108 protein-coding genes (2 of these 108 cut by a window edge) are annotated in these 115,343 nt (G+C 62.7%); 32 read left to right on the top strand and 76 right to left on the bottom strand.

The window, feature by feature from the left end; all coding sequences use genetic code 11:
• Nucleotides 1-447, top strand: partial view of an aminopeptidase gene (locus AOBCEHNH_RS01945; protein ID WP_152062932.1) — the 3' portion only. The gene continues 945 nt to the left of window position 1, outside the view; 447 of the gene's 1,392 nt are visible here — the last part of the coding sequence; its start codon lies beyond the left edge, outside the window; it ends in the stop codon at nt 445-447.
• 173 nt (nt 448-620) lie between these two features.
• Here AOBCEHNH_RS01945 and AOBCEHNH_RS01940 read toward each other — a convergent pair whose 3' ends face one another.
• Nucleotides 621-1,571, bottom strand: coding sequence for a PfkB family carbohydrate kinase (locus AOBCEHNH_RS01940; RefSeq protein WP_152062931.1), 951 nt, complete (start codon nt 1,569-1,571; stop codon nt 621-623).
• A 103-nt stretch (nt 1,572-1,674) separates the two neighbouring features.
• On the opposite strand from AOBCEHNH_RS01940, the gene AOBCEHNH_RS01935 reads away from it, so the two are divergent.
• From AOBCEHNH_RS01935 to AOBCEHNH_RS01925, 3 genes are all read left to right on the top strand, one after another.
• A complete protein-coding gene (locus tag AOBCEHNH_RS01935) occupies nt 1,675-2,724 on the top strand; it encodes a glycosyltransferase (RefSeq protein ID WP_226803191.1) in 1,050 nt (349 codons plus the stop codon).
• 198 nt (nt 2,725-2,922) lie between these two features.
• Nucleotides 2,923-3,924, top strand: coding sequence for a hypothetical protein (locus tag AOBCEHNH_RS01930; protein WP_152062929.1), 1,002 nt, complete (start codon nt 2,923-2,925; stop codon nt 3,922-3,924).
• A 77-nt stretch (nt 3,925-4,001) separates the two neighbouring features.
• Nucleotides 4,002-5,132, top strand: a complete 1,131-nt coding sequence (locus tag AOBCEHNH_RS01925; RefSeq protein ID WP_152062928.1) for a hypothetical protein — start codon at nt 4,002-4,004, stop codon at nt 5,130-5,132.
• 125 nt (nt 5,133-5,257) lie between these two features.
• Here the strand turns inward: AOBCEHNH_RS01925 and ettA are convergent, their stop codons facing one another.
• Nucleotides 5,258-6,937, bottom strand: coding sequence for an energy-dependent translational throttle protein EttA (gene ettA, locus AOBCEHNH_RS01920; RefSeq protein WP_152062927.1), 1,680 nt, complete (start codon nt 6,935-6,937; stop codon nt 5,258-5,260).
• A gap of 307 nt (nt 6,938-7,244) precedes the next feature.
• Between ettA and AOBCEHNH_RS01915 the strand changes: the two genes are divergently transcribed.
• Entirely contained in the window at nt 7,245-8,063 is an 819-nt protein-coding gene (locus AOBCEHNH_RS01915; protein ID WP_152062926.1) for a tRNA threonylcarbamoyladenosine dehydratase, read from the top strand.
• A gap of 32 nt (nt 8,064-8,095) precedes the next feature.
• Entirely contained in the window at nt 8,096-8,842 is a 747-nt protein-coding gene (locus AOBCEHNH_RS01910) for a TatD family hydrolase (protein ID WP_152063409.1), read from the top strand.
• 12 nt (nt 8,843-8,854) lie between these two features.
• Here the strand turns inward: AOBCEHNH_RS01910 and AOBCEHNH_RS01905 are convergent, their stop codons facing one another.
• The 24 genes from AOBCEHNH_RS01905 to AOBCEHNH_RS01790 all read right to left on the bottom strand — a co-directional run bounded on the left by AOBCEHNH_RS01905 (nt 8,855) and on the right by AOBCEHNH_RS01790 (nt 32,863).
• Complete coding sequence (locus tag AOBCEHNH_RS01905; protein ID WP_226803190.1) at nt 8,855-9,730, bottom strand: SIS domain-containing protein; 876 nt, start codon at nt 9,728-9,730, stop codon at nt 8,855-8,857.
• 333 nt (nt 9,731-10,063) lie between these two features.
• Nucleotides 10,064-11,125, bottom strand: coding sequence for an SIS domain-containing protein (locus AOBCEHNH_RS01900; protein WP_152062925.1), 1,062 nt, complete (start codon nt 11,123-11,125; stop codon nt 10,064-10,066).
• 303 nt (nt 11,126-11,428) lie between these two features.
• Entirely contained in the window at nt 11,429-12,217 is a 789-nt protein-coding gene (locus AOBCEHNH_RS01895) for a GntR family transcriptional regulator (RefSeq protein WP_226803189.1), read from the bottom strand.
• A complete protein-coding gene (locus tag AOBCEHNH_RS01890) occupies nt 12,202-12,972 on the bottom strand; it encodes a GntR family transcriptional regulator (RefSeq protein WP_152062924.1) in 771 nt (256 codons plus the stop codon). The genes AOBCEHNH_RS01895 and AOBCEHNH_RS01890 overlap by 16 nt, the downstream gene beginning before the upstream one ends.
• Before the next feature lie 57 nt (nt 12,973-13,029).
• The gene (locus AOBCEHNH_RS01885; RefSeq protein WP_152062923.1) at nt 13,030-13,701 is read right to left on the bottom strand and encodes an HAD family hydrolase; all 672 of its coding nucleotides are present in this window, start codon (nt 13,699-13,701) and stop codon (nt 13,030-13,032) included.
• 118 nt (nt 13,702-13,819) lie between these two features.
• Entirely contained in the window at nt 13,820-14,938 is a 1,119-nt protein-coding gene (locus AOBCEHNH_RS01880; RefSeq protein WP_152062922.1) for an SIS domain-containing protein, read from the bottom strand.
• Nucleotides 14,939-15,096: 158 nt separating this feature from the next.
• Nucleotides 15,097-15,948 (bottom strand): PTS system mannose/fructose/sorbose family transporter subunit IID, encoded by an 852-nt coding sequence (locus tag AOBCEHNH_RS01875; protein ID WP_152062921.1) that lies wholly within the window; start codon nt 15,946-15,948, stop codon nt 15,097-15,099.
• Nucleotides 15,932-16,717 (bottom strand): PTS mannose/fructose/sorbose/N-acetylgalactosamine transporter subunit IIC, encoded by a 786-nt coding sequence (locus AOBCEHNH_RS01870; RefSeq protein ID WP_152062920.1) that lies wholly within the window; start codon nt 16,715-16,717, stop codon nt 15,932-15,934. Before AOBCEHNH_RS01870 ends, AOBCEHNH_RS01875 begins: the two co-directional genes overlap by 17 nt.
• A 222-nt stretch (nt 16,718-16,939) precedes the next feature.
• Nucleotides 16,940-17,407 (bottom strand): PTS sugar transporter subunit IIB, encoded by a 468-nt coding sequence (locus tag AOBCEHNH_RS01865; protein WP_152062919.1) that lies wholly within the window; start codon nt 17,405-17,407, stop codon nt 16,940-16,942.
• Between the two features lie 89 nt (nt 17,408-17,496).
• Nucleotides 17,497-17,916 (bottom strand): PTS sugar transporter subunit IIA, encoded by a 420-nt coding sequence (locus AOBCEHNH_RS01860; RefSeq protein WP_152062918.1) that lies wholly within the window; start codon nt 17,914-17,916, stop codon nt 17,497-17,499.
• Between the two features lie 245 nt (nt 17,917-18,161).
• A complete protein-coding gene (locus tag AOBCEHNH_RS01855) occupies nt 18,162-18,920 on the bottom strand; it encodes a GntR family transcriptional regulator (RefSeq protein WP_152062917.1) in 759 nt (252 codons plus the stop codon).
• Nucleotides 18,921-18,998: 78 nt separating this feature from the next.
• Nucleotides 18,999-19,835, bottom strand: a complete 837-nt coding sequence (locus AOBCEHNH_RS01850) for a Cof-type HAD-IIB family hydrolase (protein ID WP_152062916.1) — start codon at nt 19,833-19,835, stop codon at nt 18,999-19,001.
• Between the two features lie 137 nt (nt 19,836-19,972).
• Nucleotides 19,973-20,845 (bottom strand): PTS system mannose/fructose/sorbose family transporter subunit IID, encoded by an 873-nt coding sequence (locus tag AOBCEHNH_RS01845; protein ID WP_226803188.1) that lies wholly within the window; start codon nt 20,843-20,845, stop codon nt 19,973-19,975.
• Nucleotides 20,845-21,615 (bottom strand): PTS mannose/fructose/sorbose/N-acetylgalactosamine transporter subunit IIC, encoded by a 771-nt coding sequence (locus AOBCEHNH_RS01840; RefSeq protein ID WP_152062915.1) that lies wholly within the window; start codon nt 21,613-21,615, stop codon nt 20,845-20,847. Before AOBCEHNH_RS01840 ends, AOBCEHNH_RS01845 begins: the two co-directional genes overlap by 1 nt.
• Nucleotides 21,616-21,700: 85 nt before the next feature.
• Nucleotides 21,701-22,735 (bottom strand): SIS domain-containing protein, encoded by a 1,035-nt coding sequence (locus tag AOBCEHNH_RS01835; RefSeq protein WP_152062914.1) that lies wholly within the window; start codon nt 22,733-22,735, stop codon nt 21,701-21,703.
• Between the two features lie 346 nt (nt 22,736-23,081).
• Nucleotides 23,082-23,555, bottom strand: coding sequence for a PTS sugar transporter subunit IIB (locus tag AOBCEHNH_RS01830; RefSeq protein ID WP_152062913.1), 474 nt, complete (start codon nt 23,553-23,555; stop codon nt 23,082-23,084).
• A gap of 64 nt (nt 23,556-23,619) precedes the next feature.
• Nucleotides 23,620-24,036: a PTS sugar transporter subunit IIA gene (locus tag AOBCEHNH_RS01825; protein ID WP_193221146.1), complete on the bottom strand. Its 417-nt coding sequence runs from the start codon at nt 24,034-24,036 to the stop codon at nt 23,620-23,622.
• Nucleotides 24,037-24,181: 145 nt separating this feature from the next.
• A complete protein-coding gene (locus AOBCEHNH_RS01820) occupies nt 24,182-24,883 on the bottom strand; it encodes a GntR family transcriptional regulator (protein WP_152062911.1) in 702 nt (233 codons plus the stop codon).
• 31 nt (nt 24,884-24,914) lie between these two features.
• Nucleotides 24,915-25,691 (bottom strand): GntR family transcriptional regulator, encoded by a 777-nt coding sequence (locus AOBCEHNH_RS01815; protein WP_193221145.1) that lies wholly within the window; start codon nt 25,689-25,691, stop codon nt 24,915-24,917.
• Between the two features lie 504 nt (nt 25,692-26,195).
• Nucleotides 26,196-27,887, bottom strand: coding sequence for a glucose-6-phosphate isomerase (pgi, locus tag AOBCEHNH_RS01810; RefSeq protein ID WP_152062909.1), 1,692 nt, complete (start codon nt 27,885-27,887; stop codon nt 26,196-26,198).
• A 169-nt stretch (nt 27,888-28,056) separates the two neighbouring features.
• A complete protein-coding gene (locus AOBCEHNH_RS01805; RefSeq protein WP_193221144.1) occupies nt 28,057-28,914 on the bottom strand; it encodes a DegV family protein in 858 nt (285 codons plus the stop codon).
• Between the two features lie 95 nt (nt 28,915-29,009).
• Complete coding sequence (locus AOBCEHNH_RS01800; protein WP_182282004.1) at nt 29,010-29,873, bottom strand: DegV family protein; 864 nt, start codon at nt 29,871-29,873, stop codon at nt 29,010-29,012.
• Nucleotides 29,874-29,993: 120 nt separating this feature from the next.
• On the bottom strand, nt 29,994-30,680 hold the full coding sequence (locus tag AOBCEHNH_RS01795) for a hypothetical protein (protein ID WP_226803187.1): 687 nt from the start codon (nt 30,678-30,680) through the stop codon (nt 29,994-29,996).
• A 314-nt stretch (nt 30,681-30,994) separates the two neighbouring features.
• The gene (locus AOBCEHNH_RS01790) at nt 30,995-32,863 is read right to left on the bottom strand and encodes a DEAD/DEAH box helicase (RefSeq protein WP_226803186.1); all 1,869 of its coding nucleotides are present in this window, start codon (nt 32,861-32,863) and stop codon (nt 30,995-30,997) included.
• A gap of 425 nt (nt 32,864-33,288) precedes the next feature.
• On the opposite strand from AOBCEHNH_RS01790, the gene AOBCEHNH_RS01785 reads away from it, so the two are divergent.
• The 5 genes from AOBCEHNH_RS01785 to pckA all read left to right on the top strand — a co-directional run bounded on the left by AOBCEHNH_RS01785 (nt 33,289) and on the right by pckA (nt 38,706).
• The gene (locus AOBCEHNH_RS01785; RefSeq protein WP_152062907.1) at nt 33,289-35,643 is read left to right on the top strand and encodes a heavy metal translocating P-type ATPase; all 2,355 of its coding nucleotides are present in this window, start codon (nt 33,289-33,291) and stop codon (nt 35,641-35,643) included.
• Between the two features lie 77 nt (nt 35,644-35,720).
• A complete protein-coding gene (locus tag AOBCEHNH_RS01780) occupies nt 35,721-35,942 on the top strand; it encodes a heavy-metal-associated domain-containing protein (RefSeq protein WP_152062906.1) in 222 nt (73 codons plus the stop codon).
• Between the two features lie 9 nt (nt 35,943-35,951).
• On the top strand, nt 35,952-36,221 hold the full coding sequence (locus AOBCEHNH_RS01775) for a metal-sensing transcriptional repressor (RefSeq protein WP_226803185.1): 270 nt from the start codon (nt 35,952-35,954) through the stop codon (nt 36,219-36,221).
• A gap of 94 nt (nt 36,222-36,315) precedes the next feature.
• The gene (locus AOBCEHNH_RS01770; protein ID WP_152062905.1) at nt 36,316-36,801 is read left to right on the top strand and encodes a hypothetical protein; all 486 of its coding nucleotides are present in this window, start codon (nt 36,316-36,318) and stop codon (nt 36,799-36,801) included.
• 303 nt (nt 36,802-37,104) lie between these two features.
• Nucleotides 37,105-38,706, top strand: coding sequence for a phosphoenolpyruvate carboxykinase (ATP) (gene pckA, locus AOBCEHNH_RS01765; RefSeq protein WP_193221142.1), 1,602 nt, complete (start codon nt 37,105-37,107; stop codon nt 38,704-38,706).
• Nucleotides 38,707-38,994: 288 nt separating this feature from the next.
• Here the strand turns inward: pckA and AOBCEHNH_RS01760 are convergent, their stop codons facing one another.
• Entirely contained in the window at nt 38,995-40,563 is a 1,569-nt protein-coding gene (locus tag AOBCEHNH_RS01760; RefSeq protein WP_193221141.1) for an L-lactate permease, read from the bottom strand.
• 216 nt (nt 40,564-40,779) lie between these two features.
• Here AOBCEHNH_RS01760 and AOBCEHNH_RS01755 point away from each other — a divergent pair, with 216 nt between their 5' ends.
• Nucleotides 40,780-42,276 (top strand): lipopolysaccharide biosynthesis protein, encoded by a 1,497-nt coding sequence (locus AOBCEHNH_RS01755; protein ID WP_152062904.1) that lies wholly within the window; start codon nt 40,780-40,782, stop codon nt 42,274-42,276.
• Between the two features lie 36 nt (nt 42,277-42,312).
• On the opposite strand, the gene AOBCEHNH_RS01750 is transcribed toward AOBCEHNH_RS01755, so the two are convergent.
• Nucleotides 42,313-43,182, bottom strand: a complete 870-nt coding sequence (locus tag AOBCEHNH_RS01750; RefSeq protein ID WP_152062903.1) for a metallophosphoesterase family protein — start codon at nt 43,180-43,182, stop codon at nt 42,313-42,315.
• A 185-nt stretch (nt 43,183-43,367) separates the two neighbouring features.
• On the opposite strand from AOBCEHNH_RS01750, the gene serC reads away from it, so the two are divergent.
• Together serC and AOBCEHNH_RS01740 are read left to right on the top strand one after the other, a co-directional pair.
• The gene (gene serC, locus AOBCEHNH_RS01745) at nt 43,368-44,477 is read left to right on the top strand and encodes a 3-phosphoserine/phosphohydroxythreonine transaminase (RefSeq protein ID WP_152062902.1); all 1,110 of its coding nucleotides are present in this window, start codon (nt 43,368-43,370) and stop codon (nt 44,475-44,477) included.
• Nucleotides 44,478-44,672: 195 nt separating this feature from the next.
• Nucleotides 44,673-45,836 carry a phosphoglycerate dehydrogenase gene (locus AOBCEHNH_RS01740; protein WP_039910310.1) on the top strand — a complete coding sequence of 388 codons (1,164 nt, stop codon included), beginning with the start codon at nt 44,673-44,675 and terminating at the stop codon, nt 45,834-45,836.
• A gap of 12 nt (nt 45,837-45,848) precedes the next feature.
• Here AOBCEHNH_RS01740 and AOBCEHNH_RS01735 read toward each other — a convergent pair whose 3' ends face one another.
• Nucleotides 45,849-46,574, bottom strand: coding sequence for a TetR/AcrR family transcriptional regulator (locus AOBCEHNH_RS01735; RefSeq protein ID WP_152062901.1), 726 nt, complete (start codon nt 46,572-46,574; stop codon nt 45,849-45,851).
• 216 nt (nt 46,575-46,790) lie between these two features.
• Between AOBCEHNH_RS01735 and AOBCEHNH_RS01730 the strand changes: the two genes are divergently transcribed.
• Nucleotides 46,791-48,230 carry a radical SAM protein gene (locus tag AOBCEHNH_RS01730; RefSeq protein ID WP_152062900.1) on the top strand — a complete coding sequence of 480 codons (1,440 nt, stop codon included), beginning with the start codon at nt 46,791-46,793 and terminating at the stop codon, nt 48,228-48,230.
• Nucleotides 48,231-48,431: 201 nt separating this feature from the next.
• Nucleotides 48,432-49,781, top strand: a complete 1,350-nt coding sequence (locus AOBCEHNH_RS01725; RefSeq protein WP_152062899.1) for a DUF1015 domain-containing protein — start codon at nt 48,432-48,434, stop codon at nt 49,779-49,781.
• A 474-nt stretch (nt 49,782-50,255) separates the two neighbouring features.
• Here the strand turns inward: AOBCEHNH_RS01725 and AOBCEHNH_RS01720 are convergent, their stop codons facing one another.
• The gene (locus AOBCEHNH_RS01720) at nt 50,256-50,846 is read right to left on the bottom strand and encodes a histidine phosphatase family protein (protein WP_226803184.1); all 591 of its coding nucleotides are present in this window, start codon (nt 50,844-50,846) and stop codon (nt 50,256-50,258) included.
• A 179-nt stretch (nt 50,847-51,025) separates the two neighbouring features.
• Here AOBCEHNH_RS01720 and AOBCEHNH_RS01715 point away from each other — a divergent pair, with 179 nt between their 5' ends.
• Together AOBCEHNH_RS01715 and AOBCEHNH_RS01710 are read left to right on the top strand one after the other, a co-directional pair.
• The gene (locus AOBCEHNH_RS01715) at nt 51,026-51,634 is read left to right on the top strand and encodes an HdeD family acid-resistance protein (protein ID WP_152062897.1); all 609 of its coding nucleotides are present in this window, start codon (nt 51,026-51,028) and stop codon (nt 51,632-51,634) included.
• Between the two features lie 177 nt (nt 51,635-51,811).
• Nucleotides 51,812-52,579 (top strand): MerR family transcriptional regulator, encoded by a 768-nt coding sequence (locus AOBCEHNH_RS01710; RefSeq protein WP_152062896.1) that lies wholly within the window; start codon nt 51,812-51,814, stop codon nt 52,577-52,579.
• A 98-nt stretch (nt 52,580-52,677) separates the two neighbouring features.
• On the opposite strand, the gene AOBCEHNH_RS01705 is transcribed toward AOBCEHNH_RS01710, so the two are convergent.
• Complete coding sequence (locus tag AOBCEHNH_RS01705) at nt 52,678-53,715, bottom strand: DUF1287 domain-containing protein (RefSeq protein ID WP_226803183.1); 1,038 nt, start codon at nt 53,713-53,715, stop codon at nt 52,678-52,680.
• A 123-nt stretch (nt 53,716-53,838) separates the two neighbouring features.
• Here AOBCEHNH_RS01705 and AOBCEHNH_RS01700 point away from each other — a divergent pair, with 123 nt between their 5' ends.
• The gene (locus AOBCEHNH_RS01700; RefSeq protein ID WP_152062895.1) at nt 53,839-54,351 is read left to right on the top strand and encodes a YaiI/YqxD family protein; all 513 of its coding nucleotides are present in this window, start codon (nt 53,839-53,841) and stop codon (nt 54,349-54,351) included.
• 91 nt (nt 54,352-54,442) lie between these two features.
• Here AOBCEHNH_RS01700 and AOBCEHNH_RS01695 read toward each other — a convergent pair whose 3' ends face one another.
• Nucleotides 54,443-55,525, bottom strand: a complete 1,083-nt coding sequence (locus AOBCEHNH_RS01695; RefSeq protein WP_152062894.1) for a putative manganese transporter — start codon at nt 55,523-55,525, stop codon at nt 54,443-54,445.
• 446 nt (nt 55,526-55,971) lie between these two features.
• Here AOBCEHNH_RS01695 and AOBCEHNH_RS01690 point away from each other — a divergent pair, with 446 nt between their 5' ends.
• Nucleotides 55,972-56,937, top strand: a complete 966-nt coding sequence (locus AOBCEHNH_RS01690; RefSeq protein ID WP_118271641.1) for a 3'-5' exonuclease — start codon at nt 55,972-55,974, stop codon at nt 56,935-56,937.
• Between the two features lie 364 nt (nt 56,938-57,301).
• Nucleotides 57,302-58,639 carry an immunoglobulin-like domain-containing protein gene (locus tag AOBCEHNH_RS01685; RefSeq protein WP_226803182.1) on the top strand — a complete coding sequence of 446 codons (1,338 nt, stop codon included), beginning with the start codon at nt 57,302-57,304 and terminating at the stop codon, nt 58,637-58,639.
• A gap of 90 nt (nt 58,640-58,729) precedes the next feature.
• On the opposite strand, the gene AOBCEHNH_RS01680 is transcribed toward AOBCEHNH_RS01685, so the two are convergent.
• Complete coding sequence (locus tag AOBCEHNH_RS01680) at nt 58,730-59,398, bottom strand: Crp/Fnr family transcriptional regulator (protein WP_050750538.1); 669 nt, start codon at nt 59,396-59,398, stop codon at nt 58,730-58,732.
• Between the two features lie 161 nt (nt 59,399-59,559).
• Here AOBCEHNH_RS01680 and larA point away from each other — a divergent pair, with 161 nt between their 5' ends.
• Entirely contained in the window at nt 59,560-60,834 is a 1,275-nt protein-coding gene (gene larA / locus AOBCEHNH_RS01675; RefSeq protein ID WP_152062893.1) for a nickel-dependent lactate racemase, read from the top strand.
• Between the two features lie 99 nt (nt 60,835-60,933).
• The gene (larD, locus tag AOBCEHNH_RS01670) at nt 60,934-61,665 is read left to right on the top strand and encodes a D/L-lactic acid transporter LarD (RefSeq protein WP_152062892.1); all 732 of its coding nucleotides are present in this window, start codon (nt 60,934-60,936) and stop codon (nt 61,663-61,665) included.
• Here larD and AOBCEHNH_RS01665 read toward each other — a convergent pair.
• Nucleotides 61,662-61,802 (bottom strand): hypothetical protein, encoded by a 141-nt coding sequence (locus AOBCEHNH_RS01665; protein WP_193221140.1) that lies wholly within the window; start codon nt 61,800-61,802, stop codon nt 61,662-61,664. The genes larD and AOBCEHNH_RS01665 overlap by 4 nt on opposite strands.
• A gap of 763 nt (nt 61,803-62,565) precedes the next feature.
• Between AOBCEHNH_RS01665 and AOBCEHNH_RS01660 the strand changes: the two genes are divergently transcribed.
• The 5 genes from AOBCEHNH_RS01660 to AOBCEHNH_RS01640 all read left to right on the top strand — a co-directional run bounded on the left by AOBCEHNH_RS01660 (nt 62,566) and on the right by AOBCEHNH_RS01640 (nt 67,909).
• Nucleotides 62,566-63,417 (top strand): putative endonuclease domain-containing protein, encoded by an 852-nt coding sequence (locus AOBCEHNH_RS01660; protein WP_193221139.1) that lies wholly within the window; start codon nt 62,566-62,568, stop codon nt 63,415-63,417.
• Nucleotides 63,418-63,729: 312 nt separating this feature from the next.
• Nucleotides 63,730-64,089: an ArsR/SmtB family transcription factor gene (locus AOBCEHNH_RS01655; RefSeq protein WP_193221138.1), complete on the top strand. Its 360-nt coding sequence runs from the start codon at nt 63,730-63,732 to the stop codon at nt 64,087-64,089.
• A gap of 103 nt (nt 64,090-64,192) precedes the next feature.
• The gene (locus tag AOBCEHNH_RS01650) at nt 64,193-64,411 is read left to right on the top strand and encodes a cation transporter (protein WP_039910316.1); all 219 of its coding nucleotides are present in this window, start codon (nt 64,193-64,195) and stop codon (nt 64,409-64,411) included.
• A 127-nt stretch (nt 64,412-64,538) separates the two neighbouring features.
• Complete coding sequence (locus AOBCEHNH_RS01645) at nt 64,539-66,467, top strand: heavy metal translocating P-type ATPase (protein WP_152062890.1); 1,929 nt, start codon at nt 64,539-64,541, stop codon at nt 66,465-66,467.
• A 206-nt stretch (nt 66,468-66,673) separates the two neighbouring features.
• Nucleotides 66,674-67,909: an MFS transporter gene (locus AOBCEHNH_RS01640; RefSeq protein WP_226803181.1), complete on the top strand. Its 1,236-nt coding sequence runs from the start codon at nt 66,674-66,676 to the stop codon at nt 67,907-67,909.
• 151 nt (nt 67,910-68,060) lie between these two features.
• Here AOBCEHNH_RS01640 and glyA read toward each other — a convergent pair whose 3' ends face one another.
• The 4 genes from glyA to AOBCEHNH_RS01620 all read right to left on the bottom strand — a co-directional run bounded on the left by glyA (nt 68,061) and on the right by AOBCEHNH_RS01620 (nt 72,328).
• Entirely contained in the window at nt 68,061-69,323 is a 1,263-nt protein-coding gene (gene glyA, locus AOBCEHNH_RS01635) for a serine hydroxymethyltransferase (RefSeq protein ID WP_152062888.1), read from the bottom strand.
• A gap of 302 nt (nt 69,324-69,625) precedes the next feature.
• Nucleotides 69,626-70,054, bottom strand: coding sequence for an FKBP-type peptidyl-prolyl cis-trans isomerase (locus AOBCEHNH_RS01630; protein WP_152062887.1), 429 nt, complete (start codon nt 70,052-70,054; stop codon nt 69,626-69,628).
• Nucleotides 70,055-70,160: 106 nt separating this feature from the next.
• Complete coding sequence (locus AOBCEHNH_RS01625) at nt 70,161-70,931, bottom strand: AAA family ATPase (RefSeq protein WP_152062886.1); 771 nt, start codon at nt 70,929-70,931, stop codon at nt 70,161-70,163.
• A gap of 116 nt (nt 70,932-71,047) precedes the next feature.
• Nucleotides 71,048-72,328, bottom strand: a complete 1,281-nt coding sequence (locus tag AOBCEHNH_RS01620; protein WP_152062885.1) for a uracil-xanthine permease family protein — start codon at nt 72,326-72,328, stop codon at nt 71,048-71,050.
• A gap of 149 nt (nt 72,329-72,477) precedes the next feature.
• Here AOBCEHNH_RS01620 and AOBCEHNH_RS01615 point away from each other — a divergent pair, with 149 nt between their 5' ends.
• Both AOBCEHNH_RS01615 and AOBCEHNH_RS01610 read left to right on the top strand, forming a co-directional pair.
• Nucleotides 72,478-73,179, top strand: a complete 702-nt coding sequence (locus AOBCEHNH_RS01615; RefSeq protein WP_152062884.1) for a M48 family metallopeptidase — start codon at nt 72,478-72,480, stop codon at nt 73,177-73,179.
• A gap of 508 nt (nt 73,180-73,687) precedes the next feature.
• Nucleotides 73,688-74,668, top strand: a complete 981-nt coding sequence (locus AOBCEHNH_RS01610; protein WP_226803180.1) for a hypothetical protein — start codon at nt 73,688-73,690, stop codon at nt 74,666-74,668.
• 384 nt (nt 74,669-75,052) lie between these two features.
• On the opposite strand, the gene AOBCEHNH_RS01605 is transcribed toward AOBCEHNH_RS01610, so the two are convergent.
• The 17 genes from AOBCEHNH_RS01605 to AOBCEHNH_RS01525 form a co-directional block, all read right to left on the bottom strand.
• Nucleotides 75,053-75,190, bottom strand: a complete 138-nt coding sequence (locus AOBCEHNH_RS01605) for a rubredoxin-like domain-containing protein (protein ID WP_006723000.1) — start codon at nt 75,188-75,190, stop codon at nt 75,053-75,055.
• Between the two features lie 136 nt (nt 75,191-75,326).
• Nucleotides 75,327-75,839: a flavin reductase family protein gene (locus AOBCEHNH_RS01600; RefSeq protein WP_193221137.1), complete on the bottom strand. Its 513-nt coding sequence runs from the start codon at nt 75,837-75,839 to the stop codon at nt 75,327-75,329.
• 94 nt (nt 75,840-75,933) lie between these two features.
• The gene (smpB, locus tag AOBCEHNH_RS01595; protein WP_118102768.1) at nt 75,934-76,422 is read right to left on the bottom strand and encodes an SsrA-binding protein SmpB; all 489 of its coding nucleotides are present in this window, start codon (nt 76,420-76,422) and stop codon (nt 75,934-75,936) included.
• Between the two features lie 2 nt (nt 76,423-76,424).
• Entirely contained in the window at nt 76,425-77,399 is a 975-nt protein-coding gene (locus AOBCEHNH_RS01590; RefSeq protein ID WP_152062883.1) for a tetratricopeptide repeat protein, read from the bottom strand.
• An 84-nt stretch (nt 77,400-77,483) separates the two neighbouring features.
• Nucleotides 77,484-79,502, bottom strand: coding sequence for a ribonuclease R family protein (locus AOBCEHNH_RS01585; RefSeq protein WP_306437534.1), 2,019 nt, complete (start codon nt 79,500-79,502; stop codon nt 77,484-77,486).
• A gap of 389 nt (nt 79,503-79,891) precedes the next feature.
• Nucleotides 79,892-80,839, bottom strand: coding sequence for a permease-like cell division protein FtsX (gene ftsX / locus AOBCEHNH_RS01580; protein ID WP_152062881.1), 948 nt, complete (start codon nt 80,837-80,839; stop codon nt 79,892-79,894).
• Nucleotides 80,826-82,040 (bottom strand): cell division ATP-binding protein FtsE, encoded by a 1,215-nt coding sequence (gene ftsE / locus AOBCEHNH_RS01575; protein ID WP_152062880.1) that lies wholly within the window; start codon nt 82,038-82,040, stop codon nt 80,826-80,828. Before ftsE ends, ftsX begins: the two co-directional genes overlap by 14 nt.
• Before the next feature lie 138 nt (nt 82,041-82,178).
• Nucleotides 82,179-83,066 carry a YitT family protein gene (locus AOBCEHNH_RS01570; RefSeq protein WP_006723008.1) on the bottom strand — a complete coding sequence of 296 codons (888 nt, stop codon included), beginning with the start codon at nt 83,064-83,066 and terminating at the stop codon, nt 82,179-82,181.
• Nucleotides 83,067-83,072: 6 nt separating this feature from the next.
• A complete protein-coding gene (prfB, locus tag AOBCEHNH_RS01565; protein WP_152062879.1) occupies nt 83,073-84,206 on the bottom strand; it encodes a peptide chain release factor 2 in 1,134 nt (377 codons plus the stop codon).
• Nucleotides 84,206-87,190, bottom strand: coding sequence for a preprotein translocase subunit SecA (gene secA / locus AOBCEHNH_RS01560; RefSeq protein WP_152062878.1), 2,985 nt, complete (start codon nt 87,188-87,190; stop codon nt 84,206-84,208). Before secA ends, prfB begins: the two co-directional genes overlap by 1 nt.
• A gap of 268 nt (nt 87,191-87,458) precedes the next feature.
• Nucleotides 87,459-87,890, bottom strand: a complete 432-nt coding sequence (gene rpmE / locus AOBCEHNH_RS01555; RefSeq protein ID WP_006723011.1) for a 50S ribosomal protein L31 — start codon at nt 87,888-87,890, stop codon at nt 87,459-87,461.
• Nucleotides 87,891-88,052: 162 nt separating this feature from the next.
• A complete protein-coding gene (locus tag AOBCEHNH_RS01550) occupies nt 88,053-89,501 on the bottom strand; it encodes a citrate synthase (RefSeq protein ID WP_152062877.1) in 1,449 nt (482 codons plus the stop codon).
• Nucleotides 89,502-89,608: 107 nt separating this feature from the next.
• Nucleotides 89,609-89,896: an ACT domain-containing protein gene (locus tag AOBCEHNH_RS01545; protein ID WP_006723013.1), complete on the bottom strand. Its 288-nt coding sequence runs from the start codon at nt 89,894-89,896 to the stop codon at nt 89,609-89,611.
• A 144-nt stretch (nt 89,897-90,040) separates the two neighbouring features.
• Nucleotides 90,041-90,841 (bottom strand): Cof-type HAD-IIB family hydrolase, encoded by an 801-nt coding sequence (locus AOBCEHNH_RS01540; protein ID WP_152062876.1) that lies wholly within the window; start codon nt 90,839-90,841, stop codon nt 90,041-90,043.
• A 169-nt stretch (nt 90,842-91,010) separates the two neighbouring features.
• Nucleotides 91,011-92,852: an adenine deaminase gene (locus AOBCEHNH_RS01535; protein ID WP_152062875.1), complete on the bottom strand. Its 1,842-nt coding sequence runs from the start codon at nt 92,850-92,852 to the stop codon at nt 91,011-91,013.
• Nucleotides 92,853-93,108: 256 nt separating this feature from the next.
• Nucleotides 93,109-94,323, bottom strand: coding sequence for a tyrosine--tRNA ligase (tyrS, locus tag AOBCEHNH_RS01530; protein WP_006723016.1), 1,215 nt, complete (start codon nt 94,321-94,323; stop codon nt 93,109-93,111).
• 199 nt (nt 94,324-94,522) lie between these two features.
• Entirely contained in the window at nt 94,523-96,703 is a 2,181-nt protein-coding gene (locus tag AOBCEHNH_RS01525) for a U32 family peptidase (RefSeq protein ID WP_152062874.1), read from the bottom strand.
• 138 nt (nt 96,704-96,841) lie between these two features.
• Between AOBCEHNH_RS01525 and AOBCEHNH_RS01520 the strand changes: the two genes are divergently transcribed.
• The gene (locus tag AOBCEHNH_RS01520; RefSeq protein WP_193221135.1) at nt 96,842-98,983 is read left to right on the top strand and encodes a transglycosylase domain-containing protein; all 2,142 of its coding nucleotides are present in this window, start codon (nt 96,842-96,844) and stop codon (nt 98,981-98,983) included.
• A gap of 285 nt (nt 98,984-99,268) precedes the next feature.
• On the opposite strand, the gene AOBCEHNH_RS01515 is transcribed toward AOBCEHNH_RS01520, so the two are convergent.
• The 21 genes from AOBCEHNH_RS01515 to rplE all read right to left on the bottom strand — a co-directional run bounded on the left by AOBCEHNH_RS01515 (nt 99,269) and on the right by rplE (nt 112,859).
• Nucleotides 99,269-99,706 (bottom strand): arginine repressor, encoded by a 438-nt coding sequence (locus tag AOBCEHNH_RS01515; RefSeq protein ID WP_039910324.1) that lies wholly within the window; start codon nt 99,704-99,706, stop codon nt 99,269-99,271.
• 164 nt (nt 99,707-99,870) lie between these two features.
• A complete protein-coding gene (gene truA / locus AOBCEHNH_RS01510) occupies nt 99,871-100,725 on the bottom strand; it encodes a tRNA pseudouridine(38-40) synthase TruA (protein ID WP_226803179.1) in 855 nt (284 codons plus the stop codon).
• 20 nt (nt 100,726-100,745) lie between these two features.
• The gene (locus AOBCEHNH_RS01505) at nt 100,746-102,998 is read right to left on the bottom strand and encodes an ATP-binding cassette domain-containing protein (protein WP_152062873.1); all 2,253 of its coding nucleotides are present in this window, start codon (nt 102,996-102,998) and stop codon (nt 100,746-100,748) included.
• A 91-nt stretch (nt 102,999-103,089) separates the two neighbouring features.
• Nucleotides 103,090-103,584, bottom strand: a complete 495-nt coding sequence (gene rplQ / locus AOBCEHNH_RS01500; RefSeq protein ID WP_118102736.1) for a 50S ribosomal protein L17 — start codon at nt 103,582-103,584, stop codon at nt 103,090-103,092.
• 26 nt (nt 103,585-103,610) lie between these two features.
• Nucleotides 103,611-104,552: a DNA-directed RNA polymerase subunit alpha gene (locus tag AOBCEHNH_RS01495; RefSeq protein ID WP_118271669.1), complete on the bottom strand. Its 942-nt coding sequence runs from the start codon at nt 104,550-104,552 to the stop codon at nt 103,611-103,613.
• A gap of 29 nt (nt 104,553-104,581) precedes the next feature.
• Complete coding sequence (rpsD, locus tag AOBCEHNH_RS01490) at nt 104,582-105,178, bottom strand: 30S ribosomal protein S4 (RefSeq protein WP_006723025.1); 597 nt, start codon at nt 105,176-105,178, stop codon at nt 104,582-104,584.
• A 19-nt stretch (nt 105,179-105,197) separates the two neighbouring features.
• Nucleotides 105,198-105,605 carry a 30S ribosomal protein S11 gene (rpsK, locus tag AOBCEHNH_RS01485; protein ID WP_006723026.1) on the bottom strand — a complete coding sequence of 136 codons (408 nt, stop codon included), beginning with the start codon at nt 105,603-105,605 and terminating at the stop codon, nt 105,198-105,200.
• A gap of 16 nt (nt 105,606-105,621) precedes the next feature.
• Entirely contained in the window at nt 105,622-105,996 is a 375-nt protein-coding gene (gene rpsM, locus AOBCEHNH_RS01480) for a 30S ribosomal protein S13 (protein WP_006723027.1), read from the bottom strand.
• A 15-nt stretch (nt 105,997-106,011) separates the two neighbouring features.
• Complete coding sequence (gene rpmJ, locus AOBCEHNH_RS01475) at nt 106,012-106,125, bottom strand: 50S ribosomal protein L36 (protein ID WP_006363204.1); 114 nt, start codon at nt 106,123-106,125, stop codon at nt 106,012-106,014.
• A gap of 149 nt (nt 106,126-106,274) precedes the next feature.
• Nucleotides 106,275-106,493: a translation initiation factor IF-1 gene (infA, locus tag AOBCEHNH_RS01470; protein WP_039910571.1), complete on the bottom strand. Its 219-nt coding sequence runs from the start codon at nt 106,491-106,493 to the stop codon at nt 106,275-106,277.
• A 119-nt stretch (nt 106,494-106,612) separates the two neighbouring features.
• Entirely contained in the window at nt 106,613-107,401 is a 789-nt protein-coding gene (gene map / locus AOBCEHNH_RS01465; RefSeq protein ID WP_118102730.1) for a type I methionyl aminopeptidase, read from the bottom strand.
• Nucleotides 107,398-108,024 carry an adenylate kinase gene (locus tag AOBCEHNH_RS01460; RefSeq protein ID WP_006723031.1) on the bottom strand — a complete coding sequence of 209 codons (627 nt, stop codon included), beginning with the start codon at nt 108,022-108,024 and terminating at the stop codon, nt 107,398-107,400. Before AOBCEHNH_RS01460 ends, map begins: the two co-directional genes overlap by 4 nt.
• An 18-nt stretch (nt 108,025-108,042) precedes the next feature.
• Entirely contained in the window at nt 108,043-109,329 is a 1,287-nt protein-coding gene (secY, locus tag AOBCEHNH_RS01455) for a preprotein translocase subunit SecY (RefSeq protein WP_006723032.1), read from the bottom strand.
• A complete protein-coding gene (gene rplO, locus AOBCEHNH_RS01450) occupies nt 109,323-109,772 on the bottom strand; it encodes a 50S ribosomal protein L15 (protein ID WP_006723033.1) in 450 nt (149 codons plus the stop codon). The genes secY and rplO overlap by 7 nt, the downstream gene beginning before the upstream one ends.
• A 2-nt stretch (nt 109,773-109,774) precedes the next feature.
• Nucleotides 109,775-109,954, bottom strand: a complete 180-nt coding sequence (gene rpmD, locus AOBCEHNH_RS01445) for a 50S ribosomal protein L30 (RefSeq protein WP_006723034.1) — start codon at nt 109,952-109,954, stop codon at nt 109,775-109,777.
• Nucleotides 109,955-109,956: 2 nt separating this feature from the next.
• Complete coding sequence (gene rpsE, locus AOBCEHNH_RS01440; RefSeq protein WP_006723035.1) at nt 109,957-110,487, bottom strand: 30S ribosomal protein S5; 531 nt, start codon at nt 110,485-110,487, stop codon at nt 109,957-109,959.
• An 11-nt stretch (nt 110,488-110,498) separates the two neighbouring features.
• On the bottom strand, nt 110,499-110,861 hold the full coding sequence (gene rplR, locus AOBCEHNH_RS01435) for a 50S ribosomal protein L18 (RefSeq protein WP_006723036.1): 363 nt from the start codon (nt 110,859-110,861) through the stop codon (nt 110,499-110,501).
• A gap of 68 nt (nt 110,862-110,929) precedes the next feature.
• Nucleotides 110,930-111,466, bottom strand: a complete 537-nt coding sequence (gene rplF, locus AOBCEHNH_RS01430) for a 50S ribosomal protein L6 (RefSeq protein ID WP_006723037.1) — start codon at nt 111,464-111,466, stop codon at nt 110,930-110,932.
• Between the two features lie 34 nt (nt 111,467-111,500).
• Nucleotides 111,501-111,899, bottom strand: a complete 399-nt coding sequence (gene rpsH, locus AOBCEHNH_RS01425) for a 30S ribosomal protein S8 (protein WP_006723038.1) — start codon at nt 111,897-111,899, stop codon at nt 111,501-111,503.
• A 126-nt stretch (nt 111,900-112,025) separates the two neighbouring features.
• Nucleotides 112,026-112,211: a type Z 30S ribosomal protein S14 gene (locus AOBCEHNH_RS01420; RefSeq protein WP_039910329.1), complete on the bottom strand. Its 186-nt coding sequence runs from the start codon at nt 112,209-112,211 to the stop codon at nt 112,026-112,028.
• A 90-nt stretch (nt 112,212-112,301) separates the two neighbouring features.
• Nucleotides 112,302-112,859, bottom strand: coding sequence for a 50S ribosomal protein L5 (gene rplE, locus AOBCEHNH_RS01415; protein WP_006723039.1), 558 nt, complete (start codon nt 112,857-112,859; stop codon nt 112,302-112,304).
• A gap of 420 nt (nt 112,860-113,279) precedes the next feature.
• On the opposite strand from rplE, the gene AOBCEHNH_RS01410 reads away from it, so the two are divergent.
• Nucleotides 113,280-115,343: the 5' portion of a U32 family peptidase gene (locus tag AOBCEHNH_RS01410; protein ID WP_152062872.1), read on the top strand. Its footprint extends 411 nt past the window's final position; only the first 2,064 of its 2,475 coding nucleotides appear in the window; its start codon is at nt 113,280-113,282; its stop codon lies off the right edge, out of view.

The following is a 115,343-nucleotide window of genomic DNA, read 5'->3' as shown; positions in this document are numbered from 1 at the left end:
GCACTCGCCGGCGAGAACTCCCCGCTTGCCCTGCGCCGCGCACTCGCCAACTCCCGCATGCTCAGCTCCGACGTCTCGGCCGGTTTCGACCATCTCTACGCCGACCACTTCGAGAAGAAGAACGCCGCCGTCATGGGCCACGGTCTGTGCTTCAACAAGTACACGGGCTCCCGCGGTAAGGGCGGCTCCAACGACGCCGACGCCGAGTACTTCGCCCAGATCCGCGACATCATGGACGAGGCCGGCGTGGATTACCAGACCTGCGAGCTCGGCCGCATCGGCGCGGGCGGTGGCGGCACCATCGCCTACATCCTCGCCGAGTACGGCATGGACGTCATCGACTCCGGCGTAGCCGTCATCTCCATGCACGCGCTGTGGGAGGTTGCCAACAAGGCCGACATCTACGAGGCCTACAAGGGCTACAAGGCCTTCATCGAGCGTCCGTAGCACCCAAGCACCGGACATCGCGCTCGGAACGCGCACAAGCACCGAAACGAAAAACAGCCGCAGGTCTCCATCGGCCTGCGGCTGTTCTCATACTCATCGATATGCGAGGGTCGTCCCGCCGGCACGGCCGCGCGGGCATTTCGCCCCCCCCTGCGGAAGCGGGCCGTCCGCGCCTAGTCCCCCGCAGCGGCGCGAACCACCTCGGGATCGGCATGCGCGCCGGAAATACCCACGATAGCGGCGGCCACGCGGTTCGCACGGGCAATCGCGGACTCGGGCGTCTCGCCTCGGTGCAAACCGACCATGAGCGCACCGATGTGCGAATCCCCGGCGCCGATGGTATCCACCACATGAGCAGGCGAACCAGCGACGACGTCCGAACGATTACCGTCGCAATACAGGCAACCGTCTCCGCCCAGCGTGGCGAACACGGCGTTGCCGACATAGCGCGCAAGGGCCACGGCGGCGCGCTCGATATCCGCGCGGCCCCCTTCCGTCTTTGCATCGTCAACGGATTCCCCGTCACACAAACGGCCTGCGAGCACCATCGTCTCATCTCCGTTCATGTGCAAGACGGGATGAAGCGCGCATACGCGCTCGAGTAAATCGAGGGGCACGGCATCGGGTCTTGGGCCCGGCGTGAAAAAGATCACCTTATCCCGGCACGCGCGCTCCAAAAACTCAACGACCACCGGCCCCGTGGGATCTTCGACCTCGAGTCCGCACACGTATACCGCGTCGACTTCGTCCATATCGATCGCATCGAACCAAGTGGGCTCATAGTGATAGTCGGCTCCGTGGTACGCCACGAACGTGCGCTCGCCGCCGGGCTCGACGAAGCAGTAGCAGCAACCGTTCTCCATCGCATCGTTCTCAACCAGGACCTCGACGCCCTCGGACCGCAGGCCGCGCCGCACGAAGTCGCCGAACGCGCCCGTACCCACGGGGCTGAACAACATCGCGGGCTCTCCAAGCGCATGAGCGATGGAGAATGCGTTGAATGCGCACCCGCCGAGCGTCATCTTCTGTCCATACACGACAACGTCCTGCGCCGTTTGCGGCAGCTTATCGACATTAATCACCACATCGGCGCATGTCACTCCAACGAACAGCAGCTTTCCCACGGCGGGCCCTCCTCGATACGAACTGGTTCAGGGCCTATAATAGCCAATATCAGTTTGAACGAAGGGTTTGATCGCCCCATCCGCCCCGCAGAAAGGCGAGCACGTGACCGAGCAACCGCAAACCGGCAACACCATATCGAACGGCTCCTCAACGGCCCCGAACCGCATCGACAAGCTGGCGATCGTGGTCGTGACCTTCAAACGTCAGGAGCTGCTCGCCAAGCTCTTCGACTCCTTTTGCGGGCTGACGCGCGCCCCGTGGCGCATCGTCATCGTCGATAACGAGAATTCCGAGCAAACCCGCCAGATGGTCGAGGACCTCGGCCGCCGCACAGACGAGCTGTGGGGCGTGGAGGGCGACGCCGCGGATACCGAGGGCGGTACGGCGCGCGTTGCGTACGCTCCGCAAAGCGACAACCTGGGTGGCGCGGGCGGTTTCTCCGCCGGCGTCAAGCGCGCATACGAACTGGGCGCCCAGTGGTTCTGGGTCATGGACGACGACGTCATGGTGGTGCCCGAGGCAATCGAGCGCCTCGAGCCCTGGGCGCACACGCATCGCGTCGTGCAGGGCTCCCGCTACGACTACGACGGCGGCCCGTTCTACTGGCAGTATCACTTCATCGTCCCGCTGGGCATCCCCAACCCCATCGCGCCGGCGGCGTTCGACGAGTCGGGCTTCCGCGCGATGAACACCATGTGCTTCGAGGGCGGCCTGTTCGCCCGCAGCGTGGTCGACGAAATCGGCTTCCCCGATCCGCGCTTCTTCATCTACTGGGACGACACGGTCTACGGCTACCTGGCCTCCAAGGTTACCGAGTCGATCGTCGTGTCCGACATCATCCTGCAGCGCAGCCGCGATATCCCCAATTGGGACATCGCCGGCGTCCGCCAGCTCAACGGAACATCGGACATGAACCGCTACCACATCATGCGCAATCGCGGCTACATGATGCAGTACTTCCGCCTGCACGGCGACTACAACCGATTCCTGTTCGGCCTGGGCACCGCCGCGACCTTCGCCAAGGAGGTCATCCGTCTCATCGCGGTCGACCACAAGTTCAAGACCGGCATGAGCGCGCTTTTCCGCGGCATGCGCGACGCGCGCAAGATCTATCGCGACAAGACCTGGGAGCCCATGCCCCCGCTCAAATAGCAGGCGCGCCACCATCGAACGAACCCATAAGCGCCATATGCGCCCGGAAGCCCACGCGGCCCGGGCGCATCTTTTTTTGGACTCCACAAGACCCACGCGTCTGTTGGGACTTTGCGTTCCCGACCGCCAGAGGGTGGAATCCCGTGGCTTCGGGTATCACAATCACGTGAGCGATCACGATATCGAATGAGGGCGCATATGGCAGACGACATCCGCATGGACAATGAGAAGCGCACGTACGAGGGGCGCGACGGCGCGGGCTACGAGGGCCGACCCGTTTCCTACCCCGCATACCCCGAGTCCGCATATCCCGGAAGCCACGCAGACAGCCCCTACTCTCCGTACGGGAGCGGCGACTCTCCCGATACGCATATCGGCGGTACGCAACCCATCCCCATCAAAAAGGGGCTGTTCGACGGCATCTCCGTGGCCCAGGCCATCGCGGCATCAGCGGCCGCTGCGACTTCCATGCTCCTCGCCTCGCGCATCGGCATTGCGGGATCGGTCATCGGCGCGGCGGTGAGCTCCATGGTCACGGTGATTTGCTCCCAGCTCTATCGCAATGCCCTCGACGCGAGCGCGCGCAAGCTCAAGGCCAAGCAGATGAGCCACGCATACGAACAGGATGCATTGAGGGGCTACGCGAGCACCGAAGGCCCGTCTGCGACAGACGAGGCCACCGCGGGGGCGCCGCGGATCCGCATCGCCCCCACCAAGCTCCAGGCGCGGGCGGCAGCCGAGCGCAGCGCCTCAAAACGCAAGGTGGCCGTCGTCTCCGCACTCATCGCCATCGCTGCGGTGGCGGCAAGCGCCGGCATCATCATGCTGACGACCTCCGGGCAGGGTCTGGGTACCAAAACGCCGAGCGTCTTCGGAAACCGTCCGGCCGACGTCCAGCCCGCGCCGGAAGCGGATATGACTGTCGACGACCCCGCCGAGACCCCGACGGCGCAGACAAATCCCGATACTCCCAGCGCTGAACCCGTAAAGCCTGAAAATGGCGCGGCCTCCGACGGAACCGCGGGAACGGGTGCCGAAGGCACCACGGGCGACACGACGGATGGAGCGCCCAGCGAGGGCGGCACTACCCAGCAGAATGGATCAGACACCGGCTCGGGCGAATCCGCCCCGGATGAGACCGACGCCGCCGGGGAGGACACAGGCGACACCTCCACGCCCGCGATTCATCAAACCCGCTAGGCATGCTCGTCGTTGGCAGACGAGCCATCCGCGCGGGATGGTACCATGGGTAGCGAACAACTACGAAAGAGACACCCATGGCAACTAAAGTCCAAGCACCACAGCTCACCCCCAACAACCGCATCTACCTTTACCAGCTGCTTTCACGAGAGCTGGGATGCGGCAAGCAGACCTTCATGCCCGCCGTCGAGGAAGCGCTCGCGGGCGACCGCATGACCGCCGACGACCTCGGATTCGAATCGACTCGCGCCCTGCTCGAAGCGCTTGAGGAGTTCGTCAAGCTGACCGTCTTCAAGGGCGGTCGCATCTACGCCACCGTTATGGTCCAGCCCGTCTGGGACGAGGCCCTCGCGGCGCTCGAATCCGGCAAGGCCAAGGACGCGGGCGGTCCGTCGAACAAGCCCTGGAAACGTAAGAAGGCCGACAAGACCCTCAAGCCGGTGAGGCCCAAGCGCGTGAAGCGACCCGAGCCCGCACCGGAGCCGGAGCAGGTTGCGAAAAGTGAGGCTGCCGAGTCGTCCGTCCTCCATGGCGTAGCCGCGCAGGCCCGCGCCGAGGAAACAGAGGCTGCTTCTGAGCACACGGACGCAGATACCTCGAACATCCCAGAGGATGCTCCGGTAACCGAGGCTGTCGAGGCCGTCGAGGTTGTCGAGGTTGTCGAAACGACCGGCATGTATGAAGAGGCGCCCCGCACGGAGCACGACGATGCGCGCGACTGCGCTGAGGAAGGCCCCCAGCCCTCCCCCGCCGTCTCTCTCACGGTCACCTACGACCCGTACAGCGGCATTGATCGCGAGACAAAGCTCGAGTCCCATCCCATCTCGCCCAAGCCCGATCAGGCGCCTCTGGAGCCCGCATGCGCCCCATCGCAGCTCGCCACGAACCAGGCGCCCCTCTCCGCGGCGCCTGCACCCCTGTCGCCCGCAGTTCTCGCCACGTATCCCACCGACTTCTCAACCGAGGTCTACCTCGCCAGCGAACTCATCGCCGACCTGTGCGAGCTGCTCCCCTACGGCACGGACGTCTTCACGCTCCTTGCCGAGGACTACGCACGCGCCCGCACCCTCGAACTCATCTCCGGCACGCGGGCCCGTGCGACTTTCCCCCTGCGCATCCAGCACGCCGACTCAATCGAGCCGATCCGCGTCACCCTCAAGAAGCGCGGGGGCACCGGCCTCCAATGGGAGCTGTCCTCCGTCGAATAGACGCGACTTCTCCAAGGCGTCCTCATCGAGCCTCGCCCATCAACGAAAAAGCGCCTCGCACCCGAACTAACGTCGGATGCGGGGCGCTTCTCATGCGGGGAACCCAGTGCGCGACAGCGCTTTGACTAATCGCGCGTGAGCTTGCGGTGGACGCGATGCGGCTTGGCGGCGTCCTCACCCAGGCGGGCGACGCGGTTCTCCTGATACTGCTCGAAGTTGCCCTCGAACCAATACCAGTTGCCGGGGTTCTCGTCGGTACCCTCCCACGCCAGGATGTGGGTGGCCACGCGGTCGAGGAACATGCGGTCGTGGGAGATGACCACGGAGCAGCCGGGGAACTCCAGCAGCGCGGACTCGAGCGCGGAAAGGGTCTCGACGTCGAGGTCGTTGGTGGGCTCGTCGAGCAACAGCAGGTTGCCGCCCTGCTTCAGGGTGAGCGCGAGGTTCAGGCGGTTGCGCTCGCCGCCGGACAGCACGCCAGCGCGTTTCTGCTGGTCCTGGCCCTTAAAGCCGAAGCTCGCCACGTAGGCGCGGCTCGGGACCTCGTTCTCGGCGACCTGCATGATGTCCAAGCCGTCGGATACGACCTCCCACAGGGTCTTGTCGGGGTCGATGCCGCCGCGCATCTGGTCCACGTAGGAAATCTTGACGGTCTCACCGATCTCCAGGTTGCCGCTGGTGAGCGGCTCCAGGCCCACGATGGTCTTGAACAGGGTGGTCTTACCCACGCCGTTGGGGCCGATCACGCCCACGATGCCATTGCGCGGCAGGGTGAAGGAGAGGTCGTCGATGAGGACGCGGCCATCGAACTCCTTGTGCAGGTGCTCGGCCACCAGGACCTTGGAGCCCAAACGCGGGCCCACGGGGATGCGGATATCGGTGTAGTCGACCTTCTGGCTGGCGCGAGCCTCGGCCTCCATCTCCTCGTAACGGGCCAGACGCGCCTTGTTCTTAGCCTGGCGTGCCTTCGGGGAGGAACGCACCCAGTCGAGCTCGGCGGCGATGCGCTTGGCCAGGCGCTCCTCGCGCTGACCCTGAGCGGCGGCGCGGGCGGCCTTGGTCTCGAGATAGGTGGAGTAGTTGCCCTTATAGGGGTAGAGGTGACCGCGGTCGACCTCGCAGATCCACTCGGCCACATGGTCGAGGAAGTAGCGGTCGTGCGTGACGGCAAGCACGGCGCCGGGGTAGTTCTTGAGGAAGTGCTCGAGCCACAGGATGGACTCAGCGTCCAGGTGGTTGGTGGGCTCGTCGAGCAGCAGCAGGTCGGGGGCCTCGAGCAGCAGCTTGCACAGGGCCACGCGGCGGCGCTCACCGCCGGAGAGCACGTTCACCGGCATATCGGAATCGGGCAGCTGGAGGGCGTCCATGGCCTGGCCGAGCTTGGAGTCGATATCCCAGCCGTCAGCGGTGTCGATCTCGTCCTGCAGGCGGCCCATCTCGGCCATGAGGGCGTCCATGTCGCAATCGGGGTCGCACATCTCCACCGAGATCTGGTTGAAGCGCTCGACCTTGGCGATCATGTCGGCAAAAGCGAGTCGAACGTTCTCGATGACGGTCTTGTCCTCATCCAGCGGCGGCTCCTGCTGCAGGATGCCCACCGTGTAACCAGGGGTGAGACGGGCATCGCCGTTGGAGACCTCCTCGAGGCCGGCCATGATCTTGAGCAGCGTGGACTTGCCCATGCCGTTGGGGCCCACGACGCCGATCTTGGCACCGGGATAGAAAGACAGGGTCACGTCGTCGAGGATGACCTTGTCGCCATGCGCCTTACGCGCCTGATACATCTGGTAGATGAACTCTGCCATAGCCAATTCAACCTTTCTGAGCTGGGAGAGTGCGGAATTGCTAAACAGTGGGGAACAAAAACCCGTTTATTCGGAACTATTGTCGCATGAAACGTCCGCCCGTACCGAGACAATCGGTGTGGGCGCTTCCGGTCCTGAATTCCATCAGAAATCACGCCAATCCCCATCGAAATGCAACGGAAGTCACGTTTCGCATTCCAAAATCGTGACTTCCGTTGCACCTCGGGTGCCGGACGAAAGACGCCATCGCAGGCGGGTTGCTACAATACCTGCCGAGAACGCATCCAATCACTCACGAGGAGCACCCATGGAAACGATGAAGGACCGCCTGCGCGTCATGCTCGGCGACGAACGGCTCTCCCGTCTCGAAGACGCCCGTGTGCTCGTGTTCGGCTGCGGCGGCGTGGGCTCAAGCTGCATCGAGGCGCTCGCGCGCGGCGGCATCGGGACGCTCGCCATCGTGGACAAGGACGTAGTCGCCCCCTCCAACATCAATCGCCAGGCCATCGCATTCGAGAGCACCGTGGGCAAACGCAAGGTCGACGTCATGGCCGCCATGATCGCCGACATCAACCCGAGCTGCCGCGTCTTCGCGCACGACGCCTTCGTACTCGCCGAGAACCTCGTAGAGCTGTACGAGGCCTGCCTCGAGGAGACGGGCGGCCACATCGACTACGTGGTCGATGCCATCGATACCGTTTCCACCAAGCTCGCCCTCGCCGCCCTGGCCCAAGAGCGCGGCTTTGAGCTCATCAGCTCCATGGGTGGCGCCAAGAAGATCCACCCCGAGTGCCTGCGCATCGCCGACGTGCACAAGACGGTCAACTGCTCCCTTGCGCGCATCATGCGCAAGGAATGCCGCAAGCGCGGCATCCGCCATCTGCGCGTCCTCTACTCCTGCGAAGAGCCCGTGCGCATCGCCGCCGCCCCGGGGGCAGCGCGCTCGGAGCGCACCGACTTGGGCACTGCGAGCTTCATGCCGCCCATCATGGGCCAGATGATCGCGGGCGAGGTCCTGCTCCACATCTCCGGCCTGGGAGAGGGCGACGATGTCTCCGCCGCACTCGCCATGCACGATGCGGCGCAAAAAGGGCAGCTAGCGGGCAAGCGGGGCGGGCGCGCGTGAACGGGCCGACGCGCCCATGGCGACTCGTGGACATGCACTGCCACCTCGACCGCATGACGAACGCGGACAAGGTGGCCGAACGTGCCCTCGAGCTGGACGTCGCCGTCCTGTGCACGACGGTCGGACCCGATGACGCACAAGGCGCCCAGGCCACGTTCGCCAGCTACCCAAACGTGCGCGTCGCCGCGGGTCTGCATCCCTGGTGGGTCGCCGACGGGGCCAAGGGTGAACGGCAAGGCGCCCGAGCAGCCGAGATGGCTGCCTCGTGGAATCTTGTCGGCGAGGTCGGCCTCGACCTCTCCCCTGCTCATGCGGGCACGCGAAACGCCCAACTCTCCGCCTTCGACCGCATCGTCTCCGCCTGCGCGGGCCACCCACGCGAGGGGCGCGTGCTGTCCATCCACGCCGTGCACGCCGCATCCGAGGCGCTCGACATCCTCGAGCGCCACCGTCTTCCCGGCAATGCCACCTGCATCTTCCATTGGTTCTCGGGAACCTCCGCGGATTTCGACCGCCTCCGCCGGCTTGGATGCCATATCTCCGTAAGCGAGCGCATGCTCGCCTCCAAACGGGGACGCGAGTACGCGCGGCAGATGCCCCTCGATCGGCTCCACCTCGAGACCGACGCCCCACCGCGCCTCGATGAGGCCTATCCCGCCGAGGAGCTTGAGCGTTCCCTCTCGCGCTCGCTCGATGCGCTCGCGCGGATTCGCGGCACGAAACGCGAAGAGCTCGCCGCGCATATCGCGCAGACGAGTTCCCGGCTTCTGAGCATGTGACGCCGCGGGCGCCTAGTGCTTCTCGATTCCCATGTAACGGCGCATCGACGGGTCATGGTCGAACACCTTTCCGCGGGCGGCGCGCAGCTCCACGTTCATCGCGTAGAACAAGATCGGATCGAGATAAGCTCGAACCCCCTCGGGCACCCGGTCCATGCCGTACTCAATCGCGTCGAGCACCATGAACGTGTTCGTGTGGGTCTTCAGGAACACCAGGGCGCGCTCGTCCATGGCACGGCACTCGCTCGAGCCCATCTGGAGGAAATAGAACACGCCGGGCTCGGTGCACTCGAACGGCCCGTGGAAGTACTCCGCCGAATGGATGTAGGCGCAGTCGTGCCACTGCATCTCCTGCAGCGAGCAGATGGCGAAGCCGTAGGCCTGCGAGAAGTTGGGGCCGGAACCCAAGATGTAGAGGAACGGATGCTCCTGGCACAGGGCCGCGAAGCGCTCCCCCAGCTCCTCGTTCACCTCGATGCGTGCGGCGGGCAGGATCTGATCCATCACGGCGACGCCCTCGTACAGCTCGTTGAGGTCGGAATAGCCCTCTTGCTGGTCGAGCAGCTCGCCGGCGAGAAGCAGGGTTATGCCCGCGGAGACCTTGAGCTGCGAGACGTCGTCGCTCCAGGGGTACACCCACGAGGTCCACAGGTCCAAGTCGATGCCCGAACCATCCTGATTGGTGAATGTGATAACCGCCGCACCGGCCTCGTGCGCGATCTTGCACGACCGGATGACCTCGGGCGCGTTCCCGGAATGACTGCATGCGACGACCATGGGGCGCTCACCCAGTCGCTTGGGGCGCATGATGTCGAATTCGCGCGCGGTGTAGGCGTCGGAGCTGAACGTAGTCCCCTCGCGCTGCGTTAGGGCGTGGGCGGGCAGCAAATCGATGAGCGACCCCGTAGGCGATCCAGAACACGCTGTCGATGGAGCCCTTTTTCTCGAGAATGTCTGCAATCAGGTCGCGTGCGTTCACATGCGCCCCTTCCATACCGAGGATGTCGATGGTGCCCTTGCGACTCCCGCCTTGATATTCCAACAGCACAGCGATGGACCCACTCCAATTCAATATTGGTATGAAATGTCTATGATGTTTCGGTATCGAAAACCGTGCGCTGTGGTGAGGTGCGCCCGAAACAAAAACCCGCCCAAGGTGTGGGGCGGGTTTCGACGAGAAAAACGGGGGCCCGATCACGGACCCCCGCCTCCAAGCGGACCTTAGTAGTCGAACTGGTGGTAGTAACGACGGTACTTGAGGTTGTGCTTGGTGACCATCTCGTAGTTGCGGGCGAGGCGGTCGGTGGTGAGCACGGAGAGGATCCACGGGGACACGATGACGCGGAAGTCGTCGTCCAGGCCGGGGATGCCGTACTCGGCGGTGTCGATGATGACATAGTCCTCATCACCGGTCACACCGCTGGTGAGGAAGGCACGAACACGCTCGTCGAGGGCACGGCACTCGTCCTCGCCCATGAACAGGAACACGGGGACGCCGGGCTCGAGGAGCTCCAGGGTGCCGTGGAAGAAGTCGTGAGAGGTGATGTGGCGGATGCGCTTCCACTGCATCTCCTCGAGCAGACACATGGAGTAGAGGATGGTCTCGCCCCAGAGCGCACCGGAACCGATGAACATGGTGTAGTCGGCCAGAGCATACTTGCGAGCGAGCTCCTCGGCCTTGGGCTCGAAGCGCTTGCGGATGTCGAGCATGTCCTTCCAGATGTCCTTGGTCTGCTCGATGAACAGGTCGAACTTGGGGAAGCAGCCGCGACGGTTGAGGAGGCGCAGGCCGAAGCAGTCGGCGAGGTAGTAGCCCTTCTCGCAGCCGCCGGCACCGTGGTCGGAAGCCATCATGACGCAGTTCTCAGCGCCCACGGCCTGGCCGATCTTGCCCTCGGGGTTGGTCATCGCGTACACGCGGACGCCCATCTCCTTCATCTTGCCGATGGCCTCGAGGACCTCGGGGGTGGTGCCGGACTCGGAGGCGGTCAGCACGACCGACTTCTCGGTCATGCGCTTGTGACCCATGACGTTCCACTCGGCGGCGTGGATGAGGTACACCTCGAGGTCCTTGTCGCCGAACTTATTCATGAGGTACTCGAGCTGCATGAACTCATCCCAAGTGCCGCCGACGCCCATGAGGAACACGGCGTCGTAGCCCTCCTCGTGCACGCGGTCGGCCAGGGCGGTCATCTTCTTGCCGGCCTCGTAGACGTTCCTGCCGTCCTCGAGGTAACCTTCCTGGTCGAAGTTCATGATCTCGATCTTCTCGGTCTCCTTCATTGCGAGCTCCCTTCGTCGCCGCGGTGGTCTCTCATATCCAAGTAGAGAGTTTTTAGTACCACTATTGATTACATCTTAGCGGTTTTTAAAACCATTTGTTAAGCCATATGTGATTTGCGGTGAACGGTCATATCTTCTCCGTAAACGGTTTTCACGCAGGTAAATCGGGGTGGGAATAAACGCAAAACGCCGCGGAGCCGACAATCCGACCCTGCGGCGAGACAAATCTCCCCGTCAAAAGGGATTGAGAGCAATGCGCGCAACGGCGAGATGCCCTTACGGCATCCCGATGGGTGCAAAGCCCTAATACTGGTAGGTATAGCCCCCGTGCTTTGCGGGTGTGAGCGCGTAGGCATGCTCGATGGCACGGCCCTCGGCGTCGAAACTCACGCATTCGAGCGACAAGGCGAGACTCCCCGGCTCGACCTGGAGCAAACCGGCGTCTCGAGCGGAAAGCGCGACCACGTCGAGCTTCTCCTGGGCCAGGGCGACAGGCCGGCCGCACATCTCGTACGTTTCGTACAGGCTGAAGACAGACACGTCGACATCTTCGATGCCGGGGAACAGACATACGGGAATAAGGGTCTGCTCGAGGGAGACCGGAGCGCCGTCGACGCTGTTGAGACGTCGAATCGAATAGAGGCGCTCATCCTCGCTCACATCGAAGAGCTCTGCGTACAGGGGGCCTGCGGGACGCATCGACTTGGAGAGCTGCCTGACGGACACCTCCTCGCTCGCGGCACCTGCGGTCGAGCGGAATCCGCTCACGCGCGAATCACCCGCAACGGAACCTTTCGCTACATAGGCGCCCTTGCCCTGGACACGGCGGATCATCCCCTCTCGCACCAGGCCGTCGATGGCGCTGCGCACCGTCAACCGCGTGGTGTTGAATTCCGCTGCCAGTTCGTGCTCGGAGGGGATGGCAGAACCCGGAAGATACACGCCATCGACGATGCGCCGTTGAATGGCGCTCCGAATCTGAAGGTACCGCGGTGCGTTGTCGCCGGGATCGGGAAGCGCATTGAAACGAGAAGCGTCGACGAGGCTCAAATCACCACGCATCGACGCGTTGTGGCCTACCAAGTGAGCCATGAGCTCTTCACCCCCTGCGGCGTTTCACCGTTCTTACAGCCGTTGCTCGCGAACCGATATCGACTCGGTACGTACACCGCCTTGAGGTATTCCACGGGCTCCCCCGTCACCATGCGCTCCAGAGCCTGGACGAAAAACACCGGATCCCCCTCGTCCATATCAAGGAACTGGGCCTCGTCTCGCATCGCGCGGGCGATTGACACGCGCTCGACGCCATGGCCCACACGCACGCCATGCTCGATCGCGAGCACATCGTAGAGGCTCTCGCGCGAAAAATCGTGCGCCTCGATACCGGGGCATAGGGAGCCGTTGATGTACGAGGTCTCGAGGGCGACCGGGGTGTCGTCGGCAAGGCGGACGCGACGCACCTCGAATACGGGCGCGCCGACGGACAGGTCAATCTTACGCGCCAGCGTCTCATCGGCCTCGATGAGCCTCGAATCGATCAGGCGGGCGCCGGGCGTGCGCCCCACGCGGCGCACGGCATCGGAGAAACTGCGCGTTTCCTGGAAGATGCTGATGGGCTTGGACGGAAGCACGTACGTACCGGAACCCCGACGACTCTCGAGCACGTGCATCGAGATGAGCTGCGTGATGGCCGCACGCAGCGCGGTGCGGGACACGCCGAGGCGTTCGGAGAGCACCCGCTCGGAGGGGAGCTTGTCTCCACCGGCGAGGTGCGCCTCGCGGATGTAGCACCGAATGCCCTCCTGGGCGCGGTCTTTGGGCGGAATGCCCATATGCTCGTCTGCCATGCAGCCGCTCCTTCTCATTTCGTCCCGTCGCGCAATCACGCCGGCCGCACCACGGGCCTACAGCTCCGAAGCGGCCTCAAGCAGATCGGGGATGGCATCGATGATGCGGTCTGCCGCCTCCTGGGTGAACCCAAAGCGATCCTCGCGCTTGGCGAAGACCGTGAGGCCGGCGGCCTTGCCGGCGGTGATACCCGGAACGGAGTCCTCCACGCAACAGCAATCCCCGGCAGGCAGGCCCAAGTTCTCAAGCGTGTGCAGGTAGATCTCGGGGTTCGGCTTGCTCTCATGGAACTGCTCGCCGCTCGTCACCAACTCGAACGCGTCGGACAGGCCGCAGGCCTCGAGCACCAGCAGGATATTGGACATCGGCGAAGACGAGGCGAGCGCCACGCGGACGCCGCAGCGCTTAAGCTCGGCGATCGTCTCCACAACGCCATGGTTGAGCAACGCGGCGAAATCGGGCTGGTTGCGCTCCTCCCACACGTTATACCGCGCGAGAGCCTCCTCCTCCGCGAGATGCTCGCCGCCGAGCTCGAACCAGCGGACCAAGTTGCGCTTGAAATCCTTGTAGGAGGCGCCGACGGTGACGCACAGGTCCTCGAACGGGACCTCGATGCCCTCGGCTTCGAATAACCTTGCAAGGGTGTCCAGATAAAACTTCTCGGTGTCGACGATCACACCGTCCATGTCGAAAATGACGGCAGCGAAAGGGAAGTCGGTTTGTGCCATGGGGTGGCTCTCCTGTCTGATCGATAGGGATGACGCGCCCCCTCGCCCACAGGCGCGATAGCGGGCGCGAATATGCGCATCAGTCTGATTGTACGAGGTATCCAAATCGGTTGCCAGGTTAATCGTCACCGTCGTAGTTGACGAAACTGTCCGTCTTCGCGGCGGCGATCGCCTTGAAACGCTTGAGCAGCGGGTGCTGCTTGCTGCTGCCGAGCGCGCTGCTCGCAAGATGGCTCACCAGTTGGACGAACGGCAGGTACGCGAAAGCGGCGAGCTCGGGGGAGGGCAGCTCGGGAGCAACGAGAACGTTGGCATCGGAGGCCAACCACTCGGGGGCCTCGTCGCACGCGCCCGCGCTCGTGAGAAGGAACGCCGCATCGCTCACCTCGCGAGCGGCGCGGTATATCAGACGTGTGCGCTCGCGGGTCGCATCGGGGGCATCGTAGAAGAACAGCGTGTAACCAGGTGTGAGCTGCAAGTTGGGGCCGTGGATGAACTCCTCGACCTCATAGGCAGGACTCGGGACGTGCACGGTCTCCCCCACCTTGAGGGCGCTCTCGAGCGCCACGCCACGGGCGCCATCTGCGGCGACGCTGTAGCTCAGGCGCATGGAGGTCAGCGCCTTCTCATGGCGCTCGAAGAACGGATAGGTCGACGCGCGCACGGCGTCGAGGACGTCCACGGCGCGCCCGAGCTCCGGCAGGCGATCGAGACGGCCGCCCAGGCGACAGGCGAACATCATGAGGAAAAGGGCGAGCGTGCTCACTCCCTTGGTCACATAACCCACGAGCTCCACACCCGCACCCCAATCGACCATGAGGTCGGCATGCTCGCGCGCATCGGCCTCCACGTCCCCGGTGAGGCAGACGGCCCGAGCACCTTGGGCCCGTATGGCATCGAGCGCCGCCAGGGCATTGGTGGAAAGGCCGCTTTGCGTCACCACGAGCAGCAGCTCGTCGGGATCGACTTCGCGCTCGTAATAGGAGAAGCGGTGCGGGGTCACCACGCGCACATCAACGCAGGGCAGACAGGCGCTCATGAACGGATGCGCGCACTGGCAAGCGTTATAGGACGACCCGGATGCCACCAGCCTGATGCGCCTCGGCATGCGATCGCCGCAAAGCCCCATGAGCGGGTCGGTAAGCTCCTCGAATCGAGCCAGGTTGTCGCGCAGCACGACGGGAGACTCGTCGACGTAGTCGCCCATCGTCCACACGCGCTCTTCAACAGCGGTCATAGCTACCTCCAAATTCCAAAGTCCAAAGGGGGCGTCTCCCACCGACACGGCGATCGGCGCGAGCCCCCTCTCATGCGAAAAGGGCGCCCGTCACGCCATGCGCATAATCGACGCAGGCATGGCGGACGCCACAAATTGGCTTGTGTCGACGGAGCGACCTACACGCCGAGGATGCCGAAGAAGGAGCCGACCAGGCCGATGACGACGAGTGCGACGAGCAGCGTGGTGGTCTTGACGTTCTTCTTGCTCACGAGCCAGTACATGAGCAGGGTGAAGGCGAGCGGGAGCAGGCCGGGCATGATCGTGTTGCAGATATCGCCGAGCGTGGTCGCAGTCTCGCCAGAGCCGATGACGAGCGGAACGGTAATGGCGACGTTCTCGGCGGTCATACCGCCGATGACCATGAGGCCGAGGACGGACGCGCCGTAGGTCAGGATGTCCATGAGGCCGGACTCCTGCACCTTCGCCAAGAAACCGCTACCGAGCTTGTAGCCGGCGTGCATGAGGTAGAAGCGCAGGCCCTGTGCGGGGATGTTGAAGAGCAGCAGGAACAGCAGCGGGCCGAGAATGTTGCCCTGAGCAGCCAGGCTCACACCGACGCCCGTGGCGATGATTCGCAGGGTGCCCCAGATGAAGGAGTCGCCGATGCCGGCCAGCGGGCCCATGAGGGAAACCTTGACGTTGTTGATGGACTCGGTCTCGAAATCGGGATCGGAGGCGTTCTGTTCCTCCATGGCGGCCGTGATGCCCAAGATCAGCGTGGACATGTGCGGCGTGGTGTTGAAGAACTCGAGGTGACGCTGCATGGCGGCGACCTGGTCGTCCTTATTGGGATACAGCTTCTTGATCACCGGGAGCATGGAGTAGCAGAAGGCCATGTTCATCTGGCGCTCGTAGTTCCAGTCCCACTCCATGCCGAGGGAGCGGATGGCGACCCTGTTGAGGTCCTGCTTGGTGAGCTTGCGCTCGTCTGCGGTCTGGACCGCGGCGTCATTAGAAGTCGTCGTCATCGTCCATACCTCCTTCGGTGGCCAGGGCGGAACGGGAGTTCAGCTGCTGCTGGATCTGCGAGAGGACCACGGCGACAACCGCGCCGAAGATCGCAATACCGGTGGTGGGGATACCCAGATAGGTGGACAGCGCGAAGCCGGCGAAGAAGAAGCAGGCGACCTTCTTGTTCATGATCATCTTAAGCAGCAGAGCGAAACCGATGGCAGGCAGCAGGCCCATGGTGATCTGCAGGCCGTTGGAAACCCACTCGGGAATCATGTCGAGCAGAGCCTGAACCGCGGGGCCGCCGGCATAGAAGCCGAGGGCGACGCACAGGCCGATGATCAGGTTGACGCCGAAGAAGCCACCGAGGAAATGCATGCGGGCAACGCCGGCGAGATCGCCCTTGGCGGCATAGTCGTCGGCCTTGTGGACGAACGGCGGGAGGATGAAGACCATACCGACGTTCTTGACGATGAGGACCAGCGAAGCCACCGGAATGCCGATGGTGAGCGCGGTCTCGAGGCCGGAGCCGGTCGAGATGGTGAAGGCGGTACCGAGGACGGTGCCGGAGATCATCTCGGGCGGGATGCTCGCGCCGATGGAGAACGAACCCATGAAGGCAAGCTCGAGCGTGGCGCCGAGAGTGACGCCCGTCGGGATGTCACCCATGACGATGCCGGTGAGCGCTCCCATCACCAGCGGGCGGGACAGGCAACTGGTACCGAGCAGGTACTCAGCGTTGCCGAGCATGGCGACGAGGCCCAACAGAATAGCTTGGACGATCATCTGTGCTCCTTTCTGCATATCTCAAGAGGCGGCCCCTCGCCACCCCTTTGTGCACGATGTGCATGGGACTCGCGATTTTGCGCGCGACACACCCGCCCATGCTCAGATGGGCCATTCGCGTTCGGCTGTCGGGGTGTCCTTGGCTCGTCAGTCGAGTCGGAAGCCGGGGCGCCCGTTTGGCGGGTTGCGTACATGCGCGCCGGGCGCCCCGAACGAAAAACGCTACAAGGCGCGCTCCACCTTGACGGCAGAGTCATCGGGGACCATCTGGATCTCGACGTCGACGCCCTCCGAGACGAGCGCGCGGAGCGTCTCCTCCTCCTCGGGGGTAACGTTCATGGCCTTCGAAATGGCGCGGGTGCCCGCCGTGGCCTTCGTGCCGCCCAGGTTGAGGTGCTCGATACCGCACTCGCGGCACAGACGTGCGGCGTCGGCGATGGACTCGACCACGATGAACAGCTTGTACTTGTCGGTCTTGCCGCTGTTGATGGCGGCGATGGAATCGTCGACCGTCTTGATGACGAGCTTGGTGTCGGCCGGCTTGGCGAGCTTGATGGCACTCTTGCGCAGGGCGTCGCCGGGGACGGCGTCGTTGGCGACGAGGATGCAATCGACATCCAGGGCGCTCTTCCACGAGACGGCCACCTGGCCGTGGAGCAGACGGTGGTCAACGCGGAGCATCTTGATCATGATGTGTTTCCTTTCATCCCTGCCGCACGGGGCGGCACAGCCGATGTCCTTAGGATAGCCGGAGTGGGCCGCTGACGGGCCGCGGGCAGCTAGAAGTCCTCGTCCTCTTCCTCCTCGACGGGCGCGCCACCGAAGGCCACGGTGACGCCCTCGCGCGCCGCATCGAGCACGCGGTGGGCGGCGTCGGCGTCCAGCCCCTCGCGGGCGGTGAGCGCGATCTCGAGCGCCATGCCCATGGTGAGGCCGGAGAAGATCACGACGTTCGGAAGCTCGGTGAGGCGGAAGAGAGCGTTGTGGACGCTGCCGCCCTTGATGTCGCACATGATGATGAACTGCTCTTCGGTCGCGGCGATGCGCTCGCGCAGCTCCTCGTAATAGTCGTTGGGGTTCTGGCCGAACTCGAGGCTATAGGTCTCGATACCATCGGCTGCGCCACCGGCGACCATATGCAGGGAGTCAAGCATGCCCTTGGACAGCCCCCCGTGCGTCGCGATGATGATCTGTGCCATCCTGCATTCCCCCTCATCCACATGATTTGCTTGATGTGAGTCCTATTATAGGCAGGGCATTACCTGTCATATCCTGTTATATCAATCGTTCTGCAAACGGCTTGTTTCTCGCGGTGAATGGTTTTTCTTAATCCTTGCTTGTATATAACAGGTTAGGATGACTGCGGTATATATGCGCATATGCGGCGGTGCGAGGTCGCCCGCCCACATACACGCCGATTCGGACGCCATCCGCACGAGCGCCTTTAGATGCGAAAGGTGTAGCGCGTGCCCACGATATGTTGTTTTCCCAGGTACATGGGCGATCCATCCGTATCGAAATATCGACCGGCCAAGCAAAAGAGGGGCTCTCCCGCAGGAACATCCAAATAGGGTGCCATGTCGGCCGGGGCCTTCTCGAGATCGAGATCGCACGGCTCGTTGAGCGTCGGCTCACCGTGCCCGTTCGATACGATGATGTCGTACAGCGATGTGTCCTCGTAATCGGCATCGAGGAGGAACCCATACGTTCCGACCGGGAAATAGTTCTCCTCGATCATGATGGGTGTGCGGTCCGCCGTGCGGATGCGCACCAAGCGCAGCAAGCGCCCCTCGGACCCAAAGCCAAAGAAATCGCGCTCCTCCTCGAGTCCCTCGACCTCCTCGAGGGAGACGAGATGCGCGCCGGCGCTCTGGGAGTTGCTCGCGCATGCCTCGGTGAAGCTCTGGACATCGTTGTTCTGGGTGAACTTGGCGCGGATCTTTGTCGGACGGCGCATGGACGGGATGCGCTCGCCCACATACGTCCCCTTACCCGGGCACTTCACGAGATAGCCGTCATCGGCGAGCTCCTGTAGGGCACGGCGGATGGTGATGCGGCTCACACCGTACAGGCCGTTGAGCTTGTCCTCGGATGGGATGCGTTCGCCCGGGGCGAACGATCCGTCCTCTATCTGGCTCTTGAGTAGCTCGCGCAGCTGAGCGTACAGGGGCGTCGACGAACCTTCGTCGAGTGTGTGCGTCATCGCCGACCGCCTCCTGTATTGATACGTCTTATACCGTCATATCTGACGGTACCACAACCGCTCCCCCGCGACGGCACCTCAACCTAAAAACTCGGCGAGCGCGAGGGCGATGCCATCCTCGTTGTTGGACGCGGTCACCATATCGGCAGCCGCCTTGGCCTCGTCCACGGCGTTGCCCATCGCGACCCCCGTGCCCGCCCAGCGAAGCATGGACACGTCATTTTGACCATCGCCGAATGCGATGACCTCGGATGCATCGATGCCAAGCTTGGGCAGCGCGCCGGCAAGCGCCCGCCCCTTGTCGATACCGGGCGCCATGAACTCGAAATAGAAATCAGCGGTGAACATGCCAGACAGCTCATCCGTGAACGGTCCGTACATGGCGCGCCAATGTTGCTGCAGATACTCGGGCTCCGACGCGCACAGCAGCTTGTCCTGGGGCGTCCCGCACACCTCGAGCAGGTCGTCGACCTCGTGAAGCTCGAGGTCGCACATACGACGCTCGTATTCGACGATGTCGAACGGCTCGCCGCGATACGTGATGACATGCCTCGATCCGCGCTCGACGTACAGGCGCGCACCCTGCGTGATCCACGGGATGACATCGAAAGAGCGAACATGCTCCACGAGGGAGCGCATGACATCCACCTCGATGGGCTGATCATAGAGGACCTCGTCGGTCCCCGCATCCACCACGTGCGCCCCGTTGAAGGAGACGAGCAGGCCGCCATGCGCCTCCAACCCGAGCTCCGAAGCGATGGCGCGAAGGCCCTGGACCGGCCGGCCCGAGGAGAGGATGAGCCGCACGCCGGAGCGCTGCGCGGCGAGCAGCGCCTCCCTCGTGCGCGCGGTCACAACCTTCTCGTCGTTCGTGAGCGTTCCGTCTATGTCGAGCGCGATCGCCTTAATGGCCATATGTACGTCCTTTCAAATGGAGGTTTTCCACAAACATAATACCCCGCCGCAGCAAACAGTGACCGAACGAGAAAGCCTCTCGAAACGTGAAAAGGGCGAGCCACATGGGCTCGCCCTTACATGGGGGTCATCGATATCTAAAAGATTCCAAAACCACAACCAGCGATGCAGACGGCAAAGATGCCGAAAATGATCCAGATCGTCTTGACGTTTCTCTTATAGAGCCACAGGCAGATGAACGTCGCGGCCATCGGAAGGATACCGAGGAAAATGTCATCGAAGATCGCCTGAAGCGCCACTTCTGATTCCCCAAAGGTGAAGACGAGAGAGGTGTTGAGCGACACCATCGTCGCAATCATCGCGCCCACCACCGTCATGCCCAGAACGCCCGCGGCATCGGTCAGTTTGTTCATCAAATTGCTCTGTGCGGACTGCTCGAGGAACTTGGTGCCCAGATTGTAACCAAGATGCGCGGACACGATACGCGTCAGGACGTTCACGACCGTGTAGATCAAAGCGTAGATGATCGGCCCCAATGGGTTGCCCGTCGCCGCCAGGCCGATACCTATGCCGGCCGCCACCACTCGGAACGTTCCCCAATAAAACGAGTCTCCGATACCCGACAACGGCCCCATCAAGCCCACCTTGACTGCATTCACCGAAGATATGTCGAAGGAGGGATCTCTCGCTGCCTGTTCCTCCATAGAGACCGACAGGCCGGCAACGAAGGGCAGCACATGCGGGGTCATGTTGAAGAACTCGGTGTGACGATCGAGCGCGCGATAGAAGTCTTCATCGTCGGGATAGATCTTGCGCAGGGGCTTTTCGAGCGTGTACATAAAGCCGTAGGCCATCATCTTGTCATACGACTGAGAGCACTGGCTGGTGAACTGCCTAAAGAACATGCTCCGATACACATCGGGGGTCATCAGGGTTCCAGTCTCCTCCCCCGATTCCTGGGCAGCCTGACGCTTTTCAACTTCGTCATGATTCATTTCGAAACCCGCCATTAGAAATCATCCTCCTCAGCGAGGGTATCCGACTGACCAGAAGGCCCCTGATTGAACATGAGCAATACGGCGACGCACGCGGCGAGCGCTGCAATGCTGATGACATCCATGCCCAGGTACATCACGAGAATGAAGCCGATGAACAGATACGGCAAGAGCTTATTGTTCGACATCGTGCGAATGAGCAGGGCGAAACCAACGCATGCAAGGACACCGGAGGCGACGTTCAGGCCGTTCATGACGAACTGGGGAATGCTCGAAAGAGCACCGTTGATGAGGTCGGCTCCGAAATACAGCGAACAAAAGACCAGAAGGGCGGAAGGGATTCCTATTGCCAGCGGGACAATGGTCAAATGATAGAGGTTCGCCTTGGCAAGATCGCGATTCGCGAGTGCGGCATCGATTTTCCTGCTGGCATAAGCTCCCGGGACGGCATAACAAAAGTTGCGCCAAACCTGGAGAAACACGGAGACGGGGAGCGCGAGGGCGACCGCGGCGGCGGTTCCCGTGCCGGTAATCACGGCAAACGCGCATCCAAGCACCCCAGATGCATATACCTCGGGGGGCACGGCGGCACCCACCATAACCGAACCCATGAACATGGATTCAAGTGCGGCGCCAACCATGACAGCAGAGGGGATATCGCCCAGAATAATTCCGACGAACAGACTCGTGAAAAGCGGACGACCGAGCATGGTGATGCCGAACAGCTGCTCGTCGAGCGACGCGACAAGCGCAACCAAGGCAATCAAAAGATACTGCACAACCATTGCAGGCCACTTTCTCTGAAATGCCCAGGCGAGGTGCATCGATTAAATCCCCCGCCCGGGCAAGCAACATGTTGGAAACTCGCGCCTAGTAGTTCATCTGGTGATAATAGCGGCGAGTGGTGAGCGGGTGGTTGCGCACGTGCTCGAGATGACAGCTCAAGCGCTCGGTGATGGTGTAGATCACAAGCGGGGACACAATCTTGCGGAACTCGGGATCGCTGAACGGAAGCTCAACCTCGGCGGTATCGAACTTATTCACGCGCACCTGAACGCCCTTCTCGTCGGCGAGCATGTGGGTGAAGTTGTCGACGCGATCCATCAGCTTACGGGTATCGTCCTCGCCATACAGCATGATCAAGCTCGTGCCCTCCTCGCACAGCTCGATGGTTCCGTGGAAGAACTCGGCGGCATGAATGGACTTGGTCTTGATCCACTGCATCTCCTCGAGGATGCACATGGCGTAATCATAAGCCTCACCCCAAAGCATTCCGGAGCCAATGACCATGTGATAGTCAAGGTCCTTAAAGTCGTTGGCCATGATGGCGCAGCGATCGTCCTGGGCCTCCTTCGCCTTGAGCAGATAGGGGGCAATCTGGCCGAACTCCTCCATAAACGTGTCGTACTTCGGGAAGGCGCCGGCGTTCTTGAGGAATCGGGCAACGAGGGCGATCTGATAGGAGTAGATCGCCTCGCACAGCACGTCGTCCTCCGCGAAGCTGAAGAACTTGTAGTCAGCGTACTCGGTGGCAGGGGTCCCATCATTGGAGACATACATCATCGTGCGGGCGCCCTGCTCTTGGCAGAACTTTGCCGCCTCGATGATTTCGGGGGTCGTACCGGTGCGAGTGGAGAAGACGCAAACCGAGTCCTTGCCAAAAGCCTTGGGCGGGCAGGCGAGGAATTCTGCGGCGATCTCGCAGTGCACATCGATATCGGCGGTGGTGGTATCGATCCAATACTTCATCGGGAGCGTGTGCGCCCAAGTCCCGCCGCAGCCAATGAAGAAGATGTTGGAGTAACCCTTTTCGCAAATCTCATCGACCGCTTTCTCGATCTGCGGACGCAATGCGAGAGCGTCCCCAACGACCTTGGCATAACGGGGTTCGTCGAAGTTGAACATGGCAATTCCTCCTTGGCTCGTGCCTTCCGTTCGAATCCCCCACTTCACTTCCTTCCAGTGGGTTCTTCGTTGTGTTTATAGTACGTTTTATAACATTATGTGTCTAGGAATATTTCTTTCTTTCCCGTGAACGGTATAAAAGCAATCAGGATTTAGGTATTTTGCTGGTGTTTTATTGAGTTACTACGCTTTCGGTGAACGGTATGCTGCCTCACCCAAGACCCGGCCATCATGAGATACAAGACATATTGTCATAATAATAGAAGACCCGCGATGCATCCCCCATCCAGAATGCATCGCGGGTCAATCCTGCGCAAATTATGTAGCCCGACAACCACTCGTCCGCTTACAGCAATCTTTCAACAGGCATCTTGTCATCATCAGGGACCTGCCTGATCTCAACTTCCACGCCACGCTCCACCAGCTCGGCCAACATCTTCACATCTGCATCGGAGACTGGCGTGGTGGGCGACAGTTTGCGCGTGCACTCCTCCCTCGGTTTTGAGCCCCCGAAGTTGATGCTCTTGATTCCCTCACAGCCCTTTGCAAGCCGATAGGCATCTTCAACAGACTCCACGATGATAAACAGTCGATATTTGTCTGTGACTCCGGCGTTCAGCGCGGTGATTGCATCACTCACACTCTTGATGACCAACTTACAGCCGCTCGGCTTCGCCAGCTTGAGCGTGGCCTTGCGCATCTCATCGTGGACCACTGTGTCACTCGCGACCAGTAAACAGTCCGCGCCGATAGACTGTGTCCACGCCATGGCGACTTGCCCGTGAATGAGTCGATAGTCGATTCTGGTGAGCTTGATCATTGCAAACTTCCCTTCTCCGTTTTCGCTCTATGCGCCGAGATTCGATTGGAGTCTCGGAAGCCATCTAAAAATCCTCGTCCTCTTCCTCAGAGGAAAATAAATCGTTGCAGTACACAATACCCTCGCGCGAACGCGCGACGATGTTCTGTACATCCCCAAAATCCAGTGCATCGAGACCACAGGCAAGTTCGATGACAAGACCGAGATGCATGCCCGAAAGAAGCAGAAACTCACCTGTTGAGACCCGAGTCATGAATTCGTTGTTGATGGACCCGCCATATACATCGGTGACAACGATCCAGGCGTCCTCAGGCGAGCGCCCGCGAAACCACCTGTCGACAAGGGCGGCGGCATCCATCGATTCGGCGTCGACATAGGCGCAGAGGCTCGAAATCTTCTCAGTCGGCCCCGTGAACAGCTCAGCAGTCTCCTTCATTGCCTTTGCAAGCGGCCCGTGACTCGCAAGGAGCATTTTATTCATCTGCTCGTCTCCTAACATAACGTTATGTTTTGTATTGTTAGAAGTAGTATTGCTGTTGAAGAAATCTGGTCAATAAAAACGATCTACGCCATCGGCAAACGGCTGCAGATGGGCGGGGAGCGGCGCGTTGAGCAATCGGCGCATCCTACAAGTAAAACTTCAGTCTCTCGGTACAGTAGACCTGTCTCGAGATGAACAAGGGGTCACCGGACTGCCCGTACCAGCGATCGACAAAGAGCAGCAGCGCGGACCCTTCTTTCACGCCGAGATGTATCGCCTCGAGCTTGGTTGCATAGCACACCTCGATAGTGCGACGGTTATGCCCCAAGGCCACCTTGTGTGCATTGAGGACCTCGAAGAGCGACCCCTCAAGATTCTCGTGCTCCAAGAAGGCCAGGACGGCCCCGTAGCTATTCGTCTCAAGCATAGTGGGCTCCCCATTTACGCTACGCAAGCGCCGGCTCCGCAAAATGCTCTCATCCTCGTCGATTCCAAAGAACTTACGATCGCGAAGGTTCGGGTAGACCCACTCGAGAGAGACCAAAGCCGTAGAAGGTCGTTTTCCCGCAAGCTGACAGGAGCGTGTAAAACTCTCTCGATCGTCTGCGGCGTACATATCGCGATCCGAGGTGACGAAGGTGCCCTTCGCCCTCACGCGAACCACAACCCCCGCGTCCTCGAGCTCCTTCACCGCAGATCGAACCGTAATACGGCTCACACCAAATTGCTCCATGAGCTCGTTCTCCGTCGGAAGTTTATCTCCGGGTCCATAGACGCCTGATCTAATCTCCGAATCCAGGTGCTCAACAATCTGTCTATACAGCGGAATTGATCCGTTCTTCTTCATATTCGGGCTCCCTCTCGAACAACGACGCTCATCAGATTGGATCGCGCAAAGTCTCAACATCCACACTTAACTGACTTGCGCGATCGGAAAAGAAGTACTTGAAATAATCGCCGAGCAAAACTCGCCTAGTGAAGTGGAGGGGGGCTCCCGTTGAGGAAAAGACAGACTCACTCACCACGAATACCGACGCCGGACCTTCGATATCCAGCATTTCGAGCTCCTCACCGGTCGCAAGGGCCGACTCGAGCGTGATGACGGGCAGACAATTGTCATCGAAGTGAAATCCGGTATGCTCCTCGATCGCCTCGTACAAGGACCTGTCATCGAGGTCCTCTCTTACCAGAAAGTCGTATTCATTCGCCGGCAACCACACCTCTTCGATAACCGCCTTCACTCCATCCACAGTGCGGACGCGGTTTAAATACACCACATGAGCCCCCTCTGGCTGGCGAAGCTTGCGCGACACGAACAGCGGGGCGGGAATCTCGATATTTGACAGCACGCGCGAAGTGGTCTCAACGTCGTTCTCCGCACAGAACTGCGTGAACCCCCGAAGCAAAGTGAGATTTGAGGAGAGCTTCGGCTCGCGAACGAACACTCCCCTTCCTTGCCGGGGCGACAAAAAAGATCCCTCTTCCAACAACTCAAGTGCGCGACGCACCGTAGTGCGGCTCACCCCGAACTCTTCGCAGAGCGCCTGCTCGCTTGGGAGGGCATGAGCATCGGAAAACTCACCCGACTCCACTCGGACGCGCAACCTATCTGCAATTTGGACATACAGCGGGTCTGCGCTGTTTCGCCTCAACATATCCATCCCTCATTCATCGATCAGACTTACAACGTTATAACATACTATTTTGTATTAGATATAAGTTGACGTGTGAACGGTTGAATTACCTGCGTGAATGAGCCATCAACACATTGATCCCAAGACACTTTGCAAGATTGCTCGCGCATCGCGGCCATTTGACGGATACAGTGGGGCTGCACCTGACATGGCCGAGCCGCGTATCTTTGGTGTCTGAGAAGTCCGTGCATGCGACCTGCAAGTAGCCAGAAGGATGTCCGAGTACATGAATCTAACCAAGTTCGCCATCGCGGCTAAATCGGAGTATCCACTGTAGGGCGCACGGGATACCGTCGCATCGATACCCCGCCCCCTATCAGGCGGCTGCCACCAGGCGCCACCGGCACCGCGAGGCGTGCCCACCCCCGGTGGCGCACGCGTTCGTGTCCTCGCCCTGAACGAAAAGGGGCCGCGCCGGCATGTGCGCCGGGGCGGCCCCAGGTGATCTAACCGGCGAGAGCGCCGTTACCTGCGCGTCGCGCGATAGAACTCAATCAGAGCCTTGGTGGAGGCGTCCTGCTGGCTCAGCGCCTCGTCGTCATGGAACGCCGGGGTGATCTGCTTGGCAAGCTGCTTGCCAAGCTCAACGCCCCACTGATCGTAGGAGTCGATGCCCCAAACGGTGCCCTGGACGAACGTGATGTGCTCGTACACGGCGATGAGCTCACCGAGGGCAAACGGGGTCAGCGTGTCGCCGAAAATGGAGGTCGTGGGACGGTTGCCCTCGAACACGCGAGCAGGGACGATCTGCTCGGGCGTGCCCTCGGCGCGGACCTCATCGGCCGTCTTGCCGAATGCAAGGGCCTTGGTCTGGGCGAGGAAGTTGCCCAGGAACAGCTCGTGCACATCCTGGCCCTCATCGACGAAGGGGTTGGAGGTGTTGGCAAAGGCGATGAAATCGGCAGGAACCACGACGCTGCCCTGGTGCATCAGCTGGTAGAACGCGTGCTGGCCGTTGGTGCCGGGCTCGCCCCAGAAGACCTCACCGGTGTGGCACGTGACGGGCGTACCGTCCCAGCGGACGTGCTTGCCGTTGGACTCCATGGTGAGCTGCTGCAAGTAGGCCGGGAAACGGTGCAGGTACTGCGTGTAGGGCAGCACGGCGTGCGTGTCGGCGCCGAAGAAATTGACGTACCAGACGTTCATGAGGCCCATGAGCGCGACGACGTTCTCCTCGAGCGGCGTGTTCTCGAAGTACTCATCGATGGCGCGGAAGCCCGCCAGGAACTGCTGGAAGCGCTCGGGCCCCAGAGCGATGATGAGCGACAGACCGACGGCAGAATCAACGGAATAACGACCGCCGACCCAATTCCAGAAGCCGAAAGCGTTCTCAGGGTCGATGCCGAAATCAGCCACGAGGTCCAGGGCGGTGGAAACGGCCACGAAATGCTTGGCAATAGCCTCGGCATCCTGCTCGGCGCTGCCGTCGACGGCGCCGCAAGCGCGGAGCTGCTCGAGCATCCACGCCTTGACCTCACGTGCGTTGGTGAGCGTCTCGAGCGTGGTGAACGTCTTGGAGACGATGATGACGAGCGTGGTCTCGGCATCGAGGCCCTTCACCTTCTCGGCCATGTCGTTCGGATCGATGTTGGAGATGTAACGGCAATCGATGCCGGCGTCGAGATAGGGCTTCATGGCCTCGTAGACCATAACGGGGCCGAGGTCGGAACCACCGATGCCGATGGAGACCACATGCTCGATCTTCTTACCGCTGACGCCCTTCCACTCACCGGAGCGGACGCGATCGGCAAAGGCGTACATGCGATCGAGGACCTCGTGAACATCGGCAACGACATCCTGGCCGTCGACGATGAGCTCGCCCTTCTGGCTGGCGGGACGGCGGAGGGCGGTGTGCAAGACGGCACGGTCCTCCGTAGTGTTGATATGCTCGCCGGAGAACATGGCGTCACGGCGCTCCTCGACGCCGCAAGCGCGACCCAAGTCTACGAGCAGCTTGAGCGTCTCATCGGTGACGAGGTTCTTGGACAGGTCGAAGTACAGGTCACCGGCACGATAGCTGAGCTTCTCAACGCGATCGGGATCGGCGGCGAACCAATCCTTCAGGCTGATGCCCTTCTCCACGAGCTCGTCGTGGTGCTTCTGAAGAGCCACCCACGCAGGGGTCTTGGTTGCATCGATGGGAGCGGAAATCGCCATGTGCGTCCTCCTTAAATGACTGCATACACGAACATCTCCATTCTACCGCTAGCAGGCGCGGGCGGCTCCGCCACCCTCCTCAAAAGAATGGCAAAACGGCCCTCGCTCTCGGCCCGGATCATCCCAACCGAAAGCGAGGGCCGCGAAAGAGACGTCATTTGAAAGGACGCTATGCCTTCTTGAAGTACGCCACCGCAATGGCGCCGGGGCCGACATGCGTACCGATTGTCGCACCGACCATAACCGAGGGAACGTCCTGCTCGGCAATACCGCCCTCCCACACGGAGCGGCTGTCCTCGAGGTACTTGCGCAGGAGCTTATCGGAAAGACCGGTGTAACCGACCATGACGGGCATATCGAAATCAATGCCGCCCGCGCTCTCGAGCTGCTGGCGCAGCAAGTTGCGACCATTCTTGGAGCCACGGGCCTTGCCCAGGATCGCGACCTCGCCGTCGGCGACGGTGATGACCGGCTTGATGGAGAGCATCTCCCCCAGAGTGCCAGCAGCGGCGGAAATGCGGCCACCGCGCTTCAGGTACTCGAGGGTGTCGAGCAGGGCGACCAAACAGACGCGGTCAGCGGCGACCTCGACAGCAGCGGCGACCTCGGCTGCCGAGCGGCCCTCTTCGACCAAACGGAGTGCGTAATCGACTAGGATGTGCTGACCGACCGTCACGCTCTTGGTGTCAACGACATGCACCTCCGTAGACCCATCGGCCTGCGAGGCGGCCGTGACAGCGCTCTGATGCGTACCGGACAGCTTGCTCGAAAGCGCCAGAATCACCACATCGTCGCCCGCCTCCTGGGCGCGGGAGATCGCCTGCGAGAAAGCATAGGGATTGACCTGGCCGGTCGTCGGGAACTCATCGCCCTCGACGAGCAGCTCGTAAAAACGCTCGCGCGTGAGGTCTACGTCGGCGCTGTAGGTCGTCTCGCCAAAAGCAATGGAAAGCGGTAGGACGTCGAGATTCGGATGTTCGCCCGGCAGGCAATCGGAACCGGAATCGGTGATAATGCGGACAGCCATCATATCCCCTTTCATGGTACTTAATGAACAGTTTCCGCGAAAGTGTACCGCTATCTCACGGCATCACCAGACATTCATATTGTCGCAGGCGGCACCTAGGCGCGGGAGAAGAAGGCAACCGCAATGCCGCCGGGGCCCACATGGACGCCGATTGCGGCTCCGACCTGGGAGATCGGAAGATCCTCTTCGGCGATGCCACCCTCCCACACATCGCGGTACTCCTCGAGGTACTTGCGGAGCGTCTTGTCCGAAAGGCCCGAATAGCCCAACGCTCCGGGCATGTCGAAGTCGATACCACCGACCTTCTCGATCTCCTGATGCAGCAAGGTGCGGCCCTTCTTCGAACCGCGTGCCTTGCCCAGCACGATGACCTCTCCATCCGTCACGGTGATCACGGGCTTGATGGACAGAAGCTCGCCCACCGTACCTGCGGCGGCGGAGATGCGCCCGCCGCGCTTCAGATACTCGAGGGTGTCCACCAAACCAACGATGCGCACACGGGGCACCGACGCCTCCAGGGCATCGGCGATCTCATTGGCCCCAAGTCCCTCGTCAACCAGCTGCAGCGCGTACTGCACGACGATCCGCTCGCCGAGCGTCATGTTCAAGCTGTCGACAACGCGAACGGTGTCGAGCCCCGCCTCACGGGCGGCAGTGGCCGCCATGCACGCATTTTGATACGTACCGGACAGGCGACTGGACATGGTAATGATCACCACGTCCTCGCCTGCCTCGCGAGCGCGCTCGAGGGCTTCTTGGAACAGGAACGGCGTCGCCTGGCCGGTGCTGGGAAACTCTTCGCGCTCAGCGAGCAATTCGTAAAACTGGTCGTACGTGATGTCCACACCCTCACGGTACACATCGTCGCCGAACGCGACCGTCAGCGGCAGGACCTCGAGAGCGGGATGGTCGGACGACTTGTACTCAGAACCGGAATCCGTAATGATGCGAACGGGCATGAACTCACTCCAAACGAGCAGGTGGCACAAATAATCCGCAGAACCGTACCATCCGACGAACACCCTCACACACACCCCATGAAAACCGCTCGGGGGTTTCACATAACAGGCTTTCGCGCCTTATCTCGCATCCCCTTCCACCGATACCATGGAAAGCGTGGGGGCGTATCGCCCATCGACACCGAGGACGTCTCGCACCAAGCGCAGGAACAAACCTGCGTCGCACATGTCCTCCGCGCGCAAGTCATCCGGATGCAGAGCCCCCGGCCCATCTACGCGAGTCGCATCAGGGTCGGCCCGATCGTACAGGTGAACTTGTCCGACTACTTGCCACAGGCCGTCCACGCATGCGATGCGCTCCGCAATGGTTCCATTTCTCCAACGCACATTCTTGCATAACGCGCCATCGCACACCTCATAGCGACGGTCAGTCCCCACATCGAGCAACATCGCCCGACTGGTCTCCGGCTCCTTATCGAGTATGGCGAAGCGCGCGAAGAACTGCGTCTCATCGATCTGCCTCAGATGGTCAACCGTGGATTCTAAAGTGCCCTCAGGCGGCGTTTCGACATACAGCTGCAAGGGCGTCTTGCCTTCACGCAATGGACGCTCGAACAGAACCCATTCGGTGAAGCACATATTGACCATCTGAAGTCGCCGAAAATCCTGTTCGGGACCGTATAGGCACGCGGGCATGACAATCCGCTCGAATTCGTCGGCGGCCGCATCCCTCCACCCCTCCCTTCGCTCGCCCCAATACTCCGCCATCTGGGCGACTTCCCTCTCGATCTCAGCCGGGTCCGCCATGGGCGCTCCTTTCGCCTCGTCCGTTCGCATCACCATCAGGCTACGAGCGCGAAAGCATGGAGAAGGCCCCGAGACGAACATGGCGGCAGTGCCCCTGAAGGATGTCGCAAACATATCCGAATGGGTTCCCGAACGAGACCCGATGCATCTGAAATACGCAGCTCAAAAGATCGGCCGTTCAGCCCCAATATGCGAAGAACACCCCTCCCACCATGAAGAGCCCATCATGGTGGGAGGGGTGCCTATACCAATTATCGTCGTCTCAACGGACGGACTCGCAAGAAGCCGAGCGCCGTCGGCGGCTACCGCTTACGCTACCTGCGCCCGCCACGGTCCCCTGGACGGCGGCCGGAGCGCGGAGCACCAGGGCGCTGCTCGTAGGAGCTGCCACGACCCCCTCGTGCGGAATTCCCGGGCTGACCACCTCGACCGCCACGGCCGCCACGACCACGACGCTCGGAGGGCTCATCGTAATTGCGCCAGGCATCGCGACCGGAGCGGACACCGCGATTGCGAGCGGAGTCACCGCGGTCGGAACGCGGACGGTCGGCGCGGTCCTCTCGACCGGAGCGACGGCGATCGTCGCGGCATGAGCGCTCGGGGCGGGAACGATCGTCCTCGCGCTTGCGGCCGTTGGCAAGGCCGCCAGAGCGAGCAGCCCCCTTCTTGGAGGGCCTGGAAGTGGATCGATCCTGGGACGCGGCGCGCTCTCCGCGAACCTCGGACGCAGTCAGGAGCTCAACGGGCTCGGAAGCCTCCTCGGCATGGACACGGGTCTTGCCCGGGCGCTTGCGACGCGAGGGCTTGGGGGTGTCCTCTTTGGCCCCCTGGGTGGCCTTTGGAGCCACATCGGGGCGCTTGGAACCGCTGGAGCGCTCGGCCTTCGCGCGGGCAGTGGCCTTGCGACGGCGCTTCTTCTCCTTCTTGCCAGCGGGTGCCTTCGCGGGGACGCGGTCGGGATTGACCTCGGGGGCATGAGGGCCGAGCTCAAGGCCATCGGCATCGAAGATCTCGGCGGTCTTGCCCATGAGGGCCTCGATGTCGTAGAACCCGTCCACATCATCGACGGTCACGAACGTCAGCGACCAGCCCTCCTCGCCGGCACGGCCCGTGCGGCCGATGCGGTGGATATAGTCGACCGGGTCCTCGGGAACGTCGAAGTTCACCACGTAGCGGACATCGGAGATGTCGATGCCGCGGGCGAGCACGTCCGTGGCGACCAGCACGTCGCACTCACCAGAGCGGAAGGCCTTGAGGGCGCGCTCGCGCTGGGCCTGGCTGCGGTCGCCGTGGATGGCGGCGCAGGTGATGCCAGCGCGGGCGAGGCGGCGGCTGCAGGCGTCGGCGCGGTGCTTGGTGCGGCAGAACACGATCACGCGATTGGATCCCTCGCGCTTGAGAACATCCGCGAGCAGCGCGTTCTTGGATTCGAGGGACACCGGGAGCACGTACTGCTCAACCGTGTCGGCCGTGGAGGTGACGGGCGCGATCTCGACACGGGCGGGATCGGTCACCAAGTCGGTGATAGAACCCACGGCCTGCTCATCCAAGGTCGCGGAGAACAGCAGGGTCTGACGGTCGTCGCGCGTATAGCTCACGATGCGGCGGACGGCGGGCAGAAAGCCCATGTCGAGCATGCGGTCGGCCTCGTCGAGGACGAGCACCTGCACCTGGTCGAGCGAGCAGGCGCCCTGGTCGATGAGGTCCTGCAGGCGACCGGGGGTAGCGATGAGGATGTCGCAGCCGCGCTTGAGTTTGTCGCGCTGCGGGTTGTAGCTCACGCCGCCCACCACGGTGACGCTCGTGTGCCCGGTTCGACGGGCGATCGCTCGACAGACCTCCTCGATCTGCTGGGCGAGCTCGCGCGTGGGCGTGATGACGAGCATGAGCGGGCCCTGGGCGGCAACGCGGCCGCGAGCGCGAGAGCGGGGCACGTGAGGCAGGTTGTTCATGGTGGGAAGGAGGAAGGCGGCCGTCTTACCCGTGCCCGTCTGAGCGGCGGCGAGAACATCCTCCCCATCGAGGGCATGCGGAATCGAGGCGGCCTGAACCGGAGTCGGGGCGGTGTAGCCCATGTCGGCGACGGCGGAGAGAACCTCCTCGGAAAGGCCGAGGTCGGCGAAAGACGGGGCCGGAGCCTCGGAGGAAGTCGCATCGAATTCGGTGACGTTGATGGAAGTCAAAATGGTCCATTTCCGCGCGGCAAGCGGCAGCAGCGGCACCCGACATGGGTGCGCTCGCCAAACCGTCCGCGCTGTGGGGTCGATATGCACAAGTGGCGCGCGGGCCGGTCCGCGCGGTGGAGCGTGTTCGCCAACGGCATTGACGCGAACACGTGGAGCAGATTCCACCGCAGGTAAGTATACGGGCTGCAGATGTGCAATTTGGGGACGGGTGCAAATTACACATCAGCCCAACAGGCTTATAGCCCGCATTAGCATTCCGCCGTTGCAGAACCGACCGACAAAACGACAACCGCCGCTTGCCGTATGCGCGATTTGGCCGCATGTGCAATTTGCACCCGTCCCCAAATTGCACATTCCGGGCATAGACACCCCTGGGGGGTGGGGTATACTGAGACTCGATAATGCTACGAAAGGAGCTGCACATGGCTCACCAGACATTCGATGTACGCGGCATGACCTGTGCGGCGTGCCAGGCACATGTCGACCGCGCCGTGGGCAACCTCGAGGGCGTCTCGAACGTCGCCGTGAATCTGCTCGCCGGCTCCATGGCCGTCGACTACGACGAAAACGCCGTCGACGCCGATGCGATCTGCGCCGCCGTCGATCGCGCGGGCTACGCAGCCTCCCCCGTCGAGGCGGGCGGCAGCGCGGGCACCGGCGCCTCCGCGGCCGCTCCGCGCCTGGAGTCTCCCACCAAAAAACTCGAGGCCCAGGCACGCGCCATGCGTGGGCGCCTCATCGTATCCATCGCCTTCCTCATCCCGCTGTTCTACCTCGGCATGGGTCATATGCTCGGCTGGCCGCTTCCCGCGTTTTTCGGAGCGCCCGAGAACATCATGAACGTGGCGCTCACCGAGCTGCTGCTGCTCGCACCGATCGTCTACGTCAACGACTCGTACTTCATCAACGGATTCAAATCGCTCATCCACGGCGCGCCCACCATGGACGCCCTCATCGCCATCGGCTCGGCGGCCAGCATCGGCTGGTCGATCGTCGGCATCTATCGCATCGGGGCAGCCCTCACCGCGGGCGACCCGCATGCCGCGCACATGGTCGGCATGGACAACCTCTACCTCGAGAGCGCAGGCACCATCCTGGCGCTCGTCACCGTGGGCAAGTATATGGAGACGCGCAGCAAGTCCAAGACGGGCGGCGCCATCGAGCGTCTCATCGACCTCGCCCCCAAGACCGCAACGGTCGTCGGCGAGGACGGTATGCAAACCACTGTGAACGCCGATGACATCCAGCTCGGCCAGACCATCCTAGTGCGTCCGGGCGAGGCGATCCCCGTCGACGGCGTGGTACTGGAGGGCTCCTCGGCCGTGGACGAAAGCGCGCTGACCGGCGAGTCCATGCCGGTGGAGAAGCGCATCGGCGATACCGTGAGCGCCGCCACCGTCAACCGCACCGGCTCCTTTACCTTCCGCGCCACACGCGTGGGCGCCGACACCGACCTCGCGCGCATCATCCGCCTGGTCGAGGACGCCAACGCCACCAAGGCCCCCATCGCACGCCTGGCCGACAAGGTCGCCGGCGTGTTCGTGCCTGTCGTGCTCGCCATTGCCGCCGTCACCTTCGTCGTGTGGCTCATCGCCACGGGCGGCAACGTGAACGAAGCACTCACCTCGGCCGTCGCCGTCGTGGTCATCAGCTGCCCGTGCGCCCTAGGCCTCGCCACGCCCGTCGCGATCATGGTAGGAACCGGGCGCGGTGCCGAGATGGGCATCTTGTTCAAGAGCGCCGAGGCACTCGAGACGCTGCACGGCGTTCGTGCCGTGGTCCTCGACAAGACGGGGACCATCACAGCGGGCAAACCGACCGTGACAGACGTCATGCCCGCCCGCCGCGCAGACGGTTCGCCCGTCATGAGCGAAAAGGCACTCATGAAGCTTGCCGCCGCCCTCGAGCGCACCAGCGAGCACCCACTCGCGGAGGCCATCATGGCACGGGCCGATGAGCTGGGAATCGTGGCCCGTACCGTCCAAGACTTCGCAGCCATTCCAGGCCGAGGCGTGACGGCACGCGAGGGTGCCAACGCAATCGCCGCCGGCAACGCCGCCCTCATGGACGAGCTGGGCGTGCCCGTCGATCGCGCCGCCCTAGACGAGCTCGCCCGCGCGGGCAAAACGCCGCTTCTCTTCGCCAAGAACAGCGAGCTCGTGGGCATCATCGCAGTCGCCGACGACGTCAAAGCAACGAGCGCGACGGCCATAGCCGCCCTCGGCAAGCTCGGCATCCGCACCATCATGCTCACGGGTGACAACGAAACCACCGCGCACGCCATCGCCGCGAAAGTCGGCGTGAGCGAGGTCATCGCCGGCGTCATGCCCGCCGACAAAGAGCGCGTGGTGCGCGAGCTGCAGGGCGACGGAAACACGGTCGCCATGGTGGGAGACGGCATCAACGACTCCCCCGCTCTGGCACGCGCCGACGTGGGGCTGGCGATCGGCGCGGGCGCCGACGTGGCAAAAGAGGGCGCCGACGTGATCCTCATGAAGAGCGACCTCATGGACGTCCCGCGTGCGATCGAGCTCTCCCGCGCCGTCATCCGCAACATCAAACAGGACCTGTTCTGGGCGCTGTTCTACAACGCCCTCGGCATCCCGCTCGCCGCCGGCGTGTTCTACCCGCTGCTCGGCTGGCAGCTCTCGCCCATGTTTGGCGCCGCGGCCATGAGCCTGTCGAGCCTGTGCGTGGTGGGCAACGCCCTGCGCCTGAGGACCTTCCAGTCCAGGCACATCGACCAACCGTCTCAATTGGGGACAGGCACCGATTGAGACGTCGGAACGCAATCGTATGAAAAATGTCTCAATCGGTGCCTGTCCCCAATTGAGACGAAGAGAGAGGAACAACCATGAACTACATCATCAAGACCGAGGGCCTCATGTGCGGCCACTGCGACGCCACCGTCGAAACGGCGCTGCTCAACGTCGCAGGCGTGACCGACGCCGACGCAGACCACGAGACGCAGACCGTGACCGTCGAGTGCTCCGATGACGTCACGCCCGAACAGCTCGCCGAGGCCGTGAACGGCGCGGGCGAGAAATTCCGCGCTCTGTCCGTGCAGGAAGCGTAACCGCCCATGATGGCCGACCGTGATAAGACCATGCGCCTGCTCAAGACCGCCCGCGGCCAGATCGAGGGCATCATGAAGATGGTCGAGGAGGACCGCTACTGCATCGACATCTCAACGCAGCTCATGGCAACGCAATCCCTCATCGGACGCATCAACGCCGACGTCCTCAAGGCCCACATCGGAGGCTGCGTGCAGCAGGCAGTCGCCCAGGGAACGCAGGCCGAGCGTGACGCCAAGCTCGCAGAAATCGAAGCCATCGTGGAGAAGCTGGCGAAATAGGGGTATCGTGGTAGCGCGGCGCCCGGATACGGGTACCGTGAGACCATGATATGGACGGCGTTCGCGCAGCGGGCGCAGACAGGGAAAGGCACCCATGAACGATTTCATGAAAGACCGCTACGGAGTCGACGAGCTCACCTGCGTGCTCGGCGGCGCAGGTATGCTGCTCGCCCTCATCGGCACCATCGCAAACCTCGACCCGCTGACGTGGATCGCGCTCGCAATCGTGCTGCTCGCGCTCGCGCGCGCGTTCTCCAAGAACATCACCGTACGCTGCAACGAGAACAACGCGTTCCGCTCCTTCTCCGAGCGCGTCCCCGTGCTGGGCAACCTCGTTGCACGCCTTGGCTCCATCACCCCTGCCGGTCGCAACGCCTCCGGCGGCCCCACTGCCTCCGCCGCTCCCAACATCGAGTACGAGCGCGCGAAGCGCACCGCCCAGAAGATGTGGAAGGAGCGCAAGACCTCGCGTTTCCTCAAGTGCCCCAACTGCGGGCAGATCTTGTCCGTGCCCAAGGGCAAGGGCAAGCTCCGCGTGACCTGCCCGCGCTGCCGGGCCAAGATGGAGACGAAGTCCTAGCCTCGCAAGCCGCAACGGCACTTCGCCATCGTCATTCCCATGGACGCGCAACGGGCCGCAGGCCGCACCCAGGGCGCACAGACGGTTGAAAACCTACCGCCCGCCGAATGACGCGTGGCCCTTGCCGAATACCACGCATGAACCCCCTCGCAGATGCGGTACTAATACCTCGATGCAATGGTAAAACGTTTTTCGCGACGCACTTTGACATGCACGCGCATATCCAGGGCGGCACGGCAGCCCTCCGCAGCGCTCAAGTGCATCGAGAAATCGATACCGAACCCCATCCTGAGGAGGATCACAATGGCTACTGATTCCGTCACCAAGGTTCTGGAGGGCTACGGCGTCCATGCCGGCGCAGACTCCATCCACCTCGACATGGTTCCCGCCGAGCTCGTCGAGGAGGCGCTCGCTCATCATGAGGGCAAGCTCGCGTCCAACGGCTCCCTCGTGGTCGAAACCGGCAAATACACCGGCCGCAGCCCCAAGGATCGCTTCGTGGTGGACACCCCCGACGTGCACGACACCATCGCCTGGGGCAACGTAAACGTTCCCATCTCCCAGGAAAGCTACGAGAAGGTCCGCGACGGCGTTGCGGCATACCTCGGCGAGCGCGACCTCTACGTCGTGCGCGGCCTCGCCGGCGCCGACCGCGCCCACGCCCGCAAGTTCATGGTCGCCTGTGAGCGTGCCAGCCAGGCCCTGTTCATCACGCAACTCCTCGTCCGCCCCACCGATGAGGAGCGCGCCGCCTACGGCGAACCCGATTTCACCATCCTCGCCGCCCCCGGCTACAAGTGCGACCCCGCGATCGAGGGCCTGAACTCCGAGGCCGCCGTGCTCGTGAACTTCGCCGAGCGCGTCGTGGTCGTGGCCGGCACCGAGTACTCCGGCGAGATCAAGAAGTCCGTCTTCTCCGTCATGAACTACCTGCTCCCCGTCGAGGACAAGGTGCTGCCCATGCACTGCTCGGCCTCCATGGACCCCGAATCCCGCGACACCGCCGTGTTCTTCGGCCTGTCCGGCACCGGCAAGACCACCCTCTCCGCCGACCCCAAGCGCCTGCTCATCGGTGACGACGAGCACGGCTGGGCCATGGGCGAGGGCATCTTCAACCTCGAGGGCGGCTGCTACGCCAAGTGCGACGGCCTCACCGAGGAGCGCGAGCCCGAGATCTTCCGCGCCGTGAAGTTCGGCGCCCTGTGCGAGAACGTGATCTTGAACGAGCACCGCGAGCCCGATTATGCGGACGTCTCCCTCACGCAGAACACGCGCGTCGGCTATCCCGTCGAGCACATCCCCAACAGCTGCCTCGAGGGCGCGGGTGGCGAGCCCACCGCGGTCATCTTCCTCACCTGCGATGCCTTCGGCGTGCTGCCCCCCATCTCCCGCCTGTCCGCAGACGCTGCCATGTACCACTTCGTGAGTGGCTTCACCTCCAAGGTCGCCGGCACCGAGCTGGGCATCAAAGAGCCCGTCCCCACCTTCTCGGCCCTGTTCGGCGAGCCGTTCATGCCGCTCGACCCCATGGTCTACGCCGACATGCTCGGCGAGCGCATCGCCTCCGGCAAGACCCGCGTCTACCTGGTGAACACCGGTTGGGTCGAGGGCTCCTACGGCGTTGGTCACCGCATTCCGCTCGACTACAACCGCATCAACGTCAACGCAGCGCTCGACGGCACGCTCGAGCAGGCCGAGTTCATTCACGACGATGTCTTCAACCTGGACATCCCCACCAGCTGCCCCGGTGTTCCCGATGAGGTCATGGTCCCGTGGAAGTGCTGGTCCAGCAAAGAGGAGTACGACGCCACGGCCAAGAAGCTCGCCGGCATGTTCCAGGAGAACTTCGAGAAGAAGTACGCCCACCTGCCCGAGAACGTGAAAAACGCCGGCCCGCGCGCCTAGTGCCCGCGTAAAGCCAACGCAATGGAGCCCCGTGCATCCACCTGCACGGAGCTCCATTTTCATACATCTATCCCCACCGCTCAGGCCGTGGGGCATAATCCCTTCGACCGTGGTTCCGCTGCGCTCCACAAAAACGCGCTGCGGGGAAACCCTCCGGCGCCTTCCGGCTGCGCTGCCGTAGCCCAGGCCCTGGAGCATATTCCCGCAGACCGTTTCTGTGAAGCGAAGCGGAACCACGGTCGAAGGGATTATGCGCAAGGGCCTGGGCGACTGGATGACAGACGGGCGCTAGAGCACAGCACCACCCAGACCAAGTGCGGCCATCAGCACCACGAACACGACCGCGATGGGCAGCACGCGGGAAAGCAGCTTGCCCTCGGCACCGGTGACCTGGACGGCGGCCATTCCGATGGCGAGCGACTGGGGTGAAATCATCTTGCCCGCGCCGACACCGAGGGAGTTCAAGGCCACGATCCAATACGGGTCCATGCCCAGGGCCTCGGCGGCCTGCAGCTGCACCGATCCGAACAGCAGCCCCGAGCTCGTACCGGAGCCCGTGACGAACGCGCCGACCGCGCCGATGACCGGGGCCATGAGCGGGAACAGTGAGCCGGTGACGGCGATGCAGAAGGAGGAGACCGCGCCGATCATCCCGGCGTAGCCCATGACCTTGGCGCATCCGAGGACGGCGAGCATCGTGATGACCGTGGGCATCATCTGCTTGACCGTGGCCACAAGCACCTCGCCCATCACGCGCGGCGTCGCGCCTTGGATGAGCCCGCCCACGAACGCGGCGATGAAGATCCACACGCCCGGCGTGTTCACCCACATGAACGTGACAGTCGAGGGGTCGGCGCCGCTAAAAATCGTGACGGAACCCGAGAACTGAGCGAGCCAGGCGTTGACCGCGGGCACGAGCTTGGACGTCAACAGCAGCAGCACGAAGATCAAGATGAAGCAGGACCAGGCACGCAGGGCGCGACGGGGCGTGACGCGCTCGGCGGCGTCCACGTGCATCTCAAACTCGGGCGCGACCGTCTTTTGACGGCGGGCAAGCATGGCGGTGACGAGCAGGGAGCACAGCGAACCGACCACGACCGTGAGCTCGGGGCCGACAAAGGCGGCGACCACCAGCGACGGCAGCGCATACGCGACGCCCGAAGCCAGAGCGATCATACCCGCACCGCGCAGACGGGCGGCCAGGCCAAGCTTTGCCGAGGCATCGTTCGCAGGCTCCGCCGCGATCATGACGATGATGAAAGGCACGATGACGAAGAAGGGGGCGATCTGCAACATCTCGGTGAACGCGAGCTGAATGGGATCGAGACCCGTGAGGCCCGCGAGGGATACCGTGGGAACGCCGACGGAGCCGAAGCAGGTCGGGACGCCGTTGGCGACCAGGCAGACGAGAACGGCCTGCAGCGGCGGGAAGCCAAGGGCGGCGAGCATGCCGGCGGGAATGGCGACGGCGGTGCCAAAGCCGCTCATGCCCTCCATGAAACCACCGAAGCACCAGGCCACAAGCAGCGCGAGCACGCGACGGTCACGAGAAAGCGAGGTGATCATGGAGCCGATCACGTCCATGGCCCCCGTGCGCACGCACAGGTTGTATGTGAACACCGCAGCGATGATGACGAGGACGATAGGCCACAGTGCCATGACGAAACCCTCGATGCTCGCGGTAGCGACCTCGATGGCGGGCATGCCCCACCAAGTGAGCGCCAATCCGCAAGCGATGACGAAGGACCCGATGGCGGCCTTCCACGCGGGAAGGTGCAGCGCGATGAGCGCAACGACCAACCAGATAATGGGTAACAATGCCAATACGAATGGAACAGCAAGGGCAGCGATTGACACGGCGACTCCTAACGATCTCCGATGTACTATGTCCGATCTCACGGGCGGCGGTAATGCCGCGCGACGCTCACGGCGACTTCCCCCGTCACCGCTCACGCTGAAACATCGTACCATTCAGCAGGCTCGGCATTGACATTTTCAACCCCCGCATCCTGCTTGCAACCCAGCCCCGCCGCGAAGGCCCACCCCGCGCCGAGACGACCGATTGGAGGAACCGTGCCCCTGCACCCTCTCGACAACCTGCGCGACAAGGTCCGCTCGCTCCACGAGCGGCACGAACGCAAGCGCAGCGTGACGTTATTCGGAAACCCGCACGCGAGCACGGCCGCGCAGGCGGGGAAAGCCGCCGACGGCCCCTCCAAACACGAACCCGGCCCGATCGCGCGGCTGGTCGACGCATGGTGGACACGACTGATCGCCGCCGTTTACGACGGCGGCCTTGCCTCGCAGGAAGCCGAGTACGGCAGCGGGGAGACCGCACGCGATTACCTGTGGAACACCGTGGGCACCGGCGCATGGGGCATGGTCTTCCCGGTGCTGACCGTCGTGGCAACCCAGCTCGTAGGCATCAAACAGGCGGGCATGTTCTCCATGGCGTTCGCCGCGGGAACCCTCTTGATGTTCCTCTCGAACTTCGGCGTGCGCACCTATCAGGTATCCGATATCGACGAGAAGTGCTCGTTCGCCTCATATCAGGCGCAACGCTGGCTCACCTCCCTGCTGGCGCTTGCGGCGGGCCTGTTGTACTGCACCGTTCGTGGATACGATGCCACCATGCTCATGCTCTCCATCGGCATCTACATCTACAAGATCGTCGACGGACTCGCCGATGTGTACGAAGGACGGTTGCAACAGGCGGACAAGCTCTACCTCGCCGGCATCAGCCAGGCGCTCAGGTCGGTCTCGGTCATCATCGCCTTCAGCGTACTGTTGTTCATCACGCGCAGCATCGCCCTGGCGGGCGCGGTCGCGGGCCTGGTGGCCGTCGCCACCCTCATCCTGGTCACGATTCCGCTCGCCCTTCTGGAAACCGAAGCCTCGAGACGCATGAGCCCGTTGGAGATCGGCGGGCTGTTCCGTCACTGCCTCCCGCTCTTCTCGGCCCTCTTCATGTTCAACCTCATCGAGAGCGTGCCCAAGTTCGCCATGGAGGGCATGCTCCCCTACGACAGCCAGCTGTACTTCAACGCGCTGTTCTTCCCCGCCCAAGGCATCCTGCTCGCCGCCGGGTTCCTGTACAAGCCGCAACTGCTGAGACTCGCCAACATCTGGTCGAACCCTCGCAGGCGCCGCAAATTCGATCTGATCGTCCTGGCAATGATCGCCGTCATCACGCTCATGACCGCCGGCACGCTCGTGTTCATGGGCTGGCTGGGGATACCGATCATGAGCTTCATGTACGGTGTGGATTTTGAGGCGTATCGCGGAATCGCCTACCTGATGATCGTCGCGGGCGGCGTGAGCGCGGCGATCGATTTCCTCTACGCCATCATCACGGTGCTGCGCCGGCAGAGTTCCGCCACCAAGCCCTACGCGATCACCTTCGCGTTCTCCCTGGTGGTCCCCACCGCGCTCATCTGGCTCATGGGCCTTACCGGCGCCGTGGCGGGATACCTCGCCTCTATGGTCCTGCTTCTCGCGCTGCTGTCGATCGAGTACCACCGCATCAGGCAGGACCTATCCGAGAAAAACCGTTCTCCGTTCCATGCATAGAACTGTTCCGGCGCATGGCGGCCTCACGGCGCCGGTTTACTCGCCCTCCTCGATGTTGGCGAGCCACACGCAGCGATCTTCGAGGCGCATAATGCCCACGCGGCCGCTGGGATGGCCCGCTGCGGCGGAGCAATCGATGCAGACGCGATCCGCGACGCCGCCGGTGTCACGCGAGCAGCCGACCTCGACCATCACACCGCGCAGGTCTTCGTCGACCCCCGGCCCGCACATGAGCGAGGCGTAACGCGGCATCGAGATCGAAGGGGTGTGCCCCGCAACCACCACCGGCCCCAAGCCGCTCGTGCCAACCAGGCCCGTCGGCGTCGACCAAAACTCACGCCTGATCCACAGCAGGTCGCTCACGTCCTGCTCGATCATGGCTGCGAGCAGATCGTCCGGGGTCGCCGCGGCATACCCTGCCGCCTCGCTGCGAGAGACACCGAGCGCATCCAGGGAGGCCCGAAGGCGCGGCGCGTCCACGCCGGCATGGACAAGCAGGTGGCTCCTGCGATCGCCCCGCGCCGCGGAAGGTCTGCGATCATCGACCTCCACCACCGCGAACGTGGGCAGGTTCACGAGCCAGTCCATAACGTCCACATAGCGATCGCGCGGCAATTGCTCGAGCTGCTCGTAGGTGGTGTAGCCGCCGTTCATGTGCCAGGTCAGCTTGTCGCGCTCGTCACCGCACTTGAGCGACTCGTAGAGCATCTCCTCATGGTTGCCCATGAGCACGCGCACATTCGGGAGCGCGCGGACCATGTCGATCACGCCCAACGGGTCGGGGCCGCGATCGACCATATCGCCGAGCACAAAGACGGTGTCGCCCGAACCGGGCTGCGCAAGCTCGAGGGCGCGGTCGAAGGCGCGCGCATGCCCGTGGATGTCCGAGACGACGAAGATGGCCATCTGTACCCCTTAAAGGTCAACTTGAACGTTAGGGTTATTGTACCGCGCTTCGCACTCGAGGCCGCGCTCATCCAGTCGAAGGCGCATCATGTAAACAAATGAACGCTTCGACCAATACCGACACAACAAGCACTTTATGATGCTAAAGTCTTAGCAATGGCACGACATCCGAGAGAGGTCCCACCATGGCACGCGTACACAACTTCTCAGCCGGCCCCGCCGCACTACCCCAATGCGTCCTGCGCGAAGCGCAGGACGAGCTTTTCGACTACGCCGGAACCGGCATGTCCGTGCTGGAGATGAGCCATCGATCCGAGGCGTATCGCGCCATCATCGAGGATGCGGAGACCACCTTGCGCCGCTTGCTCGACATCCCGCCTTCCTACCGTGTGCTGTTCCTGCAAGGCGGTGCGACCCTGCAGTTTGCGGGCATCCCGTTGAACCTCATGCGCCGGGGACGAGCCGGATACGTGGTGAGCGGCAATTTCGCCAAGCTCGCCTGGCGCGAAGGGTGCAAATACGGGGACGCCGAGGTGCTTGCGAGTAGCGAGGCCACGAACTTCGACCGCATCCCCGAGCTCGGCGCGGTCGAGAATCGCGCGGCATCGGGTGACCTCGACTACGTTTACATCTGCCAGAACAACACCATCTTCGGAACGCAGTTCCACACCCTCCCCGACTGCGCGGACACACCGCTCGTCGCCGACGTGTCAAGCTGCTTCCTATCCGGTCCGCTCGACATCGAGCGCTACGGCCTGCTGTTCGCCGGCGCGCAGAAAAACGCGGGGCCCGCGGGCGTGACCGTGGTGATCGTGCGCGAGGACCTCATCGCAAACGGGCCGGCTCGCGCCGACATATGCCCCACCTACCTGGATATGCGCATCCAGGCCGAAAAGGGCTCCATGTACAACACACCCAACACCTTTGGCATCTACCTGTGCGGCAAGGTCTTCCGCTGGATCGAGCAGACCGACGGGCTCGTCGCCATGGCGCAGCGCAACCGAGCAAAGGCCGACCTGCTCTACCGCACCATCGACGATAGCGACCTCTTCCAGGGCACGGCAGACCCCAAAAGCCGCTCCATGAGCAACGTCACCTTCCGCACGTGCGACGCCGAGACGGACGAGGCCTTCATAGCCTATGCCCGGGAGCGCGGCATCGAAGGTATCAAGGGCCATCGCATGGCGGGCGGCTTGCGAGCAAGCATCTACAATGCCGTGACCATGGACTCCGTCGGCGCGTTGGCAACATGCATGCGCGAGTTCGAGGCCTCCCGAGGCGGCCGATCTATCTAGGGGCTCGACGCCCCATTCATTCTGCTTCGTCAGCACCATTTGTTATTTCTGCTACGGAACGCAAGGACGGCACCCATGAGGTCCGCCGCGAGTTTCCGCACGAGCCGAAGAGCCCAGTGGGCTCTTTGTGCGAGCAGGACTGTCTGAGCGCCGGACCCCATGGGTGCCGGTCGCCGGGATACGGAGGAACTCACCATGCGATATATCAAGACCATCGATGACATCACCAAAGACGGACAGGTCGACTTCGGAGCGGGGTACGAGCTGGTCGAACGTACCGAGGACGCGGACGCCATCCTCATGCGATCAACCGACCTGCACGGCTACGAACTCCCGGCGGGCATCCGCGCCATCGGACGCTGCGGCGCGGGCGTGAACAACATCCCCATCGAGGAGTACGCGCGACGGGGCGTCGTGGTGTTCAACTCCCCAGGCGCCAACGCCAACGCCGTGAAGGAGATCGTCATCGCCATGATGATCATGTCGAGCCGCGGAATCGTCCAAGCCATGCAATGGGTGCGCGATAACGCCGACGACCCCGACATCCTCGTGGATGCCGAGAAAGCCAAGAAGGCGTTCGTGGGGCGCGAAATCCGTGGCAAACGCGTGGGCGTGGTGGGCCTCGGCAACGTGGGGTCCCGCGTGGCAAACGCCTGCGTGGAGCTCGGTATGGACGTCTTTGGCTACGACCCGTTCATCTCAGTCGAGAACGCCTGGTCACTCAATCGCGAAGTCCAGCGCGTGGGCACGCTCGAGGACCTCTGCCGTGGATGCGACTACCTCACCTTGCACGTGCCTGCAAAGGCAGATACCGTCGGGATGATCTCAACCGACCAGCTCGAGCTGCTCGCGCCCGGTGCGGTGCTCGTCAATTTCGCACGCGAATCCATCATCGACGAGGACGCGGTCGACGCCGCACTGCGCGCCGGCAAGCTTTCCTGGTTCGCCTGCGATTTCGCCACGCCCAAGACGGTTCGCATGCCGCGGACCTTCATCACCACGCACTCGGGCGCAGGCACCAAGGAGGCCGAGGCGAACTGCGCGGACATGGCCATCTCCGAGCTCAAGGACTATCTCGAGAACGGCAACATCGCCCATTCGGTCAACTACCCGACCTGCTCCATGGGCAAGGCCCGGGCCGCGAGTCGCATCGGATGTCTGCACGCAAACGTGCCCAACATGATCGGTCAGATCACCGCCGTCCTCGCGAAAGACAACGCCAATGTGCAGCGCATGGTCAACGAGAGCGCCGGCGAGAATGCCTACACGATGTTCGACACCGACGAGCACCTCGACGAGGCCACCATCGCAGCACTGAGAACGATTCCGTCCATGTATCGCGTGCGCGTCATCAAATAAAGCGCAGAGCGCCTACGCCCCGAGCTCTTCCACCGCGCGCGGAGCGCCCGGGGCGAGGCCGCTTTCGGCGGGCTCGAACCCCTCAAGCGAGGAAAGGCCGCGGGCAACCAGGGCGCTCGCCGCGCTCGAGACGTTCTCGATGGGGGTATCGCCGCCCATCATGATCCATTGCCGGTACGCCGACAAAATCCCGCCGAACACGAACGAGAGGTAGTAGTCGAGCTGATCGGAGCGAACGCTCGCCGGGATCATGCAGTAGCGCTCAAGTTCCTCATACATGGACTGCTTGATGCAGGTGAACATCAGGTCAAAGGGAACGCACTCGAACACGCGCCGCTTGAGCGAGATGTTCTCCATGATGGCCCTGTTCACCATCTCGAAAAACACCTGGATGCGCACGGCAAAGCCGCCTTGCCCGCTCTCCCCCGTGCACGCCAGCAACCCGTGCGTGTTCTCCACGATATCGGCGATATGGCTATCGAGCACATAGGCGAGCAGGCCGTCGATCGACCCGAAGTGCTTGTAAAAGGTCTTGCGGTCCACATCGGCCTTACGCGCGATGTCGGTGACCGTGATGTCCTCATAGGCCTTCTCCGCCAGCAGGTCCTCGAACGCCGCGACCATAGCCGCACGCGAGCGGAGCACGCGACGGTCGACGCGCTCGCACTGGGACGCGGACGGCGCGGACGCCTTTGAGGCGCCCCGCTCCTCGACCATCCTCAAACGGCACCCATCCATACCCTTTGCTCCTCTACAGTTCGCATCCTTTGAGGCAAAACCCACATCTACCTGCACTTCGTTGAATAGACACAGTTATTTATTCCATATTTGTAGAATATACCACAGCTGTTACCATTCACGACAAGGCGACGCGGCGAGTCGATCCTCCGTCTTCGCGACTCGAACTGTAGGCATGCCCCGCGTCGCCTCCAGTGCGTCGAAAGAAGGAACAGCATGGCACTCACACAAGCGGCGGAACGAGCGGCCCTCAACAAAATCATCGACTATCTCGAAGAGGACCCCGAGAAGAACATCGACACCATCATGACGCTCGTGGACAAATTCGTTCCCGAGCATGTGCTCCCCTCGCAACGCCGAGCCTTCGACACCGCGATCCGCGAGCGCAACAACTGGTATCGACTCATGATGCGCATCTTCGACCTCAACCCCGAAGTGCGCACCAAGCTGCTCAAGACGCTCATCGTGGACTGCAGCGTCCTGGCATGGCCCTACCAGGAAAAGATGCGCGAGAAGCATCAGTGCAACATCCCGTACGCGATCCTGCTCGACCCCACGAGCGCCTGCAACCTGCGTTGCACGGGCTGCTGGGCGGCTGAGTACGGACATGCGCTCAACCTTTCCTTCGAGGACATCGACTCCATCATCTGCCAAGGCAAGGAGCTCGGCTGCCATATCTACATCTACACCGGCGGCGAGCCGCTCGTGCGCAAGGATGACCTCATCCGCCTGTGCGAGAAGCACCAGGATTGCGCATTTCTGTGCTTCACCAACGCGACCCTCATCGACGAGGCGTTCTGCCAGGAGATGATCCGCGTGGGCAACTTTGTTCCCGCCATCTCCGCCGAGGGCGACGAGGGAACGACCGACGCCCGCCGCGGCAAGGGCACGTACGCCAAGATCGAGCGCGCCATGGACCTGCTTCGCGAAAACGGCCTGCCGTTCGGCATCTCCTGCTGCTGGACGCGCGAGAACGCCGACGCCGTGGCCACCGAGGCGAACATGGACTGGATGATCGAGAAGGGCGCGCTGTTCTGCTGGTACTTCCACTACATGCCCGTGGGAGCCTCCTCGCCCGCCTCGCTCATGCCCACTCCCGAGCAGCGCGAGCGCATGTACCACTTCGTGCGTGACATGCGCTCCAAGAAGGAGCTGTTCACCATGGACTTCCAAAACGATGGCGAGTTCGTGGGAGGCTGCATCGCCGGCGGCCGCCGCTACCTGCACATCAACGCCGCGGGTGACGTCGAGCCCTGCGTGTTCATCCACTACAGCAACGTCAACATCCACGACGTCACGCTGCTCGAGGCCCTTAAATCGCCGTTGTTCATGAAGTACTACGAGAACCAACCGTTCAACGACAATCACCTGCGGCCCTGCCCCATGCTCGAGAACCCCTACGAGCTCGGCCGGCTCGTCGCCGAATCCGGTGCGCACGGAACCGACCTGGTGGAACCGGAGACCCCGGAGGACCTCCGCCGCAAGACCGTTGCCGGCGCGGCGGCGTGGGCGCCCGTGGCCGAGAAGATCTGGAACGACGAGAACGATCCCATGTACACCAAGCGTCTCGAGGGTATGCAGCAGGGTATGGCAGATACCGACCTTGAGAAGTTTGAGCGCCTGGGGCACTTCGGCGATTGCCAGAACGAGAAATAGCGCAGGCCGCACTCGCGATGGTGCACCCAAGACAAAACGGGTAGGAATTCGCACGCGGCGAGACCGGCTTTTCGGCACCACGCGGCGACGCTCGCGAAAGCGGGACTCGAGTTTACGCCGAGCCCCGCTTTTTTCATCCATCGTGGCGCAGGCGGGGTACGATAACGCCATATGTGATCGACCCGCGCGAGAGGACCGTCCATGAGAGCGCTTCCCTTCCCTTGCATTCGCCCCGTCCCCGAGCACGCCGCCGAGGTGGCAGCTCTTCCCTATGACGTCTTTGACCGCGGCGAGGCGGCCGAGTACGTCGAGGGCAGGCCGCTCTCCTTCTTGAACATCGACCGACCCGAGACGCAGTTTCCCGCTGATCAGGACATGTACGCACCAGAGGTATACGCGCGAGGAGCGGAGCTGCTGCACGAGCGCCTCGCGGACGGGACCTTCGTGGAGGACCGCAACCTGGCGTATTACATCTACCGCCTTGCCTGGGAGGGACGCGTGCAGACCGGCATCGTCTGCGTGTGCGCCGTCGACGAATTCGAAAGTGGCGTCATCAAGCGCCACGAGCTTACGCGCGAAGATAAGGAACGCGACCGCATCGAGCATATCGAAGCGCTCGGTTGTCAGACGGGACCGATCTTCCTCACCTACCGCGACCAGCCCGTGCTCGATATGATCGTCGGCGCGGCCACGACCTCCACCCCGTTGTACGACTTCACCGATGATGAGGGCGTGCACCAGACCGTCTGGGAGGTCGTACGCCACGATGCCGTCGATGCGCTGCGTGCCATGCTCGGCACGATTCCGTGCGCCTATATCGCCGACGGGCATCATCGGGCCGCAAGCGCCGTGAAAGTTGCGCGCCGCATGCGCGAAGAAGCGCTGGCGGCAGGCACTTACACCGGAAAGGAGCCGTTCAACTACGTCCTCTCCGTCCTGTTCCCCGCCAGCCAGCTCACCATCCTGCCGTACAACCGCGTGGTTTCCGACCGCAACGGACTCGATACGTACGAGCTGCTCGAGGTGCTGAGCGGCGCAGGATTCGGCATCGTGGAGGCAGAGGGGCCGGTGGAACCGCGCGAGCACGGCGTGTTCGGGATGTACACCGACGGCACCTGGTACGAGCTGCGGGCGGACGACCCCAACCCGAGGATCTATGCCGCGGAGAATGCCGGCAACGATTTCAACGCCGAGATGGGATCGGCCGAGGATGACGAGCGCCGCAGCGGTAGGTCGAGTCAAGATGACGAAGTGGCCTCCAACCCAGCAAACTCACTTGATTGCTCAATCCTGCAAAGCTGCATCTTGTCTCCTATTTTTGGAATCAAGGACCCCCGCACCGATCCGCGCATCTCCTTCGTCGGCGGCATCCGCGGAACCGAGGAGCTTGAGTGCAAAGCGGGCGCCGAGGGCGTTGCGTTCACGATGTGCGCGACGAGCATCGACCAGTTGCTCGCTGTAGCCGACGCCGGCGAGGTTATGCCGCCCAAATCCACGTGGTTCGAGCCCAAGCTGCGCAGCGGCCTGTTCATCCATCGCATCGCGAAATAGCAATCGTTTCGCAAGGCGCTCACCTGGCAAAACCAGTGATTCGCATGGCCTCCCTTCTTCAAAAGGGAGGCCATTTTCATGTAAAACCGAGCATTTGGTCAAAATACCCTGATTGTGCGCTCAAATCCTTCCGGTTTCTGCCTTGCATATTTTCCCGCCTTCACCAATCCTGCGGTTTTGCCGCAAGCCTCCAGCCCGACAGGACAGAGCCGCTCACACGTAAAGATTCGTCTTAAGCAATCCTGGGGTTTTGTCGCCCGCGACAAAACCCTTCAGCGCACAATCAGGGTATTTTGACCACACTTCGAAAAACGTACGATGCGCGTCGCCTCAGATGCAAAAACCTATGCATGATGCAGAGCAAATAGCCGCGATTTATACATTTCGTCTAAACCCTGAATCCAGCTGGGCAAACGATACACCGGCCACAGCCCAATCAACGACAAGCTTCGAAGCACACCGGGAGTGAAATTCCTACTCCCTGAGCAAATCTCGCAACTTATCCTGCTCGAGGATCTCGACCAGCTCGAACGCGCCCTTGTCGAATGTGAAATGCATAACACTGCAGTTGCCCGGCACCTTACCGCAGCCAAAACCGCCATCGGGCACCCACTTAGTCAGAAACTCACGGCACGCCGACCCGTGACTCACCACCAAAACGCGCTCATGCCCAGGTTGCTCCATAATCCGTGCCAGGGCATCGCTCACGCGGGTACGGACGGCCATCTGTCCCTCCCCACCAAACGGAACGTAGAAGTTGCCCCAGGGAAACGGTGGCATAAGGTCGACCCGCTCCCCCTCGAAGACCCCGAAGCCCCATTCGCGCAGGTCCTCCACGCGCTCGTAAGGCATATCCACAATGCGCTCAATCGTCTGCTGGGTGCGCGTCAACGTTGAGGTACACGCATGGTCGAACGCGATCCCCTCGCGCGCAAAGTACCGCCCGATGCGCTCCGCCTGCTCCTCGCCCTCCGACGTGAGCGGGGCGTCGCACCAGCCCTGGATAACGCGCTTTTCGTTGAACATGGTCTGGCCGTGTCGAACCAGATACAAATCACCGCTCATCGAAGCCCCCACTCGATGCGACGTCATGTTTACTGATGTCGCATTTGCTCATATCAATGTGTTCCGATTGTATCAATCGATGAGCTGACAGCGCTCGCAGGGCCCCAAGGTATCCCTTTCCTTTCGCATGGGTAGGATTACATATGTACGTTATTTAGCTTATGTCGATTGGAGCGGCCATGAGAGAATTCATCGACGACGAGGGCGAACGGCACATCGACCCCTTCTGCTTTGACGAGTTCGGAATGATCGACCGTGGTGTCAAGGCGATCAGGTTCCTATACGGCGTAACCGGAGCAGTCGGGCTTATCGGCGGCGCCGCCCTGCTCATCTGGCCCGTGAAGACACTCGTGGTGCTCGCTGTCATCCTCGGAGCGTACTTCATTATCGCAAGCGTCGTGCGCATCGGCGTGGCCGTGGGCACGCCCTTCATGCCCGCAGGCTGGCGCGCGCTCAATATTCTCTCCAGCCTCTTGCTGCTCTTCTGCGGCATCATCATGCTGAAGAACCAGACCGCATCCGCTGCGGCCCTCGCGACGCTCGCAGCCATCGCAATCGGATTCGGCTGGATTATCGAGGGCGTGGTAACCCTCGTCGAGACGGGCATGGTGCACAACCGCGGTCTCTCCATTCTCTCCGGCGTACTGTCGATTGTCGCGGGCATCGCCGTGTTCATGTTCCCGCTCGAATCGGTCGACCTGATGATCGTCTTCTCCGGCATCGCGCTCGCGGTGCTGGGCGGCGTGTTGCTCGTCCGCGCATTCACCTTTGGAAAGATCTCACGCTAACGGCGTTCGCGACGCGCCCCGTTTGCGCATCGTCCGCAACCCAACACCGATACTCGCCGCCCGGGCCCCCGCAAAAGGCCTGGGCGGTTTTGTCTATCTGAACCCACAAAAACGACCCCTTGACCTTCACGCTACGTAAAGGTTTATCCTACGGGCGAAACGGAACGGGAGGGGCATGTGAGCGCGAACAAGGCCTATGGCATCGGAGAAGTCTCCGACATCGTGGGGGTCTCAACCCGAACGCTCAGATATTACGAAGAGGCGGGACTGCTCGTACCCGCGCGAACAGGCAGCGGATATCGCTGCTACACCCCTGCGGACCTCGACCGCTTGCAGGAAATCCTGCTCTTGCGCCACATGGGAATGAGCGTGGCGGAGATTCCAAGCGCCCTGAGCGCAACGGAAGAGGAGCGCCGGCGAACGCTCGCGCGCCACCTTGGAACGCTCAGGGCAGAACGAGAGCGACTCGATACCCTCATCCGCACCGTCGAACGCACAATCGAGCACATCGAGAAGGGAGTCCCCATGGACGATAAGGCGAAGTTCGAGGGCATGAAGCGCGACCTCGTGGAGCAAAACGAGCGCAAGCACGGCGCCGAGGTGCGCGAGCGCTGGGGCGACACCGCCGCGGACGAGACAAACCGCAAGATGCTCAACCTGAGCGAGAGCGAGTTCGAGCGCTTCCAGGAGCTGGGGCGTACGATCAACGAATCGCTCGAAGCGGCCGTAAGTGCGAATGCCGATCCCACGGGCGACGAGGGAGAACGCATCTATCGCCTCCACCGAGAGTGGCTCGGATTCACCTGGAACTTCTACACGCCCGAAGCGCACAGGGGTCTCGCGGAGATGTACGTCGCAGATGAGCGTTTCACCGCCTATTACGATGGCAACGTCGCCGGCTGCGCCGCTTGGCTACGGGATGCGATAGCCGCGCACGCGCGATAGCGGGCCGAAATTACGCCGCGCGCGAGCGTCCCATCGATGTCGAAGAATATGAGGCCCTTGATTTTCATTGTGGCACCACCTTTGAAGAGCTGCCCAAGTCAGGTAGCGGAATTATGCGAATCTGCGCCCTGTGACAGCAGCGCGAAGCATGTGGGATCCAAGCGATAATGTCCGACGATGTGTCCATAGCTTTGCAGCTTGTCTTCCTCATAGCGCAACTGAAACGGCCCGGAATGATGAATGAGATACGGAACGCCGCGCTCATTGCGACGGTCGGAGACAATCCCGATGTGCCCCTCATACAAGACAATGTCCCCACCGCGCCATTCGGTGATTTCATCGGCATCGTCTACCAGGTGCTGCGCATGAGCATCGAAAAAGACCTTGAGATTGGGCGTGCGGCGGAAATCGATCGCCGGATCCGGAATCTCGATCGCATAGGCCTCTGGACGCCGCGCAACATCGGCCGCGACGAGTGCCTGAAGGTCGTAACCCGCCTCCCGGCACGCGATGGCAACCACATCGGTGCAGACGCCGTGTTTGTCATCGGGATAGCCCGAAGGGTAATAGACGCTCTTGTAGTGCGGGCGGGTCTGGATGTAGGCGAGGGCAGCGGCAAGGACATCACCGTTGTCGGCGATGCCATCGGCGTCGGCGTCAACCGTGGCAGCGGGGTCGGCGGAGAGGCCGGCATCGCCCGCCCCGGAGGCTCCCTCGTACCGGTCGACGGGGCGATGCGAAGATGTGATGCAAAGGCGCCCCGTCGCGATACGGACCGCACCGACGGCGATTAACGTGAGCGCAAGTATTGCGAGCATGACGATGAAAATGCGCGACCCGCTTCTTCTCGCACCCATTTCCATCCCTCCATCCTTCCCCGTTATGCGGCGACACTCAGGGTCCCTATGCAAGCTTTGACTCGCACCCTTAGCAGCCAGCATCGATTTTTGTCCGGACGAATCGGCACCATTATCGCAGGGAATGGATTCTGCTGCGGCACGCGGAGTGACGCTGTTTGCCTCGGCTTCGCTCACCTTGTCAGCCCACAGCTCGCCGATGAACATGTCCATGATCTCCGCGCTGTTGACCCAGCGCCCCTGGGCAAAGTCGTACATTTGACACACCGCGTCGTCCATGCGATGGATTCTGATGCCGTTGTCCTCGATGTTGTACCCCACACGGACCCCACGCGGCAGATTATGATACAGGTGGAATCAGGTTTTGATCATTTGCCGCTTCGTAACGTTAGGATCTCCCCCATGCCCACCCTCATCATCGACGCCGACGCGTGCCCGGTCACACGCGAGGCGCTCGCCTGCGCGCGATCGGCACGCATCCCCGTGCTCATCGCCGGGAACTCCACGCAAAACCTCGCCCGCCGCATCCGCCGCGACGACCCGCGCGACGCCGAACACGCCCGCGGGCGCGACGCCACGCATCCCGGCTTTTGGGCCGAGACCCTCGACGTCTCATGCGGCGCCGACAGCGCGGACTTTGCCATCATCGAGCGCCTGGAGCCCGGCGACGTGGTGGTCACGCAGGACATCGGCCTTGCCAGCATGGTGCTCGGTCGCGGAGCTGCCGCCATCGGCGTGCGCGGGCACGTCTACAACAAGGCCACCATCGATATGCAGCTGTTCATCCGCCACGAGGAGAAAAAGGTCCGCCGCGCGGGCGGACGCACACAGGGGCCGGCCGCCTTCACCGACGACGACCGTGAGCGCTTCCAGCGCAACCTCGCCCAGCTCCTGCGCGAGGCTCTCGACAGCTAACCGCACCCCCCTTCACGCCCGCCTCAAACGCAAAGAGGCCTCGGTACCGCTCTGGCACCGAGGCCCCCTTACAAACGCACCAGACGGCGCCTTACATCCCAAGCGCTGCGAACACCAGACCCCAAACGCATGCAACCAAGAACAGTCCAACCACGATCACGACGTTCTCGCGCGGGTGGCGGTTGGTACGGAACAGCACCAGGTACCCCACGCCGGCAGACGTGAGCAGGCCGGCCATGAGCGGCGCGAAGCCCAGCACGCCCTCCAAGTAGAGCTGCGTGATGACCACGCTCGCCGAGCAGTTGGGCACCAGGCCCACCAGCGCCGAGGCGAACACCGCGAGTAGCTGGTTGCCCGAGAGGAACGCGGCCAAGGCATCCTCACCCACCGTTTCCAGAACGAGCACCAGCGCGAACGTCACCAGGAAAATGAAGAGACTCACCTGCACGGTGTGCGAGACGGCGCTCATCAAGATCGACCCGACGATTCCGAAGCGCCCGCCGGCATGGCTGTGGCCGTGACCGTGATCATGGTCGCAACCCGCCACGTGACCGTCGGCATCCTCATGGCCGTGCGCATGGCCGTGCTCGCCTTCATGCACATGCGCATGATCGTGGCCGCAGCCGCAATGATCCTGTTCGCACAGACGGCAAATGTGCTCGGCAGTCTCCCCGCCCTCGGCCATCTGATCCACCACGTCGGCCTCCATGCCGTCGCGACGCACCGAGAACACCGTGCGACGCAAGAACGCGTGCACGCGGGCGTTTTTGCGCAGCGCGCGGATGGCGAGGTCGGCAAGCACGCCCGTGATGAGCGCGACTAGCACCTTCAACCCCAGCACACGGAACAGCAACCCCGCGTCGACCCGCTCGGCCACCAACATGGGCAACATCTCATCGGACGTGGAGAGAAACACCGCCACGAGCGTACCGAGCGTCACCACGCGACCGGCATAGAGCGTGGCCGCCATGGCCGAAAAGCCACACTGCGGGACCACGCCCAGCAGCGCGCCGGCAACCGGTCCGGCAGCGCCCGCGCGGCGAACCACCGCGTTCGCACGGGCGCCCGCGGCATGTTCGAGCGCCTCGAGCGCAATATAGGTCACGAACAGGAACGGCACGAGCACAAGGGTGTCCTCGAGCGCATGCTCTATGAAATGCAGCAGCAGATCCACGGCCGACTCTCCTCAACGGAAACATCCAGCGGGGCCCAGCGCCCCGAGGCGTAGCTGTTTACATACCCCGCGCACCACTTGGCAAACGCACGATATGCGAGTGAACCAGTATACTAAAAGTTGCCTTTGGATAACTCGTAACGAACAGCAGTCCTTCCAGACAACAAAAAGTCGCCCGGCCACGGCCTTCCGCAGTCGGGCGACACATATGCAGATCTGGATCCGCCGCTCGGCGATCGGGAACTAGCTCGCTCCGATGGATATCGTCTCGGCCACGTTGGCCGCATCCGAATTGTCACTAAATAAGTTTCACACCTCAAACACTTCAGCCCCGCCGAGACCCTCTATACTCGTGTTCGAACCATCTTCGACCGCGCACGGGCCCGCCAAAATACCCCGACGAGCACCGCCGCGCGGCCGCTTTCTTCACGATAGGAGCTCTTCCCATGAACGCACAGCAGGCACTCGAATACTCGATGCAGCCCTTCATCCCCATGTTCATCTACGGCGACTATGACGCCATGGAATCCGAGCGCCAGCGCGGCGAGGAGGCCATGAAGGCGCTGCTCGACGAATGGCGCACAAACGAGGAGCCCGGCTTCGATTTCGGCGTCATCCTCACGCTGGCCGATCAGAACCGTGAACTGTGCGATCAGATCGGCGAGGCGCGTCTGCGCAACCTCTCGAGCCCGCTGCTCGCGCGCAACCTAACGGACGCCGACCTGTGCGCCGGCATCGGCAAGATGCAGGGCCGTGCCGCCAGCGCCGTTGCTCGCGAGGTCCGCGGCGACCGCGACGCCTACTCCGTCGCATACGTGCGCAAACCCATCAAGGGCACGGTGCTCGGCATCGACATCGAGACCACCGGGCGCGCACCCGAGCGCGGCTACATCATCAACGTGGGCTGGGAGATCATGGAGCTCACCAGCGACGCCGTGCCGCACGACCCGCAGGCGTTCTACTGCGGCATCCCCGATATGTACCGCGAGACGGGCGTGCCGCTGGCCGACATCCACCATATCCAGTGGTCCGACCTCGACGGCAAGACGCCCTTCCGCGAGGACGCGAAGCTGCAGAAGGAGCTGCTCAAGCTCATGAAGCGCTACCCCATCATGGCGCACAACGCAGCATTCGAGGACAGCTGGTTCATGCTGCACCTGCCCGGTTACGCTGAGGCGCGCCGCGCGGGCAAGATCATCGTCATCGACTCGCGCCACATCTGCCGCTCCGTCGACGGCGAGGTCCGTACCCTCCCGCGTGAGAGCGCGCCCGCCAGCTTGCAGAACTGGGCGCGTCGCCGCGGGACACTTGCCGCCGACGAGAACGAACTGCACCTGGGCCTCGACGACACGGACCTCATGCTGCGCACCGTGCAGGCAGAGTTCAACCTCAAGAACATGTTCCTCAAGTAGGGTCGTACTGCGTCGGTGCGGTGACCCCACTGAAAGGTCGAGCTTTTTCGTACTGTTTTCCCGATTTGCCGAGTACATACTCCTTGCGCCTTGCCGCAACCTGCGGTTTTGTTGTTCGCAAGACCTCCCATACTCCGGGTTTCTCAAAATCAGTACGAAAAAGCTCCGCCACCAACAACTGCGTGACAATTTAATAAGAGGACTCGCAGAAAACGCTCCTATACTCGGAGCGTTTTCGCGTTACACTCGACGCCATGACGCCCATCGTCCGCAGGAGGCCGACGTGAACCCCAACGATCGCAACCGACACGCACCCCGCCCTCAGGGCGCGCGCCACCCACAGCAACCCGCTCGTCAACGAGGCGTGGCTCGCCCCCAGGTCGCGCATCATCCGCAGGCCCCTGCCAAACCCCACATGCGCCGAGCACCGCGCCCCAATCGAGCGACAGGCTCCCGTCAAGCCTCGCGCTCCGGCCAGGCCTCGCGCCTCGGCCATGCCTCGCGTTCCAGCCAGGTCCCGCGCCACGACCAGACCTCGCGCCGCGGCCAGGTCCCGCGCTCCAGCCGGACCCCGCGCTCCGACCGGACCCCGCACTCCAGCCGGACCCCGCGCAATTCGCACACGCGCATCGCAGGAATCGCCGCGGCGCTCGTCCTCATCGCGCTTGTCGGCATGGGAGGGACGGCCCTCTTCCGAGCCATGTCCAAAGGCGAAGGCCCCTCGCAGGATAAGCCCGGCAGCGCGCCCATCATAGAAGACAGCACGGCTGGCGGCGGCGCCGGCGAGATCGTCATCGGCCTCAACGGATCCAAAGACACCTATGTGCTCAAGGGAGAGGAATACCTCGAGGCGGGCGCCCATGCCGCCGAACCCGCCGACGGCTTGCTCAACGCCAAGATTAAAACCTCGGGCAAGGTCGACACCTCCAAACCCGGCACGTACAAAGTGACCTATCGCGTGTCGGACTCGTCCGGTCATACCGCAAAGGCAGTGCGCACCGTGCATGTTGTCGAGTCGATGGAAACCATGCAGGGCGGCGTGCCCATCCTCATGTACCACTACGTATACGACCCCGCAAACCCGCCGGCGGACCTCAACGGCAACTTCATCGCCAGCACCACGTTTGAGCAGCAGCTTTCTTACCTCAAGGAAAACGATTTCTACTTCCCGTCGTATCCCGAGGTGAAGGCCTTCATCGAGGGGAAGCACAGCCTTCCGGCGAAGAGCGTCGTCCTCACGTTCGATGACGGCGAGATGGGCTTCCTAAACGTCGGTGTGCCCCTGCTCGAAAAGTATCAAGTGCCCGCGACTTCGTTCGTCATCGCCAGCGACGCCGACGCCGCCCAAAAGGTCATCGACCACCGCAGCCCTTACGTCGCCTTCGAGTCCCATTCCTTTGGGATGCACAAACCCGGCGGCAACGTGGGGCACGGCGGCATCATCAGCGCCATGAGCCGCGATGAGATCGCGGCAGATCTCAAGCACGCGCAGGAGATCGTGGGCGGGACCCAGGCCTTCGCCTATCCCTTTGGCGACGTCACCGACGACGGCCGCGCGGCTGTGCGAGACGCCGGCATCCTCTGCGCCTTCACCACGCAAAACTCATGGGCGCATGTGGGCGACGACGTCACCGCCCTCCCGCGCGTGCGCATCTCCGGAGAGTATCCGCTCGATTCGTTTATCGCCCTGGTGAACGGATAGGACGCGCCGGCGGCAGCCAGCAGAAATGAATTCGCCCTCGCGCGTGCCGACTCGCGGGCGCCCGGCGAGCCCATGCTCACCCGACCTGGGTCAGTCCATCACATAACGCTCCAGCATGGACGCGTCGTGGATGACGATGCGGCCGTCGTGCCCGCTCGTCGAAATGACGCCCTGTTCTCTGAAACCGCGTAGGATGCGGTTCACGCTCGTGCGCGACGAGGTCCCGCAGAACTGCGCGATGTCCTCGTTTGTGACATCGAGGGCGATCACGCTCCCCTCGTCGCACGGCACGCCGAAGCGCTCGTTCAGGTCGTACAAGAACCCTCCCACGGCGCCGACCTTCCCGTTCATCGTCAGATAGCGCATGCGATAGAGGCTCTCCTCCAGGCTCGCGCGGTAATAGTCCTTTACATAGCCCAGCAAGCGAGAATCCTCATTCACGAACTCCCAGAACCTCACGCGGGGAACCGCCATGTAGATCGCCTCGGGAGATTCCACGCGCACGCTGTAGGGGGATTTCGCACGGCTGCTCACCTCGTCGCGGAGAAGCGAGACGGGGCTCGGACCCTTGATGTAGGAGATGTTGAACCGGGTGCCCTCGCGCAGCGTGACACTCGCCTTGACCACGCCCTCCACAAGAACGAACACGTACTCCTGATCGAAGCCGTAGTACGAGAGATACTCATGGCGAGCTTTGCGCATCTCGTGAAATCCCCGCTCGCGCAAAAAGTCGACGAGATAGTCAGATCTCTCGATCACGCGCACCCCTCCCATACCTGACCTCTGGAAATCGCAACTCTATCGGACTGTGAAGCCGAAGCTGTACCAAATGGTAACAACATAGGTCAGACCGCCCCGATGCCATCACAACCATAGTTACCCCTCGTCCGTACCGGCAATCAACCAAGAGAGGGGCACACATGTTTGATATAGATTTGCCATATGACCGAGGACGGATGCATCTGAGCCTGCCGGATGAAAGCGTCGTCGGCGTGCTCGCGGGCAGGCAGGGAGACTTCACGCCCGACGCTGGGCAGGAGGAGCTCGTCGAGCGGGCGCTCGACACCCCTTACGACTCGCCCACACTCGAGCAGCTCTGCCAGGGCAAACGTGACATCGTGATCATCAGCTCCGATCACACGCGCCCGGTTCCCTCACGCGTGACGATGCCCATCCTGCTGCGTCGCATCCACGCGGCGGCACCCGAGGCGCGCGTGCGTATTCTCGTGGCGACCGGCATGCACCGGGCGTCCACACATGAGGAGCTCGTGGACAAGTATGGCGAACGCATCGTCGCCGAAGAGGAGATCGTGATGCACGTCGCCACCGACGACGAGGCGATGGTCGCAATCGGGACCCTGCCCTCCGGCGGCGAGTGCATCATCAACCGTATCGCAGCCGAAGCCGACCTGCTGCTCGCCGAGGGCTTCATCGAGCCGCATTTCTTCGCCGGCTTCTCGGGGTCTCGCAAGTCGGTGCTGCCGGGCGTGGCCTCCTACAAGACCATCATGTACAACCACAACGGGCAGTTCGTGCACGACCCGCGGTCGCGAGCGGGCATCATCGAGGGCAACCGCGTGCACGACGACATGATGGCCGCCGCCGAAATGGCGGGCCTCGCCTTCATCCTGAACGTCGTGCTGGACGGAGAGCACCATGTCATCGGAGCGTTCGCGGGCGACATCCATGCGGCGCACGAGGCGGGCTGCGATTTTGTGCGCGGGCTCGCCGGCGTGAGCGCCGTGGACTGCGACGTTGCCATCACCACCAACGGCGGCTACCCGCTCGACCAGAACATCTACCAGGCCGTCAAGGGCATGACCGCCGCTGAAGCAACGCTCGACGAAGGCGGCGTCATCATCGCGGTCGCGGGATGCGCCGACGGCCACGGCGGAGAGGGCTTCTTCAAGAACATCGCGGAAAACGACCCCGCCGCGTTCGAACGCTCCTGCATCGACCGTCCCAAGGACCAGACGCTGCCCGACCAGTGGACCGCCCAAATCTTCGCGCGCATCCTCGCCCATCATCCGGTCATCCTCGTGAGCGACCTATGCGACCACGATATGATTCGAGCCATGCACATGACGCCCGCAAGCACCGTCGACGAGGCCGTGCAGCTGGCCCGCGAGCTCAAGGGGCCGAACGCGCGCTTCGCCGTCATCCCCGATGGGCTCGGCGTCGTCGTTCAGCGCTAACGACTCGGCCCGCCAAATAAGATCGCCGCCACCGACAGACCAGCACGACACACCACGGCAACGATCGCCTCAGACGAAACGACCACCGAAAGGAACCCCATGATCAACCACCTCTTCGCCGAATTCGCCTCGACCGCCCTCATGATCGTCTTCGGCGTCGGCGTGCACTGCGATATCACGCTCAAGGGCAGTAAGTACCGCGACTCCGGCCACATGTTCGCGATCACCACCTGGTCGTTTGGCATCAGCGTGTGCCTGTTCATCTTCGGCGGCGTGTGCATGAACCCCGCCATGGCCCTTTGCCAGGCGATCGTCGGCCTCATCCCCTGGAGCAGCGTGGGGCCCTTCGCCATCGCCGAGATGCTCGGCGGCGTCGCGGGAGCTTGCATCGCATGGCTCATCTACGCAGATGATTTCCGTGCCTCCGAAGGCGAGGTCGACGGCGTCGCCATCCGCAACATCTTCTCGACCAACCCCACGCCCGAGTCCTACAACCTGGTCCGCAACTTCTGCATCGAGGCGTTCGCCACCTTCGTGTTCCTCACCGGCATCCTCGCGATCGCAGCTCAGGCGGGCGATAACCATCTCGCGCTGGGAATCGGCGTGGGCCTGCTCGTCTGGGCCGTGGGCATGGGCCTGGGCGGCGTGACCGGCTTCGCCATGAACCAGGCGCGCGACCTCGGCCCCCGCATCGCCTACCAGCTGCTGCCCATTCGCAACAAGGTGGACAACAACTGGCTCTACGGCCTGGTGGTGCCCGGCATCGCCCCGTTCGTAGGTGCCGTCGCTGCCGCGCTGTTCACCACTTCCGTGCTCGGAATCGTGTTCTAGCGGAAGCGCTGCCGCATCCCTAAGACGTAGACCGGGGCCGATGGCTCATCCTCGCGGTTGCGCTCCTGGGGGTCACGTGCACCCCATCCGCGATAGCCGGCGTCGCGTCCGACCTCATCCTCATGGCGTTCGGCCACGCCCAAAACGCCTCGCTACCGAGCAATTTCCTCTGACCCATCGTGGGGCTGCTGCTCACACCTGTCGCCGCAAAGCGCTCGATTTCCCTGCCACCGGAGATCGGCGGCACCCAGATATAAGGCCGCAGCCCCTCGTGAAGCTTTTTCGTATCGATTTGACGATTTGCATTATAGAGCCCTGGCATATGTAGGCTTTTCCTGCAAATACACGCACCAAGACACACCCCATACTCGACCAACCTCCAAATTAGTACGAAAAAGCTCCGCGAGGCTAGGGCGCGCCATCCCGTGGCCACAGCTCGAGCCCAGGTCGCTCGCACCTCATGCGAAGTTCGTCAATCGCCCGGTAGACAACCGCCCCATGCCGTGCATCTGCCCTCAATCTGACGGGCCGCCTGACGTCATCCAACGTGGAACCGTCGCATTTCTGACAATTATTCGTATTGAACATGCAGGTAGAACCGTTAATTTGCCATTGGCTACCGTTCGGGGGAATCCATTGCCCCACAGGCAGACGTCCCTTATCCTGTCCGCCATGACAAAGGTTCTCTGCGACATATCTGCGCTGCGGTACTACAGGACACCGCCCCGCTACCTTTATGCCCTTCCCCCGATCCCCGACTTCGATACCCCCTATGGACGAGCCCGGCTCCGTCAAAGCCCAGTCGCGACAGGCATCATACACATCCCGATCCATGCACTGAGCTTCGGGCGCGACCGCCTGACCTCAACGCTTGTGAAACAGCATCTGTGGACCAAAGACATGCCCGCGGAGGCGATTGTCGACACGCCGTTCGACGTCTCCGTCACATCTCCTCTCCTTACGTTGTTGATGCTCTCAACTCATCTCGACCCCATCAGCACCGCCTTGCTGATATACGAATTCACCGGTTCGTTTTCGTTTTATTCCCCCAACATTAAAATGGACGACGCCATCTATCAGTCGGTAATACAGAGCGAATTCAAGAGGCTCGATTCTTGGCAATGCATAACCGATACCCAGGGGAAGCCTTCAGATTTGTGGACCAGGCCGCCCCTTCTCGAATTCGACGATATCCGCTACATCCTCAACGCCGGGAAGGGGATGCGCGGACGGAACCAACTTGCAAAGGCGATGCGATACGTCACCGGGAAAGTCGCCTCCCCCTTCGAGGCGAAAGCCTCCATCCTAATCGGGTCGCCTCAACGGTTAGGAGGTCTTGGGCTCGGCGGGCTTAAAAACAACCTTGAAATCAAGCTCGATGACAGCGCCCGGCGCATTTCCGGACTGAAAAAGGCATACGGTGACATCGTGTGGGAGGAGACACCCGATCACCCTATGGTCATCGTGGAATGCCAAGGTGAAATGGTGCACGACAGCCGCGGGAGAGCGCAAGCCGATGACGATCGGGCGCTCGCATTGGAAAGCATGGGCATCGAGGTAATCCGCATCTCCTATAAGCAGATTTCGGACCGTGCGCGTTTCGAGCTGCTCGCACAACGCCTCTCCAACACCCTGAATACAAAGCTGCCAAGTCCCACACCGAGATTGGCCCGAAAGCAATCCGAGATGCGTGACGCGCTTTTCCGCGCTTGGCCCTACCACGAAAACCGTCCATCGGGAACAAATCGCTGAGCCCGTTTCAGGCTCAATGAGCTTTTTCGTATCGATTCCTGAATCCGCCTGATATATAACGCCTCGCCCTCCTTAAAACCGCAGGATTCACTCGGGCAGTGCGCTCCAGCTACTTTGTGATTCCTCAAATCGATACGAAAAAGCTCATCCAGTTCAAGCAGTTGATCCGGAATGCAGGGTAAATCGGTCGACATGGGGTTAACGCAGACCGATTTCCGACGATTCACCATAGTCTCCTTGACATATGAGCATACGTTCATATAATCATTTGTAGTAGATATATGAGTATGTGTTCATATGAGAGGAGGTGCCATGGATACCCATGAGAACCAGTGCGGCCTGAACGCCGACACGCCGGAGCGCGCTTTGGACGACGCCGCGGAGTCCCTCCCCGAGGAGGAGATGCTCTACGACCTCGCCGACCTCTTCAAGGTCTTCAGCGACACCACGCGCATCAAGATTCTCTATGCCCTCATGAACGATGAGAAGAGCGTCAACGAGATCGCCGAGAACCTCGGAGCCTCGCAATCGGCCGTCTCCCACCAGCTGCGCATCCTCAAGCAGGCGCATCTGGTCAAATTCCGTCGCGACGGCCGCAACATCCACTACTCGCTCGCCGACGACCACGTCCTGACCATCCTCGACCAGGGCCTCACCCACATCTGCGAGTAACCCCCACCTCAATGTAGGGACTGTCCCTACATTGAGGAACCGCGAGCAAACGCCCACCCGGGCGGCCTCGATAGTCTTCCCAACCAACCGAAAGGACCCCATCATGCGTAAGGTTTTCAAGCTCGACGAGATCGACTGCGCCGTCTGCGCCGGCAAGCTCGAGGACGCCATCAAGAAGCTCGACGGCGTGCAGGACGCCAAGATCAACTTCCTCACCCAGAAGCTCACCCTCGAGGCCGCCGACGAGGACTTCGACGCCGTGCTCGACGCCGTGGTCAAGCTCACCGCCGAGGTCGAGCCCGACTGCGAGATCCTGCGCTAAGACGCACGCGCTGCCCGACGCCCGCCGACGGCGCTGAGCGAACTGCGCGGTCACCGACCGCCCGCCCAGCCCTCACAGATACCCGTGAACCGCCGACGACCGGCGAGCCCCATCGATTGGACCATTTATGAACAAAAAGCAAAAGAAGTGGCTGAAGCGCATCCTGCTCGCGCTCGCGCTCTTTTTCACCGTCATGGCGCTCGACGAGCTCGGCGTGCTCGCGGGCATCTTCGGCGAGCCGGGCGCGCTGTACGCGAGCTTCGCGCTCTACCTCATCCCCTACCTCATCGCCGGGCACGACGTCCTGCTCAAGGCATGGCGCAACATCCGCCGCGGCGAGGCCTTCGACGAGAGCTTCCTCATGGCCGTCGCCACCATCGGCGCATTCGCCATGATCTTCTTCCCCGAGACCGAGCCGCACATGGCCGAGGGCGCTGCCGTCATGCTCTTCTACCAGGTGGGCGAACTGTTCCAAAGCTATGCCGTGGGCAAGAGCCGCAAGTCCATCGCCGCCATGATGGACATCGCCCCCGATTACGCCAACATCGAGCGCGACGGCGCGATTGTCGAAGTCGACCCGGATGAAGTGCAGGTCGGCGACATCATCGTGGTCAAGCCCGGCGAGCGTGTGCCGATCGACGGCGTCGTGGTCGACGGCACCTCACAGCTCGACACAGCCGCCCTTACCGGCGAGTCCGTGCCGCGTCACATCGAGGTGGGCGGCGAGGTCATCTCCGGCTGCATCAACATGACCGGCGTCCTGCGCATCCGCACCACCAAGCTCTTCGGCACGTCGACCGTAAGCCGCATCCTCGAGCTCGTGGAGAATGCCAGCGAGAAGAAGGCACGTACCGAGAACTTCATCACGCGCTTCGCCCGCGTCTACACCCCCATCGTCACCCTCGCCGCCGTCGCCATCGCCGTGGTCCCGCCGCTGCTGGGCATGGGCGCGTGGGCCGGCTGGATCCTGCGCGGCCTGACCTTCCTCGTGGTGAGCTGCCCGTGCGCGCTCGTCATCTCCGTGCCGTTGTCGTTCTTTGGCGGTATCGGTGGCGCGAGCCGCCTCGGCATCCTGGTGAAGGGCTCCAACCATCTCGAGGCACTCGCGCAAGTCGACACGGTCGTTTTCGACAAGACGGGCACCCTCACCTCGGGCACCTTCGGCGTCGTGGGCGTGCACCCGGCAGACGCTATCGACAGCGACCAGCTGCTCGCCGTGGCCGCGCATGCCGAGGCGTTCTCCGACCACCCCATCGCCCTCTCGGTCAAGAAGGCGTATCTGGACGAGGCTCCCGCGGATTCGGAGCGCATCATCGACCAAGCGCGCATCGAGGGTGCCGCCGAGGAGTCGGGACACGGCGTGAAGGCGACCGTCGACGGACATGCCGTCCTGGTGGGCAACGACAAGCTCATGAGCGCGCACGGCATCTCCTGCCCCGACTGCGAACTCACCGGCACCATCCTGCATGTGGCGATCGACGGCGCCTACGCCGGCCACATCGTCATCGCCGACACCGTGAAAGACGACGCTGCCCAGGCCATCGCCGACCTGCACGCCGCGGGCGTGGAGCGCTGCATCATGCTCACGGGCGACCGTGAGGAGGTGGCCCGCTCCGTGGCCTCCGACCTCGGTCTTGACGAGTACCATGCCCAGCTGCTGCCCGGCGACAAGGTCGAGCAGGTGGAGCGCATCCTCGACTCCGCCCGCGGCAACCTTGCCTTCGTGGGCGACGGCATCAACGACGCACCGGTCCTCACCCGCGCCGACGTGGGCATCGCCATGGGCGCCATGGGTTCGGACGCCGCCATCGAGGCTGCCGACATCGTGCTCATGGACGACAAGCCGAGCAATATCGCCCGCGCCATCCGGGTCGCGCGCAAGACCATGCGCATCGTGCACCAGAACATCGTGTTCGCGATCGGCGTGAAGCTGCTCATCCTCGCGCTCGCCGCGGTGGGCATCGCCAACATGTGGCTCGCCGTGTTCGGCGACGTGGGCGTAGCGGTGATCGCCATCCTGAACGCCATGCGCGCAATGAACGTGAAAGATTGCTAGCGACGCGAGAACACGCCCGCATCACCCATATGACGCCCCGTCGATCCCGACGGGGCTTTTTGCATCGTGGGAGGCCGAGTCAGGCCGGCAAACCGCTTTTCGCAAGCACGGCGCCCCTCGTCGAGGGCGCTCGCCCGCCGGCTCCCAGCCATGGCATAATGGTCAATTTGAACACCGATGACGCCCAAATCACGATGGGAGAACCCGTGACACCGAGCACTCGCACCGACACCCCGGTCGCACCCGCCGCGCCTCAGGACACCGTCCACCTCACCCCGTACGCGCTGCTGTGCATCGGCCTGCTCATCGCGCTCGGGTTCTCACTCGGCTGCTCAGAGTTCATCGTGATCGGCATCCAACCCGAGATCGCGCGTGATTTCGGCGTTCCGCTCTCCCAGGCGGGCATGCTCATGAGCGTGTTCTCCATCACCTACGCCATCGCAACGCCCGTGTTGGCCCTCAGCACCGGCCGCATCCCCCGCCGCACGCTGTTGATCGGCTACTCCATCCTATTTTGCGCTGGCAACGGCGCCGCGGTGCTCGCCACGAGCTTCGAGATGCTGCTTGCGGCCCGCGTGCTCATCGGCCTGGTCTCGGGCGCCCTACTCGCAATCGGCGCGACCTACATCCCCGAGCTCGCCGGCATGAAGCGCATCTCGATCTGCATCTCGCTCGTATACGCCGCGTTCTCCATCGCCATGGTCATCTCCACCTCGGCGGGCAAGTTCATCGCCGCCACCTGGGAGTGGCACTACGCCGTCATCGGCACGCTCGTCATGTCCCTCGTCGTGTGTGCGGCGCTCATTCTCGTGCTGCCCCGCACCGGCGCGACCGATATCCCGGCCACCGCACGCGAGCAGATGCCGCTCCTGCGCGACCCGCGCATCATCGCCGGAACCGCCATCTTCATGTTCGGCGTGGGCTCCATCTACGTGTTCTACGGCTACGTAACGCCCTACCTCGAGAACATCCTCGGCATGGGAACCCTTGAGGCGAGCGGCGCACTCATGGCGTACGGCGGCATGTGCTTCGCCTCCAACCTGCTCAGCGGCTGGTGCGACGCTCGCTTCGGCGTGAAGACCATGCTCGTGAGCTTTCCGATCCAGGCAGTCCTGCTCTTCGGCCTCTGGGCGGTCGGCCCCGCCATGCCCTGGGCCCTCGCGATCATCCTCGGCATCGCCCTCACCATGTACGTGGTGAGCACGCCGTGCATCTCGCTGTTCATGACCACCGCCGCCGAGGAGTACCCGCAGGCGCTCACGCTCGCGAGCTCGCTGGAGCCCACGGCGTTCAACGTGGGCATCGCCTTCGGCACCGCCGTGGGCGGCGCGGTCATCTCCGGGCCCGGCATGCCGTACGTGGGCCTGGTGGGCGCGGCATTCTCGCTTGTCGCATGGGCGCTCGCGGCGCTCACCGTGTGCCTCGCCACCAAACGGCGGTAAGAGCCTAGGCTGCAGAGACGTCCGCGGCGGCGGCAGGGACCTCGGCGGCGGCGGACGTCCCGACAGCGGCAGGGGCCTCGGCTGTCGAGACGTCCCAGTAGCGGTGGACGTCCCAACAGCAGCGGAGACCTCGACAGCAGCGAAGACCCGGCTACGCCATCCCCGGATACAGCGGATGCGCCTCGAGCAGGGTTTCCACACGCTTGCGCACGCACATACGCTCTCTCGCGTCTTGCGGGGCAAACACCACGCGCGCGATAAGGCCGCCGATCTCATGGAACTCCTCTGCCGTGAAGTCACGCGTAGTGGCCGCGGCAGACCCCACGCGAATGCCGCTCGTCACAAACGGGGAACGTGTCTCACCGGGAATCGAGTTCTTGTTGACGGTGAGCCCCACCGCATCGAGCAGCGTCTCGGCATCCTTGCCCGAGATGCCCGCGGCAGTGAGATCGACCAGGCACAGGTGGTTATCGGTCCCACCGGACACGAGTCGCAGGCCGCCTGCCGCCATCCCCTCGCCAAGTGCCGCAGCGTTCTCGACCACGTGGTCGATATACGTCTTGAACTCGGGGCGCAGGGCCTCGCCAAAGGCCACCGCCTTGCCCGCGATCACATGCATGAGCGGACCGCCCTGCGTGCCCGGAAACACCGCCTTGTCAATGGCGCGGGCAAGCTCGTCGTCGTTGGTGAGGATAAAGCCGCCGCGCGGGCCGCGTAGGGTCTTGTGGCTCGTCGAGGTGACGACATCGGCATGCGGAAAGGGCGAAGGATGCGCGCCCGTCGCGACCAAGCCGGCGATATGCGCCATGTCCACCATGAGACGGGCGCCCACGCCATGCGCGATGGCTGCGATGCGCTCAAAATCGATAGTGCGCGCGTAGGCGGAGGCGCCAGCCACGATCAGCGCCGGGTGCTCGGCCTCGGCCAGGCGCTCGAGCTCGTCATAGTCGATGGTCTCAGTCTCGAGAGACAGGCCGTAGGGAACGAAGTTGTACAGCTTGCCCGAGAAGTTCACCGGGCTGCCGTGGGTGAGATGGCCGCCATGGTCGAGACTCATGCCGAGGATCGTGTCGCCAGGCTTCACAAGGGCCGCGTAGGCCGCCAGATTGGCGTTTGCGCCGCAGTGGGGCTGCACATTGGCATGCTTGCACCCGAACAGTCTGCAAGCGCGCTCGCGGGCCAGGTCCTCCACCACGTCGACCTGCTCGCATCCGCCGTAGTAACGATGCGCGGGATAACCTTCGGCATACTTGTTGGTGAGCACGCTGCCGACTGCCTCGAGCACAGCCGGACTGGTGAAATTCTCGGAGGCGATGAGCTCGATGCTTCGGCGCTCGCGGGTGAGCTCCCCTTGGATCGCCTGCGCGATGGCGGGGTCGCGGTCGAATAGCACGCGGGACGGGGATTCAAACATGTGGGTCTCCGTTCTTGTGATGTTCACGGCCGCCGGCCGGATTCGCTGCACATGGCAGACGGCTCACGGCAGGCGTAATGTCATATCCTGAGTAACGTTTTCTTTCTGCCCAAAAGGCTACGCTTGTAAACGCTGTGGGCGGTCAAAGGCACTCGCGCATCGGGAAATGCGCGACCAGCCCGGACAAGGACATGCTCGGGAAACAAAATGCCCAAGCCACGACGGCCATAAGCACGACCGGAAAACAAAATGCCCGAGCCTCAAGGGCCCGGGCATCCCATTTCATCTGTGCGAGAGCGGCGTTACTCCACGACCTCGACGAGCTCGATATCGAAGTTGAGGTCGCAGCCGGCCAGCTCGTGGTTGGCGTCGAGCTTGACACCCTCAGGCGAGACCTCGACAACCGTCACGGGCACGGGTATACCACCAGGCCCCTGCAGGAAGAGCTTCATGCCGACCTCAATCTTCTCGAAATCCGGCACCTGATCGGCCGGGAAGAAGAGGATCATGTCCTCGGAGCGCTCGCCATAAGCCTCGGCAGCCGGGATGTGGACGGTCTTCTTCTCGCCCACCTCCATGTCGAGCACGGCGGCGTCGAAGCCCTTGATCATCTGGCCGGCGCCGGCCACGAACTCGATGGGCTCTCCGCGGTCGTAGCTGGAATCGAACTGGGTGCCGTCGTCGAGCGTGCCGCGGTAGTGGGCCTTGACCGTCTTACCTTGGTTGGACATGTGCATCCTCTTTCTATCGATGGGTCGCCCGCCCTGCACGGGCGCACACATACCTTACGTGACCGCCGGCGCGATTCGCAGGATCGATCGCCGGCGTGCTGCACCACTATACCCGAGGCTCGAGCAACTCATGCAACATGCGTTCCCGATTATTGATAAAGAGCTCCGTTACCTGATAGCTCTCGGTCTCCTCGTAGGCAATTTCGTGCAACTCGCCACCGTCGAATGAGATGATGCGGGCACCTGGAAGCCCCAGGAGAACGGGCGAATGCGTCGCCACGATGAGCTGGCTGCCGTGATGCGCGAGCTGATCCATCTCGTACAGCAAGGTCAGCTGCCGTGAAGGAGAAAGGGCCGCCTCGGGCTCATCGAGGAAATACAGGCCATTATCCCGGGAGGCGTCTTGGATGAACCCGAGAAACGCCTCCCCGTGACTCATCTCGTGCAACAGGACCTTTCCACCTGTAACAGGATTGGTATACATCGCGCCCGAAAGCCCCGGCCTCATGCTGCACCGATCGGCCTCAGACGCGACGTTGTAGAAGCTCTCCGCCCTCAAGAAGAAGCTGCTGCGCGGCGTCAAGCGCCCCCGCTCCATGTAGATGCCCTCATGGAGGATGGAATGGGAATCCCTCGTGGCGAACGTGTAGTTGGAAGTGCCTCCCTCTGCGTTGAGGCCATACGCGACCGCCATGGCCTCGAGCAGGGTCGACTTGCCCGATCCGTTCTCACCGACGAAAAACGTGACGTTAGAATCGAATGCAAGCGGACGCTCGCCCAGCGACGCCAGTGCGGAGATGCGGCGCAGGTACTCGTCTCCATGGACGAGCTCCCACAGAATCGAAACGGAAGATATGAAAAGCTCGCCATCGAGCATGACGCCCCCTATCGACCATGCCTCGCGTACCGCTATTGTACGCGCACCTCAGGACAAAGCCCTCCACCGCAATGAACGGCGGAGGGCTTTCGCCACGTGAGACAGTTCAACAGGTACTAGGCGAACTCTTTCGCCTCGCCCTTCTTCTCCTGCGGGAGCACCAGGTTCAAGATGATGCCCACGAGCGTGGAGGTCGCCATGCCGGGCAGGGTGTAGTCGCCCAGCGGGATGGCGATGCCGGAGGTCTCCATGCCCACACCCAGGATGATCACGACGGAGGCGATCATGAGGTTGCGGTTGACATCGAAATCGACGCCGTTGGACACGAGCATGCGCAGGCCGTTGGAGGCGATGAGGCCGAACAGCAGCAGGCACACGCCGCCCATGACCGGGCTGGGGATGGAGTTGATGAGCGCGGCGAGCTTGGGGCACAGGCCGCCCACGACGAGCGCGAATCCGCCGGCATACCAGAAGATCTGGGTCGAATACACGCGCGTGACACTCATGACACCGATGTTCTCGGCATACGTGGTGGTGGGAGGACCGCCGAGGAAACCCGAGATCATGGTGGACAGACCGTCGCCGGCGAGCGAGCGCGGCAACAGCGGGCGATAATCCTTGTCGACGATCTCGCCCACGGCGAGCAGGTGGCCGATGTGCTCGATGACCGTCACCACGGCGACCGGCGCGATCAGCGCGATAGCGCCCATGTCGAACTTGGGAAAGCTCACGTTGGGCAGACCGACCCATGCGGCCTCGGCGATAGGCGCGAAATCGACCATGCCAAAGGCGATGGCGACCGCGTACCCCACGACGATGGCGAGCAGGACCGGCACCGTGCCGACGATGCCGCCACGCCCGGAGAAGATCACGGCCGCGAGCAGGGTGATGGCGGCCACGATAGCGCCCTGCGGGTTGAAAACCGATGCTCCCGCAGCGTCGGTGCCCATGAAGGCCATGTTTGCGGCGGTGGCCGAGAGCCCCACGCCAATGACCACCATGACCGAGGCGACGAGCACGGGCGGCAGCAGGCGGTCGAGCCAGCCGGTGCCGACGAACTTGATGATGCCAGCCACCACCAGGAACACCGCACCGGCGACAATCACGCCGGACATGGCCGCATCGAGCCCCTGTGTGGCGCCGACCGCGATGATGGGGCTGATGAAGGCGAATGAACTGCCCAAGTAGCTGGGGATCTTATTGCCGGTGACGAGCAGGTAGCAGATGGTGCCGATGCCCGAGCACATGATGGCGACATTGGGGTCGAGGCCGGTCAGCACGGGCACGAGCACCGTAGAGCCGAACATGCTCATCATGTGCTGGATGCCCAGCGGGATGGCGCGGGCGGGCGAGACTCGGTCATCGACGCCGATGACCTCGCGCTCATGGTGACTCATGGGCGCTCCTTTCGATTGGTGACATTCGGTCTATGGTACCGTGTTGGACGCCCCATGGGCGAACAATTCCCCACGGGAGCACATCTTGGTCGGCAGGTCTTTACGAACGGGACCGCAGTGTCGCAGATCAGCGAAAGGAGTCCGCAACGATGAGCGCAGGCATCATCCTCAACGTTGACGGACTCGAGATTCCCGTGAGCGTCGTCCGCAAACGCGTGAAAAACCTCAACTTGCGCGTTCGCGCGGACGGGACCGTCACGCTCAGCATCCCGCAGCATCTACCGCTCGCCCGCGCGCGGGAGTTCCTGGACCGCAAGGGGGACTGGATCGCCGAGCGCGTCCGCCGCAACATCGAGCGCAGGCCCTCGCCGGACCTTGCCGGCGAGCTGCCCGACCGCATACCGCTCTGGGGAAAGCTCGTCCCACGCGACTCTGTTCAAGCGAACTCAGGTCAGGCCGCCTCTGACCGGGACGCTAGCGGTCCGGGTGCCCCCGGTCAAACCGCCATAGATCAAGCCGCCCTCGACGAGCTCTACCGCACCGAAGTGCTGCGCGCGCTGCCCGGTATAGTCGAGCGCATGGAGGCCCGCATCGGCGTCCATGCAGCGCGTTGGAGCGTTCGAGTGATGAAAACACGCTGGGGTTCGTGCACGCCGAAAACCGGTGCAATCCGCATCAACGCCCGACTGGCCGCTTATCCGCTCGAGTGCCTGGAGTTCGTGGTGGTGCACGAGCTCGTGCACCTTCTGGAGCCGAGCCACAACGCCCGCTTCCACGCCCTGCTCGATGAATTCTGCCCGGGCAATCGCCATCTAGCAAAGCTCCTGAGGGAAGCCCCAGATTCGGACTAGCGCACTCGCACTTACCTCCGCCCGTACGTCTATCCGCCCCGGCGTGACTGAATAATGCCCGCATGCAATAGCAGATTGCCTACGCATGGCACCGGATTGCCCGTATTAGACCGCAAATTGCCTACGTACATGCCGAATTACATATGTCAGAGTGATAATTAGCTATGAGATTCTTCCGTTTGCGCCCATTTAATAGCCGAATGCCATAGGCAATTTTCAACTGAGTCACCAGTGCACGCCAAGCCCATCCAGCCGCACACCAAATTCGGAGACGCAGGACTTGCGGACAAATCGTCCGATCGTCGAGAAACAGAAACTGCGTCCCAATGCCTGCAGAGCCCCATCGGCATACCGCTCGCCGATTATTTCGAACGCTCACGGAGGCATATGGAGAACGCCACCCGCATACATCAGCGCGGTCAGATTCCTGTTAGACAAGTCGAAATACATGGCAGATATAAATTCCTCTATGGTCTCCCCAGTGGGAGAGGGACATGAGAGGAGAGCCATGAACGTCAACGAGAACCTCAGACGGCAGCTGTCCTGCGCTTCAAAGCGAAACCACCTGCTCATCGCACATACACCATCGGAGCGGAAAAGCTTGAAGCTCCTCGCCGCAAGAGGGGCGGCCATTGAGCCGATTCCGGGCGCCTTCTCCCTCAAAAAAGAATATGAGCACATGAACCCCAGAGCCAGAGAGCGCGCCCGAATCAAGGCGATTCACAAGCTGCACCCCGATTGGACGTTCTGCCTGTACTCGGCGGCCATTGCGCATGGCCTCCAAGTTCCCCACACCTTGCTCGATGCGACGCACATCGCGATCGCAAAAGGGCGGAACTGGCGGAAGGCCGAGCCGACCATACATTCGCACATCCTCCATGACCCAATCACGACAACATCGGATGGCGTGCCGTGCACGAATAATTCGGCCACCATATTTGAATGCCTGTGCGCAACAGACTTTCGATTTGGCCTCGCCATCGTCGATTCCGCGCTCCACAACCATCTCGTTTCTCGAAAAACGCTCATCGACTATTTCGAGCAGCATGCACGGTATCGCCACGGGTCTCGTCAGGCGCATATGACCCTAATGCATGCAGACGGCAGAAGCGAGAACGGTGGCGAATCTGTCGTGCGCGCAATTATTCTGGAGCTGGGATTTGCAGAGCCCGATTTACAAGTCGAAATCGAAGACCCCCTCAACCCCGGCACATACAAACGCGTTGATTACTATTGGCTGCTCGAAGACGGCCGCGCAATTGTTGGAGAGCTAGACGGATTCGAAAAGTATCTAAAAACCCACGGAAACCCACGCAAATCCCCTGACGAGAATCTTCGCTCCGCAATCAAAGCCATGAGACGCGAACGCATGAGGGAGACAAGCCTCAACCTTGCCGGCATTACCGTGCTGCGCTTTTCATACGCAGATGCCCTGGACACGGAGAAGTTCTTTTCCTTGCTCTCAACCGCTGGCGTACCGCTCGCGTAGAACAACCGCACATGCCGGCCCCACATGGCACGCCAGCATCCTCTCAGTGCACCCCGGCGTAGACTTCCTGCAATTGCCTATGAATATCTTCCGTTTCAACAACTCAATGTGGCAAAACCCATAGACAAAGAGGTGGCCCCGCAGGCAGAGAGGCGGGCGCCGTGGGCAAAACGCGAATCGCCATAGGAAACGCGCCGCCTACCGTAGGCAAGGCCCCATCAGAGCCCGCCGTCGCGGTGGGCCAATTGCCCGCAATCGCGGTGGGCCAAGTGTCCGCCATCGCGGCGGGCCAAGACCCCGCCCCTTCACCAGACACACAAAAAGGGACGCCTCCGAAGAGACGTCCCCTTGATGATCCAGTTACCTGGCAGTGGCGGATGTGAGTTACTCCTCGACGGCCTCGAACTCATCCGGGCCAACGCCGCACACGGGGCAGACGTAGTCCTCGGGCAGCTCGGGGGTGTCGACCTCGACCTCGAAGCCGCAAACAACGCAAACGAACTTGTAAGTCTTGTCAGCCATGATGGCTCCTTTCACAGGCGAATGAACGTAAGCAGAGTATACCCAAGTTCCAAATGCCACACACAGGCGGAATGAACCTCGGAAACCTCTCGTTGCCAATATGTTACTGGAATCGTTTCCTATTAGCAAGAGCTTTTTACTCGGCCTGATACGAGCTCGCCTTGGGAGGCGTCTTGCCCTTGAGCGTGCTGTGATAGTACGCATACGTGAGCGGGGGTTCATCCGAAAGGCGCTCAGCCTGCTCCACCTCGCCGACAAACAAGTAATGCGTACCCACGTCGACCGTGTCGATCAAGCGGCAGCCGTACACGGCGCATGCATGCTCGGGACAATACGGACTCCCCACCTCGGAGACCGCAGTCTCGTATTTGGCGAACTTGTCATACGTGTCGCTAGTGCGGAAGCCGAAGTTGCCTATGTAGGGCATGTCGGCCGTCTGGTCGATCGCGGTGACCGTGAACGCGCCCGCTTGGGCGATTACCCGCGCGGTCACGTTGTCTTTGTGCACGGCGACGCTCATGCGGATGGGCTCGGCCGTCACCTGAACAGCCGTGTTCACCACACATCCCGCCTTGAGACCATCGGCCTCGGCGGACACCACGTACAACCCGTAACTCATAGCGAACATCGCAGTTGAATCGATTGCCATGGCACTCCCCTTTCTGAAGGCGCTTGCCTCCAGTATAGGACTTGGCGGGGACGGTCGAAATAGGCGCAGACGGACACTCGACAATCCCGGCCAACTATCGGCTTCGCTGCTTGAGCGCGCGGTCGATCTCGCGCTGCATGTCGCGCTTTGCCATGTCCTCGCGCTTGTCGTAGAGCTTCTTGCCGCGCCCAAGGCCCAACAACAGTTTCACGCGGCCATCCTCGTTGAAGTAGAGCTCAAGCGGGACAAGCGCAACACCGCGCACGCGCAACTTGCCGTCGAGGTAGTCGATCTGCTTGCGATGCAACAGCAACTTGCGGCGACGATCAGGGTCGCGATTGAAGATCGAGCCGTTGGAATACGGGTGAATGTGCACGTTGTGCAGCCAGCACTCACCGTTTCGAATGAGGGCAAAGGAGTCGGTGATCTGACACGCGCGCTCACGCAAGCTGCGAACCTCGGTGCCGGCGAGCTCAAGACCGCACTCAAACGTCTCGTCGATGAAATACTCATGATGCGCGGAGCGATTCTTGGCGATCAGCTTCTTCTCCCGGCGCGGTTTACGGGCGAATCCATCGGCCATGGCTACTCACCGTCCTTGGAGTCGACGGAATCCGAAGACGCGGAGCCAGCTGGCGCGGCGGGCGCGGCATCGGACGCTGCATCGTCGTCGGACTCTGCGGACGCGGCCCTCTGGCCGGCGGCCGCTCCCTCACGCTCGTGGGCGAGCTCGGCGTCGGACTCGCGAATCAGGCGGATGAGCGCCTCGCATGCGGGGGCGCCCACCAAGTCACGTGCGAGCAGGGTAAAGCGGGTCGCCTCGTTGCGATCGCCCTCGGAAGCGGCATCTGTCGCGCACATGAGAAGGCAAACGGCGATCTCGGCGTTCGCACCGGTGCCAATGCCATGCTCCTCGAGCTGCTTGTTCACAACCTCGTCCGAAAGCTCGCCGAGCTCGGGATGCTCCTTATCAAGCTGCGCGGCGAGAGCGGTTGCAGCGGCATCGGCATCGCAGGCGCGAATCGCGGCACGACGGCAGCCCTCAGCAGCGGCCAGGTTCTCGCCCGCAAGGAAATGCTGACCAAGGTTGGCGAAAGCACGAGCAAGGGCCTGCGGCGTGGTCGCGCGGTCAAGCACGGAAGCGGAAAGCGCGGCCCACTCCTGTGTGTCGCCCAGAGCTCGAAACACCTCGGCAAGGTTCAGACGATGCGCGCAGTTCATCGGGTTCCAACGCACGGCCTGCTTGAGGGCGTCACGCGCGGACTCGTACTCATGACGCTGGATGTAGATGTAGGCCAGGTCGGCATACAGGCGATCGAAAGGCGCTTCGACCTGCGAGAGCTCGCGAGGATCGCGCTCGACACGGCGATAGGCAAGATACTCGAACGGGCTCGAGAAGCTGAACCACTGGCGGGCGTCCGTGGCGATGCAAGCGGCGTCGGCATACTCCCCCGCCTCAGACGCGAGCTCCTCCAGCAGCACGGCAGCCGTTTCAAGCTCACCCTCAGCGAGCAGATTCTCGGCATAGTCGATGTCATGCGCCGCAATGGGCATTTCCATGGTGTCCTCCTTGATAGAGTCGAAATCTCAGTGTAGCGCACGGAGCGGACGGGTGCGACGCCCCACCGCTTAAGCCAAAGTCAACTACGACGCCGACCCGCTCACGTGAAGCAGCTTGAGGTCAAGGTGTCCGCGCAGGACGTTCACGCTCGCGACCTCCACCACCACACGGCAGCCGAGGCCAACCTTCGTCCCCGTAGAATCGCCCGTAAGCGTAAGGCGCACATCGTCGAAATCCCACCACTCGGCACCCAGGGCGTTCATGCGGATCAACCCCTCCGCACCTGTCGCATCGAGACGAACGAATGCACCGAGGTCGGAGATCCAAGAGACGGTTCCCGTGTCCCGCTCTCCAATACGACCGGCGTACAACTGCGCGACCTTCACCTTTTGCGAGGCGTTCGCAGCCGCATCGGCCGCTCGCTCGTTGTCGCTCGCCTGCCGACAGAGCTGCGGGCAAATCGCTTCGAGCGCCTGCGGGCCTTTGCCCGTAAGCCGCGGCGCGCGGGCGAGGGCCTCCTTCTTCCCAAGCTCATGCTTGGCGAGGGCGACCTTGAGAACGCGATGCGCAATCAGATCGGGGTATCGGCGAATCGGACTGGTGAAATGGCAGTACGCACGAGCGCCGAGGGCGTAGTGGCCCTCGTTATGAGATTTGTACACGGCTCGTTGCTGGGCGCGTAGGAGCAGCGCATTGACCTGTGGGGCAAACGCCGTGTCCGCCGCATCCTCGACCGCCGCGTTAATAGCGCGAGGGTCTCCGAGCATGATGCCCGCAGCGAGCCCGCCCTCCACGGCCCCGAGCTCCGTGAGTGTTTTGGCCGCCGAGGCCAAGCTGTCGGGAGAGGGGTCCTCATGAACGCGATAGGCGGAAACCAGATCGCGATCGGCCAGGAACTCGGCCACACATTCGTTGGCGAGCAGCATGGCCTCCTCGACCAGGCTCGTCGCGGCCGTGCGCTCGCGCGTGACGATGTCGACGGGCATGCCCGCCTCATCGAGTAGGACGTGGACCTCCGGCGTGTCGAAGTCGATCGAGCCCCGCTTGCGGCGGATCTCACGGCGTGCACGGGCCAGTGCATCGGCGTTGCGAAGGAATGCGCGCAGGTCCACGCCGTTGGCGCGAGCAGCTTCAACGGCAAGCTCGGCGCGTCCACGTGCCGCGGCGTCGAGTGCGGCGCCGTCCGGGTCGCCCTCCCGCAGCAGCGCGTCGGCCGCACCGTAATCCATGCGCACGCGAGAGCGAATCACGCTCGGATAGGGCTCGTACGTCCGTACACGACCCTGGGCGTCGAGCTCGATGTCGACCGTGAAGGCAAGACGGTCCTCATCGGGCCGCAAAGAGCATAGGTCGTTGCACAGACGCTCAGGCAACATGGGCAGCACGCGGTCGGCCAGGTACACCGAGGTCGAGCGGCGGCGCGCCTCGAGGTCGATGGCGCTCCCCCAGTCGACGTAGTGTGAGACGTCCGCGATGTGCACACCGAGCATCCATCCGCCGCGAACCGTGCGCGCGACGGAAATGGCATCGTCGAAATCGCGCGCATCCACCGGGTCGATGGTTATGACGAAGCGGTCGCGGATATCACGACGCAGTGGATCGGCCAATGCGCCTTCGACATCGACCGCAAGCGACGCAGCCTCGTCGACCGCTGCCTGCGGATAGCCGTCCACGAGCCCATAACGGGCCATGACGCACTCGATGCCCAGACTCGGCTCGTTGGCATCGCCGATGCGCCGCTCGAGCGTCACCACGCCAGACTCCGTGCGCGACGGATAGTCCACGATGCGAGCGGACACAATGTCGCCGGGCTCCACGCCCAAACGCCGTGGGGAATCGTCGGCTGGTAGCACGAAGAAATCCTGCTTGATGCGCGTGTCAAGCGGGCGCACGGCGCCCAACGGCCCCGCAGGCTCGAACACGCCCACAATCGCCGCGACGGCACGGTCGATCACGTGCTCCACGACGGCACGACGGGCTCCGCCCTTGCCGCGATGTAAGCTCACATATACGCGATCTCCCGGCATGGCCTCACGCATGGAGCGCGACCCCAGGCGATACACGCCCTCGGCCGTCTCAACCTCAGCGCGGGCGTCATACACCCGCACCGTTCCCGTCAGCCCTGGAAGCCTCCGCGACCGAGCGGGCCCACGCCGTCCGTTCTTCGAATGTCTACCTCTACCCATGCATTCCTTTCGGCTAGACCCTACTTATTTCAAACCTGCCCTCTTGTACCCAAACGCGGGCGATTCCCAGCACGCCCATCGATCGAGCGAACCCGGAGCCACAACGATATGGGCCCTACATCCGCAAACGGAGGAACCTCGACCCAAATCCCTCCCCTCCCACGCGCCGCAGTACCGTGAAAACAGGAAACCCCCGGGTGTTTCCAAAGCAAACATTCCGCAGGAGGCGAGCAAAGCTCGCTCTCCGAGGACGTTTGCGTGGAAACACCCGGGGGTTTCCGATGGGGTAGAACGGTACTCGCGCGCTACACCTTGAGGTAGCGCCTCATGGCGATAGCCGAGCCGAACAGGCCGATGATCACGCCGAGCAGCACAAGCGAGCCGTACGTCGCGAAGTAGATGTTCATCGGCACGGCGAAGCTCATCCAGCTGATGCCCTCAGCAACCTTGGGGATGACGAGGTTTCGGAACAGCTCAAGCACGCCAATGGAGAACAGGGCGCCGAGCAGGGCCTGCAGAACACCCTCGGTGATAAAGGGCCCGCGGATGAAGCCGTTGGAGGCGCCGACGAGACGCATGATGGCGATCTCGCGACGACGGGCGGTGATGGACAGACGGATGGTGTTGTTGATGAAGATGAACGCCACGAAGGTGAGCAGGGCAACCAACACCACAGCTGCCACGCGGATGTAGCCGGTCAACTGGAAGAGGCGACCGACCTCCTCCTGACCGTAACGAACGTTCTCGGCCACATCGGCGTCTTTGTCGTCGACCTCGGGATCGGCATCATCGACGATCTTGCGGAAGCCCGAATCGTCCTTGATCTTCTCGGCCATGGCCTCGACCTGGGACGGGTCCTCCATCTCGATGCGGAAGGAGCGCGGCAGGGGGTTCTGACCGTCCAGAGCGGAAAGCGTCGCGTCGGCGTTGCCGGAGATGGTGGAGCTGTACTCCTCCAGCGCGTCCTCCTTGCTCACGAACTCGACGTTCTTGACGTTGTCCATGCGCTCGAGCTCATCCTGGTAATCCTCGACATCCTCATCGGAAGCGTTGTCGGAGATGTAAGCCTGGATGGTCACCTGGTCCTCGACGTTGCCGATCGCGGAGTTCACCAGTACGGAGCCGATGATGAACAGGCCGATGATGAACAGCGACAGGAAGATAGTGATGACGGCGCCGAAGGACGTCGTCCAATTGCGGAAGAAGTGGCGGAAAGCCTCTTTGATGGAATAGCCGAAATTAGAAGGCGCCATAGTTGCCGTAGCCTCCCCTCTCCTGGTCGCGGATCACGCGGCCGCCCTCGAGGGCGATGACGCGGCGCTGCATGGAGTCGACCATCGCGCGGTCATGCGTGGCCACGATCACGGTCGTGCCGGTGCGGTTGATGCGCTCGAGGAGCTTCATGATGCCCAGCGAGATCGCAGGGTCGAGATTGCCCGTGGGCTCGTCGCAGATGAGCAGCGGCGGACGGTTGACCATGGCACGGGCAACGGAGACGCGCTGTTGCTCGCCACCGGAGAGCTGATCGGGCAGGGAGTCCATCTGCTCGGCCAGGCCGACCAGGCGCAGCACCTCGGGGACCTGGGCCTTGATGACGGCCTTGGGCTTGCCGATGCACTGCAGGGCGAATGCCACGTTCTCGTAAGCCGTGCGATTGGGCAGGAGCTTGTAGTCCTGGAACACGGCGCCGATCTGACGGCGGAGGAACGGGATCTTGCGGTTCTTGATCTTCATGAGGTCCTGGCCCGCGACGATCACGCGGCCGCTCGTGGGCTTGACGTTGCGAAGCATCGTGTTGAGCAGCGTGGTCTTGCCGGAACCGGAGTGACCGACGAGAAAGACGAACTCACCGGGATAGATCTCGAGGTTCACGTCGTCCAGCGCGGGCTTGTTGGGCTGCGCGGGGTAGACCTTGGTGACGTGCTCCATGAGGATTACGGGCTCGACGCCGGCCTCGCGGGCCTGACGAGCACGGGAATCCTCGACCGGGGCGAACACCGTGGTGAAGTCGGGATTGTTGGCGAGCGCCGCGTCCAGGGATGCGACCTCATCTGCCTGATCGGCGGTGATGACGCCGGAGGCGGGACCGGTCTGCGTCATGAAGACACCGGGCTGGGCGACCTCCTGGGCCGCCGGCGCAGCGGGATCCATCGGCGAGGGGATGTTCGGGCGCGAGGCCGGGGCATCCTCGGGCGAGGGGACGCTGAACAGGGGATTGGCGGCAGCCTGAGGCGCCGCGGCCGCCTCGCCCTGGTGCAGGGGCGCAAAGCCCTCAGCCGAGGCAATGTCGGCGGCAGGTGCGGAGGCATCGAATACGGAATGCTGGACAGGCTGCTCAAACAGGCGGTCCTGCGCGGAGGACGAAGGCTCGGCGTGCGACGGCGCGGGCGTGCCGACCTGCGGCACCTGCGGCGTCACCGGCTCTTCGCTCGGCGTACGGAAGTGGTTACCCACTAGAGCTCCTTAGAGTCGTGCGTTTGAACTACAGACTTGAATATTTTAGCAAGATGGGGCCGCTACCATCAAAGCAACACGGCAGACGCGCCCGCCTCAATTTAGGGACTGTCCCTAAATTGAGGTCCGTGGCGCGCGCTAGCCGACGGACTTGAAGCCGTAGCCGATGGCCTCGTTCACGTCGGTGATGATGAGCATCGCGTCGGCATCGTGCTCGTAAACGATGGTCTTGATGATCGAGATCTCGCGACGGGAAAGCACGAAGAACAGGACCGGACGGTCCTTCTTGGTCCAGGAACCCTGAGCCATCAGGCGCGTGCATCCGCGGTCCATGGCGTGCAGGATGTCGTGCTCGATATCCTCGAAATGGTCGGAGATGATGAATGCGGCGCGCTGGGTGTTGCCGCCGTCGACGACCATATCCACCACATAGCCCATGAGCACCATGGACAGGGCTGCGTACAATGCGTTGGCAACCGAGAACACCGGCGCCGACGCCGCACACACCGCCACGTCGATCGCCATGACCGTGGCGCCCACGGGCAGGGAGCTCTTGCGAGCGATGATCTGGCCGATGGTATCCGACCCACCCGTGTTGGCGCCACAGCGGAACACCAGGCCGTAACCGATGCCCGACACGATGCCGCCCCACAGCGCCGAAAGCATGATGTCCTCATGCTGCAGGTGCAGAACGAACGGTGCGAACAGGTCGGTGAAGAAGCCGAAGAGCACAAAACCGGTGACGGTCTGCACGACGTACTTGAGGCCACCGGAGCGCACCACCACAAGCAGCAGCAGCGCGTTCATGACGATGGTCTGTATACCGACGGGCAGGCTAATGCCGGCACGACGGCCGAGCTCGGCGATGATGGTCGCAAGACCAGTGAGCCCGCCCGCCGCGAGACCGTTGGGAATCATGAACACGTCCGTGGCGAACGCGGCGATGGCGCAACCGAGCATGATGGCCGGCAGGTCGCGCATGAATTGAGATTGAATGATGCGGTTGATATCGATGCGCCGTGCCATGTGCCCCTACTCCGCCCGCTCGGTTGCCCAACGGTGATACCCGATGATGAACGGGTCCAAATCACCATCCTCCAGCACGCCATCGACGTTGCTCGTCTCCACGCCGCAACGCAGGTCCTTCACCATCTGATACGGATACAGGACGTAGCTGCGAATCTGATTGCCAAAGCCGATCTCGGTCTTGGGACCGCGAATCTCGTCGAGCGTGTCCTCGCGCTTCTGCAGTTCGAGCTCGTAGAGGCGAGCCTTCAGGATCTGCATACATGCGGCCTTGTTCTGAATCTGGCTGCGCTCGTTTTGACAGGTGACCACGATACCCGTGGGGATGTGCGTCACGCGAACCGCGGAGTCGGTGGTGTTGACGCCCTGGCCACCGGGACCACTCGCATGGTAGACGTCCACGCGAATATCGTCGGGCGCAACCTCGATCTGGATGTCATCGGGAAGAACGGGAATGACCTCTACGCCGGCGAAGGTGGTCTGGCGGCGCTTCTTGGCATCCGTGGGGCTGATGCGCACCAGGCGGTGCACACCGGCCTCAGCGCGGAGCATGCCGAATGCGTCCTTGCCCTCGACCGTGATGGTGGCCCGGTCGATACCGATGACTTCGGCGGCAGGGCAATCGTTGACCGTGACCTTCCAACCGCGGCGGGCGCAGTACTTCATGTACATCTTGAACAGCATGAAGGTCCAATCCTGGGCCTCCAGGCCACCCTGCCCGGGCTTGATGGACAGAATCGCACTGCCATGGTCGAATTCACCGGTGAACCAACTGGAGAGCTCCATCTCATCGATGGAGCGCGTGAGTTCGGCAGCGGCCTCGGCGGCCTCGGCGATGAACTCAGCGCCGTCCTCCTCCCCCATCTCCTCGGCGAGCTCGAGAGCGGCGCGGGCGTCGGACAGGCGCTCGCGCGCGCCATCCACAAGCGCCACGTCACCCTTCACCTGGGTGAGCTCGGCCATGTGCGCGCGAGCTGCATCGGCATCGTCCCAAAAACCGGGGGCGGCGCTCGCCTGCTCCAATTCGCCCACGCGGCCGCGGGCCTCATCGATGTGCAGATATGCCTCGACCTCGGTAAGGCGCGCCTCGAGGGCGTCCAGATCGGCGGGGGTCACAACACTGCGGCTCTCATCGGCCATTAGCGGTTCCTGCCATGGCAGTTCTTGAACTTCTTGCCGCTGCCACAGGGGCAGGGATCATTGCGGCCAACGTTGGCATACGGGTCGCCGCTCTCGTCCTTGCGATACGTGCGCACAGTGGAGCCGGCCGCGCCATCGGCACCCTGCGGGGCATGACCGGCGCCAGCGGTGGCAGCCTGCTGGGCGGCGTGCTGCTGGATGGTCGAAGAGCCGGTGTCGCCGTCGACCTCGGCCGGGCCGCTCATGCGGACGCCGGACAGGGCCGGGGCCTTCTCGGCCTCAAGACGGTTGCGGACCGCACCCGGATCCTTGAACTCGGTGCGCAGAACGGTGCGAAGATAATCCTCGTACATGGTGTCAACCAGCATGCGGAAGGCACGGAAGGCCTCCGTCTTGTACTCGACGAGCGGATCGCGCTGGCCGAAGCCGCGCAGGCCGATGCCCTGCTTGAGGTAGTCCATCTCCTGCAGGTAGCCCATCCAGCGCGTGTCGATCACGCGCAGCATGACCTGACGGTCGAGCTCGCCCATGAGGTCGGAGCCCAGACGCTCGGCCTTGGCGTCGTACATGTGCTTCACAAAGTCGAGAACCTGCTCGCACAGAGCGTTGTAGGGCGCATCTTCGAACGCGGGGGCGTCCGGGCGTCCGGTGAGCTCGACGACCCACTTATGCAGACCCTCGAGATCGCGCTCGCCATCATGGGAGTCGACGGGGCAGAACTCCGTCACACAGCGGTTGATGGTGTCGCCAATGACCTCGTCGATATGATCGGAGAGGTCCTTGCCATCCAGGATCTTGTTGCGCTCGGCGTAAATGACCTGACGCTGCTTGTTCATGACGTCGTCATACTCGAGAACGTTCTTACGCATGGAGAAGTTGATGTTCTCGACCTTGCGCTGGGCACCCTCGACGGCCTTGGAAATCATCTTGTGCTGGATGGGCATGTCGTCGCCCATCTCGGTGGCGACCATGAGGTTGGAGATCTTCTCCATGCGCTCGCCGCCGAACATACGCATGAGGTCGTCCTCGAGCGAAAGGTAGAACTGAGTCTCACCCGCGTCGCCCTGACGGCCGGCGCGGCCGCGAAGCTGGTTGTCGATACGACGAGATTCGTGGCGCTCGGTGCCAATGACAGTCAAACCGCCAGCCGCGACAACGCGATCGTGCTCGGCACGGCACATGGCGGCCATCTTGTCGCCGATCTGCTCGCGCTTGAGGGCGATATCGGCGAGCTGCTCGGCGGTGATGTCGATGCCGAGTTCCTGCAGGCCGGCGAGCATGAGCGGGAAGCCCTCACGCTCAGCGGGCTCGCCCACGCGCTCGGCACCGCGCTCGATGCCATCCACGAGCTCCCAGTTCGCCTCGCGCAGAATGCGCTCGACAACCGTGGCGTCCACGCCGAAGTCGAAGCCCATAAGCTCCTCGACGGTCATCTCCTCGGCATTGCCACCGAGCAAGATGTCCGTACCACGGCCGGCCATGTTGGTGGCGATGGTCACGGCGCCCAGGCGACCGGCCTGAGCGACGATCTGAGCCTCGCGCTCATGGAACTTGGCGTTCAGGACCTCGTGCTTGATGCCGCGCTTGTTGAGCAGGCGAGACAGACGCTCGGAGCTCTCGATGGACACGGTGCCCACCAAGACGGGCTGACCGGCAGCATGGCGCTGCTCGATCTCATCGGCGACCGCGTTGAACTTGGCGTCGATGGTGCGGTACACCAGGTCGTCGTGATCGACGCGGGCGACGGGGCGGTTGGTGGGGATGACCTGAACGGGCAGGTTGTAGATCTCGCGGAACTCGGCGTCCTCGGTGATGGCCGTACCGGTCATGCCGGAGAGCTTGTCGTAGAGGCGGAAGTAGTTCTGCAGGGTGATGGTGGCCAGCGTCTGGTTCTCCTCGCGGACCAGCACGCCCTCTTTGGCCTCGATGGCCTGATGCAGGCCCTCGGAGTAGCGACGGCCCTCCATGATGCGGCCGGTGAACTCATCGACGATCTTGACCTCGCCGTTGGTCACCACGTACTGCTTGTCGCGGTGGAACATGTACTGGGCTTTAAGCGCCTGCTGCAGATGGTTGACGAGGGCGCCGGACAGATCGCTGTAGATATCTTCGATGCCGAGACGCTGCTCAATCTTCTTCAGACCCTGCTCGGTGGCGGCGATGGTGTGCTTGGCCTCGTCCATGACGAAGTCACCGGTGGCCTCGACCGCCTCGCCGGAAAGCATGTCGAAATTGGCCTCCTCGCCCTGAGTGAGGCCGCGGACGGCGCGGGCGAAGTCCTTGTAGGTGCTGGCGCTCTTGGTGCCGGCACCGGAGATGATGAGGGGCGTGCGCGCCTCATCGATCAAGATGGAGTCAACCTCGTCGACGATGGCGAATGCGTGGCCGCGCTGAACGCGCTGACCGGCGCGCAAAACCATGTTGTCACGCAGGTAGTCGAAACCGAACTCGGAGTTGGTGCCGTATGTGACATCGGCATCGTAAGCGCGGCGCTTCTGATCGAGCGGCATGCCATTCTGCAGCAGACCGACCTCGAGCTTGAGGAAACGGTAGATATGACCCATCCACTCGGAGTCGCGCTTGGCGAGATAGTCGTTGACGGTGACGATATGGACGCCCTTACCGGCGAGTGCGTTGAGATAGCCGGCAAGCGTGGAGACGAGGGTCTTGCCCTCGCCCGTCTTCATCTCGGAGATCATACCGTCATGCAGAGCCATTCCGCCGATGAGCTGCACGTCGAAGTGGCGCAGACCGAGCGTGCGGCGAGAGGCCTCGCGCACAACGGCGAAAGCATCGGGCAGCAGGTCGTCGAGGGTCTCCCCCGCTGCGAGGCGCTCGCGCAGGACCCTCGTCTGATCCTGGAGCTCCTCGGAGTCCATGGCCTGGTACTTGGGCTCGAGACCGTTGATGGCATCGACGGTCTTCCAATAACGCTTCAGGTCCTTGTCGGCGCCGAAGGAGAGCAGCTTAGAAACGAATCCCATTTGGTTTCCTCTTCACGATGACCCATACACACGCACACGGAGCATCCGCATGCTGCTATGCATGGGGCATAGACACAATTAAGGAAACTTTAGCCAAATGGAACGCATACTATGCGCAAGATATACGTCCTCACAGGGAAACTATCTCCGTAGCACTTATGGCCCCTCGAACGCCCGCGTCGTAGCACATGTCTCGCGCACATATATGCGAAAAGCCCCGCACCCAAGCGGGCACGGGGCTTTATGCGTACGTCATGCCAGACGAAAGCTACTCGGCAGCAGCCTCGGTCTCGACCTCGGCCTCAGCGGCGGTCTCCTCGACAGGAGCCTCCTCGGCCTTCTTGGCGGCCTCAGCGGCAGCCTTCTTCTCGTACTCAGCGGCACGCTTGGCCTTCTCGGCAAGCTTGGCCTCGCGCTCGGCAGCCTTCTTGGCAGCGGCCTCCTCGGCAGCGGCCTGCTTGGCGGCCTTCTTGGCGGCCTCGCGCTCGAGGGCGGCCTGAGCGGCGCCACCGAACTTGTCGGCGAAGCGCTGGACGCGTCCACCGGTGTCGACGAACTTCTGCTGGCCGGTGTAGAACGGGTGGCACTCGTTGCAGAGCTCGACCTGGATCTCGGACTTGGTGGAATGGGTCTTGAAGGTGTTGCCGCAGCTGCAGCGCACCGTGCACTCCACATACTCGGGATGGATGCCAGACTTCATGGCAGGGCTCCTCTTCTGGTCGCGTCCTGGTTACCGACCAGGACAAAGGGGTGACTTGGTTTCCGACCAAGTCAAAATAGCTCGTCAATGCTACCACACCGACAAGGAAAGGGGACGGGTGCACAAAAGCACCACGTCCCCAATTCGGCAGACGACGCGGCCCTACCCCGCGACGCAGCCGCGGTACTTGGCGCGCTTGTCCAGCGGAATGTACTCACCGGACTCGAGCACCGAGCGATATGCCGGACGGATGATGCGGTGAGCGCAAATGAGCTCCTCCATGCGGTGGGCAGCCCAGCCCGCGGTACGGGCGACGGCGAACAGCGGCGTGAACATGGCCTCGGGAATTCCAAGCATCTTGTAGATGAAACCGGTGTACAAGTCGATGTTCGCGCAGATGGGCTTGGTGGTGCCGCGGACATCGACCATCACCTGCGGCGCGAGCTTCTCGATGCGCTCAATGAGCTCGAACTCCGCCCCCATGCCCTTGGCGTTCGCAAGGCCGCGGGCGTAGCGCTTGCACAGCACCGCACGCGGGTCGGAAAGCGTGTAGACCGCGTGTCCCATGCCGTAGATGAGGCCGCTGCCGTCGAACGCCTGGCGGCGCAGGATCTTTTCGAGATAGGCAGCCAGCTCGTCTTCGTTCTCCCAGTCACCAACGTTGGCGCGGATGTCCTCGTGCATCGCCATGACCTTGGCGTTGGCGCCGCCATGGCGCGGGCCCTTGAGCGAGCCGATCGCCGCGGCATAAGCGGAATACGCATCCGTGCCGGAACTCGAAAGCACGCGGCAGGCGAAGGTGGAGTTGTTGCCACCGCCATGCTCCGCGTGAAGCATGAGCATGACGTCGAGAAGCATGGCATCTTCACGCGTGTAACCGTCCTCGCCGCGCAGGATCTGCAAGATCGCCTCGGCGGTCGAAAAACCCGCCTCGGGAATGGGGACAGACGCGCGTTTGCCGCTCACCTGGGCGCTATGGAAGGTCTGCGCGAACGCAGCCAGACGCGGCAAACGGGACAGCAGCGAGATCGCGACGTCGACCTCATGTTCGGGCGTGATGTTGTCGGGGTCTGCATCAAACGCGTACAGCAACAGAACGGCGCGCTGGAGCGCATTCATGATCGAGGGACTCACCGTGGTGATGGGGAACTGACGAACGAATTCGCTCGACAGGTGACGATAAGCACCGAGGCGGCCGTTGAAATCATCGAGTTCCTCGGCAGTCGGAAGCTCGCCGGTGATGAGTAGGTAGGCGACCTCCTCGTAGCCAAAGCGGCCCTCGGCCTGCGCATTGGTGATGAGATCCTCGATGTCGTAGCCGCGCAGGATCAGATGACCCTCATCGGGCACGACTTTCCCATCGACGCGCTTGTAGCCATGGACATCGGAGATGCGCGTGAGACCGGCAACGACGCCGGATCCGTCGACATTTCGCAGGCCGCGCTTGACGTCGTAGGCGTGGAAGATATCCTCACCGTATTCCTCCGAGGGAATGTCGTGATACAGACGCTCGGACGCCCCGTCCACACGACGGCTCGCCTCGTAGTCGAGGACGAGGCGGCTCAAGTGATCGTCGAAGCGATAGTAGATGTTATGCGCGTCGTAGGACATGGGGCTCCTTCTTTGACGAGCGCCCCGGCACGCGGCCGGGGCGGGCTGAACGAGTCTGGCGCAGCGAGCCGACGGATGGAGCAATGCCCATCCCGCGGCACATGCCGCTACAGGCGGTACATGAACTGGAAGACGTCCTCGCGCTGCATCTCGACCGTCACGCCGAGTGTCTCACCGGCGGAAACAAGCTCCTCCTGGAGCTGCGTGAAATCGAGCGTCGCGCTGGAAACGTCCGCGAGAAGCGTCATGGTGAAGATATCCTCGATGATGCTCTGGGTGATATCGCGAATATCCACGTTCGCCTCGGAGAGGATGCTCGTCACACCGGCGACGATCCCAGGGCGGTTCTTGCCAAGGACGGTGATGACCACGCGGCTGGAAGGTGTCTCTGTCATGAGGGGGTCCTTTCGAACGATGTGAGGCGGCGCAATCGACCTTGTGGTGAAGCGCACTCCATTGCGATGCAGTGCTCCTAGTCTATCCGATTTCGCCTCCGACCACGTACAATCCACGGTCGAGGGGGCGAAGGCTCTCGCCCGTTACAGAGATTCGAGAACGCGTCGCATCTCGGACTGCACCGCATGCTCGACATTGCTGCCGATCACGCGATCTGCCACGGCGCGCAAGGCGGGTCTTCCGTTCGCCATCGCACAGCCCGTCCCCACAAAGCGGATGATCTCATAGTCGTTCATCGCGTCGCCGAACGCCATGACCTCGGACGCATCGATACCGTGATACTCCATGACCTGGGCGATGCCCGATGCCTTCGATATGCCTGGCTGCATGGCGTCGATGTAGGAACTACCCGAGGGGGCGAACGTGAAAAGGCCACCGAGCTCGCGCTGGAGCACGTAGGCGTTGTCCATCACGTTGCCGTCATCGCAGAAGATACTCGCTTTGATGATGCTCACCTGCGGCGAGGGCAGCTCGTAGATACGCTCGACATTGGGCAGGTCCTTATCGACTTCGCGCACGAACTTGTCCTCATCGTCGAGAAGATAGGACTTGGTCCGGTCGAACAGCGCCAGGTGCATGTTGGGGAACATGGCGACCGTCTTGGCGAGCCGACGAATCGCAAGGTGCGAATAGACCTCGCGATCGATCTGTACGCCATCGGCAAAGACCTGGGCGCCGTTGGACGCGACAAAATCCATATGGTCCTTCACCGGAGAGAAAAAATCGCAGAGGCGATCGTACCGGCGCCCGGAGCTCGCGACGAAACGCACGCCGCGCTCCCTCAGGGCGAGGATGAGGTCGAACGTCTCCGGCGGCACTTGGCCGTTTTCGTCGAGGAGCGTGCCATCCATATCGGAGGCGATGAGTTTTATCTTGCTGGCCATACGTGTGACCTCCCAAAATATCGGCAGGTCCGCGCGTCGGCAGACGCAATCGCGAGGATCCTGCGGCTTCACCTTAGGGTACCCAGTCGGCCACGTCGCAAGCAGCCCCCATCAAAGGAGCTTCAAACCGAGGGCAGCTCAGGGCGCTCGCTCAAGGCGCTTCAATCCCCTATGCGTACTGGAACCTGGTCACGTCGAACATGCCCTCGGGCCTGATGCGCAGGGTGGGAATGACGGGCAGCGGCAGGAAGATCATGCCCATGATCGGGTCGAGTGGAGGCTCGATGCCCATCGCGCGGGCCGCCCCCATGAAGGAATCGTGCTCGCGGGCGACTTCTTCCGCCGTCTTATCGCTCATGAGGCCGCCGAGCGGCAGGTCGATCTTGGCGACGACCTCGCCGTCCCGCACGAGAACGAAGCCACCTTGCCCCACGGCCTCGACAGCCGCGAGCATGTCCGCCGGGTTGTCTCCCACCACGCAGACATTATGCGAATCGTGTCCGATGGTGCTCGCGATGGCCCCGCCCGTGATGGTAAAACCGCGCACCCAACCTTGGCCGATGTGCTTTCCCGCCAGCCCCGCGCCCGCAGGCCCGCCGCCGTCCACGCCGGCCCCTTGTGCCGCGACGCCGCGGCCATGACGCTCAATGAGCATGATGCGGCGCAGGCCCTCATCCGTTTCCGGATGCGCCGTGCCGGTGACGGCGTTGCCGGGAAGCACGTCGATGACGGCCTCGCCGGGGCGAAATTCATAGGAAAAGACATCGAGTGAGAGCTTGGGCAGATGGACGGTATCGCGCAGGCGGCCCTCCAGCTCAAGCAGGCCGCAGCGCGAGGCAACCGGGGCGACGCGTCCCACAAAGGCGCCGTCCTCGGCGACGAGCTCGCCCGCACTGTACACGCGATGCGGTGGCGCGGTGAACGCGAGGTCGTCGAGCAGCAAGATGTCGGCGCGCTTGCCCGGAGCGATCGCGCCACGGCGGACCTGCGCGCACAGCGTGCCGTGGTCGAAGCCGAAGACGTCCGCCGTGGAGAGCGTCGCCATGGAGATGGCGAGCACCGGGTCGATCCCCTCCTCGACCGCCACGCGGCAAGCGTTATCGATCATGCCGATATTGAGTGCGTCCGAGGGGGCGCGGTCGTCCGTCGCAAAACAGCAGCGACGCGCGAGCGCGGGATTCTCGAGGATGATCGGGGCGAGGCTGGCGAGGTCGTGACTGCAGGTGCCCTCGCGAAGCATCACGTACATGCCGCGGGAGAGCTCGTCGAGCGCCTCCTCCACCCCCGTGTTCTCGTGGTCGGCGATGACACCGGCCGCGACATAGGCGTTGAGGTCGTTGCCCGCCGTCATGGGCGCATGACCATCCACCTGGCCGGAGACGGTCTGCGCGCCGACCGCGATGCGGCGGCATGTCTCCTCGTCGGCGCCAAAGACCCCGGGGAGGTTCATCATCTCGCCCAGGCCGAAGATCGCGCCGCGATGTTCGTCCATGAAGGCCCGCATATCCGCCGCAGTAATGACCGCACCCGCCTGCTCGTCGGGAAGGGCGGGAACACAGGAGGGCATCATGAACTTAATGTCGAGCGGCGCGCGCGAGGCGTCCTCAATCATGAACGCAAGGCCGTCGAGGCCGCACACGTTGGCGATCTCGTGGCTGTCGGCGATGGCGGTGGTGGTGCCACGGGAGAGGGCCATGCGGGCATACTCGGCCGGGCGGATATTCGAGCTCTCGATATGCAGGTGGCCATCGATGAAGCCAGGGGCGAGGTAACGGCCCTGGCAGTCGACGACGCGCATCGCCTCCCATGCGGGAACGGAGGCGTCCTCGCAATCGCAACCCTCGAACAGCACGCCCGCGATGCAACCGAACTTCACCGCAACCTGTCCGCGCGCCACGCGCAAGCGATACACATCGACGATGCTCGCATTCACGAACACGAGGTCCGCCGGCGCACGGCCCTCGGCCACATCGATCAAAGCCTGCATGAGTTTGACCAGATCGGTTTCCATATCCACGGCACCTGCCCTTCGCGCGCGTTCACATTTCACCCATGGTACCCACGCGTGCCCAATCGAAACGCACAAGAGGACCCGGCCAGCCGATTACCGGCCAGGCCCCGTCATCGGCTCCCCGCCCGCGACCGGCTCCCGCCCGCCATCGGAGCCGAAGACGAATGGCCGCATTTCACAAAAAAGTCGACCGGGAAAACCGATCGACCTTTTGAATGTGCAATTTGCACCCGCCCCCTTTTACACAGGGCGGAGCTTAGACCAGGCGGGCGAACTTGCGCTTGCCGACCTGCAGGACCGTGCCGGGTTTGAGGGTCGCGGGGTCCACGTTGTAGGTCTTGGGTGCGATGGCCTCGCCGTCGAGCTTGACGCCGCCGCCGTCGATGTCGCGACGAGCCTGACCGGCGCTCGGGACCAGACCGGCAGCCTGCAGCACGGCGGGCAGGTACACGAGACCCTCGTCATTGACGGAAATCTCGACGGAAACCTCGGCAATGTCGGTGGGCAGGTCGTGATTCTTGTGAACGCGGTCGAACTCGGCCTCGGCCGCCACGGCGTCCTCGGCGGAGTGATAGGTGGTCACCAGATCACGACCAAGAGCGCGCTTGAGCTCGTAGGGGTTGGCGGAGCCGTCGGCCAGCGCGGCATCGATGGCGTCGACCTCGGCGGGCGCGAGCGAGCTTGCCAGGCGATAGTACTTGCCGATCATCTCGTCCGGAATCGACATGGTCTTACCGAACATATCGGCCGGCGCATCGGTGAGGCCGATGTAGTTGCCGTAGGACTTGGACATCTTGCGGGTGCCATCGGTGCCCTCGAGCAGCGGCATGGTAAGCGCGATCTGCGGCTCCATGCCCATCTTCTCCATGAGCTCACGGCCGGCGAGGAGGTTGAAGAGCTGGTCGCTGCCGCCCATCTCGACGTCGGCCTCGATCTTGACCGAGTCGTACGCCTGCATGATGGGGTACAGGAACTCGTGCAGCGCGATGGGCGTCTGGGACTGATAGCGCTTGGTAAAGTCATCGCGCTCGAGAATGCGGGCGACGGTGAACTTGGAGGCGATGGAGAGAAGCTCCTTGAGGTCCATGGGGAACATCCAGTCACCGTTGTGGACGATGGTCGTCTTCTCGGGGTCGAGGATCTTCATGGCCTGGGAGACATAAGTCGCGGCGTTGGCCTCGACCTCCTCCTGGGTGAGCTGCGGGCGCGTGGAGTTCTTGCCGGACGGGTCGCCGATGGTGGCGGTGCCGTTGCCGATGATGAGGGTCACGCGGTGGCCGAGGTCCTGGAACTGGCGCATCTTGCGCAGCGGGACGGCATGGCCGAGGTGAAGGTCCGGGCTCGTGGGGTCGACGCCCAGCTTGATGTTGAGCGGCACGCCGCGCTCGAGCTTCTTCTTGAGGTCGGCCTCGGGCACGATCTTGGAAGCGCCAGAGGTGATGATGCGCATTTGCTCGTCTACGGGCAACATGAGATGCACCTTTCCTGGAGGGTCATAGCACCCTCGCCGCGACCGCGCCCGGATGGCGCGAACGGGCGGTGCTGAGAAACGACAGATTAGTTAAGTTTAGCCGAACTGAACGAGCGTCTGCAATCACCCGTGACACGAGCGCCCACGCCTGCGCCGGGCACACCATGCGACGCCGACCCCATCACGGGCGGCACCGTCGTCACATGCGATACAGGCGCGTCCTGCCCTTCTCATCCACACGCACGGTAAGGCGCGCTCCCGAGCTTTTGCGATCGAGCTCGACGAGGAAGCGATCGCCCGTCTGACTCGCGAGGCGGCGCGGGCAGGTGGGACAGTTGTTCGAACATGGGCCCTCGGCAGTAAGCAGGCAGTGCTCTGTGATCATGAGGGGCGTCGAGCCGTCCGCTGCGATGTCGACGAGGTCGCCCGAATGGCGCTCGACGGCGTGAGGACTCCCCGCAGACTCCGCAGATGAGGCACCCGCCGCACCGGCACAATGCATCCGAGCCGACGCGAGCTCCCCCGGCGCGGGGCCTTCCGTCGCAGGGTCACCCGACGCGGGGTCCTCCATCTGAGCCCTAACCGACGCGAGGTCCTCCATTGTGAGCTCCTCGGGGAGCCAAGCGCGACGCGCACCGAGTCGGACCAGGACGCGGGCAGTCTCGGCGTTCCACACCTGCAGCGGCGACCCCACCTCCCAGGGTACGCCGGCAGCACGAACCGTCGGAATCTGACCGATGTTGCGAACCACGACGGCGGGGGCTTCTCCGCGAACGACACGCTCACAAGCGGCTCGCACGCCCTCGAGGTCCTCGAGTCGGCAAACTTCGCCGAGGTCGACAGCGGTATGAGGCGATTTGCAAGCACAGCCCGCGCTCGGCTCGACCGCGCACGCACCGCCCGCGCCCGGTTCGACCACCGCCCCATTTTCTCGGCGACGGCGAGCATGGGCAAAGCGAGCGGGCTCGGCAGACGCACAGTCGACGCCCAACTCGCTGACAGCAATCCCTTCACGTCCGGCACCGGCTTCCGACGCCTCGAGACACGCCTCGGGCGTCACGCCCCCGGATTCTGCGGCGGCCAGGCGGACCTCCTCTTCGCGCATCTCCCGCACCGCGGCCTCGGCCTCCAAAATCGTGCCCGCCGAGCGGACCACGTGCACGGCGCTGCCTGCCTCGACCTTTCGCTTGCAGGGGATGAGCACTTCCTCTCCCGAAGCCACATCGCGCGGGCACGGAACGATCGGCCAGCGCTTGGGGACGTCGGCCGGCGCATCGGGGCCGGGGGTCGAGCGAATCTCGAGCATGTCACCGGCAGCCACCTCGCAGTCGAACGCCACCAGCGCCCCCTCGTAGCGCGGCTCCACAACACGGCCGGCCCGCAGGCCCTGGTTGATAGCGCGCTCGACACTCATGAGGTCGCTGCCGGTGGCAGCGTGCCCGCCCTCGAGGTATCCCGAGGTGAAACCGCGGCTGAACGAACGTGCCAGGCACGCCTCCAACCCGTCGAGTTCGATATCGCTGAGCGGTCGACCCGCCAAAGCGGCATCAAGCGCCTCGCGATAGCAACGAACCACGTTGTACACATAGTCGGGGCTCTTCATGCGGCCCTCGATCTTGAATGCCGAGACACCCGCCTCAAGCATTTCGGCGATATGCCGGATACCAAGGTAATCGTGTGGGCACAGCAGGCGATCGCCATCGGGGCGCATCGCCTGCTCTTCCGCCGCACGCCCGCGTTCCCAGGCACCACCCGCAAGGACCGCGCCCGAGCCATCCTGCAACTCATAAGCCAGGCGACATGGCTGGGTGCAGTCGCCTCGATTTGCCGAACGGCCCCGCATCAAAGCTGAATATGAGCAGGCTCCGGAATAGCAGATGCAAATCGCCCCGTGACAGAACGCCTCGATCTCAACGCCCGTGGCGCACAGCTCGGCCAACTCGGCCACCGACAGTTCACGGGCGCACGTCACGCGCTCGACCCCGAGCTCGCGCGCGGCAAAGTCCACGGCGGCGGCACACTGCGCGCCCGCCTGGGTGGACAGATGCAGCTCGGCATCGGGCAACGCGGCTCGAATACGAGCAATGAGGCCCATATCCGCGACGATTAGGGCGTCGGCGCCCGCGGCAAGCGCGCTGCCCGCCAGCGCCACGGCATCGCCGAGCTCGTCATCCCGCACGTACACGTTGAGTGTCACGTAGACACGCGCCCCGTGGGCGTGCGCCAGCACGCACGCCGAAGAGAGCTCCGCAAGCGAGAAGCCCCCGTTGGCCGCACGCGCGTTGAACGATCCGAGCCCCACGTAAACGGCATCGGCGCCGGCGGCTATCGCCGCCCGCAACGCGTCGGGAGTGCCCGCAGGCGCCAAAAGCTCAACCATATTCGCCCTTTCCCAGCATGTAATTTAGCTTAAGAACCCGACGCCACGCGGGCGCTGGTCCTCGCATGCGGTATCGTACCAGCTATCTATGTGTACGTGACCGGGCTCCTCGCCCGATTGGATCACAGGAGGTCAACTATGGGTCCTCGCCAGCGTCATGCGCGCTCTCGCGCAAAAACGCACGCCACCCCCGTCGTGCTCTTCTCCGTGCTGGGCTTTCTCCTCGTCGCCGGCATCGCGTTCGGTATCGGCATGCTCGGCAACATCAACCGTTGGCTCTCCGATCTCCCCGATTACACGGATGCCGACGAGTACCTCGTGAGCGAGCCCACGCATATCCTGGACTCCCAGGGCACCGAAATCGCCACGTTCTTCGTCCAGAATCGTGAGAGCGTCACGGCCGACAAGGTCTCCGAGTGGGTCCTCAAGGGCACCGTCGACGTCGAGGACGAGCGTTTCTACGAGCACAACGGCGTCGACATCATCGGCATCGGACGCGCCGTCCTGGCACAGCTCTCCGGCCGATCCGAAGGCGCCTCGACCATCACCCAGCAGCTCGTGCGCAACACCATCCTGTCCGAAGAGCAGTTTGACCAGACCATCGAGCGCAAGGTGCGCGAGGCTTTCATCGCCATGGAGATGGAGAAGATCTTCTCCAAGGACGAAATCCTCATGATGTACCTCAATACCATCTACTACGGACATGGAGCTTACGGCATCCAGGCCGCCTCCAAGACGTACCTCTCCAAGAATGCCAGCGAGCTCACGCTCGCCGAGGCCGCGCTGCTCATCGGCCTGCCCAACTCGCCCTCGTACTACGACCCCACCGTCAACCCCGATGTGGCCGTCGACCGCCGCAACAAGGTTCTCGGCAACATGCTGCGCATCGGGACCATCTCCCAGGATGAGTACGACGCCGCCGTAGCCGAGCCGCTCGCACTCAACGTCACCGAGACCTCCGACACCGGCATCTCCGTGTACGCGCATCCCTACTTCGTCGACTACGTGAAATCCCTGCTGCAGGAGGAGTTCTCCACCGACGTCCTGTTCAAGGGCGGCCTCACCGTGACCACCACCATCGACCCCGCGATCCAGCAGGCCGCCGAGACCGCTGCCGTCGAGAACATCAACAAGTACCCTGCCGCAAACGACCTGCAGATCGGCATGAGCGTGGTCGACCCCAAAACCGGTCACATCAAGGCCATGGTCGGCGGCCGCGATTACAATGCCGACCCCAACCACGTCAACCATGCGACCGCCAAACGCCAGCCCGGGTCCTCCTTCAAGAGTTTCACCCTGGCCACCGCCATCAAGATGGGTGTGAATCCCAACATCACCATCAACTGCGAGTCCCCCATGTACTGGGACAATCCCGGTGGCGAGGACATCAAGATCCAGAACATTGGTAATCACAACTACGGGTACCGCTCCCTTGCCTCCGCGACCGCTGTGTCTTCCAACACCGGCTACGTGCAGCTGGCCGAGACCATCGGCAATCAGAACATCCTGCAGACCTGCAAGAGCCTCGGTCTGGACACCTCCTCGATGCACGACGTCCTCTCGATGACGTTGGGCACCGGCGACGTCACGACGCTGCAAATGGCTAACGCTTACGCTTCCTTCGCCAACGGCGGAGAGCACCGCGCACCCGTTGCCATCACCGAGATCAAGTCGCGCACCGGCGAGGTCGTGTACACGCACAAGGACGAGAAGACCCAGGCCCTCACCGCCGGCGATGCCGCGGCCGTGACCGAGGTCCTCGAAACCGTCATGGAGCGTGGCGGCACCGGCGTTACCGGCAACCCCTGGATCAAGCAGCCCATCGCCGGCAAGACGGGAACCGCCGGTACTGCCTCCGACACCACGGACCTGTGGTTCTGCGGCTACACCCCCCAGCTCTCCGTCTCGATCTGGGTCGGCCACTCCGGCACGAACACGCCCATCAAGAACGTCAACAACAGCACGATGACCCTGCCCGTCTTCAAGGCCTTCATGAAGGCCGTCCTGGCCGACACGCCCCGAGAGGAATTCCCCGAGGGTCCGACGCCCGAGTACAAGCCCAACAGCGAGTGGAAGTTCTCCCACACCAAGTCCTCCGGGGAGCTCGCCGCACAGCAGCAGGCCGAGGAAGAAGCTCAGCAAGAGGAGGAGTCTGGAGATGACGAGGCTCAGGAGGAGCAGCCTCAGACCCCCACGACCCCGCAGCCTCCCGTGACCCCGCAGCCTCCCGTGACTCCTGCCCCCGAGACCGGCGGAACAACCCCCACGACGCCCCAATAGCACGCACCCTGCACAGGTACACGCAAATCGCCCCCGCCATGCGACGGGGGCGATTTCATATCAATCCATATTGCAGCTCCAGGGCCGTCATGGGCACGCGGCAGGAAACGAGCCGGCAGCGTGACAGGCGCACCGGGCACCTAAGACCCGCACGTGCGCTACGCCAACCGACCGTTCCTCACGCGACCTACCTCGAACGGCGCCAATAGGATACGAGCAGCGCGATAAGGGCGATGGGAAGGACCACAAGCAAAGTGAACAGCACGGTGTGCACGATCATGGGGCTCACTTGCGCACGCTCCTCAGCTTGCCGATCATGAGCTCGAACTGCTCGCCGTCGGAGGCAGTCCGCGTAATGACAAGGATGGTGTCGTTGCCGGCAAGCGAACCGAGGACATCGGGCAGCTCGGCCGCATCGATGGCCGCGGCGATGCCGAGAGCCGTACCGGGCTGAGCCTTGATGATCACGAGATTCTCAGTGCGCTGCACGCCGATCACCAGCTCGGAGACCATGCGCTGCAGATGCAGGTCCTCCGCCAAGACGTACATGCCCTCAGGAAGCTTGTGCAGGCCCATGTCGGCGATATCGCGCGACACGGTCGCCTGGGTGCAGTCGAAACCGCACGCCTTGAGCTCATCGACGAGCATTCGCTGCGTGCGAACATCCGCAGTGCGCACGATCTCGCGGATAGCGTCTTGACGACCGTTGCGTTTCTTAGCCATGGAAATCACCGTCCCCATTGCGGGCGCGCCGCTTGCAGCGGAACACGCCCGTAACTCAGGCCCTCTCGAACCTCTTCTTACTTATGCTTGAACCATTCTTGCATAGAATGCTCAATTGATAAGCACAAGGTGAATAATGTTGCAAAATTTACGATTCCAAGGGCCTACGGGCACGATGTCAGAGCACCCTCGTCATAGGCGACGTCCATGAAACACAGGCCGCGTGCAGGCGCCGTCGGGCCCGCGGCCCGGCGGTCGCAGGCGGCCAGGGCGTCGGAAAGCCAGCGCTCGTCCCTTCGACCCGCCCCGACCTCGACCAGGCTGCCCACGATCGTCCGCACCATCGAATGCAGAAAGGCATTGCCGGTGATAGTAAAGGCGATGTGCTCCTCCCCCAATGCCGATGCCCGCTCAAACGAGACGGCGATGACATTGCGGCACGTGGGCTTGTCGATAGCGGAGGATGTCTTGCAGAAGCTCTTGAAATCATGCTCTCCCACCAGGCACGCCGCGGCACGCTCCATGGCATCCATATCGAGCGGCAGTCGATGCCACCACGTGACGGATCGCGTGAGCAGCGGACGCGCATCCCCCGTGACGATGCGATACGTGTAGGTACGCGAGCGAGCGTCAAAACGGGCGGAGAACCCCGGGCGCGCATGATATACGGCGTTCAAGGCGATATCGGAGGGCAGCAAGGCCGCCATGGCGCGCATCCAACGGGCATGCGTGATGGCAAGCTCATCGGCATGCGCGGGAATGCTCACATACTGCGATACGGCGTGAACACCGGCATCCGTACGACCGGCGCACGTCAAATCGACAGGTCGGCGCAAGAACGTCTCGAGCGCCCTTCGAACCTCGCCCGCCACGGTCCTCAGGCCCTCGGGCTGCTCGGCAAATCCGCTGAAGGCGGCACCGTCATAACCCAGGCGGAATACGAGCGTCCCATCGAGCTCATCGACAGCCGGATAGGCCCCGGACACGGACAAGGCGTCAACGGTGGCGGTCTTGGTCATGGAATCCCCTTTCATCGGGCTCATCCTATCAAAGAAACGGCGATCACTGCCGCCATGGACGTCAGAGAGACCACAAGCAACGCTCGGTCACGGCGGCCGAGCGGTCGCGGTACGGGCAGCCGCCCTTCGGAAGACGCATCGTAGCAACGGGCCGACATGGCCTCGGCGAGACGGTCGGCACGACGGAACAGGCCCACCACGAGCGGTGTGAGCACCGACCCCCATATGCGAATGCGCTCGACAAGACCGCCCTCATCGAAGCGGGCCCCGCGGGCGCGCTGCGCCAGACGGATACGGCCGAGCTCTTCGCTCACCAAGGGTATAAATCGCAAAGCCAGCGACAGCACCGTTCCGAGGGCGGCCACGGGCATGCCGAAATGCGCAAGGGGACGAAGCAGGCGCACGACCGCATCGCTGATCTGTGTGGCGGTGGTTGAAGACGAAACCGCGAGGGAAAATCCCACAAGAATCAAAATGCGCACGACGGCGGTGACGCCCCTCATCCCGCCGGCAGGATCGAGACGTGCGGGACCCGCAAGCGGCACCGCTCCATGTCCGTCGCATGAGACGAGATTGGCCACAAGCGTAAACATCAAGATGATGGCGACGGGCCGCATGCCGCGCAAAACATCGCGAGCGCCCATGCGCGCACTGAACACCGTGACCGCAAGCGCGGCGAACCAGAAGCACCACTCCCACGCATCGGCAGCGGTAAAGACGCCCAGCGTGGCGACAAGGAGCACCGCGATCTTAACGCGCGCATCGACATGGGCGAGCAGGGTACCCGCCACATAACCGCCAAATGGCCCCATAGGAGCCTGAGAACGCGCAGAAGGCCTCTTGAGGGCCGATGGCTCGTCGGCATGGGCAGCACGGGCCTGAGTGCCCTCAAGATGATCTGGGCGAAGCACACCGCCCTCCAGCACGAGCACACGGTCGGCAAGACGCTCCCACTCCGGCAGATCGTGCGTGACAACGAGCACCGCGCGTCCCTCATTGACGAGTTCACAGGCGAGTCGATTGATGAATGAACGGCCCTCCGCGTCAAGAGCAGCGCTCGGCTCATCGAAGATGTAAGCCGGCGCATCCAAAGCAATGACCGAGGCGATTGCCACGCGGCGCGCCTGGCCACCCGAAAGCTCAAACGGAGAGCGTTCAAGAACTTCCACAGGAAGCCCGACCGCCCCGATGGACCGCTCCACAAGCACGCGGACCTCTCCCTCGTCAAAGCCGGCGTTGCGCGGGGCAAAGGCCACCTCATCGAAGACGGTATCGTGAAAGAACTGCGCCTCCGGCTGCTGAAACGCCACTCCCACCATCCCCGGCGTCGCGGCATGCCCGCATACACGCACAGTGCCTGCATCGGGCTCGAGCAGACCGGCAGCGAGGGAGGAGAGCGTAGATTTTCCAGCGCCGGACGCGCCGGCGAGTATCACAAGCTCACCGGCGTGCAGATCAAGGTCCACGCCGTCGAGAACCGTTCGACCGCCGCGAGAGGATACAACGCCATCGAGCGACACTACGGTCTCTCTTGCAGCTCCGCCAGTGACTCGTCGTCCAACGTCGACTCGTAAGCCAGCTTCGATGCGGGTCTCGGCGCCAGAATGAGCCTCACCACAGGCCGAACCGCGAGCAACGGATCCGTCACACACGATGACCCTATCAGCCAGCGCTATCTCGTCGTCATCATGGGTTATGAGGACGAGGCCCAACCCGCGTTCATGGGAGAGCGCGGTGAACAGGCCGCGCATAAGCTCACGGGAGCGAGGGTCAAGTTGGGAGGTAGGCTCGTCGAGCACCAGATAGCGCGGGCGCATTGCCAGCACACCGGCGAGTGCAAGACGTTGCTGCTCACCACCGGAGAGTTCTGTTGTTACCCGCTGGTCAAATCCGTGAAGCAATGACAATTCCAGGGCCTCGTCGACGCGACGGGCAACCTCGTCTTCATCGATGCCGAGGTTCCGAGGTCCAAACGCAACCTCATCGAAAACGAGCGACGAGACGATTTGATCGAGCGGATCCTGTCGGACGTAGCCAACCAGCTCGCGCACGCGCAAGCGTTCCAGCTCACTGGCGGAAGGGTCGTGACCGTCAACAACCACGGCACCTCCGTCAACGAGCTGAGCTGCACATATGGCGCGCCCAAGCGTGGACTTGCCACATCCGTTCTCCCCCACCAGGGCAACAATCTCTCCAGGAGCGATGTTGAAGGACATTCCGTTAATCACGGCGGTGCCGTCGTAGGCAATAGACACCCCATGCAGGTCGATCATGTCACTCCCCTCAAATCTAAACCAATGCAGGATACGAAAAAGGGCGGTTCCGAAGAACCGCCCTCGTATGCAGCTAGCAAAGTAGCATGAGCTACTCAGCGGACTCCTCAGCCGGAGCCTCGGCAGCCTCGGTCTCGACGACCTCGGCAGCCTCCTCGGCCTCAACGACCTTGGGGGCAGCGGCCTTCTTGGCCGGAGCAGCCTTCTTGGCCTTGGGGGTGCAGGGCTCGGAGACGATCTCGATGATGACCATCTCGGCGCAGTCGCCCTTGCGCGGGCCGAGCTTCATGATGCGGGTGTAACCGCCGTTGCGGTCGGCCCACATGCCCTGAGCGGCCTTGTCGAAGATCTCAGCGACGAGGTTCTTGTCGCCGAGCTTGGCGATGGCGAGACGACGAGAGTGCAGGTCGCCCTTCTTGGCCCAGGTGATGATGGGCTCGGCGTAGCTGCGCAGCGCCTTGGCGCGGGTCTCGGTGGTCTTGATGCGATCGTTCTCGAAGAGCGCCTTGGCAAGGCTCTTCTTCATGGCCTTGGTGTGGCTGGCATCGGTGCCGAGCTTCAGGCCCTTCTTCTTGTTGTGACGCATGGTCTGGTTCTCCTCTAATACCTGGGTTAAGCCTTGAGGCTGAGACCCATGGACTCAAGTTTGTCCTTGACTTCCTCGATCGACTTCACGCCGAAGTTGCGGATGTTCAGCAGGTCGTTCTCGGAGAACTCGACCAGCTGACGCACGGAGTGAATGCTGGCGCGCTTGAGGCAGTTGTAGGAACGGACGGAAAGGTCCAGATCCTCGATCTGCTTGTCAAGCTCGGCATTGTCGCTCGTGACCTCGGGGGCGAAGATGGAGACTTCCTCCTCCGCCTCGGGCTCGTCGGCCAGGGTCATGAACGCAGCCATGTGCTGGTTGATGATGTTGGCAGCGGAGACGACGGCGTCACGCGGGGAAATCGCGCCATTGGTCTCGATCTCGAGAACCAGACGATCGTAGTCGGTGTGCTGACCAACGCGGCAGGCCTCGACGAGCTTGGCGCAGCGCTTGACCGGCGAGAAGAGCGAGTCGACATGGATGATGCCGATCGGGTCGTTGTCGCGCTTGTTCTGCTCATAGGACACGTAACCGCGACCATACCCGATGCGCATACTCATGGTCAGGTGACCGCCCTCGGTGAGGGTAGCGATGTGCTGATCGGGGTTGACGAGCTCGAACTCGGACGGGATGAAGAAGTCAGCGCCGGTAACCTCGCAAGGGCCGTCGACCGAGATGGTCGCAGTGCCCTCGTCCGTGGTACCAAGCGTGCGGAACACGAGACCCTTCACGTTGAGGACGATGTCGGTGACATCCTCGACCATGTTGGGAATCGTGGTGAACTCGTGCTGGGCGCCATCGATCTGGATGGCCTCGACGGCTGCACCCTCGAGCGAGGACAGCAGCACACGGCGCAGGGAGTTACCCAGCGTGTCGCCGTATCCACGCTCCAGAGGCTCGACGGAGACGCGAGCAGCGGTGTCGCTGATCTCCTCGACGTGAACCTGGGGCCTGATGAATTCTGACATGTAATACCTCCAGCGTAGCGCGCGAACGATTACTTCGAGTAAAGCTCGACGATGAGCTGCTCGTTGATATCGCCGCTGATCTGGTCACGAGAGGGCAGCGAGATGACGTTGCCGGAAAGCTTCTCGATGTCGACCTCGAGCCAGCCGGGAACCTCAAAGCGCTCGGAGGAGATGAGGGCCTCCTTGATGGGGAGCAGGTCGCGGAACTTCTCGCCAACGGCGATGACGTCGCCGGCCTTCACGCGGTAGGACGGGATGTCGACGCGCTTGCCGTTCACGGTGAAGTGGCCGTGACGGACGGTCTGACGAGCCTCCTTGCGGGTGCGAGCGAAGCCGAGACGGAACACGACGTTGTCGAGACGGGTCTCGAGGATGGTCATGAGGTTCTCACCGGTGACGCCGTCCATGCGGAGAGCGTGCTCGTAGTAGTGGTGGAACTGCTTCTCAAGAACACCGTAGATGAACTTGACCTTCTGCTTCTCGCGCAGCTGCATGCCGTACTCAGATTCCTTGCGACGGCGCTTGGGCTGGCGGATAGATTCCTTCTTGCTGCTGTAACCCAGCTCAACGGGATCGATCCCGAGCTGGCGGCAGCGCTTGAGAACCGGAGTCCTGTCGATTGCCATAGTAAATCGATCCTTTCAGTTACACGCGGCGACGCTTCTTGGGGCGGCAGCCGTTGTGCGGGATGGGGGTCTTGTCCTGGATGCTGGCGACCTCGAGGCCGGCGGCCTGGAGGGAGCGGATCGCGGTCTCGCGGCCCGAGCCGGGGCCCTTAACGAAGACGGCGACCTTGTGCATACCGTGCTCCATAGCAGCCTTGGCGCAAGCCTCGGCGGCCATCTGAGCGGCAAACGGGGTCGACTTACGGGAGCCCTTGAAGCCCACCGTGCCGGCCGACTGCCAGGCGATGACGTTACCCGCGGGATCGGTGATGGAAACGATGGTGTTGTTGAACGTAGAACGGATGTGAGCCTGGCCCACGGAAATGTTCTTACGGTCGGCGCGCTTGATACGGGTGGCGGCGCCGCGCTTGTTCTTTGCAGTAGCCATTATGCGTCAGTCTCCCTTATTTCTTCTTCTTGGCACCGATCTGACGCTTCGGACCCTTGCGGGTACGAGCGTTGGTGTGGGTGCGCTGGCCGCGAACAGGGAGACCCTTGCGGTGACGGAGGCCACGGTTGCAGCCGATGTCCATGAGGCGCTTGACGTTCTGGGAGCGCTCACGACGGAGGTCACCCTCGACCATCAGGCCGTTCTGATCAATGTAATCGCGGATCGCCGAGATCTGCTCCTCGGTGAGGTCCTTGATGCGAGTGCCGTCGACAATGTTGAGATCGGCGCACATCTTCGCTGCGGTGGTGCGGCCGATGCCGTAGATGTAGGTCAGACCAATCTCCGCACGCTTCTCGTTCGGAAGGTCGACACCGTTAATACGGGCCACTGTGGATCTCCTCTCTTAGCCCTGGCGCTGCTTGTGGCGCGGGTTCTCGCAGATCACGAGGACCTTACCATGGCGGCGGATGATTTTGCACTTATCGCACATCTTCTTGACGGAAGGGCGTACCTTCATCGTTCTTCCTTTCGGTAGTGCTCAAGCTACAAGGTGGAATGTTATCTACTCGCCCAGCCGCAGGCGTTTACAACGAATGGCTGGATGCACGGCGCGGGTATCGGGGGCAGAGCACTCCCCTTCCTCCTGTGCCGGCACAAAGACTGTCGCTACTTATAGCGATAGGTGATGCGACCGCGGGTGAGGTCGTACGGAGACAACTGCACCGTGACCTTGTCGCCCGGGAGAATGCGGATGTAGTTCATACGAATCTTGCCGGAGATCGAGCAGAGAACGGACACACCGTTCTCCAGCTCAACGCGAAACATGGCGTTGGGCAGCGGCTCAGTGACCGTACCTTCAAGTTCGATGGCGTCTTCCTTCTTCAAGGCAATCATCTTTCTCTTGAAAACGACAGCAGCATTGCATGTTACTACATGCCAAAGACGCGATCGGGAAATTCCCAATCGCTACATAATTTTTTCCTGACCCGTCATGATGGATCAGCTTACATGACACCGCCGGACATCGAGCACCATGGACCCTTGGCATCCTGGGTGAGAATAACGGGGCCATCCTCGGTGATGGCAACCGTGTTCTCGTAGTGAGCCGCGGGCAGGCCATCATTGGTGCTGACGAGCCAACCGTCCGCGCCGGTGTGAACGCGGTTGGATCCGAGCGTGATCATCGGCTCAATTGCGATGACCATGCCGGCCTCGAGCTTCACACCGCGACCCTTCTTGCCGTAGTTCGGCACATTGGGATCCTCGTGCATGGCGCGGCCGATACCGTGACCAACGTAGTCGCGCAGCACACCGTAGCCATTGGCCTCAGCGAGAGACTGCACCGCGTGGCCGATATCACCGATATGGTTACCGGGAACGGCCTGCTCGATGGCAGCCTTCAGGCAGTCGAGCGTGCACTCACACAGACCCTTGACCTCAACGGAGGGGGTGCCGACGTAAAACGTCCAGGCATTATCCCCCACCCAACCATCCACGATGGCGCCGGTGTCGATGGAAATCACGTCGCCGTCGCGCAGAATGACGTCAGGGTTGGGGATGCCGTGCACGACGGCATCGTTCAAGGATGCACAGATGGAGCCGGGGAAGCCGCCGTAACCCTTGAAGGCCGGGGTTCCACCATGCATGCGGATGATCTGCTCGGCGAGTTGGTCGAGCTCGAAGGTGGACACGCCGGGACGAATCATCGCCCCAACGTGACGGAGCGCCATCTTGGACAGCGCTCCGGCCTTCTTCATCTGCTCAATTTCGGCGGCAGACTTGAACTTGATCATAGACCGAGCTCAGCCTTCACGTCGGTGTACACCAGGTCGATGTCGCGGTTGCCGTCGACGACCTTGAGGATGCCCTGACCGCGATAGTACTCGACCAGCGGGCTGGTGTTCTTCTCGTACACATCGAGGCGGTTCTTGATGGTCTCGGGCTTGTCATCGTCGCGCTGATACATCTCACCGGCGCAAGACGGGCACACGGTGGTGTCCGGACCGGCGGTGTAGCCGCAGTCACGGCAGGTGCGACGAGAGGACAGGCGGTCGATGATGACCTCTGCCGGGACGTCGACCAGCAGGGCGCCGTCGAGCTCGCGACCCATGGCGGCAAGCTCGGTGTCGAGCGTGACAGCCTGGGTGGTGTTACGCGGGAAGCCGTCGAGGATGAAGCCCTTCTGGGCGTCATCGGCGGCAAGGCGCTCCTTGACGAGATCGATCACAAGCTGGTCGGGGACGAGCTCGCCTGCATCCATGTACTTCTTTGCGGCGACGCCGAGCTCGGACTGAGCCTTGACGGCAGCGCGAAGCAGGTCGCCGGTGGAGATGTGGGCCACGCCGTAGTCGGCGACGAGGCGCTGGGCCTGGGTGCCCTTACCGGCGCCGGGGGCGCCCAACAACACGATGTTCATGAGAGACTCCTTTGAGACCTACTTGAAGAAACCGTCGTAGTCGTACATCTTGAGCTGGCTCTCGACCTTGTCGATGGTGTCCATGACAACACCGACCATGATCAGAACCGAAGTGCCGCCAAAGGCCTGGATGAGCGCGTTGTTCGTAAAGGAGAACACGATCGAGGGGACGATGGCGATGCATGCGAGGAAGATTGCGCTCGGGAGCGTGATCTTGTTCAGCGCATTCTTGATGTAATGAGCCGTCTGCTTACCGGGACGAACGCCGGGGATGAAGCCGCCCTGTTTCTTGAGATTCTCAGCCGTCTCGTCCGGGTTGAAAACCATGGACGTATAGAAGTAGGCGAAGAACACGATGAGGACGACGTTCAGGATCCAGTTGATCCAGCCGCTGGACAGTGCTCCAGCAAAGGCCTGCATCCAACCGACGTTGGGGAAGAAGACCGCAAGCTGAGCCGGGAAGTACAGCAGGGCGCTCGCGAAGATGATCGGGATGACGCCGGCGGTGTTCACCTTGATCGGCAGATACGTGGACTGACCACCCATGATTCGACGACCGACGACGCGCTTGGCGTACTGCACCGGGATACGACGCTGACCGCGCTCGAGGTACACGATGAACGGAATGACGCACAGGATCACGACGAGGATGACGAGCGTGGTGATGACGCCCATGTTACCGCCCTCGATGGACTGGAAGATAGCCTGAGGCAGACCGGCCATGATGTTGGCGAAGATGATCAGACTCATGCCGTTGCCGATACCGCGCTGGGTGATGAGCTCACCGATCCACATGATGAGCATGGCGCCCGCGGTGAGCGTACCCACGATCATGATGTCGAAGATGATCTCGGGGGCGCCCGCTCCGTTGAACTGGATACCGAAGCTCTTGAAGAGGAAGAGGTAACCAACGGAGTTCAGCAGGGCGAGGCCGAGCGTGAGGTAACGGGAGTACTGGGTGATCTTGGTCTGGCCAACCTCACCCTCACGGGCCAGCTCATGCAAGCTGGGCACAACGGCCTGAAGCATCTGCATGATGATGGAGCTCGTGATGTAGGGCATAATGCCCAGGGAGAAGACGGACACGTAAGAGAGCGCACCGCCCGAGAAAAGATTCAGCAGGGCCATCGCACCGCTGGCGAAGGTATCGCCAGCGGATTGGAAAAGGCCCGACATCGCCTGGAAGGGGATGCCGGGCACGGGAACGTGCGCACCGATACGGTACACAACGAGCATCGCGATGGTAAAAAGAATCTTTCCGCGGAGTTCTTTGATGCGGAAGGTGTTCTTCAAACCAGTTAGCACGGAAGCTCGACCTTTCCGCCAGCGGCCTCGATCTTGGCCTTCGCGGAAGCGGAGACCTTGTCGACCTTGACCGTGAGCTTACGGGAGAGCTCGCCGTCGCCGAGCACCTTGACGGGCTCGAACTCGGACTTGGTGATGCCAGCGGCCTTGAGGGAGGCACCGTCGACAACGGCACCGTCCTCGAACTTGACCTCGAGCGTAGAGACGTTCACAGCGGTAAACTCGATACGACGGGGGTTCTTGAAGCCGGGGAGCTTGGGGAGACGCATCGCGAGCGGGGTCTGGCCGCCCTCGAAACCGGCGCCCTTGGTGCCGCCGGAGCGGGAGCCCTGGCCGTTCAGGCCGCGACCAGCGTAGGTGCCGCCCTTGCCGGAGTTACCGCGACCGACGCGCTTGCGGCTGTGGGTGGAACCCTGAGCCGGAGTAAGGTCATGAAGCTGCATTGTTACTCCTCCACAATCTCAACGAGATGCTTGACCTTGAAGATCATGCCACGCACGCCCTCATTGTCGGTGATCTCGCGGGTGTCGTTGATGCGATGCAGGCCGAGGGCGCGGACGGTGCGGCGCTGATCCTCCTTGCAGCCGTTGATGCTGCGGACCTGCTTGATCTTGATGGTAGCCATGCCTAGTTCTCCTTCTTGCCAACAAACATCTCGGAGACGGTGAGGCCGCGGCGGGCAGCGACATCCTCAGGGGTGGAGAGCTGCTTGAGACCCTCGGCAGCGGCCTTGATGATGTTCAGGCCGTTGTCGGAACCGAGCGACTTGGACAGAATGTTCTTGATGCCGGCCAGCTCGAAAAGCGGACGGACGGCACCGCCGGCGATGACGCCGGTACCCTCGACAGCGGGGCGCATGATGATGCTAGCAGCACCGAACTCACCCTGAACGTCGTGGGGAATGGTGCCCTCGGCGGTCACGGGAACGTGGAACATGTGCTTCTTAGCGTCGATGGAGGCCTTGGAGATAGCCAGCGGCACCTCCGCGGACTTGCCCATGCCCAGACCGACGTTGCCCTTGCCGTCGCCCACGACCACGAGGGCCACGAGGCTCATGCGACGACCGCCCTTGACGGTCTTGGCGACGCGGTTGATGAAAACGACGCGCTCCTCGAACTCGGAGGCCTCGCGCTGCTGCTTCTGCTGATTACGAGCCATGCTCTTACCTCCTAGAATTCGAGACCGGCGGCGCGAGCACCGTCGGCGAGGGCCTTGACGCGACCATGGTAGACGCGGCCACCGCGGTCGAAGGAAACGGTCTTGATGCCGGCCTCGAGGGCGCGCTCGCCCACGAGCTTACCGACCTTCTCGGCAGCCTCCTTGTTACTGGTGGTCGTGCCCTTGAACTCGGCCTCGAGGGTGGAGGCGGAGACGAGGGTGTGACCCTTGGTGTCGTCGACGATCATGGCGTAGATGTTGGCGTTGGAACGCACGACGCGCAGACGCGGGCGAGCCGGGGTGCCAAAGATCTTGCCGCGGACACGGCGCTGACGACGCTTGAGGCCGGCGCGCTTTGCCTGTTGCTTGTTCATGTGAAACTCCTTATGAAGTCCTGCCAGCACCTGACGGGGTGCTGGTCTTACGACGTGGAAGCGCTCTACTACTTAGCGGCCTTGCCGAGCTTGCGGCGGATGTGCTCGCCCAGGTAGTGGATGCCCTTGCCCTTGTAAGGCTCCGGCGGACGCTTGGCACGGATCTCGGCGGCAACCTGGCCGACCTGCTGCTTGTCGATGCCCTTGACGTGGATGTGGGTGTTGTCCGGGCACTCGAAGGTGATGCCCTCAGGGGCGGTGTAGATCACCGGGTGAGAGTAACCCAGGGACAGATCCAGGTCCTTGCCCTTGAGCTGAACACGGTAGCCAACGCCGGCGAGCTCGAGGACCTTGGTGTAGCCCTCGGAGACGCCGATGACCATGTTCTGGATCAGGGCGCGGGTGAGGCCGTGGCGGGCACGGGTCTCACGCTCGTCGTCGGGGCGGGAGACGGTCAGCACGCCGTCGGCGACCTCGATGGTGAGCTTCTCATAGAAATCGGCCTCAAGGGTGCCCTTGGAGCCCTTCACGGACACGTGAGTGCCGTCAACTGCCACTTCGACTCCGGCGGGAATCTGGACAGGCTTCTTACCGATACGAGACACGGTGTTCTCCTTTCCTTCTACTCGCCTAAGCGAATTACCAGATGAGGGCGATGACCTCGCCGCCGATGCCCTTCTTGCGAGCATCGCGGTCGGCCATGACACCCTGGCTGGTGGAAACAATGGCGGTACCGAGGCCACCGCGGACGCGGGGGAGGTCCTTCACGCCGGCGTACTTGCGCAGACCAGGCTTGGAGTAGCGCTTGATGCCGTTGATGACCTTGGCCTTCTTGGGACCGTACTTGAGGGTGATGTGCAGGGTCTTGGCGGGGGCGGTGTCCTCAACGGTGTAGCCCTCGATGTAGCCCTCCTCGTAGATGACTCGAGCGATCTCGACGAGCTTCTTGGAGCTCGGCATCGAGACCTCGGCCTTGTTCGCAGCATTGCCGTTGCGGATGCGCGTGAGCATGTCTGCGATCGGGTCGGTGAGATTCATGTGGATTCTCCTTCGTTCTTGATGAGTCCGTGCCCTCGGTACTCCCCCACCCTTAGCGGGGAAGCCTGTAAGGCACGTCTTCCGTACGCTCCACCTCATAGATGAGATGGGCGCGCTGGCAGTGACTTACCAGCTGGCCTTCTTGATGCCGGGAAGCTCGCCCTTGAGCGCCAGCTCGCGGAAGCAGACACGGCACAGGCCGAACTTGCGGTACACAGAGTGCGGACGGCCGCAGCGCTGGCAGCGCGTGTACTCGCGGGTCGAGAACTTCTGCTTGCGATTGCACTTGACGATCATCGATGTCTTAGCCACTTATTTCCTCCTCACATACGTATATATGCGCCTCGGACAGGCGGCACGTGCTCTTCGCGCACCGCCTGTGGAACCCGGGGCTTTAAGAACCTATTTCTTGAACGGGAAGCCGAAGGCGTCGAGAAGGGCCTTGGCCTCTTCGTCGGTCTTCGCGGTGGTGACGATGGTGATGTCCATACCACGGGTGTGGTCGACGGAATCGAAGTCAACCTCGGGGAAGATGAGCTGCTCGGTGACGCCCATCGAGAAGTTGCCACGGCCGTCGAAGGACTTGGCGGAGATGCCGCGGAAGTCGCGGATACGGGGGATGGCGACGGAGGTCAGACGATCGAAGAACTCCCACATACGGTCGCCGCGCAGGGTGACCTTGGCGCCGATGGGCATGCCAGCGCGCAGCTTGAAGGAGGCGATGGACTTGCGGGCGCGGGTGACCATGGGCTGCTGGCCGGTGATGACGCGCAGGTCGCGGACAGCGCCGTCGATAGCCTTGGAATCGGTGGCGGCCTCGCCGACACCCATGTTCACGACGATCTTCTCGAACTTGGGGATCATCATGACGTTCTCATACTGGAACTTGTCCTGCATGAGCTGCTTGACCTCGTCGTTGTACTTGGTCTTGAGACGGGGAATGTACTTCTCCTCAGCCATTTTCACTCCTTACTGGGGTTTTAAGCACGGGGTTGGCCTCGTGGGTTAGCCTCGTGCCTCCTGACGTGCGCCATACCCGCGATGGCTGTCTTGGGCATGACGAATTGACGGCAGGAGCCGACAAAACAGTCGTTACTATACGCTTATGCGGCGACGATTGCCACCGCAACTTCATGTGTGCAGGTAAATCCATAAATCGGGAAACGACATCCCCTTCGTGCGAGTCGGGGCTGGGAGGACCGGGGGATTTTTTCTCGGTCAGGTCCTGCGCAAGACGAAGCGTCCACTGGACGCTTCTTTGCGTGCGGAATCTACAAAATCCCCCGGCCCTCCCAGCCCCCGGCCACGCAAAGCGTTCACATCGTTGAATCCCCGCCACTCTATACTTGTTGCGAATCAACCGCTACTCCGGAGGTTTTCATGCCTTCTTCTCCTTCGACACGTTTTTCCAAACCAGAACTCCTCGCGCCTGCCGGCGGACCGGAGCCGTTTTACGCGGCGCTCGCGGCCGGTGCAGATGCCATCTACTGCGGCATGGGGGCGTTCAACGCCCGACGCAAGGCCGATAACTTCACTGACGAGTCTTTCGAGGCAGCCTGCCGTGCGGCGCATCTCGCTGGGTCGCGTGTCTATGTGACCGTCAACATCGTTATTAAAGACGAGGAGATGTCCGAGGCGCTCTCTCTTGTCGACCGTTGCTGGAGGCTCGGTGCCGATGCCTTCATCATCCAGGACTGGGGCTTGTTTTTTGAGATTCGCCGCCTCATGCCCGAGGTGGAAACCCATATATCGACACAGGCGAATATTCACGACGCCCGGGGTACCGCCTGGTGCAAAGAAGCCGGCGCAGATCGCGTCACGCTTTCTCGCGAGCTCTCCATCGACGAGATCGCCGCAATCCACAATGCCGTGGACATCGAGCTCGAGGTGTTCTCCCACGGCGCCATCTGCTTTTGCTATTCGGGCATCTGCCTGCTTTCCAGCTTCACCTCCCGGGGGCGCTCGGCTAATCGCGGCATGTGCGCACAGCCCTGTCGCCTGCCTTACGAGCTGATTGACGAAACGGGACGCTCCTGGTCGAAGCCCGGTCGCGAGCGCGCCCTATGCCCGCGCGACACCTGCACCGCCGATAAGCTTCCCCGTCTGCTGGATGCCGGCGCTCACGCACTGAAACTCGAAGGGCGCATGAAGGCCCCCGACTACGTGCACTCCATCGTGAGCGCCTACCGTGCGCAGCTCGATGACATCCTCGCCGGCCGCGAAATCTCAGACGAGACCGCGCAGGCCCGTTACCGCCAACTCAAGCGCTGCTTCAATCGCGATTTCACCTCCGAGTATCAGGAGGGTCGTTCGGGCGATGAGATGATGAGCTACGAGCGCTCGAACAACCGAGGCCAAATCGTGGGCGAGGTGCTCGGTAGCAAGCCACTCGGCAACACAAAGGGCCTGAAACCCGACGACAAGCGCCGTCGCGCCGCCTGGACGAAGCTGCGCCTTTCCGAGCCCGTGAGCAAGGGCGACCTACTCGAGCTGCGCCACGACGATGAGTTCGATCAGTTCCTCACCGCAATCGCCCCCGAGGATGCCCAGGCGGGCGATATCATCGAGTGCCGCACCGCCCGCCCCATGCCCGCAGGCGCCCTTGTACGCCTTATCCGCAGCCAGGCCGCGCTCGACGCTGCAGAGGCTGCGCTCAAGCGCCCTGTCGCCCGCAAGCGCGCCGTGGATGTGCGCGTTGTGGCCCACCTGGGGCAGCCGCTTGCCGTTGAACTGACCTGCATCGACGATCCAGCGCTTTCCGGACGCGCGGAGGGCTTCACGGTGGAGTCCGCCAAGACCCGCGCCGTATCAGCGGAAGACCTGGTCGAGCACGTGGGCCGCATGGGCTCGTCGCCATTTGAGGCGGTAAGCTTCGACATCCAACTTGACGAGGGCTGCGGCATGGGATTTTCCGCGGTCCACAAGGTGCGCGCCGCCGCATGCGAAGCGCTGGAACGATCCATCCTCGCGCCGTACGCTGAGCGCGTAAACCATTTGATGGTGCAGAGCGACCCCGTGTGCCCGGCGGACTTGAACGACCTCGGGGAGGTCTGTGCGCTCGTCACCTCACTCAATGCCGCCGCGGCGGCACGCAAGGCGGGGGCGGCACGCGTGTACATGACCGTTGACGACCTGCTCGCTGAAGGGCTCTCCCCTGCCAGCTGCTCCGCCGAGGGCGTCATCCCCGTGCTCGATGAGGTCTCCCGCGAACTCGACCACGAGCGACTCGACCCGTGGTTCACCCCCGGTGCACCCGCGGCCGTTGGCACCATCTCCGAACTCGCGCTCGGCGCAGAGATCGGTTCCGTTGTGGAGCTTCGCAGCTGCATCCCCGTGCATAACGTCCCGTGCATGCGTGAGCTCGCCGCCCGTGGTGCGCACGCAGCTTGGCTCTCACCCGAGCTCACCCTCGCCGAAATCGAACGTATCGCCCCGCAGCGCGGC

Source organism: Collinsella intestinalis (assembly GCF_902501455.1).
Taxonomy (GTDB): Bacteria; Actinomycetota; Coriobacteriia; order Coriobacteriales; family Coriobacteriaceae; genus Collinsella; species Collinsella intestinalis.
The sequence above is the reverse complement of the archived record's forward strand: the minus strand, read 5'-3'. Positions and strand labels throughout refer to the sequence as shown.

Bases quoted from the DNA above. Each gene is read 5' to 3' on its own strand.
- prfB (WP_152062879.1), bottom strand. From the start codon at position 84,206: ATGGCCGATGAGAGCCGCAGTGTTGTGACCCCCGCCGATCTGGACGCC.
- AOBCEHNH_RS01460 (WP_006723031.1), bottom strand. From the start codon at position 108,024: ATGAACATCGTGTTGTTGGGCGCCCCCGGCGCCGGTAAGGGCACCCAG.
- AOBCEHNH_RS01795 (WP_226803187.1), bottom strand. From the start codon at position 30,680: ATGGCGGACCCGGCTGAGATCGAGAGGGAAGTCGCCCAGATGGCGGAG.
- AOBCEHNH_RS01715 (WP_152062897.1), top strand. From the start codon at position 51,026: ATGAGAGAATTCATCGACGACGAGGGCGAACGGCACATCGACCCCTTC.
- AOBCEHNH_RS01650 (WP_039910316.1), top strand. From the start codon at position 64,193: ATGCGTAAGGTTTTCAAGCTCGACGAGATCGACTGCGCCGTCTGCGCC.
- rpmE (WP_006723011.1), bottom strand. From the start codon at position 87,890: ATGAAGTCTGGCATCCATCCCGAGTATGTGGAGTGCACGGTGCGCTGC.
- AOBCEHNH_RS01890 (WP_152062924.1), bottom strand. From the start codon at position 12,972: ATGGCAGACGAGCATATGGGCATTCCGCCCAAAGACCGCGCCCAGGAG.
- rplE (WP_006723039.1), bottom strand. From the start codon at position 112,859: ATGGCTGAGGAGAAGTACATTCCCCGTCTCAAGACCAAGTACAACGAC.
- AOBCEHNH_RS01655 (WP_193221138.1), top strand. From the start codon at position 63,730: ATGGATACCCATGAGAACCAGTGCGGCCTGAACGCCGACACGCCGGAG.
- AOBCEHNH_RS01570 (WP_006723008.1), bottom strand. From the start codon at position 83,066: ATGGCACGGCGCATCGATATCAACCGCATCATTCAATCTCAATTCATG.
- rpsH (WP_006723038.1), bottom strand. From the start codon at position 111,899: ATGAATCTCACCGACCCGATCGCAGACATGCTCACGCGCATCCGCAAC.
- rplQ (WP_118102736.1), bottom strand. From the start codon at position 103,584: ATGCGTCACAACAAGAAGAAGGGCCTGAAGCTCGGCACCGATGCCAGC.
- rplO (WP_006723033.1), bottom strand. From the start codon at position 109,772: ATGCAGCTTCATGACCTTACTCCGGCTCAGGGTTCCACCCACAGCCGC.
- rpmD (WP_006723034.1), bottom strand. From the start codon at position 109,954: ATGGCTACCATCAAGATCAAGCAGGTCCGCAGCATCAACGGCTGCAAG.
- AOBCEHNH_RS01590 (WP_152062883.1), bottom strand. From the start codon at position 77,399: ATGGAAATGCCCATTGCGGCGCATGACATCGACTATGCCGAGAATCTG.
- AOBCEHNH_RS01825 (WP_193221146.1), bottom strand. From the start codon at position 24,036: ATGAATAAAATGCTCCTTGCGAGTCACGGGCCGCTTGCAAAGGCAATG.
- AOBCEHNH_RS01800 (WP_182282004.1), bottom strand. From the start codon at position 29,873: ATGCCCGTTCGCATCATTACGGATTCCGGTTCTGAGTACAAGTCGTCC.
- AOBCEHNH_RS01815 (WP_193221145.1), bottom strand. From the start codon at position 25,691: ATGTTGAGGCGAAACAGCGCAGACCCGCTGTATGTCCAAATTGCAGAT.
- AOBCEHNH_RS01540 (WP_152062876.1), bottom strand. From the start codon at position 90,841: ATGGCCAGCAAGATAAAACTCATCGCCTCCGATATGGATGGCACGCTC.
- AOBCEHNH_RS01600 (WP_193221137.1), bottom strand. From the start codon at position 75,839: ATGGCAATCGATTCAACTGCGATGTTCGCTATGAGTTACGGGTTGTAC.
- serC (WP_152062902.1), top strand. From the start codon at position 43,368: ATGGCACGCGTACACAACTTCTCAGCCGGCCCCGCCGCACTACCCCAA.
- AOBCEHNH_RS01515 (WP_039910324.1), bottom strand. From the start codon at position 99,706: ATGGCTAAGAAACGCAACGGTCGTCAAGACGCTATCCGCGAGATCGTG.
- AOBCEHNH_RS01750 (WP_152062903.1), bottom strand. From the start codon at position 43,182: ATGGCCATCTTCGTCGTCTCGGACATCCACGGGCATGCGCGCGCCTTC.
- AOBCEHNH_RS01805 (WP_193221144.1), bottom strand. From the start codon at position 28,914: ATGGCTGTCCGCATTATCACCGATTCCGGTTCCGATTGCCTGCCGGGC.
- AOBCEHNH_RS01870 (WP_152062920.1), bottom strand. From the start codon at position 16,717: ATGATCGTCCAAGCTATTCTGTTGGGCCTCGTCGCCATGCTCGGCAAC.
- pckA (WP_193221142.1), top strand. From the start codon at position 37,105: ATGGCTACTGATTCCGTCACCAAGGTTCTGGAGGGCTACGGCGTCCAT.
- AOBCEHNH_RS01605 (WP_006723000.1), bottom strand. From the start codon at position 75,190: ATGGCTGACAAGACTTACAAGTTCGTTTGCGTTGTTTGCGGCTTCGAG.
- pgi (WP_152062909.1), bottom strand. From the start codon at position 27,887: ATGGCGATTTCCGCTCCCATCGATGCAACCAAGACCCCTGCGTGGGTG.
- AOBCEHNH_RS01835 (WP_152062914.1), bottom strand. From the start codon at position 22,735: ATGTTCAACTTCGACGAACCCCGTTATGCCAAGGTCGTTGGGGACGCT.
- rplR (WP_006723036.1), bottom strand. From the start codon at position 110,861: ATGAACAAGCAACAGGCAAAGCGCGCCGGCCTCAAGCGTCGTCAGCGC.
- AOBCEHNH_RS01770 (WP_152062905.1), top strand. From the start codon at position 36,316: ATGAACGATTTCATGAAAGACCGCTACGGAGTCGACGAGCTCACCTGC.
- AOBCEHNH_RS01845 (WP_226803188.1), bottom strand. From the start codon at position 20,845: ATGGCGGGTTTCGAAATGAATCATGACGAAGTTGAAAAGCGTCAGGCT.
- AOBCEHNH_RS01505 (WP_152062873.1), bottom strand. From the start codon at position 102,998: ATGATCGACCTGCATGGGGTGTCTATTGCCTACGACGGCACCGCCGTG.
- AOBCEHNH_RS01625 (WP_152062886.1), bottom strand. From the start codon at position 70,931: ATGCTCGATGGCGAGCTTTTCATATCTTCCGTTTCGATTCTGTGGGAG.
- AOBCEHNH_RS01495 (WP_118271669.1), bottom strand. From the start codon at position 104,552: ATGTCAGAATTCATCAGGCCCCAGGTTCACGTCGAGGAGATCAGCGAC.
- ettA (WP_152062927.1), bottom strand. From the start codon at position 6,937: ATGGCAGAGTTCATCTACCAGATGTATCAGGCGCGTAAGGCGCATGGC.
- AOBCEHNH_RS01860 (WP_152062918.1), bottom strand. From the start codon at position 17,916: ATGGCACAGATCATCATCGCGACGCACGGGGGGCTGTCCAAGGGCATG.
- AOBCEHNH_RS01525 (WP_152062874.1), bottom strand. From the start codon at position 96,703: ATGGTTGAGCTTTTGGCGCCTGCGGGCACTCCCGACGCGTTGCGGGCG.
- ftsX (WP_152062881.1), bottom strand. From the start codon at position 80,839: ATGGCGCCTTCTAATTTCGGCTATTCCATCAAAGAGGCTTTCCGCCAC.
- AOBCEHNH_RS01895 (WP_226803189.1), bottom strand. From the start codon at position 12,217: ATGGCTCACTTGGTAGGCCACAACGCGTCGATGCGTGGTGATTTGAGC.
- glyA (WP_152062888.1), bottom strand. From the start codon at position 69,323: ATGTTTGAATCCCCGTCCCGCGTGCTATTCGACCGCGACCCCGCCATC.
- AOBCEHNH_RS01615 (WP_152062884.1), top strand. From the start codon at position 72,478: ATGAGCGCAGGCATCATCCTCAACGTTGACGGACTCGAGATTCCCGTG.
- larD (WP_152062892.1), top strand. From the start codon at position 60,934: ATGATCAACCACCTCTTCGCCGAATTCGCCTCGACCGCCCTCATGATC.
- AOBCEHNH_RS01775 (WP_226803185.1), top strand. From the start codon at position 35,952: ATGGCCGACCGTGATAAGACCATGCGCCTGCTCAAGACCGCCCGCGGC.
- AOBCEHNH_RS01725 (WP_152062899.1), top strand. From the start codon at position 48,432: ATGAGAGCGCTTCCCTTCCCTTGCATTCGCCCCGTCCCCGAGCACGCC.
- truA (WP_226803179.1), bottom strand. From the start codon at position 100,725: ATGACCAAGACCGCCACCGTTGACGCCTTGTCCGTGTCCGGGGCCTAT.
- AOBCEHNH_RS01850 (WP_152062916.1), bottom strand. From the start codon at position 19,835: ATGGCCATTAAGGCGATCGCGCTCGACATAGACGGAACGCTCACGAAC.
- AOBCEHNH_RS01910 (WP_152063409.1), top strand. From the start codon at position 8,096: ATGCACTGCCACCTCGACCGCATGACGAACGCGGACAAGGTGGCCGAA.
- AOBCEHNH_RS01535 (WP_152062875.1), bottom strand. From the start codon at position 92,852: ATGGAAACCGATCTGGTCAAACTCATGCAGGCTTTGATCGATGTGGCC.
- smpB (WP_118102768.1), bottom strand. From the start codon at position 76,422: ATGGCCGATGGATTCGCCCGTAAACCGCGCCGGGAGAAGAAGCTGATC.
- AOBCEHNH_RS01630 (WP_152062887.1), bottom strand. From the start codon at position 70,054: ATGTCCAACCAAGGTAAGACGGTCAAGGCCCACTACCGCGGCACGCTC.
- tyrS (WP_006723016.1), bottom strand. From the start codon at position 94,323: ATGTTGCCCGTAGACGAGCAAATGCGCATCATCACCTCTGGCGCTTCC.
- AOBCEHNH_RS01545 (WP_006723013.1), bottom strand. From the start codon at position 89,896: ATGACAGAGACACCTTCCAGCCGCGTGGTCATCACCGTCCTTGGCAAG.
- AOBCEHNH_RS01645 (WP_152062890.1), top strand. From the start codon at position 64,539: ATGAACAAAAAGCAAAAGAAGTGGCTGAAGCGCATCCTGCTCGCGCTC.
- AOBCEHNH_RS01900 (WP_152062925.1), bottom strand. From the start codon at position 11,125: ATGAAGGAGACCGAGAAGATCGAGATCATGAACTTCGACCAGGAAGGT.
- rpsD (WP_006723025.1), bottom strand. From the start codon at position 105,178: ATGGCAATCGACAGGACTCCGGTTCTCAAGCGCTGCCGCCAGCTCGGG.
- AOBCEHNH_RS01915 (WP_152062926.1), top strand. From the start codon at position 7,245: ATGGAAACGATGAAGGACCGCCTGCGCGTCATGCTCGGCGACGAACGG.
- AOBCEHNH_RS01830 (WP_152062913.1), bottom strand. From the start codon at position 23,555: ATGATCAAGCTCACCAGAATCGACTATCGACTCATTCACGGGCAAGTC.
- AOBCEHNH_RS01610 (WP_226803180.1), top strand. From the start codon at position 73,688: ATGAACGTCAACGAGAACCTCAGACGGCAGCTGTCCTGCGCTTCAAAG.
- map (WP_118102730.1), bottom strand. From the start codon at position 107,401: ATGATCAAGTTCAAGTCTGCCGCCGAAATTGAGCAGATGAAGAAGGCC.
- AOBCEHNH_RS01820 (WP_152062911.1), bottom strand. From the start codon at position 24,883: ATGAAGAAGAACGGATCAATTCCGCTGTATAGACAGATTGTTGAGCAC.
- rpmJ (WP_006363204.1), bottom strand. From the start codon at position 106,125: ATGAAGGTACGCCCTTCCGTCAAGAAGATGTGCGATAAGTGCAAAATC.
- rpsE (WP_006723035.1), bottom strand. From the start codon at position 110,487: ATGGCTCGTAATCAGCAGAAGCAGCAGCGCGAGGCCTCCGAGTTCGAG.
- AOBCEHNH_RS01730 (WP_152062900.1), top strand. From the start codon at position 46,791: ATGGCACTCACACAAGCGGCGGAACGAGCGGCCCTCAACAAAATCATC.
- AOBCEHNH_RS01735 (WP_152062901.1), bottom strand. From the start codon at position 46,574: ATGGATGGGTGCCGTTTGAGGATGGTCGAGGAGCGGGGCGCCTCAAAG.
- AOBCEHNH_RS01855 (WP_152062917.1), bottom strand. From the start codon at position 18,920: ATGACGCACACACTCGACGAAGGTTCGTCGACGCCCCTGTACGCTCAG.
- AOBCEHNH_RS01740 (WP_039910310.1), top strand. From the start codon at position 44,673: ATGCGATATATCAAGACCATCGATGACATCACCAAAGACGGACAGGTC.
- AOBCEHNH_RS01925 (WP_152062928.1), top strand. From the start codon at position 4,002: ATGGCAACTAAAGTCCAAGCACCACAGCTCACCCCCAACAACCGCATC.
- AOBCEHNH_RS01840 (WP_152062915.1), bottom strand. From the start codon at position 21,615: ATGGTTGTGCAGTATCTTTTGATTGCCTTGGTTGCGCTTGTCGCGTCG.
- AOBCEHNH_RS01885 (WP_152062923.1), bottom strand. From the start codon at position 13,701: ATGGCACAAACCGACTTCCCTTTCGCTGCCGTCATTTTCGACATGGAC.
- AOBCEHNH_RS01930 (WP_152062929.1), top strand. From the start codon at position 2,923: ATGGCAGACGACATCCGCATGGACAATGAGAAGCGCACGTACGAGGGG.
- AOBCEHNH_RS01700 (WP_152062895.1), top strand. From the start codon at position 53,839: ATGCCCACCCTCATCATCGACGCCGACGCGTGCCCGGTCACACGCGAG.
- AOBCEHNH_RS01720 (WP_226803184.1), bottom strand. From the start codon at position 50,846: ATGAGCGGTGATTTGTATCTGGTTCGACACGGCCAGACCATGTTCAAC.
- AOBCEHNH_RS01785 (WP_152062907.1), top strand. From the start codon at position 33,289: ATGGCTCACCAGACATTCGATGTACGCGGCATGACCTGTGCGGCGTGC.
- rpsK (WP_006723026.1), bottom strand. From the start codon at position 105,605: ATGGCTACTGCAAAGAACAAGCGCGGCGCCGCCACCCGTATCAAGCGC.
- AOBCEHNH_RS01780 (WP_152062906.1), top strand. From the start codon at position 35,721: ATGAACTACATCATCAAGACCGAGGGCCTCATGTGCGGCCACTGCGAC.
- AOBCEHNH_RS01705 (WP_226803183.1), bottom strand. From the start codon at position 53,715: ATGGACGACGCGGTGTGTCAAATGTACGACTTTGCCCAGGGGCGCTGG.
- AOBCEHNH_RS01550 (WP_152062877.1), bottom strand. From the start codon at position 89,501: ATGTCCTACGACGCGCATAACATCTACTATCGCTTCGACGATCACTTG.
- AOBCEHNH_RS01620 (WP_152062885.1), bottom strand. From the start codon at position 72,328: ATGAGTCACCATGAGCGCGAGGTCATCGGCGTCGATGACCGAGTCTCG.
- AOBCEHNH_RS01660 (WP_193221139.1), top strand. From the start codon at position 62,566: ATGCCCGCGGAGGCGATTGTCGACACGCCGTTCGACGTCTCCGTCACA.
- secA (WP_152062878.1), bottom strand. From the start codon at position 87,190: ATGGGATTCGTTTCTAAGCTGCTCTCCTTCGGCGCCGACAAGGACCTG.
- AOBCEHNH_RS01865 (WP_152062919.1), bottom strand. From the start codon at position 17,407: ATGATCAAGATGCTCCGCGTTGACCACCGTCTGCTCCACGGCCAGGTG.
- larA (WP_152062893.1), top strand. From the start codon at position 59,560: ATGTTTGATATAGATTTGCCATATGACCGAGGACGGATGCATCTGAGC.
- AOBCEHNH_RS01875 (WP_152062921.1), bottom strand. From the start codon at position 15,948: ATGACGACGACTTCTAATGACGCCGCGGTCCAGACCGCAGACGAGCGC.
- AOBCEHNH_RS01690 (WP_118271641.1), top strand. From the start codon at position 55,972: ATGAACGCACAGCAGGCACTCGAATACTCGATGCAGCCCTTCATCCCC.
- AOBCEHNH_RS01880 (WP_152062922.1), bottom strand. From the start codon at position 14,938: ATGACCGCTGTTGAAGAGCGCGTGTGGACGATGGGCGACTACGTCGAC.
- AOBCEHNH_RS01520 (WP_193221135.1), top strand. From the start codon at position 96,842: ATGGGTCCTCGCCAGCGTCATGCGCGCTCTCGCGCAAAAACGCACGCC.